We start from the raw sequence: 112792 nt of genomic DNA on the forward strand, positions 1-112792 counted from the left end.
GGCATCACCTCGCTCCAGATGGACATCAAGATCGAGGGCATCACCGAGGAGATCATGAAGGTCGCGCTCGGTCAGGCCAAGGATGGCCGTATCCACATCCTCGGCGAGATGGCCAAGGCGCTCACCAACGCCCGCGCCGAGCTCGGCGAATACGCGCCGCGCATCGAGACCTTCAAGATCGCCACCGACAAGATCCGCGAAGTGATCGGCACCGGCGGCAAGGTGATCCGCGAGATCGTCGAGAAGACCGGCGCCAAGGTCAACATCGAGGACGACGGCACCGTGAAGGTCGCCTCCTCGGACGGCGAGGCGATGAAGGCCGCGATCAAGTGGATCAAGTCGATCGCGTCCGATCCGGAAGTCGGCCAGATCTACGACGGCACCGTCGTCAAGGTCATGGAGTTCGGCGCCTTCGTGAACTTCTTCGGCTCCAAGGACGGTCTCGTCCACATCAGCCAGCTCGCTTCGGCGCGCGTGCAGAAGACCTCCGACGTCGTCAAGGAAGGCGACAAGGTCAAGGTCAAGCTGCTCGGCTTCGACGATCGCGGCAAGACCCGCCTGTCGATGAAGGTCGTCGACCAGACCACCGGCGAAGACCTCGAAGGCAAGGGCGGCGAGGGCGAGAAGGCCCCGCGCGAAGCCGCCGGCGAGTAATCGCTCCGCGACATCAGAAACACGAAGGGCGGCCGAGAGGCCGCCCTTTTTGTTTGTGTTCGGATGCATCCGCCTGGCTCCTCACCTCTCCCGCCTGCGGGAGAGGTGCGGCAACTCACGCCGCGATGTCGTACCGGTCGAGGTTCATCACCTTGGTCCAGGCCTTGGCGAAGTCCTGCACGAACTTCTCCTTGGAATCCGAGGTCGCATAGACCTCGGCAAAGGCGCGGAGCTGCGAGTGTGCGCCGAAGATGAGATCGGCGCGCGTGCCTGTCCACTTCACCGCATTGGTCTTGCGGTCGCGGGCCTCATAGGTGCCGTCAGCCACTGCGGTCCACTGCGCGCTCATGTCGAGCAGGTTGACGAAGAAGTCGTTGCTCAGCGTTCCCACCTTGGAAGTGAGCACGCCGTGCTTCGACCCGTTCGCATTGGCACCGAGCACGCGCAGGCCGCCGACGAGCACGGTCAGTTCAGGTCCCGTGAGCTTCAGAAGCTGCGCGCGATCGACCAGCGCTTCCTCCTGCTGGAGGAACTGATGCTTCTTGCCGATATAGTTGCGGAAGCCATCGGCCCGCGGCTCGAGCGGTGCGAAGGACTCAGCGTCGGTCTGCTCCTGCGAAGCATCCATGCGGCCCGGCGTGAAGCCAACCTTGACGTCGACGCCGGCATCCTTCGCGGCCTTCTCGACCGCGGCGGTGCCGCCGAGGACGATGAGGTCGGCCAGCGAGACCTTCTTCGCGCCTGACGACGCGTTGAAGTCCTTCTGGATCGCTTCGAGCTTGCCGAGCACCTTGGAGAGCTGAGCCGGCTGGTTCACCTCCCAATCCTTCTGCGGGGCAAGGCGGATGCGCGCGCCATTGGCGCCGCCGCGCTTGTCCGAACCGCGGAACGTCGAGGCCGACGCCCAGGCTGTCGAGACCAGCTCGGAGACCGACAGACCTGAAGCCAGGATCTTGGTCTTCAGCGCCGCGATGTCCTGATCGCCGGCCAGCTCGTGATTCACGGCCGGAATCGGATCCTGCCAGATCAGCGTCTCCTTCGGCACCAGCGGGCCGAGATAGCGCTGGATCGGGCCCATGTCGCGATGGGTCAGCTTGAACCAGGCGCGGGCAAAGGCGTCCGCGAACAGAGCCGGGTTCTGAAGGAAGCGGCGCGAGATCTTCTCGTAGGCCGGATCGAAGCGCAGCGACAGGTCGGTCGTCAGCATCGTCGGCCGATGCTTCTTCGACTTGTCGAAGGCATCGGGAATGATCGCGTCGGCGCCCTTGGCCGTCCACTGGTTCGCGCCGCCCGGGCTCTTCGTCAGCTCCCATTCGAAGTTGAACAGGTTCTCGAAGAAGTTGTTGCTCCACTTCGTCGGCGTCGTCGTCCAGGTCACCTCGAGGCCGCTGGTGATGGAATCACCCGCCAGGCCCGAAGCGTGCTTGCTCTTCCAGCCGAGGCCCTGATCTTCCAGCGCACCCGCTTCCGGCTCCGGTCCGACCAGCGACGGATCACCCGCGCCATGGGTCTTGCCGAAAGAGTGGCCGCCGGCGATCAGCGCGACGGTCTCTTCGTCGTTCATCGCCATGCGGGCGAAGGTCTCGCGGATGTCCTTGGCCGCGGCGACCGGATCCGGCTTGCCGTTCGGACCTTCCGGATTGACGTAGATGAGTCCCATCTGCACGGCGCCCAGCGGCTCGGCGAGCTGGCGTTCGCCGCTGTAGCGCTCATCGCCGAGCCAGGTGCCCTCGGGACCCCAATACAGCTCTTCCGGCTCCCAGACGTCGGCGCGGCCACCGGCGAAACCGAAGGTCTTGAAGCCCATCGATTCCAGCGCGACGTTGCCCGCGAGCACCATCAAATCGGCCCAGGAAATCTTGCGGCCGTATTTCTGCTTGATCGGCCAGAGCAGACGGCGCGCCTTGTCGAGGTTGGCATTGTCGGGCCAGCTGTTGAGCGGCGCGAAACGCTGCTGACCGGCGCCGGCGCCACCGCGGCCGTCCGTGGTGCGATAGGTGCCTGCGCTGTGCCAGGCCATGCGGATCATGAGGCCGCCATAGTGACCGAAGTCGGCGGGCCACCATTCCTGCGAGTCCGTCATCAGGGCGGTCAGGTCCTTGATGACCGCATTCAGGTCGAGCGTCTTGAATTCCTTGGCGTAGTCGAACTCCTTGCCCATCGGATCGGACAGGGCAGAATTCTTGTGCAGCATCTCGATGCTGAGCTGGGTCGGCCACCAGTCGCGGTTCACGCGCGTGGGTTTTCCGCCCGTAAACGGGCACTTCGAAGAGTCGTCCATGAATACCTCCTCTGGCGGCGTCGAACTCGCGCCTTTTGACCAGGTAGAACCACTCTAAGCGTCGCGTTCGATCAGGGGAAGTTGACTTTAATGATCGCTGCGATAGGATTTTCTGATGATCAACGTGACGCTGCGCCAGCTCCGGTATTTCGACGCGCTGGCGCGCCACGGCCATTTCGGCCGCGCGGCGGAGTCCTGCTCGATCTCGCAGCCGGCCTTGTCGATGCAGATCAAGGAGTTGGAGGAAGCGCTGGGCGGACTGCTGCTGGAGCGCAGCGCCCGGCAAGTCGCGCTGACCCGGTTCGGCGAGGAACTCTCCCAGCGCGTCCGCGACATTTTGCGATCGGTCGATGAGCTCGGCGATTTCGCCCGCGCCTCGCAGGACCGTTTCGCCGGGCGGCTTCGCATCGGCATGATCCCGACGATCGCACCGTATCTCCTGCCCAAGATCACCAAGAATCTGACGCGCTTGCATCCGGAGCTCGACATCCGCGTGCGCGAGACGATGACACCGCGGCTGATCCAGGAGCTGGTCGAAGGCCGGCTCGACACCGCCATCGTCGCACTGCCGGTGTCAGAGCCGTCGCTCACCGAGGTCGCGCTGTTCGACGAAAAGTTTTTGCTGGTGCGGCCGGGCTCCGACGAAGGCACGCCGGCGCCGTCGCGCGAGATGATGCGCGAGATGCGGCTGCTGCTGCTCGAGGAGGGGCACTGCTTCCGCGATCAGGCGCTGTCGTTCTGCAACATGCAATCGGCGCCGCCGCGCGAGATGCTGGATGCGAATTCGCTGTCGACGCTGGTCCAGATGGTCAGTGCTGGCATCGGCGTCACGCTCATCCCGGAGATGGCCGTGCCGGTGGAGACGCGATCGGCCTCGGTCTCGCTTTCGCGCTTCCGCGACCCCGAGCCTTCGCGCACCATCGGCATGGTCTGGCGCAAGACCAGCCCGCTGGCGCGCCAGCTTCTGCAAATCTCCGAAGTCGTGTGCCTGTCGGCCGGCAAGGTGCGCGCCCGGCCATCCGTGCGCAGCCCGCGGGCCTGAGGCCTTGATGCCCACCCCGATCATCCGCCCGGCCCGCGCGGACGAATATGACGAGGTCGGCCGCGTCTGGATGGAAAGCTGGGTCTCGACCGGACTTGGCGAAGCGAGCCCCTTCCTGCTGGCGAATTTGCGCGCGCGCATCAGGCGCGAGATCGAGGACGGCTGGAGCCTGTTCGTCGCCGACGACGACGGCACGATCGCCGCGATGCTGGCGCTGCATCTGCCAAAGCTCTATCTCGACATGCTGTTCGTCGCACCGGCCTATCAGGGTCGATCGCTCGGCCGGCAATTGCTCACCTTCACGCGCACGCAAATGCCGGACGAGATGTACCTGCGCTGCGTCCGCGAGAACGACAAAGCCTGGCGCTGGTACGAGCGCGAAGGTTTTGTGTTCGAGAAGGAGGAGATCGAACCGTCGAACGGGTTCATGATGAAATATTACAGGTGGAAGCGGCTGCGGCCCGCCGGATAGGCAGCGATGACCGGACGCAGCTTGCGGTTGTCATGCTCTCGACCTAGTGTGGCATGTCCGATGACGTCCCGCCTCTGATCCCCTGGAATCCATGTTTCGATTTGCTGCGTCGGCGCTCGTCCTGCTGTCCCTTCTGGCTCCAGCAGCAGCGCAAACCCCTCCCGCGACCACCACTCCCGCCGCACCACAGGCGAAACCGGCCGCCAAGAAAGCGGCGCCGAAAGCGAAACCAGTTGCGAAACAGCCGGCCGCGATCGAGAGCGGCCCGTGCCGGCTCGGCGTGATCTCGATGATCGGAGACCGCTACTCCGTACAGAAATTCGGCCTCACGATCTTCGAGAATGAGGCAAGCGATGTCCCGGTCGACTGGAGACTCGATGATCTCGTTTTCGCGCGTGTGCGCGCGGCAACGGGCGACGATCCCACGGTGCGAAGGATCACCTATCCCAAGGACGTTTTCGAGCCCTTCTATAATCCGAAAACGATCCTCATCCGGGATCCCGGAGAGCGTCTGCCAACGATTGTGCGGAGCTTCACGGCGAATGCGAACTGCGATCGCTATCTCGTCGCAACCACGTTCAAGGCGGAGCTGCCGAACACGCACATGACACTGAACGGCATCGGCACCTACAATCAAGGTCTCGGCAGCCTTCTCCGTCACTCGCACCTTTTCGCCAACATTGCGATCACGCTGATCGACGGTCGGAGCTACGAGGAGATCAAGCGTCCCTTTGTAAATTTCGGCGCGAACTTCGCCGCGGGCATGCGATTGACCGAAGACCCACTCAACAAGCTCGACAACTCGCTATTCCCTGATCCACCCGCGGCAGCTTCGACCAACGCGGCGCTGCGCGAGAGGACACGAGCACTCATCGTAGACAGGCTCGACCGGAGCCTGCCCGGCTACCTCAAGGAAGACTGAACCGACACTCCGAGTTCGGACGAGTCTGTCGTGCGGAGCGACTGCGCCGATTCGCTCGGAGTGCTTGAGCATCAAGACAAATTGACAAGATATCGCCGAAGCCCGGACCATCCGGTCTAGGCATAGTGCGTTGCCCCTCCGGTGCAAACACGCAATGAATGAGCCTTCGCCCGCTCATGCGATAGAAGGTTCCGCGCCATGATCAAGCTCTATTGGTCGCCCCGCTCGCGCTCGTTCACGACGCTCTGGCTGATGGAGGAGAGCGGCCTGCCCTATGAGCGTGTGCTGACCGACATCTCGACCGGCGCGCAGAAGGCGCCGGACTATCTGAAGATCAATCCGATGGGCAAGGTGCCCGCGCTCAGCGACGGTGATGCCGCGCTCGGCGAAGCCGCGGCGATTTGCGCCTACATCGCGGACCGCTACCCCGAGACGAAGCTGGCGCCTGATGTGACCGATCCGCGCCGTGCGCGCTATTTGCAATGGCTGTTCTTCTCGCCGGGCTGCATCGAGCCAGCCATCATCCAGATCTTCACCAAGATCGAGATTCCGACCTCGACCGCGGCCTGGGGCAGTGCGACGCAGGTCTTCGACGTGCTGGAAGCCGCGCTCGCGAAGGGACCGTGGATTCTCGGCGAGGAGTTTTCCGCCGCCGACATCACGATCGGCTCGGGGCTGAATTTCGCGGTGCGCCGGTTCAAGATGGTGCCGTCACGCCCGGCCTTCGATGCCTATCTGGCGCGCTGCCTGGCGCGGCCGGCGTTCCAGCGCGCGGAGACGATCGCGGCGGGCTGAAACAGCTCTCGTAGCTCTCGTAGGGTGAGCAAAGCGAAGCGTGCCCACGTCTTGTACCTATCAAGATTTCGGAGAGATGGTGGGCACGTCGCTTGCGCGCCTTTGCCCACCCAACGGCGTCCTATTCTTCCGTCTTCAAATCGTCCGGCCGCGGCATCAGGACGATATTGTAACCGGAATCGACATAGTGGATTTCGCCGGTCACGCCGCCGGAGAGATCCGACAGCAGATAGAGCGCCGAGCCGCCGAGTTCGTCGAGCGTGACGCCGCGGCGGAGCGGCGAATGTTTTTGCATGAAGGCGAACATCGCGCGGGCCTCGCCGATGCCGGAGCCGGCAAGCGTACGAATGGGGCCGGCGGAGATCGCGTTGACGCGGATGCCACGCGGTCCGAAATCGGAGGCGAGATAGCGCACCGAGGCTTCCAGCGCTGCCTTGGCCACGCCCATCACGTTGTAGTTCGGCATCGAGCGCTCCGAGGCGCCGAAGGTCAGCGTGATCATGCTGCCGCCCTCCGTCATCAGTTCGGCGGCGCGCTTTGCGACCTCCGTGAAGGAGAAGCAGGAAATCACCATCGTGCGCGAAAAGTTCTCGCGGCTGGTGTCGGCGTAGCGGCCCTTGAGCTCGTTCTTGTCGGCGAAACCGATCGCGTGGATGACGAAATCGAGCTTGCCCCATTTTTCACGCAGCGCATCGAAGGTGGCATCGACGCTGGCGATGTCCTCGACGTCGCAAGGCAGCACCAGGTCCACGCCGAGCTGCTCCGCCAGGGGCTTGACGCGCTTGCCGAGGGCCTCGCCCTGGAAGGTGAAGGCGAGCTCGGCGCCATGGGCATGCAGCGTCTTCGCCATGCCCCAGGCGATCGAATGATCATTGGCGATGCCCATGATCAGACCGCGCTTGCCTTTCATCAAACCTTCCATCTCAGGACCACCTTCCGCTTTTGTGCCGGCCCGACGCCTTCGGAGCCCAAGGTCAAAACGTGGATGGCCGGGGCAAGCCCGGCCATGACGAGAAAAATCAACGATGCGTCAACGACGCCGTCACACATCCAGCCGGCTGAACACCAGCGTGGCGTTGGTGCCGCCGAAGCCGAAGGAGTTCGACAGCACGGTGCCGATTTTGACGTTGTCGATGCGCTTGCGCACGATCGGCATGTCGGCAAACACGGGATCCAGCTCCTGGATGTGGGCGCTTTCGCAGATGAAACCGTTGTTCATCATCAGCAGCGAGTAGATCGCCTCCTGCACGCCGGTTGCGCCGAGCGAGTGACCGGTCAGCGCCTTGGTCGCCGAGATCGGCGGGCATTTCTCGCCGGCGCCGAACACCCTGCGAAGTGCGTCGATCTCCGGCGGATCGCCGGCCGGCGTCGAGGTCGCGTGCGGATTGATGTAGTCGACCTTGGTCTTCACCGTCGACATCGCCATGCGCATGCAGCGCTCGGCACCCTCACCGGAGGGCGCAACCATGTCGTAGCCGTCCGACGTCGCGCCGTAGCCGACGATCTCACCGTAGATGCGCGCGCCGCGCGCCTTGGCATGCTCGAGCTCTTCCAGCACCAGCACGCCGGCGCCGCCGGCAATGACGAAGCCGTCGCGGTTGACGTCGTAGGGACGCGAGGCCGTGGCGGGCGTGTCGTTGTATTTCGAGGACATCGCGCCCATGGCGTCGAACAGCACCGAGAGCGACCAGTCCAGCTCCTCGCAGCCGCCGGCGAAGATGACGTCCTGCTTGCCGATCTGGATCGTCTCATAGGCGTTGCCGACGCAGTGGTTCGACGTCGCGCAGGCCGAGGAGATCGAATAGTTCACGCCCTTGATCTTGAACCAGGTCGCGAGTGTCGCGGAGGCCGTGGACGACATCGCCTTCGGCACTGCAAACGGCCCGACGCGCTTCGGCCCCTTGGTGCGGGTGATGTCAGCGGCTTCGACGATGGTGCGGGCGGACGGGCCACCAGAGCCCATGATGATGCCGGTGCGGATGTTGGAGACTTCGTCGGGCGACAGACCGGAGTCCTGGATCGCCTGCTCCATCGCGATGTGATTCCACCCCGCCCCCTGGCCGAGGAAGCGCATCGCGCGCCGGTCGACGACCGTCGCAGGATCGATCGTCGGCGCACCTTGCACCTGCGAACGGAAGCCGAGCTCGGCATATTTCTCAGCCCGCGAAATGCCCGACTTCGCCTCGTGGAGGCTCGCAAGCACTTCCTGGGTGTTGTTTCCGATCGACGAGACAATGCCCATCCCGGTGACCACAACCCGCCTCATGACAGCCTCGCCTTAAATCGTTGTCTTTCTTGGTGTGATGCGCTCAGCCCAGGCTCACGCCCTGCTTGAACAGGCCGACCTTCAGGTCCTTGGCGCGATAGATAATCTGGTCATCGACCGAAAGCCATCCGTCGGCGATGCCGAGCACCAGCTTTGCCCGCATCACGCGCTTGATATCGACGTTGTACACAACCTTGCGGGCGTCGGGCAGCACCTGGCCGCTGAACTTCAGCTCGTTGAGACCAAGCGCGCGGCCGCGACCTTCGCCACCGCTCCAGCCCAGAAAGAAGCCGACCATTTGCCACAGCGCATCGAGGCCGAGGCAGCCGGGCATGACAGGATCGTTCTTGAAGTGGCAGCCGAAGAACCAGAGGTCGGGCTTCACATCGAGCTCGGCGCGCACCACACCCTTGCCGAACTCGCCGCCATTGTCGTTGATGTCCGTGATGCGGTCGAACATGAGCATCGGCGGCAGCGGCAGCTGGGCATTGCCCGGGCCGAACATCTCGCCGCGGGCACATGCCAGCAAATCTTCATATTCGTAACCGTTGCGCCTGTTCAGCATGCGGAAGCCTCTGTTCTAACCCCGATTGAGCGGCGTTTCTGGCAAAAATGGGCCCCGTTCTGTTCGGAAAGCAACGCCAATTGCCGTTGTCAGCAGGCGCGAATGCCGAGAGCCCGGATGGACCTGCGAACCCGGCCTCAATGCCCGGCCGCGCCACGATCGGCTTAGCGGAACCGCGCGCTCTCTAACACAGGCATTTCGGGTGGCAAAGCGATCTCATGAAGGTAAAATGACTGCGCCCTCGCCCGGTTCCATAGCTGATTAGAACCTCTCTAGTTGCGAGAAACTTGCATCTGCATCTATCTGTCCATATATTGCATGTTGATACAGTGTCCACGCGTGCCTGAAATCTGGAAATGAGCGAGAATACCGCGCCACATCACGACGACGACGTCCATGCCGCGGCCCTCCTGTCCGGCCGCCAGCCGGCTTTGACCGGCTGCCCGTGGCACGATGTCAACGAAATGCTCCAGTCCGCCGGGCTTCGTCCGACGCGCCAGCGCATGGCGCTCGGCTGGCTCCTGTTCGGCAAGGGTGCTCGCCACCTCACGGCTGAAATGCTGTACGAGGAAGCGACCCTCGCCAAGGTCCCGGTGTCGCTGGCGACCGTCTACAACACGCTGAACCAGCTCACCGACGCCGGCCTGCTGCGCCAGGTCAGCGTCGACGGCACCAAGACCTATTTCGACACCAACGTCACCACCCACCACCATTATTACCTTGAGAACAGCCACGAGCTGGTCGATATCGAGGATCCGCATCTGGCGCTGTCCAAGATGCCGGAGGTGCCGGAGGGTTACGAGATCGCCCGCATCGACATGGTCGTGCGCCTGCGCAAGAAGCGCTGAGCTCAATCCAAGGCTGCTAGTTTGTTCGTCATGGCCGGGCATAGCCGTCCGAAGGACGGCGTCGCTTGCGCTCCGCCTATGTCCCGGCCCATTGTCGTTTCAGGCCGTCAGTTGACCTGCTCGTCCGAGTACACGCCCCAGAGGCGCTCCTGCTGGATCCAGCCGTCAAAGCCATTGCCGGTGACGCGGCACCAGTTTGCAGTGCACTTCTTGACCTGAGTGACGACGCCGGCCTGGAGCTTGGCCGCAACCGCGCTGTCGAGATCGGCCCGGTCGTAGATCGGAGCCAGCTCGTCCTTGTGCTTCATGGTGACGACCGCGGTCCGGCGGCCCGACAGCAGCGAGTGATAGACCCAGCCCTCGGCGCCTTCGGAATCGCGCACCCGGCGCCAGTTCTCGAACTCGGCGGTGATTTCGACCGGCAGGCCGGCGCGGGTGTAGACCCAGGCCACGTCATTGTCCTTGGTCGGGCCGGCGCGGACGTTCACATGATCCGATTTGAGGCTGACATAGCGCGGCACGGGCAGGCCGCTGGCGGTCTGGGGGGTGCTGTCCTTCGCCGCGTGCGAGGGGCCGACCGAGGCGCTCAACCAGGTGCAAACGAGCGCCATCACCGAACAAAAACGCCCCAACACCATCAACCCGTCTCCTGTCGAGGACCCCGCCGAGCCGGATCCTCACCCCAAATTCCAAACCTGCCGCGAATCCCCTGACCCGCCCCACGCGGGTGTTCCCGAAGCCTTAGCCCGTGGTTCTTGTCTTGGCCCGGCCTTCTGCTAGAGAGGACGGACATCTGAACAACCAGTTTGGCCCGATTTTCCGGCCGGAAATGTCGGGAGAGCTTGAAGGAAACGCCGGGGACGACACGGCAAAGGCAGTGTCGAACAACCGGGTTAATGAGGCCTCAACGGCCGGCCTTTGGCGACAGAGGCGGCCTGCAACGCCTCATGAGGGCAGGACATGTCGGTGAAGAAAAAGCCCCTCGTCGTGGTGACGCGCAAGCTGCCGGACTCGATCGAGACCCGGATGCGTGAGCTGTTCGACGCGCGGATCAATCTCGACGACACGCCGATGTCGGCCGAGCAGATCGCGGAAGCCGCGCGCACGGCCGACGTGCTGGTTCCGACGGTCACCGACCACATCAGCGCCGATGTCGTGAACCAGCCGGATTGCAAGCTCCGCCTGATCGCCAATTTCGGCAACGGCGTCGACAATATCGACGTCGAGGCCGCGCATGCCCGCGGCATCACCGTCACCAACACGCCGAAAGTCCTGACCGAAGACACCGCCGACATGACCATGGCGCTGATCCTGGCCGTGCCGCGCCGGATGATCGAAGGCGCTTCGATCCTGACGGAAGGAAAGCCCTGGCCGGGCTGGTCGCCGACCTGGATGCTCGGCCACCGCATCGGCGGAAAACGCCTCGGCATCATCGGCATGGGCCGGATCGGCCAGGCGGTGGCACGCCGCGCCCGCGCCTTCGGCCTCCAGATCCACTATCACAACCGCCGTCCCGTCGCGCCGAAGATCGCGGAAGAGTTGGGCGCGACCTATTGGGAAAGCCTCGACCAGATGCTGGCGCGGATGGACATCATTTCCGTCAACTGTCCGCACACGCCGGCGACCTATCATCTGCTTTCGGCGCGACGGCTGAAGCTGATCCGCAAAGACGCCTACATCGTCAACACCGCGCGCGGCGAGGTCACCGACGAGGATACGCTGATCAAGCTGATCGAAGGCGGCGAGATCGGCGGCGCCGGGCTCGACGTCTACGAGCACGAGCCCGCGGTCAATCCGAAGCTGGTGCGGCTCGCCAAGGCCGGCAAGGTGACGCTGCTGCCGCATATGGGCTCGGCCACGATCGAGGGCCGCGTCGAGATGGGCGAGAAGGTGATCATCAACATCCGCACCTTCCTCGACGCGCACAAGCCGCCGGATCGCGTGCTGCCGAGCATGCTCTGATACGCTCTCCGTCCTCATCCTGAGGAGCCGCGAAGCGGCGTCTCGAAGGATGGCCACAGGCGAGAGCCGGGCCTTTCATGGTTCGAGACGGCGCTTCGCGCCTCCTCACCATGAGGGTCTGGTGTCTCAACGTACCGCGCGCTTGCGCCAGTTCGCGACGAAGTCGATGAAGGCCCGCAGCGCCGGCGGCACCTGGCGCCGGCTCGGATAATACAGGAACGGTCCGGGAAACGGTTCGCACCAGTCTTCCATCATGCTGACCAGCGCGCCGGATTTCACGGCTTCGCCGACATAACCATCGAGGCTTGCCCAGATACCGACGCCGGCGAGTGCGGCGTGCATGGCAAGGTTCATATTGGTCGAGATCAGCTTTGCCGGCGGATCGACCTTCATGATCTGGCCGGCCTTCTCGAACTCCCAATCGTGCATGACGCCGCTCGAGTAGCGCGCGCGGATGCAGTCATGGTCGAGCAGGTCCTTGGGATGCTTCGGCCGGCCGCGCCGCGCGATGTAATCGGGCGATGCGACGACAACATAACTCTGCGGGCCGCTCAGCGGGATCGCCACCATGTCCTGCGCGAGATGCTCGCCATAGCGCACGCCGGCGTCATAGCCCCCACTGACGATGTCGACGAAGCCGCTTTCGCTGACGATGTCGAGATCGACCTGCGGATGCGCGGCGAGGAACGGCCCGGCCATCGGCGCCAGCACGAGGTCGACCGCCGGCGGCGGTGCGTTGATCCGCAGCCGGCCCGAAGCGACCTCGCGCAAGCCGCGGACCTGATCCAGGGCGTCACCGACGTCCTGCAGCGCCGGCGCCACGCGGGACAGCAGCAGCTCGCCCGCCTCGGTCAGCGCGACGCTGCGGGTGGTGCGGTTCATCAGGCGGACGCCGAGGCGTTCCTCCAGGTCCCGTAACCGCTGGCTAAGGCTCGACACCGACACACGAATTTCCACCGCTGCGCGCCGGAAATTGCGGGTGCGGGCGACTGCTACGAAGGCGTCGAGGTCGCGTAGGTCGGGATCGGCCATTGTTCGCTAATGTGAACAAGGTATTCTGGATTGTCCAGCTTATGGGCGTAATCGGTCAGGCGCATATCTGGCCTCGTCAGGCGGCGGAGTCAGCCGCATTTTTCGAGGAGAGCCATCATGGAACAGCGCAAACTCGGTTCAACCGGCCCTACCGTCTCCACTCTTGGCCTCGGCTGCATGGGCATGTCCGAGGTCTATGGTCCCGCCGATCGCGGCGAGAGCATCGCCACGGTCCATGCCGCGCTCGATGCCGGCATCACACTGCTGGATACCGGCGATTTCTACGCCATGGGCCACAATGAAATGCTGGTGCACGAAGCGCTGAAGGATGTGCCGCGCGAAAAAGTGCAGATCAGCGTGAAGTTCGGCGCGCTGCGCGGCCCGGCCGGCGAGTTCGCCGGAATGGACACGAGGCCGGCTGCGACCAAGAACTTCCTCGCTTATTCGCTGCAGCGGCTCGGCACCGACTATATCGACATCTACCGTCCGGCGCGGCTCGATCCCAACGTTCCCATCGAGGAGACGATCGGCGGCATCGCCGATCTCGTGAAGGCCGGCTACGTCAGGCATATCGGCTTGTCCGAGGTCGGCTCCGACACCATCCGCCGCGCGCACGCCGTGCATCCGATCGCCGATCTCCAGATCGAGTATTCGCTGATCGAGCGCGGCATCGAACGCGACATTCTGAAAACCTGCCGCGAGCTCGGCATCGGCATCACCGCCTATGGCGTCCTGGCGCGCGGGCTGATCAGCGGCCATTGGTCGAAGGACTCCGGGAAGGTCGGCCGCGACTACCGGCTGATGACACCGCGTTTCCAGGGATCGAATCTCGACGCCAATCTCGCGCTGGTGGAGCAACTGCGCGCCATCGCTGCAGAGATCGGCGCAACGCCGGCGCAGGTCGCGATCGCCTGGGTGGCCGTGCAGGATAAGGAGATTGTTCCGCTGATCGGTGCCCGTACCCGCAACCGTCTCACCGAAGCGCTCGGCGCGACCAAGGTGACGCTGACGCAGGCTCATCTCGCAGCGCTGGCCAAAGCCTTTCCGCCGGATGTCGCCGCCGGCACGCGCTACGCCGCCGAGCAGATGGCGCATCTCGACAGCGAGAAGCCGGCCAGCGCGTAAGCGCTGCACTCAGGTGCGATGGGCGCTGAGGTCGGTGATCACAGGCCCGTCGCCATTAAGCGGGTTGGCGGGATCACGCGCGTAGCGCAGCGTCTCGAAGCGCATCGCGCGCGCGTCGATCATCAGGAGGCGGCCGACGAGGCCGTCGCCGAAGCCGACGATCTCGCGGATCGCCTCCAGCGCCATCATCGAGCCGAGCACGCCCGCGAGCGCACCCATGACGCCGGCCTCGGCGCAGGCCGGCACCGTGCCGGGCGGCGGCGCTTCCGGAAACAGACAGCGATAGGTCGGGTTGAATTCGCCGGCATCGTTCTTCTCATGCGCGCGAATGGTGGTGAGCGAGCCGTCGAAGGTGCCGAGCGCGGCCGTGATCAGCGGCCGCTTCGCGAAGAAGCAGGCGTCGGAGACCAGATAGCGCGTCGAGAAATTGTCGGAGCCGTCGAGCACGAGGTCGTAGTCGCCGATCAGGCCGAGCGCATTGTCGGCGTTGAGCCAGGTGGCGTGGCCGACGAAGCGGACATGCGGATTAAGCGCGGAGATCCGCTCGGCGGCGCTCTCGACCTTGTGCCGGCCGATATCGGGCGTCGTGTGGATCACCTGGCGCTGGAGGTTGGACAGCGAGACCACGTCGTCATCGACCACGCCGAGCGTGCCGACGCCGGCGGCCGCCAGATACATCAGAGCGGGCGCACCAAGGCCGCCGGCGCCGATCACCAGCACGGAGGCCCGCTTCAGCGCAGCCTGGCCCGGCCCGCCGACATCGCGCAGCACGATATGGCGGGCATAGCGTTCGAGTTCATCCGGGCTCAGCATCGTCGTCTGTTCCTCTCAACCCTCATGGTGAGGAGGCGCGAAGCGCCGTCTCGAACCATGAAGGCCCCGCTGCAGCAGCTCGGCCTTCATCCTTCGAGACGCCGCTTCGCGGCTCCTCAGGATGAGGGGCATCACCTGAACCACCCCAACATTGTTCGCGACCAACGAGATGTGCTTCAATGGCATTGCGTTCAATGGGCTGGCTGGATTTGTCATGAGATCGATGCTTGCGGCAACACTGATGTTTGCGGCTGCCACGGCTGCGAACGCCCAGATGACGACGCCGCCAATCCCGGGCACCAAGCCGAAGACGGTCCAGACCGTGCCGATCAAGCCGCCCGCCGTCCAGACCCCGTCGGAGACGGCCGACGGCATGACGCAAGGCGAGCGGCTGGCGCTCCAGTCTGATTTGGCCTGGGTCGGGCAGTATAACGGCGCCATCACCGGCGACGTCAGCGCGCGCATGGTCGAGGCCATCAAGGAATACCAGAAGAACAAGGGCGGCAAGCCGACCGGTGTGCTCAATCCGCAGGAGCGGGCCGCGCTCGCAGAGACTGCACGGCGCAAGCAGGACAGCGTCGGCTGGAAAATCGTGACCGAGATGACCAGCGGCGCGCGGCTTGGCATTCCCGGTAAGCTCGTGCCGCAGCAGGCGACCGATGCCAACGGCTCGAAATGGACCTCGCCGACCGGCACGGTGCAGGTGCTGCTCAGCCGCCGCAAGGAGGCGAACCCGACCACCGCCAAGCTCGCGGACGCCGAGAAGAAGGAGCCGAATCGCAAGGTCGACTACACCGTGGTGAAGCCCGACTTCTTCGTGCTGTCGGGACTCCAGGGCCTCAAGAAATTCTACGTGCGCGGCACCTTCAAGGGTGACGAAGTCCGGATCATGACGATCCTCTACGACCAGGCGACCGAGAACACGGTCGAGCCGGTCGTGATCGCGATGTCGAGCGCGTTCAATGCGTTTCCATCAGGACCGCAAGCCGGGCCGCCGCCGCGCAAGACCGTCGAATACGGCACCGGCATCGTCGTCAGCGACGATGGCGCGATCGTCACCGACCGCCTCGTCACAGACGGCTGCCTTGCGATCACGATCGCCGGCTTCGGCAGCGCCGACCGCCTCGCCGAAGACAAGGAGCACGATCTCGCGCTGCTGCACATCTACGGCGCACGCAGCCTGAAGCCGCTCAGCCTCACCGGCGGCGCGGCGAAAGCGAACGTCGATGTCGTCGGCATCGCCGATCCGCAGAGCCAGGGCGGCGCGGCCGGCGTGTCCAGCCTCAAAGGCGCGCTGGCATCGGTCACAGCGAGCGATTCCGCGCTATCGCCGTCGCCCGCGGTCGGCTTCTCCGGCAGTCCGGCCATCGACAGCGACGGCAAGTTCGCCGGCGTCGCGCTGCTGAAGCCGGCGATGGTCGCGGGACCGGCGACGTCGGTGCCGGCTTCGCAGGCGGTGATGGTGTCTGCGGACGCGGTGCGCGATTTCCTGAAGGCGAATGGTGTCGCCGCGAATGGCAGCTCAACGGATGCAAAGGCCGCAATCGTGCGCGTGATCTGCGTGCGGAAATAGCTCTCGCGTCTGGGCACGAGACCTAGCTCAGCCTGAACCTGATCCCACTCTTCGCAAGCCCTCCCGAAATCCCGACCGGCGTGCCGTCCGCGCGCCAGCAGGCGGCGCCGGTCATGGTGCCGTCGTCGTGGAAGGCGATGCCGTTCATGCCGCCGGCGACGGTCGCGACGGGCTGGACCTTGTGGCCAAGCGCCGCGAGTTTTACGCGCACGCTCTCCGGTACGTTCTGCTCGACTTCGAGCGCATTGCCCTCGGTCCAGACCCGCGGTGCCTCGACCGCTTCCTGCAAAGTCATGCCATGGTCGATCAGATTGACCAGCGCCTGCATCGCGCTCGGGAAGATGCGCTTGCCTCCGGGCAGACCGAGCGCGTAGCGCAGCTTGCCGCCATTGAGCGCCATCATCGGCGACATCGAGGTGGTCACGCGCTTGCCCGGTGCCAGCGACAGCGCATGGCCGGGACGCGGATCGAACAGGTTCATGTAGTTGTTGGCAATAGCGCCCAATCCCGGGATCATGATCTTGGCGCCGAACAGATTGTTGATGGTCTGCGTGGTCGCAACCACGTTGCCGAAGGCGTCGGCCGCCGTCATATGCGTGGTGTGCGCGCCTTCGAGCTGCGACACGCCGGCGCCCCAGGCCTGCGCCCGCGTCGGATCGATGGCGCGGCGGCGCTCTTCGGCGTAAGCCTTCGACGTCAGCTTCTCCACGGGCACGCCGACATACTCAGGATCGCCGCTGGCCGCGGCGCGATCGGCGAAGGCAATTTTGAGAACTTCGGCGAGATAGTGGATGGTCTCCGGTGTACCGAAGCCGAGGCGGCCCATGTCGTAGCCTTCCAGAATGTTCAGCATCTGCGCAATGTGCACGCCGGAGGCGGCAGGCGGCGGCGGGCCAAAGATGGTCCAGCCGCGATAATCGGCGCGGATCGGCTGCCGCTCGACGGTCTTGTAATTGGCGAGATCGTTGCGGCGGATGAAGCCGCCGGTCTTCTCCATGTAGTCGGCGAGGATGTCGCCGAGCGGTCCCTCGTAGAGCGCGGCCTCGCCGTGGTCTGCGATGGTGCGCAGGGTCTCGGCATATTCCGCCTGCACCACGCGCTCGCCGACTTTCAGCGGCTCGCCGCCAGGCAGATAGATCGCCGCGATCGGCTTGTCCTTGCGCATCTCGGCCGCGCACTCGCTGATGCATTCATGCAGGTACGGCGTCACCGCATAGCCGCGCGCGGCATGCTTGATGGCGGGCTGCATGACATCGGCGAGGCTCATCGTGCCGAATCTTTGCTGCGTCTCGCACCAGGCTTTCAGCGAGCCCGGCGTGGCGACCGCCTTCGCCCCGTTGAGATTCTCGTTACCGACAGTGTCGAACACGTCATGCGCCGAGCCCGGCTTCGACGTGTAGGTCGTGTCGCGCACCGCCGCGGGCACGGTGCTTTGGCCGTCGATGAAGCGGTGGCTGCCGTCGGCGAGCCTTATGTGGGCCATGCCGCCGCCGATGATGCCGACCATCATCGGCTCGACCACGGTCAGCGTGAATAGGGTTGCGATCGCGGCGTCGATGGCGTTGCCGCCGGCCGCCAGCATTTCAGCGCCGGCGCTGGAGGCCAGTGGATGATTGCTGACCACCATGCCGCGGCTCGAGACCGCCGGCATCTTCTGGCATTCAAAGGTGGTTGCCGTCCGGTCGCGCCAGTTTCCGCCCATGCCGCTCGTTCCTTTTGTTCACGGCGGCGAGCACATCATACGCACGATTACGGGTCCAGTAATGGTACGGATTAGCTGGCATTCCCGATTCTGCCATCTTTGTCATCGTTGATTCGGACCTCCGCGATCCCCTTTGGATCGGGCCGGCACGTCCTGAGCGAGAAGAGCTCAGCATCGCCAAGCGATGCACGTTCGCGTGGCGTTATCCCGAGACCCAAGCACTCCAAAGGATTGACCTTCAAATGCACACGATCGTACTGGCCACCCAAAAGGGCGGCAGTGGCAAGAGCACCCTCGCCATTGGCCTCGCGCTGGCAGCCAAGCAGGCCGGCTTCACCGTCCGCCTGATCGAAACCGACCCACAGGGCACCCTGTCCAACTGGCAGCGCCGCCGCAACAATGACGACCTCGTCGTCGAGCCGATCTATCACGCCGCCGACATCGCGCCGCGCCTGAAGATGCTGGCCGACAGTGGCCTCCAGCTCGCGATCGTCGACACCGCGGCCGGCCTGTCCGCCGCCACCACCGCCGCGATCCGCCATTCCGACCTCTGCCTGATTCCGGCCCGCCCGAGCGTCGCCGACATCGAGGCGACCGTCTCGACGCTGAGCGTCGCGCGCGCCTGGAAGCGGCCCTACAGCTTCGTCCTGAACCAGACGCCGATCCGCGGTCAGCGCATCGACAACGCCGCCAACGCCCTCGCCGAGGAAGCCGCGCTCGATCTCGCCGAGGTGCTCGCGCGCCCGCTGATCGTGATGCGCAACGATCACCAGGACTCGCTCGCGAGCGGCCTCGCCGTCAGCGAATTCGCGCCGAACGGCAAGTCGGCGGACGAGATCCGCGGCCTCTGGCGCTGGATCGAGACCCGGCTCGAGCTCGAGGCCACCACCCACACCCTGATCGACCAGGTCATCTCGGCTACGGACGGCTTGCTGCACGTCGCCGCCGAGCTTGCGGCGGACGAAACACTGGCGTCCTGAGCGGGGCGATCGCTCCGGCGCCAGACGGGCTCTTCGCTATCCGGTTGAAGAGCCCAAGCGACGAAGCAATCCGGCCACCAGCCCGGCCGGACTGCTTCGCTTCGCGTTTTTTTGAAAAGCTCTATCCACTCGTCATTGCGAGCGCAGCGAAGCAATCCAGAATCTCTCCGCGGAGAAAGTCTGGATTGCTTCGTCGCAAGGGCTCCTCGCAATGACGGAGTCTGTTGCTGCAGCTTGGCGATCGAGCCGAGAATTCGCTCCCGTAGCCCGGATGGAGCGAAGCGCAATCCGGAACGCCTGTTTCCGTTGCGCGAAGATCCCGGATTACGCTGCGCTCCATCCGGGCTACGGCACTACCTCATTTCTGACATTTCGGACACCAGAAGGTCGACCGCCCGTTCTGGGTGAAGCGCTTGACCGTGCCGCCGCACCCGGGCGTCTTGCAGGTCTCGCCTTCGCGGTCATAGACCTTGAAGGAATGCTGGAAATAGCCGAACTCGCCCGAGGTCTGGCGGTGGTCGCGCAGTGACGATCCTCCAGCCTTGATCGCATCGTTCAACACGGTGTGGATTGCACTCACCAATCGCTTGGCATGATCGGTCGGCTCGCCGCCGCCGACGCCCTTGCGACCCTTGGTCGCGAGCGTCGCGGCGATCCGGCGCGGCGACAGATGCGAGCGATGCAAGGCTTCGCAAACATAGATGTTGCCGAGACCGGCGACCACGCGCTGGTCGAGCAGCGCGGCCTTCAGGCTGGTAGTCTTGCCTTCGCAGGACCGCGCCAGCATCGCGGCGTCGAATTCGTTGCCGAGCGGCTCGGGGCCGAGGTCGCGGAGCAGCGGCTCATCCTCGAGCGCGTTGCGCGCGATCACTTTCATGTAACCGAAGCGGCGCGGATCGTTGAACACGATGTCGGCGCCCGAGGACATCCGAAACAGCACGTGATCGTGCGTGGAGTCCTTGCCTTTCGGATAGTGAAACTCACCGGGCGCAGCCTCGTTGTCCGGCTTGATGACGCGGAACGAGCCCGACATGCCCAGATGCATCAGCAGCACGTCTCCGGAGGCGAGATCGGCCATGAGATATTTTGCCCGGCGGCCGAGCCCCGTGACGACCTGCCCCTTCAGCCGGGCCACGAAGTCCGGCTGGAACGGAAACCGCAGGTCCGGCCGGCGGGCCTCGGCATCGAGGATTTTCGCGCCCTCCATGACGGGCTGAAGGCCGCGGCGGACGGTCTCGACTTCGGGCAATTCAGGCATGGTCAGGCATTCACCTTATGAGGGCGGTGTGATAGCGCCATTGCGGCGGCCGCGCTATGGTCCGCCCAGTGGAGCAGAGTAATGGATCGGCCGGGCGAAACCACGCATTTTGGCTTCAGGGACGTCCCCCTGGGGGACAAGCAGACGCTGGTGAACGATGTGTTTCACAGCGTGGCGTCGCGCTATGACTTGATGAACGATTTGATGTCCGGTGGCCTGCACCGGGGCTGGAAGGACATCATGATCAACGCCCTGAACCCGCCCAGGGGCGACCGGCCATTCGCGTTGCTCGACGTTGCCGGCGGCACCGGCGACATCTCGTTCCGCGCCGCCAAGGCAGCAGGCCCAGCCTTCCACGCCATCGTCTGCGACATCAATTCCGGGATGCTCGAGGTCGGCCGTGAGCGTGCCGCCAAGCGCCATCTCGACACCCAGGTCGATTTCGTCGAAGGCAACGCCGAAGCGCTCGCCTTCGCCGACCGCAGCTTCGATGCATATACGATCGCGTTCGGCATCCGCAACGTGCCTGAGATCGACAAGGCGCTGCGCGAGGCCTATCGCGTGCTGAAGCCCGGCAGCCGTTTCCTTTGCTTGGAATTCTCCACCGTCGAGATGCCCGGGCTCGATCGCCTCTATGACCTGTTCTCGTTCAAGGTGATCCCGCCGCTCGGCCGCATGGTGACGGGCGACGCCGAGTCCTATCAGTATCTCGTCGAGTCGATCCGCAAGTTTCCGAAGCCTGCCGCCTTCGCCGACATGATCCGCGAGGCCGGCTTTTCCCGCGTCAGCTGGCAGACATTGTCCGGCGGCATCGTCGCACTGCATTCGGGCTGGCGTTTGTGATCTCTGCCTTTACCCACATTGCGCGCCTGATCCGCGCCGCGTTCGTCTTTGCGCGCGAAGGCGTGTTCGGCTCGGTCGATCCAAGCCTGGTGCCGCCGCCGGGGCAACTGGCGTTGAAGCTTGCGCGCATCGTCGAACGCCGCGGTGTCAAGCAGGGACCGCGAATCTCGCGCGCGCTGACGCGGATGGGCCCGGCCTATCTCAAGCTCGGCCAGTTTCTGGCAACGCGCCCCGACGTGGTCGGCTTCATCATGGCGCGCGATCTCGAAAGCCTTCAGGATCGGCTGCCGCCGTTCCCGCAGGAAGAAGCCGAGGCGACGATCGCGACCTCGCTGGAGCGGCCGCTGAAGGACGTCTTCGTCACCTTCGGCCCGCCGGTCGCGGCCGCCTCGATCGCGCAGGTGCATCGCGGTGAGGTCGAGCGCAGCGGCATCCGAAGAGCCGTCGCCGTCAAGGTGCTCAGGCCGAACGTGGCGTCACGGTTCCGCCGCGACCTCTCCGATTTCTTCTTCGTCGCGCACAAGGCCGAGGCCTATTCGTCCGAGGCGCGGCGCCTGCGCCTGATAGAAGTCATCAACACCATGTCGCGCTCGGTCGCGATGGAGATGGATCTGCGGCTGGAAGCCGCCGCGCTCTCGGAGATGGCCGAGAACACGCGCGACGATCCTGATTTTCGCGTGCCTGCCGTCGACTGGGACCGCACCACGCACAACGTGCTGACGATGGAGTGGATCGACGGTATCGCGCTGAACGATCACAAGCGCCTGGCAGAGTCGCAGGTCGACCTGCCCGATCTCGGCCGCAAGGTGATCCAGAGCTTCTTGCGTCACGCGCTACGCGACGGCTTCTTCCACGCCGACATGCATCCGGGCAATCTTTTCCTCGATGACGCCGGCCGCCTCGTCGCGGTCGATTTCGGCATCATGGGCCGGCTCGGGATGAAGGAGCGGCGCTTTCTCGCCGAAATCCTGCTCGGCTTCATCACCCGCGATTATCGACGCGTGGCGGAAGTGCATTTCGAAGCGGGCTATGTGCCCGCGCATCACTCGGTCGAGAATTTCGCGCAAGCCATCCGCGCCATCGGCGAGCCGATTCACAACCGGACCGCCGAAGAAATCTCGATGGCGCGGCTGCTGACGCTGCTGCTCGAGGTCACTGGCCTGTTCGACATGACGACGCGGCCCGAGCTGATCCTGCTGCAGAAGACGATGGTGGTGGTCGAGGGCGTGGCGCGCGGCTTCGATCCCAAGCTCGACATCTGGAAGGTCGCCGACCCCGTGGTGCGCGAATGGATCGAGCGCAATCTCGGACCGATCGGACGGGTGCAGGGCGCACTGGCCGGCGGCGGCGATCTTGCCCGCGTGCTGATGCGCCTGCCCGACATCGCACAGCGCTCCGTCCTGGTGCTCGAACAGCTCGAGACCATGACGCGGGAGGGCATCCGGCTGTCGCCGGAGAGCATCGCCGCGATGGGCCGCAGCGAAGGCCGCAAGAACCGCTGGCGCACCGTCGCGCTCTGGATCATCGCCGCCACCTTCATCGGAATCCTGATCGCCGTCCGGAATCTTTGATTGCACTGCAATCAATCGGATGATAGCATCGCTATCATTTCGTGCTGGAGGGCGCTGTGGCAAGCCTGACCATCCGCAAGCTCGATGAGGGCATCAAGACCTATCTGCGCCTGCGCTCGGCGAAAAACCGCAGATCGGTTGAGGAAGAGGTCCGGGTCATCCTGGGCGAGCTGATCGAGGGCCGCGAGGAGCCGCTGACGCCGTTTGCGGTTCCGCCGGCCGCATCCACCGTCCCCACGCCTCAACGGACCGGTGCCGTTCCCGAGGCCAGCGTCACCCTGATCATCGGCGGCGGGATCGCGGCCTATAAATCGCTCGACCTGATCCGGCGGCTGAAGGAGCGGCGCATCGAGGTCCGCTGCGTGCTGACCAAAGCCGCGCAGCAATTCATCACGCCGCTGGCGGTCAGCGCCCTCTCACACGAGCGCGTCTATACCGACCTGTTCGACCCCCAGAGCGAATTCGATGCCGGCCATATCAGGCTGGCGCGCGAGTGCGATCTGATCGTGGTGGCACCGGCGACCGCCGACCTGATGGCGAAGATGGCGAACGGTCATGCCGACGATCTCGCCAGCGCCATCCTGCTCGCGACCAATCGGAAAATCCTGCTGGCGCCGGCGATGAATCCGCTGATGTGGAACAACGCGGCGACGCGCCGCAACGTCACGCAACTCCAGCGCGACGGCGTGGTGCTGATCGGGCCGAACTCCGGCGAGATGGCCGAGGCGGGCGAAGCCGGTGTCGGCCGCATGTCGGAGGCGATCGAGATCGCCACCGCCGCCGAGCGCCTGCTGCGGCCGCCGGTGCCGCGCCCGCTCGCCGGCAAGCGCGTGCTGATCACGGCGGGGCCGACGCATGAGCCGATCGATCCGGTGCGCTACATCGCCAACCGCTCCTCCGGCAAGCAGGGCTTTGCCATTGCCGCCGCGGCCCAAGCCGCGGGCGCCGAGGTGATTTTGGTCAGCGGTCCGGTCGAGCTCAGCGATCCCCAGGGCGTGACGGTGAAGCACGTGGAATCGGCCCGGCAGATGCTGGAGCAGGTCCAGGCCTCACTTCCCGCCGACATCGCGATCTTCGCCGCCGCGGTTGCCGACTGGCGCGTCGCCAATGAAGGCGAGCAGAAGCTGAAGAAGACCTCGGCCGGCATGCCGCCGCTCCAGCTGGTCGAGAACCCCGACATCCTCGCCACGATCTCGAAGCTGACCGACCAGCGTCCGCCGCTGGTGATCGGCTTCGCCGCCGAGACCGAGCACCTCATCGACAACGCCAAATCGAAACTGGCCCGCAAGGGCTGCGACTGGATCGTTGCCAACGACGTCTCGCCCGCGACGGGCGTGATGGGCGGCGACCGCAACACTGTGCATCTGATAAGTCGCAAGGATAGTGAGATCGCAGTTGATTCCTGGCCGGTGATGACCAAGGAACAGGTCGCCATCGAGCTGGTCGCGCATGTCGCAAAGAGCGTGACCGACAAATCCGTCGACAAATCCTTGGAGCCGGCATCTTGAGCACGAAAGTCACGGTCGAATTGCAACGCCTGGCGCATGCCGAGGGCTTGCCACTGCCGGTCTATCAAACGGCGGAGGCTGCCGGCCTCGACCTGATGGCCGCGGTGCCGGACAGCGAGCCGATGACGCTCGCGCCCGGCCAATATGCGCTTGTGCCGACGGGACTTGCGATCGCGTTACCGCCCGGCCACGAGGCGCAGGTACGCCCGCGCTCGGGGCTAGCCGCCAAGCACGGCATCACCGTGCTGAATTCGCCGGGCACGATCGACGCGGACTACCGCGGCGAGATCAAGGTGATCCTGATCAACCACGGCGCGGCACCGTTCGTGATCAAGCGCGGCGAGCGCATCGCACAGATGGTGATCGCGCCGGTCGTGCAGGCCGCGCTGGTTCCCGTGGCCACATTATCCGCGACCGATCGCGGCGCCGGCGGCTTCGGCTCGACCGGCCGCTAACGCACGGCAATTCCAGCCGAATCCCCCGAAGAACTACGTGCAACCGGAACCCTGTGCCCGGCATTTTTGTGGGACCGCCTTTGCGTTCACGATCTGGACTCTTACCGGTGGAGTCGCGGTGAGGGTATTGTCTTTTGATTCGCGCGCGACGGGGGTCGCCGCGCGCAAATCCGTGCGATCTTGGGGCAACTATGTCAGGCGTGATCGTGTCGATGCGTCGGACGCTGCTGTCGTGCACATCGCTCGTGCGCAACGGCTTGTTGGGAGGCGCTCTCGCAGCGCTGCTGCCGGCTGCGCCGGCTGAGGCCGCCGACCTCGTCGACACACTCTCGATAATGCTGGACTTCAACCGGCAGGAACTCGCGGTGCTCGCCACCGCGCTGGCGCTGCTGGGTTTCTCGGTGATGGCCGCGATCCTGCTGATGCGCACGCGCGTGCGCACGGCAAAGAACGAGGCGCAGCTGCGCGCGCGAATCGGGGAACTCCAGCTCCAATCCGATCGCTTCGGCGCGCTGCTGTTCGCCGAGCCGCAGATCCTGATCTCCTGGCCGGCCGGCGACAACCGCGCGCAGATTTCCGGCGACATCTCGCTGGTGCTGCCGCGCGATTCCTCTCCGCAGCGTGTGCTCGCCTTTGGAACCTGGCTGCCGCCGGAACCCGCGCTCCAGATGGACCATGCGGTCGACGCGCTGCGTGATCGCGGCGACGGCTTCCAGCTGACGCTGACCACCGCGCACGGCCACACGCTGGAGGCCATCGGCCGCGCCATCGGCGGCCAGGCCATTGTCAGGATTCGCGAACTCTCGGGACTTCGGCGCGATCTGGCCGAAACCAATCTGCGCTACAAGGCACTCTCCGACGAGACCGAGATGCTGCGCGGCTTTGCCGCCGCCGCACCCTGGCCGATCTGGGCCAAGGGCGAGAACGGCGCGCTGACCTATGCCAATCCGGCCTATGTGCGGGCGACCGAGGCGAGCAGCGTCATCGATGCCCAGGAACGCAAACTCGAGCTGCTCGACAGTGCCGACCGTTCCGCGATGGAGCGCGGCCTGAAGGACGCCGCCAGCTTCACCTCACGGCTGCCGATCGTGATCGGCGGCGAGCGGCGCATCTATGACGTGCGGGCCGTCAATGTCGACAGCGGCAGCGTCGGTGTCGCCATCGACGCCAGTGAAGCCGATGGGCTGAGCTCGGCGCTGGTGCGGATGGCAGAGGCGCATCGCCGCACGCTCGACCAGCTCTCCTCCGGCGTTGCCGTGTTCGACGGCCAGCGCCGGCTCGCCTTCTACAATGATTCCTACCGGCGGCTGTGGGACCTCGACCGCAGCTTCCTCGACGCCAACCCCGATGATTCCAGCGTGCTCGACAAGCTCCGCGCCGCGCGCAAGCTGCCGGAACAGCCGGATTTCCGGGCTTGGAAAGCCAAGCTGCACGAGGCCTATCGCGCCGTCGAAACCGCCAAGGACACCTGGTACCTGCCCGACGGCCGCGCGCTCTCCGTCGTCACCACGCCGAATCCGGAAGGCGGCGTCACCTATCTGTTCGACGACGTCACCGAGAGCCTCGACCTCGCCCGCCGCTTCGACGGCATGATCCGGGTCCAGCGCGAGACGCTGGACAGCCTCGCCGAGGGCGTCGCGGTGTTCGGCAGCAACGGCAAGGCGCAGTTGTTCAACCCGGCCTTCGTGCGGATGTGGAAGCTGTCCAGCGACGCCATGCGCGACGAGCCGCATATCCAGACCGTCGAAGGCTGGTGCCATCAGCTCTTCGACGACGCGGTCGTCTGGCGCCAGATCCGCGACGCCGTCACCTCGATCGAGAGCCGCGCCGACGTGCCGCTGAAGCTGGAGCGCAAGGACGGCAGCGTGCTCGACGGCATGATCCGCCCGCTGCATGACGGCGCCACCATGCTGACGTTCCAGGACATCACCGACACCGAGAATGTCGAGCGGGCGCTGCGCGAGCGCAACGAGGCGCTGGAGACCGCCGACCAGATGAAGGTGGATTTCGTCCACCACGTCTCCTACGAGCTGCGCTCGCCGCTCACCACCATCATCGGCTTCGCGCATTTCCTCAGCGATCCCTCGACTGGGCCGCTGACGCCGAAACAGGCCGAATATCTCGACTACGTCACCAAATCCACCAACGCGCTGCTGGCGCTCACCAACAACATCCTGGATCTCGCCACCATCGACGCCGGCGCGATGAAGCTGGAACTCGGGCCTGTCGACGTCAGCAAGACCATCGAGCTCGCCGCCGAAGGCATCCAAGACCGGCTCGCCACCGACCGCATCCGCCTCAAGGTCGAGATCGCGCCCGATATCGGCAGCTTCGTCGGCGACGAGAAGCGCGTGGTGCAGGTGCTCTATAACCTTCTCGCCAATGCCGTCGGGTTTTCTCCACAGGATTCCACCGTCGGCATCAGCGCGCGCCGCACCGAGCACAGTGTGGTCTTCACCGTGACAGATTCCGGGCCTGGAATACCTGCCGACATGAAGGACAAGGTGTTCAACTGGTTCGAAAGCCGCTCACAGGGGTCGCGTCACCGCGGCGCCGGGCTGGGCCTGTCGCTGGTGCGCTCCTTCGTCGAGCTGCATGGCGGCAAGGTGCGGGTGGATTCGATCGTCGGCCGCGGCACGGTCGTGATCTGCGACTTCCCGACCGACCAGGCGGCGCATCGCGACGCCGCCGAATGATTGAGCCCACCACATTCTCCGTCGCACTTCACAACGAGACGGCGACTGCGCAATTGATGGCCGATCTCGCGCTGCTGGTCGGCCCCGGCGACGTCATCACGCTCACCGGCGATCTCGGCGCCGGCAAGACCGCGGCCGCACGCAGCCTGATCCGTTACCTCGCCGACGACGAGGCGCTGGAAGTACCGAGCCCGACCTTCACGCTGGTGCAGGGCTACGAGCTGCCGCCCTTCCCCGTGATGCACGCCGATCTCTACCGCGTCGAGGACGAGAACGAGCTCGAGGAGATCGGGCTGTCACCGCTTCCCGATGCCACGCTCGTCCTGATCGAATGGCCGGAGCGTGCGCCGTCGGCGATGCCGCAGGACCGCATCGATATCGCGCTGACCCACCGGCCGGCGCTGGGCTCGAATGCGCGCGCCGCCGACATCACCGGTCACGGCAAGGCCGCCGCCATCGTTGCGCGGCTGAAGGTGCTGCGCGAGTTTCTCGACGCATCGGGCTACATGGATGCAACGCGCAAGCGCATGGCCGGCGATGCTTCGACGCGCTCCTATGCGCGGCTGCTGCGCGGCGACGAGATCGTCATCCTCATGAACTCTCCGCAGCGGCCCGACGGCGCGGCTCTCTACAACGGAAAATCCTACAGCGCCGCGGTGCATCTGGCTGAAAACGTCAGGCCGTTCGTCGCCATCGACGAAGGCCTGCGCGCGCAAGGCATCTCGGCGCCCGCGATCCACCATTACGATCTCGACCACGGCTTCCTGATCAGCGAAGATTTTGGCAGCGAAGGCGTGATCGAGGGCGATCCGCCGCGGCCGATCCTCGAGCGCTACGAGGCCGCGACCGACGTGCTGACCGTGCTGCATGGCAAGGCGCTGCCGGAAACGCTGCCGCTGGACGGGCAGAGCTACGCCATTCCCGCCTTCGACACCGAGGCGCTCCTGATCGAAATCGGACTGATGCCGGAATGGTATCTGCCCGATCGCAACGCGCCGCTCAGCGCGGAGAAGCGCGACGAGTTCTTCGCGATGTGGCGCGAGCTGCTGAAGAAACCGCTGGCCGCGCCGAAGACCTGGACCATCCGCGACTATCACTCGCCCAATCTGATCTGGCTCGCTGACCGCACCGGCATCGAACGCGTCGGCGTGATCGACTTCCAGGACACGGTGCTCGGCCCGAAGTCTTACGACGTCGTCTCGCTGCTTCAGGACGCGCGCATCGACGTGCCCGAGACTATCGAGCTGACGCTGCTGTCACGCTACATCAAGGCCCGCCGCACCGATGATGCGAGCTTCGATGCGGCCGGTTTCGCCGAGCTCTACGCCATCATGTCGGCGCAGCGGAACACGCGCCTGCTCGGCACCTTCGCCCGCCTCAACCGCCGCGACGGCAAGCCGCACTACCTTCGCCATCAGCCCCGGATCTGGACCTATCTCCAGCGCTCGCTGGCACATCCCGCGCTTGGCGCCTTGCGCGACTGGTATCTCGCCAACGTCCCGCCGCCCCGAAGCTGATTTGGAACCGATTTACCGGCTGTTAGCCATCGCATCGGTATCATCGACGCCCAGGCAGCCGGACACATACGGGGCTGGAGCAAGGCAGATGGCGGCGAAGACGGACCAGCGCGGCAATAGCCGGGTTATTTTCGAGCGCGGGATACCGGCCCAGATGATGGGGATCGACGGCACCTGGCGGCGCGACTGCACCATGGAGGACGTCTCCGAAAGCGGCGCCAAGCTGACCATCGATGGTTCGGTCGAAGGCCTGCATCTGAAGGAATTTTTTCTCCTGCTGTCGTCGACAGGACTTGCGTACCGGCGCTGCGAACTGGCCTGGGTCAACGGCGACCAGATCGGCGTCAATTTCCTCAAGCTCGGCGACAAGAAGAAAAAGGTGCGTTCCACATCCGTTGGAGCGTGACGGCAACACCCGTCGTACAACCGTCACGGCGGGTGGTTAAGGCGGTTGAGATGCGGTGCAGTCGGTCGAACCTCGTGTTAGGATTGCTGCGAACGCGAAATCACTAGGTCTGAGAAAGCGAAGGATGTCCGTCAAGCCGACTAAAGCCATGGTGCTCGCCGCAGGGTTCGGCCTGCGCATGCGCCCGTTGACGGACAAGATGCCGAAACCGATGGTGCCGGTGGCGGGACAGCCGCTGCTCGACCACGTGCTCGACAAGCTCGGCCACGCCGGCGTGACCGAGGCGGTGGTCAACGTGCACTACCTGCCCGACCAGATCATCGATCACACCGCATCGCGGCAGTCGCCGCACGTGACCATCTCGGACGAGCGCGACCAGGTGCTCGGCACCGGCGGCGGCGTGGTCAAGGCGCTGCCGTTGCTCGGTGACGCGCCGTTCTTCCACGTCAATTCCGACACGCTGTGGATCGACGGCGTCCGCTCCAACCTGGCGCGGCTTGCCGAAAACTTCGACCCCGAGCGGATGGACATCCTGCTCCTGATGGCACCGACGGCGACCAGCATCGGCTATAGCGGCCGCGGCGATTACGGCATGCTGCCCGACGGCGCGCTGCGCAAGCGCAAGGAGAAAGAGGTCGTTCCGTTCGTCTATGCCGGCGCGGCGATCCTGTCGCCGGCGATCTTCGCCGATGCACCCAAGGGCGAGTTCTCGCTCACAAAGATGTTCGACCGCGCCAACGAGCAGGAGCGGCTGTTCGGCCTCCGCCTCGACGGCGTCTGGATGCATGTCGGCACGCCCGATGCCGTGCATGCCGCGGAAGAGGCGTTTCTGGAGAGCGTGGCGTAAGCGACGCCCCGAAGACGGTGCCGGAGGGTGGGCAAAGGCGCACTTGCGCCGTGCCCCCCATCTCTCTCGATCGCAAAAATGCGTGGGCACGCTTCGCTTTGCCCACCCTACGGCACCTGTGCTCGCCCGCGAACAGCGGGGGACGATCTCACCCGCGCCCATGACCAATTGACCCCGCCTCCCTATATTGGCGCCTGATCCCGAATCAGGCAGCCCATGCGCGTTTTCAGCGTTCCCCTCTCAGTTCCGTTCCTGCGCACGATTGTCTCGGCGCTGCTCGATGGACGGCTGGTCGACGGCTTCGAGGCGCGCAAGGAGCCGGCGCGGCTTGCGGATGCCACCCTGTACCTGCCAACCCGGCGCGCCATGCGCGTCGTCCGCGAGATTTTTCTCGACGAGATGGCGGCGGACGCGGTGGTGCTGCCGCGCATCGTCGCGCTCGGTGATATCGACGAGGACGAGCTCGCTTTCGCCGACGAGGGCGAGCAGTTTTCGGGCGCGACGCCGCTCGACGTTCCGCCGCGGCTCGGCGAGCTCGAACGGCGGCTGACGCTGGCGCAGCTCGTCGCCGCCTGGGCCAAGGGCCCGGTGCTGTCGCCGCTGGTGGTCGGCGGGCCCGCCTCGACGCTGGCGCTGGCCGGCGACCTCGCCCGCCTGATCGACGACATGGTGACGCGCGGCGTCGACTGGAGCGCGCTCGATGGCCTCGTGCCCGACCAGCTCGATCGCTACTGGCAGCACTCGCTCGAATTCCTGCGCATCGCGCGCATTGCGTGGCCCGGTCATCTCGCCGAGATCAACCGGATCGAGCCTGCGGCGCGGCGCGATCTCCTGATCGCAGCCGAAGCAAGGCGGCTGACCGCGCATCGCCATGGCCCCGTGATCGCGGCCGGCTCGACCGGCTCGATGCCGGCCACCGCAAAATTCCTGCATGCGGTTGCACAGCTAGCGCACGGCGCGGTGGTGCTGCCGGGGCTCGACACCGATCTCGACGACGATGCATGGCGCAGCATCGGCGGCGTACGCGATTCGCTCGGCAAGTTCGCGGAGCATCCGGCGTCGAACCATCCGCAATATGCCCTGCACGCGCTGCTGGATCGTTTCGGCATCAAGCGCAGCGACGTCGAAATCCTGCAACCGCCCGCAGACGGCGGCCGCGATCTGCTCGCATCCGAATCGATGCGGCCATCCGCCAAGACGGAAGTCTGGCACGACCGGCTGAAGCAGCCCGATGTGGCCGCCAAGGTCGCCGGCGGCATGACAAATCTCGCAGTCGTCGAAGCCCCCAACCCTGAGATGGAAGCCCTCGCCATCGCCATCGCGATGCGCGAGGCGCGGCATCTCGACAAATCGGCCGCGCTGGTGACGCCGGATCGCGCGCTGGCGCGGCGGGTGATCGCCGCGCTGACGCGATGGAATCTCGCCTTCGACGATTCCGGCGGCGACGTGCTGATCGAAACGTCCGCCGGCGTCTTTGCGCGGCTCACCGCGGAGGCGGCGACCAAGGGATTGGAGCCGCCGACGCTGCTGGCGATGCTGAAACATCCGCTGTGCCGGCTCGGCGGCGCGCCGGGCGCGCGGAAGGCGGCGATCGAGAGCCTCGAGCTTGCGGTCTTGCGCGGCACGCGCCCGCCGGCCGGCACCGCGGGCCTCTTGCGTGAATTCAATCGCTTTCGCGAGGAGCTGGCGAAGCTGTGGCGCAGCGAGGTCTCCGCGCTGCACAAGGCCGAGCCGCGCGCGCGTCTCAAGGCCGAGGATCTCGACCGCATCCAGGCGCTGATCGACACCTTGCGACAAGCCTTGGCGCCGATCGAGAGCCTCGCATCGTCAAAGCCATTCGACTTCGCGGAGCTCGCGCACCGGCACCGCGAGATCATAATCGAGCTGTCGCGCGACGAGCAAGGCATTCCGCTCGCCTTCGAGGAGCGCGAGGGCCTCGCGCTCGCCAGCGCCTTCGACGATCTCCTGCGCGGCGGCACGACCAGCGGACTGATGGTGACGCTGCCCGACTACGCCGAACTGTTCCAGACCGCGTTCAGCGACCGCGCCGTGCGCCGGCGGGACAAGCCCGGCGCGCGCCTGCAGATCTACGGCCCGCTGGAATCGCGCCTGATGCAGGCCGACCGCATCATCGTCGGCGGCCTGATCGAGGGCGTCTGGCCGCCGGCGCCGCGGATCGATCCCTGGCTGAGCCGGCCGATGCGCCACGAGCTTGGGCTCGATCTGCCGGAACGCCGCATCGGCCTCTCCGCGCACGACTTCGCGCAACTGCTCGGCGGCGACGAGGTGATTCTCACCCATTCCGCCAAGGCCGGCGGCGCACCGGCGGTGGCCTCGCGCTTCCTGCACCGGCTTGAAGCGGTTGCAGGCGATGATCCCTGGAAGACAGCCATCCGCGCGGGCGAAAAATACGTGCAGTTCGCGGGCGCGCTGGACCAGCCCGCCGAGGTCAGTCCGATCAAGCAGCCCGAGCCGCGCCCGCCGCGCGCGACGCGGCCGCTCAGGATGTCGGTCACCGAGATCGAGGACTGGCTGCGCGATCCCTACACGATCTACGCCAAACGCATCCTCAAGCTCGACGCGCTCGATCCCGTCGATATGCCGCTGTCGGCCGCCGACCGCGGCTCGGCGATCCACGATGCGCTCGGCGAGTTCACCGAACGTTATGCCACGCGTCTTCCGGACGATCCCTCACGTGTGCTGCGCGCGATCGGCGAGAAGCATTTTGCACTTTTGATGGAGCGGCCCGAGGCGCGGGCGCTGTGGTGGCCGCGCTTCCAGCGCATCGCGCGCTGGTTCGGCGAATGGGAAACGGTGCGGCGCGGTGCGATCGAATCGATCACCGCGGAGACGCGCGGCGAGATCTCGATCACGCTCGACAGCACGCGCAGCTTCAAGCTGTCCGCGCGCGCCGACCGCATCGAGCGGCGCCAGGGCGGCGGCTACGCCATTCTCGACTACAAGACCGGGCAGCCGCCGACCGGCAAGCAGGTCCGCATGGGCCTGTCGCCGCAGCTCACGCTGGAAGCCGCGATCCTGCGCGAGGGCGGTTTTCCCGACATCGATGCCGGATCGTCCGTGAGCCAGCTCGTCTATGTCCGCCTGAGCGGCAACAATCCGCCCGGCGAGGAGCGGATCCTCGAGCTCAAGTACAAGCAGGGCGACGAGCCACAGCCGCCGGACACCGCGGCCGCGGAGGCGCGCGCCAAGCTGGAGGCGCTGATCCGCGCCTTTGAGGACGAGAACCAGCCCTACACCTCGCTGAACCTGCCGATGTGGACCAACCGCTACGGCACCTATGACGATCTCGCCCGGATCAAGGAATGGTCTGCGGCCGGCGGATTGGGGATCGAGGAATGGTGAAGCTGCCACGTCCCATCCCCGACGAGGTGCGTGCAAGGCAGGCGCGCGCGTCCGATCCGACCGCGTCGGCGTTCGTGTCGGCGAATGCCGGCTCGGGCAAGACCCATGTGCTGGTGCAGCGCGTGATCCGCCTGCTGCTGTCGGGGGTGCCGCCGGAGAAGATCCTGTGCATCACCTTCACCAAGGCCGCCGCCGCCAACATGGCCGAGCGCGTGTTCACCACGCTCGGCCATTGGGTGACGCTGGATGATACCGCACTCGACGCGGCCATCCGCGCCGTCGGCATCCCGCATCCCAACACAAAGCTGCGGCGCGACGCCCGAAAGCTGTTCGCCTGCGCGCTGGAGACGCCGGGCGGCCTGAAGGTGCAGACCATCCACGCGCTGTGCACCCGCCTGCTCCAGCAGTTTCCGTTCGAGGCCAACGTGCCCGCGCGCTTCGCCGTGATCGACGAGCGCGACCAGACCGACATGATGGAGCGTGCCAATCTGAAGGTGCTGCTGGAGGCCGCGCGCGACCCCGACAGCGTCACCGGCCGCGCGCTGCTGACCGCGATGGAAAGCGCCGCGGACGTCACCTTCAAGGAGGTCGTGCGCGAGGCGTGCCTCAGCCGCGATCATTTCATGGCATGGACCGATGAGGTCGGAAACGCCGGTGCGGCGGCCGAGCAAATGGGAGTCGTGCTGGGCGTAGATGCGAGTGATCGCATCGAGGACGTCGAGACCGAGATTCTCGATGGCCCCTTCCTGCCGCGCTCGCGCTGGGACGACATCGCCTTTGCGCTGGAGGACGGCAGCAAATCCGACAACGATCAGGCCAGCCGCCTCCGCGAGGCCAAGGTGTTTTCCGGCGCTGCGCAGGTCGATGCCTATCTCAGCGTCTTCCTCACTGACGAAAAGCTGCCGCGCAAGGCGGTGCTGACCAAGAAGTTTTGCGATCACAACCCGTCCGTCGCCCGCCTGTTCGAAGCCGAGGCGGGGCGCATTAGTGGATTGGTCGAGAAACGCCGTGCTGTAACCATGCGCGACCGCACCGCGGCTCTCTTGCATATCGCGACTGCTGCTGCCGCAAACTACCGCCGCGAGAAGCAGGAGCGCGGGCTGCTCGACTACGACGACCTCATCGACAAGACGCTGGCAATGCTGGACCGCGTCTCCTCGGGCTGGGTTCATTACAAGCTCGACCGCGGCGTCGATCATGTCCTGATCGACGAGGCCCAGGACACCAGCCCGCGGCAATGGGACATCGTCGCGCACATCATCTCCGAGTTCACCGCCGGTGAAGGCGCGCGCGAGGGGCTGAACCGCACCGTCTTTGCCGTCGGCGACGAGAAGCAGTCGATCTTCTCGTTCCAGGGCGCCGCCCCGCACGAATTCGACGCGCGCCGGCGCGAGCTGCACCGCAGGTTCACCGCAGCCGGGCTGAAATTCGATCCGGTCGCCTTCACTTATTCGTTCCGCTCGGGTGCCGCGATCCTGCACTCGGTCGACCACGTCTTCCGCGATCCCGCGATCTACAAGAGCATTCATTCGGTCGAGATCGGCCATCCCCTGCACAATGCGCTGGCCGATGCCGGGCCGAGCGTGATCGAGCTGTGGGACCTCGCCGAGGCCGACGACAGGCAGGAGATCGAGGGCTGGCGCGCGCCGTTCGACGGCGTTGCCGCCACCAGCCCCGAGGTCAAGCTCGCCCGCCGTATCCAGACCGAGATCAAGCGGCTCGTCGAGAGCGGCACGCTGACCGGGCACGAAGGCGAGCGTCGGCCGCTGCGCTACGGCGACATGCTGATCCTGGTGCGCCGGCGCGGCAATGCGTTCGATGCCGTGATCCAGGCGCTGAAGCACGCCAACGTGCCGGTCGCCGGCGCCGACCGGCTCAAGCTCACCGAGCACATCGGCATCATCGATTTGATGAACCTCGCCGATGCACTGCTGCTGCCGCAGGACGATCTTGCGCTTGCGGTGGCCTTGAAGAGCCCGCTGTTCGGTCTCGATGATGACGATCTGTTCCAGCTCGCCCACGACCGCAAGGGATCGCTACGCCGTGCGCTCGGCGAGCATGCGGCTACAGCTGAGAAGTTCGCGACCGTGCTGCGGCGGCTGGAAGCCTGCGAGATTCGCGCGCGCGAGGAGACGCCGTTCGCCTTCTACGCCTGGCTGCTCGGCGGCGACGGCGGCCGTGCGCGCATCCTGCGCCGGCTCGGGCACGAGGCCAACGATGCGCTCGACGAATTCCTGGAGCTGGCGCTGAACTACGAGCGCAAGGCGCCGGCCTCGCTGCAAGGCTTCATGGCCTGGCTGCGCTCGGCCGACACCGAGGTGAAGCGCGACATGGAGATCTCGCGCGACGAGGTGCGGGTGATGACCGTGCACGGCGCCAAGGGCCTGGAAGCGTCCGTCGTGTTCATGGTCGATACGACGTCGTCGCCCGCGGATTCGCAGCGGCTACGGTTGATTCACGTGCCGCGCGGCAATGGCGGCGAGGTCGTGGTCTGGGCCGGACGCAAGGCCGACGACCCAAAGCCCGTTGCCGACGCACGCAAGGCGATGATCGAGGAGACCGAGGACGAATATCGCCGCCTGCTCTACGTCGCGATGACGCGCGCGGCCGACCGGCTGATCGTCGGCGGCTGCCTGCCCGGCAACATGAAGACGGTGCGGAAGCTGAGCTGGTATGACCTGGTCGACACCGGCCTCGCCGGCTCCGGCCTGGACAAGCAGATCAGTGAGACACCGCTCGGCAAGGTGACCCGATTCGCCCGGCCGGAGGACGTTGCGGCGCTGGGCACGCCCGCAATATCCGTGGACCAGACCATCGCTTTGCCGGACTGGCTGCGGACGCCAGCGCCGGGCGAGACCGTCGACGATGATCTGGTGCGCCCCTCCGGCCAGGCCGCCGAGGGCGGCCGCACGGTACAGTCAGGCGAATCGGTCCAATCGCGCGCGCTGGCATTGCAGCGCGGCACGCTGGTGCACCGATTGCTGCAATCCCTGCCCGACATCGCCATTGAGCGCCGGCGCGAGGCCGCGCTCGGCTTCATGGCGCGCAACGCCGCGGACTGGCCCGAGGCCGACCGCACCGCACTGGCCGACAAGGTGCTCGCTTTGATCGCCGAACCGCGCTTCGAAGCCGTGTTTGCCGCCGGTAGCCGGGCGGAGGTCGCCATCGTCGGCAAGCTCGACCGGCCGGGTCGCCCGCCGGCGCTGGTCTCGGGCCAGATCGACCGGCTGGTCGTTCGCCCGGACGAGGTCTTGATCGTCGATTTCAAGACCAATCAGGCGGCGCCCAAGAGCGCGGCTGCGGCGCCCGCCGCCTATGTCCGGCAGCTCGCACTGTACCGGGCAGTGCTGGCGCGGCTTTATCCCCAAAAGCCCATCCGCGCCGTCCTACTCTGGACCGAGGCCCTTGAATATATGGAGATTTCAGCCCCCGCGCTGGACGCGGCGCTGGCATCCCTTCATCTCAGCGTGAGCGTCCTTGACCCGGCAAGGGGCCGTTCATAGGTTGACGCCATGATCCCGGGCGCGATTCCCATCCGCGCCGATTCTTTCAACGAGTGAGGTACTCCAATGGCCGTTAGCAAGGTTTCCGACGCCGATTTCGAAGCCGAAGTGCTCAAGGCGAACGGCCCCGTGGTCGTCGATTTCTGGGCCGAGTGGTGCGGCCCCTGTCGCATGATCGCGCCCGCCCTCGACGAGATCGCCGGCGCGATGGGCGACAAGGTCAAGATCGTGAAGCTCAACGTCGACGAGAGCCCGAAGACCGCGTCGAAGTACGGCGTGATGTCGATCCCGACCCTGATGATCTTCAAGGGCGGCGAGATGGCCTCGCGACAGGTCGGCGCCGCGCCGAAGGCGAAGCTGCAGCAGTGGATCACGTCGGCGGTCTGATCCAGCTCGCGTCAGATTATTTTCGACAACGGCCGGCGAAATGCCGGCCGTTTGCGTTGATGGGGCATGTGCTGCGTATGATGAGCCCGCGCCCTTGCCTGCCCCTTCCCGAAAGCGCGCCCGAAGATCGACCTCTCTTGTCGCGATGGAGGCGCGGTCGGCCGACGAAATCCCGCGCGGCACGGAGTGGCAGTACGAGCCGAAATGGGACGGCTTCCGCTGCCTCCTCTCGCGGAATGGCAGTGATGTCGATCTGCGCTCGAAATCGGGCGAGGACCTCGCGCGCTATTTTCCCGAGATCGTTTCCGCTGCCCTGAAGCTGAAAGCGAATAGCTTCACGCTCGACGGCGAGATCGTCGTGCCGCACGGCAAGGGCTTTTCCTTCGACGCGCTGCTGCAACGCATTCACCCGGCGGCGAGCCGCGTGAAGAAGCTCTCGCAGGAGACGCCCGCGCTCTATCTCGCCTTCGATCTGCTCACGACGGCCGGGGACAAGCAGCTTGCCGGGAAGCCGCTGAGCGAGCGGCGGCCGGCGCTGGAAGCCTTTGCGAAAGCCAATCTGAAAAGCGGCAGCTTCCGTCTCTCGCCGGCCACACCGAGCTACGCCACCGCAAAAAAATGGCTCGCGCAATCCGGCGGCGGCTCGGACGGGGTCATCGCCAAGCGCATCGACCTGCCCTATCAGGCGGGAAATCGCGACGGCATGCAGAAGATCAAGAAATTCTGCAGCGCCGATTGCGTCATCGGCGGCTTCCGCTACGCCATCAACAAGATCGCAGGCAGGAACGTGGTCGGCTCGCTGCTGCTCGGACTCTATGACGGTGAGGGTCTGCTGCACCATGTCGGCTTCACCTCGGCGATCAAGGCGGAGGCGAAGCCCGATCTGACCAAGCGGCTGGAGGCGCTGATCGCAGAGCCCGGCTTCACCGGCAACGCGCCGGGCGGGCCGAGCCGCTGGTCGACCGAGCGCTCGGCCAAATGGTGTCCGCTCAAGCCGAAGCTCGTGATCGAGGTCTGCTACGACCATTTCAGCGGCGAGCGCTTCCGTCACGGCACCTCGATCCTGCGCTGGCGTCCCGACAAGGCGCCCCGGCAATGCAGCTTCGAGCAATTGAAGCAGAGGGTGGCCGATCCGATGAAGCTGTTGAAAGCGACGTAGCTACTTGATCCACCCCGTCGCCAGCGCGTTCGCTAGCTCAGGCTGATTGTTGCGCCGTGCCAGCGCGGCCATCGCCTCGTGATCATAGGCGACATGGCGGAACGTCACCTGCCACGCACCATCAGTCAGTTCGAGGATCGCATAGCGCGCATGCGGCGTGCCGGCTTCGACCAGATGCGGGAACGGATGCACATCGCGATAGCCGGGGCTGCCGACGCTGCCGGGATTGACGATCAGCCTTCCGTCGCGCAGCCGCACGGCGCGGGCGAGATGGGTGTGAGCGCAGAGGATCAGCGACTGCGTGATGCCTTGCGCAAATTGCTCGATGCGGTCAAGCGGCGATAGCGCCACCGTACCGTCGGGATGCACGGTGTCGAGCCAATAGACCTCGTCGTCGTCGGGCGTCGCGTGGCAGAGGAACACCTGGTCACGAAACACCCGCGTCATCGGATGCGCGCGCAGCCAGTCGAGTTGCGCCGCATTGAGCTGCTCGTAAGCGGGACGATCCCACGAGCCCATCTTCTCCGGGGGACGATCGAGCAGATAGCGGTCGTGATTGCCGAGCACATGCACGGCGTCGAGCTGCATCAGGATCTCGATGGTGCGCCGCGCGTCGAGCGGGCCACTCACCATGTCGCCGAGATTGACGATGTCGGTGACGCCATGGGTGCGGATATCGGCGAGCACCGCCTGCAATGCGAGATGGTTTCCGTGGACGTCGGCAATCGCGGCAAAACGCATTGATGTTCCCGTAGTCCGGATGAAGCGACGCAATCCCTATGCAGGAGGCGTGCCGTTGAGACCGAGCACATGGCCGGCCAGATACAGCGAGCCGGTGATCAGGATGCGCGGGGGCACCTCATAGGCGAGCTTCGCTAATGCGCGTAGCGCGGCCTCGATGCCGGGGGCAGGCTCGACGCGCATGCCGAGGCTGCGCGCGGCATCCGCGAGACGATCGACCGGCATCGCATTTTCGGTATCGGGAATGGGCACCGCGATGATGTGACGGGTCAGGCCGGCGAAATTGGCGAGGAAACCTTTCGCGTCCTTGTTGGCCATCATGCCTGCGATCACCACCAGCGGCCGCGACACTCGCTCCTCGAGATCGCCGAGCGCGGCCGCCGCGACGCGGCCGCCTTCGGCATTATGGCCGCCGTCGAGCCAGATCTCCGAGCCCTGCGGTCCGAGAGCGAGCAGCTCGCCCGAGGTGATGCGCTGCATCCGCGCCGGCCATTCGGCACTGAGGATGCCGGCGTCGAACGCCGCCTGATTGATCTTGAAGGTTGGAATCGCGCGCAGCGTCGCGATCGCGAGGCCCGCATTGTCGAACTGGTGGCGGCCGAACAGGCGTGGCGCCGCCAGATCCATCAGGCCGCGCTCGTCGGAATAGACCAGGCGCCCGTGCTCGACATTGACGTGCCAGCTCTCGCCGGCAGCAAACAGCGGCGCGCGCATGCGCCTGGCCTGCGCCTCGATCACCGCCATCGCTTCCGGAGCCTGTTCGGCGCAAACCACGGGCACGCCGCGCTTGATGATCGCCGCCTTCTCGCCGGCGATCGACGTCAGGGTGTCGCCGAGAAAATCCATATGGTCCATGCTGACAGGCGTGATCACGCAGGCCGCCGGCGTATCGACCACGTTGGTCGAATCGAGCCGGCCGCCGAGGCCGACTTCGAGCAGCACCACATCGGCAGGATTTTGCGCGAACAGGTGGAAGGCGGCGGCAGTCTTCAGCTCGAACAATGTCGCGGCCTCGCCGGCATTGACGCGCTCGACCTCTTCCAGCGCGGCGCGCAATTCGTCATCGCCGACCAGCACGCCTCCGCCGACGCGGCCGAGCCGGAAACATTCGTTGATGCGGACGAGATAGGGCGAGGTGTAGGCGTGAACGCGCAGGCCGGCTGCCTCCAGCGTCGCGCGGAGATAAGCGACCGTCGAGCCCTTGCCGTTGGTGCCAGCGATGTGGATCACCGGGGGCAGCTTGCGTTCGGGATGGCCGAGCCGCTCGAGCAGGCGGTGCATGCGCTCCAGCCCGAGATCGATGCGCTTCTGATGCAGGGCCGACAGCCGCCCGATCAATTCGCCGAGCGGCTTCTTTGCGCTGTCAGAGGATGAGGTCACGCGTGCGGCGCGGCCGGTGCCGTCTCGGCGGCCGATACGATCTGCGCGGGGCTGACGACCGGCTGCACCGATTTCGATGCGCCGTCCTGCGCCGGCGCCTTGGTCAGCAGGCGGCAGAGCCGCGCCAGGGTCGGACGCAGCTCGTGGCGGTGCACGACCATGTCGACCATGCCGTGCTCCTTCAGATATTCGGCACGCTGGAAGCCTTCCGGCAGCTTCTCGCGGATGGTCTGCTCGATCACGCGTGCGCCGGCAAAGCCGATCAGCGCGCCGGGCTCCGCGATCTGGACGTCGCCTAGCATTGCATAGGAGGCGGTGACGCCGCCGGTGGTCGGATTGGTCAGCACGACGATGTAGGGCTGTTTTGCCTCGCGCAGCATCTGCACCGCAACCGTGGTGCGCGGCATCTGCATCAGCGACAGGATGCCCTCCTGCATGCGCGCGCCGCCGCTGGCGGCGAACACGATGAACGGCGACTTCTTCTCGACCGCGAGCTCCAGCCCGCGCACGATGGCTTCGCCCGCGGCCATGCCGAGCGAGCCGCCCATGAAGTCGAAATCCTGCACGGCGACGACGACAGCGGCGCCTTCCAGCTTGCCGTAACCGACCTTGATCGCGTCGTTGAGGTTGGTTCGCGCGCGGGCATCCTTGATGCGGTCGACGTATTTCTTCTCGTCGCGGAACTTGAGCGGATCCGGCGTGACGTCGGGCAGCGCCACGTCGTACCAGGTCTCGTTGTCGAAGATCGACTTCAGACGCGCCACCGCGCCCATGCGCATGTGGTAGTTCGAGCCGGGGATGACGAACTGGTTGGCCTCGACGTCCTTGTAGAACACGAGCTGTCCGGAATCCGGGCACTTGATCCAGAGATTCTCCGGCGTCTCCCGCCGCAGCATGTTGCGGATCTTCGGCCGGACCACATTGGTAAGCCAGTTCATGGTTTGCTCCGATGTGCGACCCCGCTCGGGGACCGCCTGAAGGGATATATGGCGGCCGGGCCGCTGCCCGGCAAGCCGCCGTGTCGTCCGCGTTAGAGCATGATCCGGAAAAGTGTGAAGCGGTTTTCCGACAAGATCATGCTCAAACTAAAGAGCTAAAGCGGAATTATGGCCTATTCGGCCGCCTGTTGCGCGCCCTTGACGCCCTGAGCCAGCGCCGCCGTCAGTTCGGCGACGGCATTAACGGTTTTGGCGGTCGCCCGCCCCTCGGCATCGAGGCTGTTCTTGAGCGCGTCGACCAGCGCGGTGCCGACCACCGAACCATCGGCCTTCTCGGCAATGGCGCGCGCCGCCTCCGGCGTGCGGATGCCGAAACCAACGCATATCGGCAGCTTCGTATGCCGCTTGATGCGCGCGACAGCTTCGCCGACGACATTCGCGTCCGCCGCCGCTGCACCGGTGATGCCGGCGATAGAGACGTAATAGACAAAGCCTGATGTGTTCGCGAGCACCGCGGGGAGGCGCTTGTCGTCGGTGGTCGGGGTCGCGAGGCGAATGAAGTTCAGGCCCGCCTTCAGCGCGGGAAGGCAGAGCTCGTCGTCCTCTTCCGGCGGCAAATCGACGATGATCAGGCCGTCAACGCCTGATGTCTTGGCATCAGCCAAAAACTTGTCGACGCCGTAGATGTAGATCGGATTGTAATAGCCCATCAGCACCAGCGGCGTGACGTTGTCGTCCTTCCGGAAGTCGCGCACCAGGTCCAGCGTCTTCTTCAAGGTCATGCCGTTCTTGAGCGCGCGCAGACCCGCCGCCTGAATCGAGGGACCATCCGCCATCGGATCGGTGAAGGGAATGCCGAGCTCGATCACGTCGGCGCCTGCCTTGGGCAACGCTTTGACGATATTGAGCGACGTCGTGAGATCGGGATCGCCGGCCATCACATAGGTGACGAAGGCCGCGCGGCCCGCTTTCTTCAGCTCGGCAAAACGGGTGTCGATACGCGTGGTCATGATTCGGCGGCCGCTGTGCTATACCTCTCCCCTCCGGGGAGAGGTCGGCTGCGAAGCAGCCGGGTGAGGGGGATGGAGAGGTTCAAGTCCAAATCGCGAAGACTCCGCGATTCACAAACGAGCGCCGAAGCGAAGCTCTGGCAAGCGCTGCGCAATCGGCAGCTTGCCCGCTGGAAGTTTCGCCGACAGCACCCGATCGACCGGTACGTCGTTGATTTCGTGACGCTCGACGGAAAACTGATCATTGAGGTCGACGGCGTGACGCATTCCACCCCGTCGGAGCTCGACCGAGACAAACGTCGGACGGAAGTGCTCGAAGCCTGCGGCTTTCTCATCGTTCGAGTCTCGAACACCGACGTGTACGAAAATCTCGAGGGCGTCCTCGAGCTGATCGCAACCTCACTCAGATTCGAGTGAGCGGAGAGGCCCCTCACCCGGCTGCTTCGCAGCCGACCTCTCCCCGATGGGGAGAGGTGAAGGGAGTGCGACACCCGCCTCACTTGCTCTTGCCCCTCAGGATGTCGCCGACCTGCGGGACGTCCTTGTCGCCGCGGCCGGAGAGATTGACGACCATCAGGTGGTCTTTCGGCCGCTTCGGCGCGAGCTCCATCACCTTGGCGATGGCATGTGCCGGTTCGAGCGCGGGAATGATGCCTTCCAGCTTTGACAGCAGCTGGAACGCTGCGAGCGCCTCGTCGTCGGTCGCGGAGAGGTAGTTGACGCGGCCGATCTCGTGCAGCCAGGAATGCTCGGGACCGATGCCGGGATAGTCGAGGCCGGCGGAGATCGAATGCGCGTCCTGGATCTGGCCGTCGGCATCCATCAGAAGATAGGTGCGGTTGCCGTGCAGCACGCCGGGACGGCCGCCGGCGATCGAGGCGGCATGCAGTTGCGTGAGCCCGTGACCCGCGGCTTCGACGCCGAAGATCTCAACCGAGGGATCGTCGAGGAACGGATGGAACAAGCCCATCGCGTTGGAGCCGCCGCCGATGCAGGCGACCAGCGAATCCGGCAGGCGTCCCTCGATCTCCTGCATCTGCGTCTTGGTCTCGTTGCCGATGATCGACTGGAAGTCGCGCACCAGCGTCGGATAGGGATGCGGGCCCGCCACCGTGCCGATGCAGTAAAAGGTGTTGTGCACGTTGGTGACCCAGTCGCGCAGCGCCTCGTTCATGGCGTCCTTCAGCGTGCGGGTGCCCGACTGCACCGGCACCACCGTGGCGCCCAGCATCTCCATGCGGATGACGTTGGGCTGCTGCCGCTCGACGTCGACGGCGCCCATATAGACCACGCATTCGAGACCGAAGCGTGCGCACAGCGTCGCGGTGGCGACGCCGTGCTGGCCGGCGCCGGTCTCGGCGATGATGCGCTGCTTGCCCATGCGGCGCGCCAGCATGATCTGGCCGAGCACGTTGTTGACCTTGTGCGAGCCGGTGTGGTTCAGCTCTTCGCGCTTCAGATAGATTTTTGCGCCGCCGAGATGCTCGGTGAGACGCTCGGCGAAATAGAGCGGCGAGGGCCGGCCGACATAGTTCTTGAGATAGCCGTTCATCTCGGCCTGGAAGGCCGGATCCGCCTTGGCGGCGGTGTAGGCCTTCTCCAGATCGAGGATCAGCGGCATCAGCGTTTCGGCGACGAAGCGCCCGCCGAAAATACCGAAATGGCCGCGATCGTCGGGGCCGCTGCGGTAGGAATTGGGTTTGGCGATGTTCATCGGACGCTCAACTCTTGAGTGGCGCGCGCGGCGCGAATGAAGGCCTTGATCATCTCGGGATCCTTGACGCCGGAGGCGCTCTCGACACCGGAGGACACGTCGACGCCGCCGGCGCGAGTGACGCGAAGGGCCTCAGCGACATTGTCCGCGTGAAGCCCGCCCGAGACCATGTAGGGCAATTTCAGATCGAGATTTTCCAGCAGGTGCCAGTCGAACGGCGCACCCAGGCCACCGGGACGCGTCGCGTCTTTCGGTGCGCGTGCATCGAACAGGATGCGATCGGCAGCCGCGGCGTAACCGGGCAGCACGGCGAGATCGGCCGCGATTGCGACCGGCACGGCCTTCATCACGGGCCGGCCGAACCTCTGCTTGATATCGCGCACGCGCGCCACGCTCTCTTTGCCGTGGAGCTGGAAGATGTCGGGCGACAGCGCGTCCATGATGTTGTCGAGGGTCGCGTCATCGGCATCAACGGTGAGCGCGACCTTGAGCGCGCGGCCCTTCACCTGGCGACCGAGGTCGCGTCCCGCCTCCAGCGAGATATGCCGCGGCGACGGCGGAAAGAACACGAACCCCACCATATCCGCGCCAGCGTCGAGCGCGACGTCGAGCGTCTCGCGCGTGGACAGGCCGCAGATTTTGACGAGTAGGGACATGGTCTCAAAGCGGGTTCAGGGCCGCAAGCCGCGGCCGGAAAACAGGGTTTTCTGTTGCGGCCGCTTCTACAACGTCGCGCGCTGCTTGTCTCGCCCGATGGACCCGTAAAGGCCCGTCCCGGAGGGGACGGGGAGGCGCTGGGGCTCGGGTTTTGCTGCGGCCGCCCGGGCCCGCAGATCGGCCAGTTCGCCCCTGGCAGCCCGTGCTTCCGCGTCGTTCCGGCGCGCCGCGCGGCGCCAGTGCCGCTGGCCGAACCAGACCGCGCAGCCGCCTGCCAGGACGCCGAGGGCAGCCACCAGGATAAGCAACAGGAACAGCGGCAGTGTGATCGAGAATGACGGGTCGCTCGACACGAAGGGATCGAAGGAGACCGTGACGAAATGCCGGTTGGCGACGGCGAAGACCACCAGGATCAGGCCCAGCGGAATCACGATCAGCGCGGTCAGAAACTTTCGCATCTCGCTTCGCTCGCCTTGAATCAAGCTTCCGGCCGCATCGCGCGACCGGGAGAAATCCTGACGCTGGCCTCAGTCCGGCGCGCCTGGATCCGGATGGTCGCGGTTCAGCCGTTCGCGCATTTCCTTGCCGGTCTTGAAGAACGGAACGCTCTTCTGGTCGACGGGCACATGGGCGCCGGTGCGCGGATTGCGCCCGGCGCGTGCAGGACGATGCTTGACCGAGAAGGCACCGAAGCCGCGCAACTCGACGCGGTCACCGCGCGCGAGAGCCGCTACGATCTCTTCGAGAATCGCATTCACAATGTTCTCGACATCCCGCTGGTACAGATGCGGGTTGTGCTCGGCGATACGCTGAACAAGTTCGGATTTGATCATCGAGAGATAGGACCCGGAAGCGTGCGGATGACCATTTCCGTGAAAATACCGTGATCTGTCAAGACGCTAAATCAAGGTTGAGCGTCGTGAAAATACGTGACAAATGCCGAAAAAGCGGGCTGACCCACCACCCGCCAGACGCGAAAACCCTCGGATGCTCGCTTGGTTCCCGTCAGTTCGACGCAGCCGGCTGCCACAGGGCCAGCATTCCATCCATTCCGAACCGATCGACCGCCTGCACGACGCCGGTTCGCCCGATCTGATGCGCAATCGAGCCTAAACCAAGCGCTTCCAGCGTTACGGCGGCTGCTGTCTTGAGAAACGGCAGGTCGCCGAAGCGGGGCTGGAGCTTGTAATCGCGTACCGGAAGACCCTTCTTGACGCTCTTCTGCTCGACCAGCCAGGTCACCGCCGTCTTCTCGTCGCCGATCTGGTCGATCAGCTTGAGATCGATTGCCTGGCGTCCGGTGAAAACGCGGCCATCGGCGACTTTTTCGAGCTGCGTGTCATCCATGCCACGCCGCTCCTTCACCAGGCCCCTGAACCAGGCATAGGAGTCCTTCACCAGCGCATCGAGCGCCGCGCGCGCCTCGGGGCTGGTCGGCTCAAAACCATTCGGGGCGGCCTTCAGCGGCGAGGATTTGACCTCCTCGACCTTGACGCCGATGGTCTTCAGGAGCTCGGCGACGTTGGGATACTGGAACAGCACGCCGATCGAGCCGACCAGCGAGCTCTGCTGGGCGATGATGTGGTCGCTGGCGATCGCGGTGATGTAGCCGCCCGAGGCGGCGAGGCCCTCGACCACGACGACGAGCGGCTTCTTCGCCTTCAGCCGGACGAGCGAATCGTAGAGCTGCTCGGAGCCGGCGGTGGTGCCGCCCGGCGAGTTGATGTGAACGATGACGGCGGCGGCCTGCGAATTCTCCAGCCGCTCCAGCGCCTGGGTGCGATCGGAATCGCTGCGGATCAGGCCCTCGATCTGGACCCGCGCAATCGAGCCGGCGGACGCAAACGTGCCGCGCGCACCGGGTGTCGCGATCAGCGCGAAGCTTGCGATCGCCGCGATCGCGATCAGCGCGGCGACCACGCGCCAGAACGTCAGCTTGCGGCGGATCCTGCGGCGATCGACGATGATGTCCGAATCGAGCGACATCGGAATATCTCCAAATGAAAGACCGGTCGCGTTGTGCCGTCACAGCGTGACCATCGGCTTATCTGGATACATCAATTGCGGCGCATTTTGAAGAAAACAAGGCTGTGACCGGGTACCTCCATCCGGGCTACCGACTTGCCGCAACAAAAAAGCCCCGGCTTGCGCCGGGGCTCTGATGTCAGCAAAACGATGCGTTTCGCTTACTTGTTGTCGCCGCGGTTCTTGAGCGCGGTGCCGAGGATGTCGCCGAGCGTCGCTCCCGAATCGGAGGAGCCGTACTGCGCGATGGCTTCCTTCTCTTCGGCGACCTCGAGCGCCTTGATCGACACCTGGACCTTGCGGGCCTTCTTGTCGAACTGGATCACGCGGGCATCGACCTTCTCGCCGACGGCAAAGCGTTCGGCGCGCTGGTCGTTGCGGTCACGGGCGAGCTCCGAGCGCTTGATGAAGGTCGAGAAATCGGTCCCGGTGATCTTCACCTCGATGCCGCTCTCCTTCACTTCGAGCACTTCGCAGGTCACGACCGCGCCCTTCTTGACATCGCCCGGCTCGGCGAAGGGGTCACCTTCGAGCTGCTTGATGCCGAGCGAGATGCGCTCCTTCTCGACGTCCACGTCGAGCACCACGGCCTTCACCATGTCGCCCTTCTTGTAGTTGTCGATCACCTGCTCGCCCGGAAGCTTCCAGTCGAGATCGGAGAGATGGACCATGCCGTCGACATCGCCCTCGAGGCCCAGGAACAGGCCGAACTCGGTCTTGTTCTTGACTTCGCCCTCGACCACCGAACCGGTCGGGTGGCCTTCCACGAAGACCTCCCAGGGGTTGCGCATGGTCTGCTTGAGGCCGAGCGAGATACGGCGCTTGACGGAATCGACTTCCAGCACCTGCACTTCGACTTCCTGCGAGGTCGAAACGATCTTGCCGGGGTGCATGTTCTTCTTGGTCCACGACATCTCGGAGACGTGGATCAGGCCTTCGATGCCCGGCTCGAGCTCGACGAACGCACCGTAGTCGGTGATGTTGGTGACGCGACCGGTGAAGCGGGCACCCAGCGGGTACTTGGCTTCGATGCCCTGCCACGGATCGTCCAGCAGCTGCTTCATGCCCAGCGAGATGCGGTGCGTCTCGTGGTTGATCTTGATGATCTTGACCTTCACGGTCTGGCCGATCGAGAGCACCTCGGTCGGGTGGTTGACGCGGCGCCACGCGATATCGGTGACGTGCAGCAGGCCGTCGATGCCGCCGAGGTCGACGAACGCACCGTAATCGGTGATGTTCTTGACCACGCCGTCGATGACCTGACCCTCTTCGAGGTTCTGCACCAGCTCCTGGCGCTGCTCGGCGCGGGTCTCTTCGAGAACCGTGCGGCGCGACACCACGATGTTGCCGCGGCGGCGGTCCATCTTGAGGATCTGGAACGGCTGCGAATTGTTCATCAGCGGCGCAACGTCGCGGATCGGACGGATGTCGACCTGCGAGCGCGGCAGGAAGGCCACGGCACCGTCGAGGTCGACGGTGAAGCCGCCCTTGACCTGGTTGAAGATGACGCCGTTGACCTTCTCGTTGTTCTGGAAGGCCTTCTCGAGCTTGCCCCAGCTCTCTTCGCGGCGCGCCTTGTCGCGCGACAGCACGGCTTCGCCGAGGGCGTTCTCGATGCGATCGAGGAACACTTCCACCTCGTCGCCGACCTTGATCTCGCTGTCACGGCCGGGGCCGGAAAATTCGCGCAGGGCAACGCGGCCCTCGGTCTTCAGGCCGACGTCGATGACGGCCATGTCCTTTTCAATTGCAACCACCTTGCCCTTGACGACGGAGCTTTCCTGCAGGTTGCCGCCTGCGAAGGACTCGTCGAGCATCGCGGCGAAATCGTCACGCGACGGGCTATAGGTATCAGCAGAAGTCGAAGCCATTTGTTCTCCAGTTGCGGGTGTCGTGCCGGCCGTTGGGTTCATGGGCGCATCGCACGCGCAGTGTCGGAAGGCCCGCAAGACCTTCGAGCGACCGCTCGCTGCTCCGGCCTTGAGGCGGAACAGCGGAATCGGGCCGGCTGAGGCCCGCGCGTTCAATACGTGGAAATCTGTGTCCGGAGCCTGGATCGCGCCGGTCCCAAACCGGGGACCGAGGGTATCGACCTCAAAGAGCGGGAGCGGGCGATTCCTCCAATGACGGCGGCGGCTTAACCCCGCGACCGGCCCGCTCGGACGGCCTCGATAATGTCGATGGCGGCCCGGACGCCGCCTTCTATATCCAGTTGGGAGTTATCTAGCAAGTAAGCATCCGCGGCCGGTTTTAGGGGCGCAACCGGCCGGTTCTTGTCGCGTTCATCGCGCTGGATGATGTCGGCCAGCACGGCCGCCTCATCCGCCTCCTCGCCCCGCGCGCGCGCCTCCATGGTCCGGCGGCGTGCGCGGACTTTGGGGTCTGCGACCACGAAAATCTTCACGTCGGCATGCGGGCAGATCACGGTTCCAATGTCGCGGCCGTCGAGCACGGCGCCGGGCGGATCGGCGGCGAATTGCCGCTGGAAATTGAGCAGAACCTCACGAACCCTCGGGATCGCCGAAACGATCGAGGCGCCCTCGCCGGCCGCCTGGGTCTTCAGGGCGGGATTGCCGAACTTTTCCGGGTCGAGCTCCAGCGCCGCCGCGACCGCCGCCGCCTCGTCCCGGAGATCATGACCGGACTGCATCAAGGCATAGGCCACCGCGCGATAGATCACGCCGGTATCGAGATGACGGTAGCCGTAATGGTGAGCAAGGCGCTTGCCGAGCGTCCCCTTGCCCGAGGCCGCGGGCCCGTCGATGGCGATGATCATATCACTCAAACCTTGGCTGTCTGCGGCCCGCGCGCGCGTCGCAATGGCCGCTCTTCGGTAAAAATGTTGCGAGACGCGAACTCCGCGGGGCTCGCAAAAGTGAGATATTCACGCATCGCGTCGGACGGGGACGACGCGGTGAACCATGGTTCGGCAAGGCGCCGGGCCGGATCGCAGACCCATGCCGGCACTCGCCCAAGACGACGTTGCTTGGCCAGATATTCGGCGATTGCGCCGACCAGCGCGTCGAGCCGGTGGTCCTGCGTCAGCGCCGGCTCGTCCTCGATCGTCTCGTATTGAGCGAGGCTTGTCCCGGCCAGATCAAACGTGTCCACGAATTCAGCTAGCGTCGCGTCCTGCGGCGCGCCAGCGCGAATCCGGTCGACGGCTTCAGCGAGGGTATTTGGGCGCATCCGCTCCTCCCCCGAGGTCCATGTTCTTCAGCAAGAAGCGCTGCTTCTCCGAGGACGCTGCGCTTACCGGAAAATACCGACCAAGCAGCGCGATGGCTTCTTCTACGGTCGAGATTCCAACCACTTTCATCAAGTTCAGGATATCCAGCCGCTCAGTCTCCCCCCGAACGGGATCCGTGATGCGAAACGCCTTCAATTTCAATGCCAGAAGATATGCAGCGGAGGGCACCGAGACCTCAAGCCCCGGTGGCGTACCGTCGCGCGGGAAAGTGCCGAATTCGAGATGGTCCGCGGCACGGTCCGCCAATGGACTGAGATGGAATACGACGTGATCGTTGAACCAGTCGGCGCCCCACCCATTCCTCGAGGCAATTTCAGCTACCGTCTTCTCCAGCCAGTCCGGCAGTGGATGCTCGAGCTTCGAGACGTCGACGTCCTCGGTCGCCAGGCGGAAATTGCTGGCGAGCATGAGCGCCGAGCCGCCATAGACCGCGATCTGAAGCTTGGTTCCGGCGTCGGCCGCAGCACGGCCAATCGAATCGAAAGCGTCCAGCAAAGCATCGCGGTCGAAGCCTGCGCTCATGGCCGCGGCCTCATGAAAACTCGGCCCCAAGCGAACGCATCATCGGAATGAAGTCTGGAAAACTAGTGGCGATGAAGGCGGTGTCGTCGACGGTCACGGGCTGGTCGGAGGCGCAGCCCATCACCAGCGCGGACATCGCGATGCGATGATCCATGTGCGTGGCGACAGTGCCGCCGCCCGGCACGTGGCCGCGGCCCTCGACGATCAGGTCGTCGCCGGAGACCTCGACCTTCACGCCGTTGACGCGGAGCATGTCGGCAGTCGCCTCCAGGCGGTCGGATTCCTTGACACGCAGCTCCTGCAGGCCGCGCATGATGGTCGTGCCTTCGGCGAACGAGGCTGCTACCGCCAGCACCAGATATTCGTCGATCATCGAAGGCGCCCGCTCCGGCGGCACTTCGACGCCGCGCAGCTTCGACGCGCGCACGCGCAGCTTTGCCATCGGCTCGCCGGCGTCGCCACGCACTTCGCTCTCTTCGATCGAGGCGCCCATTTCGCGCAGCGTCGTGAACAGGCCGGTGCGCAGCGGATTGGTCATGACATCCGACAGCGTGACGTCGGACCCTTCGACGATCAGCGCCGCAACGATGGGAAACGCCGCCGAGGAGGGATCGGCCGGCACCACGACATTGGCGCCGTGCAGTTCGGGCTGGCCGGCGAGCGTGATGCGGCGGCCGTGCTGACCTTCCTGCACTGAAATGATCTCGGCGCCGAAATGCTTCAGCATCAGCTCGGTGTGGTCGCGGCTGGCCTCGCTCTCGATCACGGTGGTCGTGCCCGGCGCGGCCAGGCCCGCCAGCAGCACGGCCGATTTGATCTGGGCCGAGGCGACCGGGGTCTTGTAGGTGATCGGCAGCGGATCGCGCGCGCCCTGGACGGTCAGCGGCAGCCGGCCGCCCTCGCCGCCGGAAACCACCTTGGCACCCATCTTCTCGAGCGGATCGAGGATCCTGCGCATCGGGCGGCTGCGCAGCGAGGCATCGCCGTCGAACACCGCCGAGATCGGGCAGCCGGCGACGGCGCCCATGACCAGCCGGCAGCCGGTGCCGGAGTTGCCGAAATCGAGCGGCGCCTTGGGCTCGGCGAAGCCGGCGACGCCGACGCCGCTCACCTTCCAGGCGAAATCACCGGTGCGCTCGACCCTGGCGCCCAGCGCCTGCATGGATTTGGCGGTGTTGAGGACATCCTCGCCCTCCAGCAGGCCCGAAATCCTGGTCTCGCCGACCGCGAGTGCGCCCAGGATGAGGGCGCGGTGGGAAATCGACTTGTCCCCGGGCACCCGTACTTTCCCGGTCAGGGGGCCGCTTGCGCGCGACCGAAGCGGCGTCGGCTTGTCGGAATGGGTCAAGATTGTGTCCTTGGATGCGCCGTTTGGGCCCGCGGGCAGGTACCACATGGTCTCCCCGCCGTCACGGGCATGTCGTTCTCCCGTAATGCGCTATTGACAGCGGGCCGCCAACTAGCCAAGTGAAACACCGCTTTTCAGACATTCCCAGGATTCCTGCCGTGGCCAAGTCCGAACTCGGAACTAAACGTATTTGCCCGACCACGGGCAAGAAGTTCTATGACCTCAACAAGAATCCGGTGATCTCGCCCTATACCGGCGAAGTGGTGCCGATCGCCCCGGTGGCGCCGGCGCGTGCGCCCCGCGGCGCCGAAGCCCGCCACGCAGCCGCCGCCGACACCACGCCGGAGCCGGCAGAGGTCGAGGAGGTCTCGCTCGAGGAGGCCGATGCCGAGGAGAACACCGGCAAGGTCAAGGCCGTCGTGCCCGAATCGGAGGACGATATCGAGGTCGACGAGACCATCGAGGACGACGATGACGATGATTCGACCTTCATCGCCGACGACGAAGAGGGCGATGAGGACGTGACCGACATCATTGGTGATGTCGGAGGCGATGAAGAGACTTGAGATAATCTCAGAACTGTGGTTCTGGGTCTTTCCCGACGCGCTGCCCACGGTGCGTCGGTCGGTTAAGGGGCCATAGCTCAGCTGGGAGAGCGCTTGCATGGCATGCAAGAGGTCGGCGGTTCGATCCCGCCTGGCTCCACCAGCCTTCGCTGGCTTCGCCAGCTTCGGCTCGGCAAGCCCTATCGTAGCGAAGGCTGCCGCGGCGAAGCCGGGCTTCGACGAACCACCCCCTACTCCCCGATCACCGCATTGAGCCTGTCGCGCAGCGCGACGATCTCGTCTTTCATTGCGACCAGTTCCGAGACCGAGCAGTCCGACGCAGCCAGGATCGACTGCGGCACGGCGCGGGCCTTGTCCTTGAGGGCATGGCCCTGCGCCGTCAGCGCGATCAGCACCTGGCGCTCGTCCTCGCTCGAACGGGTGCGCTTGACGAGGTGGGCGGCCTCGAGCCGCTTGAGCAGCGGCGTCAGCGTGCCCGAATCCAGGAACAGTCTTTCGCCGATGTCCTTGACCGGCACGTCGTCGCGCTCCCACAGCACCAGCATCACCAGATATTGCGGATAGGTCAGACCGAGCCGGTCGAGCAGCGGCTTGTAGACGCGGTTGAAGGCATGCGCGGCGGAATAGACCGCGAAGCAGATCTGGTTGTCGAGGCGCTGGGGATCGAGGGCCGATAGTTTCCGGGGCATGAAAGAATCTCGCGAGGCTTTGCTCATTCTGGGGCCGGCTGGCGGCACATTCAATTGCGAACAATTAAATGTGAGGCATGCAAATTTCAATTGCGCGCAATCTAATTGTTTGCGATATGGATCACACCCCAACCGAAGACCCCTGAGGAGACGAAAATGTCCGTGAACGTCCTCTACAAGACCAGCGCAAAAGCCACCGGCGGCCGCGACGGCCATGCTGCGACCCTCGACGGCGCGCTCGACGTCAAGCTCACCACGCCGAAGGAGCTCGGTGGTGGCGGCGGTGCCGGCAACAATCCCGAACAGCTGTTTGCGGCGGGCTACGCCGCCTGCTTCATCGGCGCGATGAAATTCGTGTCCTCGCAGGGCGGCCCGAAGGTTCCGGCTGACGCCTCGGTCACCTCCACCGTCGGCATCGGCCCGCGCGCGGCCGGCGGCTTCGGGCTCGACATCGACCTCGCCGTCTCGCTGCCGGGCCTCGCCCGCGTGGAAGCCGAGGCACTGGTCGAGAAGGCTCACCAGGTTTGCCCGTACTCCAATGCCACCCGTGGCAATGTCGACGTTCGCCTGACGGTCGTCTGATCGGACGGTGAATTGGCTGGCCCGAGATCCCCCTCGGGCCGGCCGCTTCGCTGATTTCCCAGTACGCGGGATGGCCACACGGCGGCGCATGCGGCCCTACGTCCGGAGCCATTGCTGCCATGGACGAACCTCGCTAGGCCTGTGATCAAACGTCGACACAGGGGAAGCGAAGGCATGACTGAAGCCGTTTTGGGTGCAATGAGCGGGCTGCGCGTCATCGATCTCACGCGCGTGCTCGGCGGTCCCTACTGCACCCAGATCCTCGCCGACCACGGCGCCGACGTGATCAAGGTCGAGCCGCCCGCCGGCGACGAGGTGCGCGACTGGGGTCCTCCGTTCCACGAGGAGGACGCGGCCTATTTCATCGGCATCAACCGCAACAAGCGCTCGATCGGCCTCGACCTCGCCTCCGAGGGCGGCCGCGCCGTGCTGCTCAAGATGCTTGAGACGGCCGACGTCCTGATCGAGAATTTCAAGCCGGGCACGCTGGAGAAATGGGGCATCGGCAACGAGAGCTTGCGCGAAAAATTTCCGCGCCTCGTACACTGCCGGATCTGCGGCTTCGGCGCCGACGGTCCCCGCGGCGGCAATCCCGGCTATGACGCCATCATCCAGGCCATGACCGGCATGATCGCGGCGACCGGCTCGCCGGAGAGCGGACCGATGCGGATCGGCGTGCCACTGGTCGACATCGGCACCGGCCTTTATGCGGCGATCGGAATCCTGATGGCGCTGTCGGAGCGGCAGCGCTCGGGGCTCGGCCAGTTCCTGGAGACCACGCTGTACGAGACGGGTCTCGCCATCATGCATCCGCACACCGCGAACTATTTCATGCATGGCAAGCCGCCGTCGCTGACCGGCAACGAGCATCCCAACCTCGTGCCCTATGCGATCTTCCCGACCAAGACCGACAACATCTTCATCGGCGTCGGCAACGACGGCACCTTCCGCAAGCTCGCCAAGGAGATCGGCAAGCCCGAGCTCGGCACCGATCCGCGCTTTGCCCGCAACAAGGACCGCATCGCCAATCGCGAGGCGCTGCGCGCCGAGCTCGCCGCGGTGTTCAGCCAGCACGAGGCCGAGCCGCTATGCAATCGCCTGCTCGCCGCCGGCCTGCCCGCGGGCCCCGTGCAGAAGATCGACCAGGCCCTCACCAACCCGCACACGATCGCGCGCGGCGACGTCATCGAGAAGGATTGGTACAAGGGCGTGGCCTCGCCGATCCGGCTCGACCGCAGCAAGCCGAGCCTGCGCCGCCTGCCGCCGAAATTCAGCCAGCACTCTCAGGAGGTGCTGGGCGAGTTCGGCTACTCCAAGGCCGAGATCGACGCGATGGTCGAGACGGGCACGGTCTGCGGCCCGGAGCGCAAGCGCTAGAGCGACATAGGCTCAGCGTTGCCGCAACGGCGGTGCGCTCCCTCGCCCGCTTGCGGGAGAGGGTCGGGGAGAGGGTGTCGCCGCAACGGGACAATCCCCCAGAGGATAGAACCCCTCACCCGGCGCTGCGGGACGATGCTTCGCATTGCCCGGAGCGCGCCGACCTCTCCCGCAAGCGGGAGAGGTTCGGGAGACCGGAGCCGCATCGGTTCTACCTCACGCCACTCCACGCCAAGACCCCTCGCTTTCCACGTCCATCTAGCAATGCCGCACTGCGGCGCGGGCACGCAGGTGCACTGCGAACGGAGGAGGCTGTTCGCATCGTCTTCGCCTATTTGACAGCTTCCCTTTTCCAGCGCTTGCCGCTTTCGTTTCGGCCGCTTACACAGTCATGTGAACGTCATATGGCGCTGCTAGCGCAAGCGATCATTTTTGACGGCTGAGGGAGGTTTTCTTGATGGCTCTTCGACACTTTGGCGCGGCTGCCGCGCTTGCAGTCACCGTTGGTTTTGGCGCTTCGCCGGCATGGGCCGCGACTGAAATCCAGTGGTGGCACGCGATGACCGGCGCCAACAACGACGTCATCGTCAAGCTGGCCAACGACTTCAACGCCGCACAGAGCGATTACAAGGTCATCCCGACCTACAAGGGTAACTACGCCGACACGATGAATGCGGGCATCGCGGCTTTCCGTGCCGGCAACGCTCCCCACATCATGCAGGTGTTCGAAGTCGGTACCGCGACCATGATGGCCGCGACCGGCGCCGTGAAGCCCGTCTACAAGCTGATGGCCGACGCCGGCGAGAAATTCGATCCCAAGATCTATCTGCCCGCGATCACCGGCTATTACTCGACTTCGAAGGGCGAGATGCTGTCCTTCCCCTTCAACTCGTCGTCGACCGTGATGTGGGTCAACCTCGACGAGCTGAAGAAGGCCAATGTCGATATCCCGAAGACCTGGCCCGAAACGTTCGAGGCCGCCAAGAAGCTCCACGCCAACGGACATGCCACCTGCGGCTTCTCCGGCTCCTGGATCACCTGGGTCAATCTCGAGCAGCTCTCCGCCTGGCACAACGTGCCGCTCGCCAGCAAGGCCAACGGTCTCGACGGGTTCGACACCAAGCTCGAGTTCAACGGGCCGCTCCAGGTCAAGCATCTCGAAAACCTGGTCGAGCTCCAGAAGGACAAGACCTACGACTATGCCGGCCGCACCAACACCGGTGAAGGCCGCTTCACGTCGGGCGAATGCCCGATCTACCTGACCTCGTCGGCCTTCTTCGGCAACGTCAAGGCGCAGGCCAAGTTCAACTTCACCGCCGTGCCGATGCCGTATTATCCGGACGTCAAGGGTGCACCGCAGAACTCGATCATCGGCGGCGCCTCGCTCTGGGTCATGGGCGGCAAGCCGGCCGACGAGTACAAGGGCGTCGCGAAATTCCTGACCTTCCTCTCGGACACCGATCGCCAGGTCTACATCCACAAGGCCTCGGGCTATCTGCCGATCACCAAGGCGGCCTATGAGAAGGCCAAGGCCGAGGGCTTCTACAAGGACCAGCCCTATCTCGAGACCCCGCTGCTCGAGCTGACCAACAAGGAGCCGACCGAGAATTCGCGCGGTCTGCGTCTCGGCAACATGGTTCAGCTCCGTGACGTCTGGTCCGAAGAGATCGAGCAGGCGCTCGCCGGCAAGAAGACCGCCAAGCAGGCGCTCGACGCCGCCGTCGAGCGCGGCAACACGATGCTGCGTCAGTTCGAAAAGACCGCCGTCAAGTAAGGCGATGAGCGGCAGGCCGGTCGCCCGGCCTGCCGCTCTGCTGACATCATGCAAAAACAGGCCATTTTCCAGTCAAAGCTATTGCCTTACGCGCTGGTTGCGCCGCAGCTCGCAATTGTCCTGATTTTCTTCTACTGGCCTGCGCTGCAGGCGGTGATCCAGTCGTTCCTGCTCCAGGACGCGTTCGGCCTGTCGACCACCTTTGTCTGGTTCGACAATTACATCGAGCTGTTCAGGGATCCCGCCTATTTCGAATCGATCGTCCGGACATTCTTCTTCTCGTTCGCGATCGCGGTCTCGTCGCTGTCCTTCGCGCTGCTCCTCGCCGTGATGGCGGACAAGCCGCTGCGCGGCTCGATGCTGTATCGCACGCTGCTGATCTGGCCCTATGCAGTCGCACCGCCCGTCGTCGGCGTGCTCTGGATCTTCATGCTGCATCCCTCGCTCGGCGTGCTCGCGCGCTATCTGCGCGCGCTGGGCATCGACTGGAATCCGCTGCTCGACGGCGATCAGGCCGCAACGCTGATCATTCTCGCCGCCGCCTGGAAGCAGATCTCCTATAATTTCCTGTTCTTCCTCGCCGGCCTGCAGGCCATCCCGAAGAGCGTGTTCGAGGCCGCAGCGATCGACGGCGCACGCCCGATGCGGCGGTTCTGGACCGTGACCTTCCCGCTGCTGTCGCCGACGATCTTCTTTCTGCTGGTCGTCAACATCGTCTACGCCTTCTTCGACACCTTCGGCATCATCGACACCATGACCCGCGGCGGGCCGGGAACCTCGACGGTCACGCTGGTCTACAAGGTCTATTCCGACGGCCTGCTCGGCGGCAATCTCGGCAGCTCCGCGGCGCAATCGGCGATCCTGATGATCATGGTCATCGTGCTGACGGGAATCCAGTTCCGCTTCGTCGAACGCAAGGTGACCTACTGATGGTCGAGGAAGAAGGCTTTCGGCGCTACGTCGCCCACGCCATCCTGTGGATCGGGATCGCGATCGTCGCGTTCCCCGTCTACATCGCGATCGTCGCCTCGACCCAGGACAACGCGCTGATCGCGAACGGGCAGATGTCGCTGCTGCCGGGCGGTCATTTCTTCGAGGTCTACTACCAGACCATCTTCGTCGGCACGAGCGGCTCGACCCGCGAGCCCGTCGGCAACATGATGCTGAACTCGCTGGTGATGGCGCTGGCGATCGCGATCGGCAAGATCGCGATCTCGATCATCTCGGCCTATGCGATCGTGTATTTCCGCTTTCCGTTCCGGATGGCGATCTTCTGGATCATCTTCATCACGCTGATGCTGCCGGTCGAGGTCCGCATCTATCCGACCTACAAGATCGTCGCCGATCTGCACATGCTCGACAGCTATGCCGGCCTAGCGCTGCCGCTGATCGCGTCGGCCACCGCGACGCTGCTGTTCCGCCAGTTTTTCATGACCGTGCCGGACGAGCTGCTGGAAGCCTCGCGCATCGACGGCGCCGGTCCCTTGCGCTTCTTCTGGGACACGCTGCTGCCGCTGTCGCGCACCAACATGGCGGCGCTGTTCGTGATCCTCTTCATCCTCGGCTGGAATCAATATCTCTGGCCGCTGCTCATCACCACGCGCGACGACATGCAGACCATCCAGGTCGGCATCCGCAAGATGATCACCACCACCGACGCGTTGACCGAATGGCCGATCGTGATGGCGACCGCCGTGCTGGCGATGCTGCCGCCGGTGTTCGTCGTCGTCGCCATGCAGAAATTGTTCGTGCGCGGCCTGGTCGAGACGGAGAAGTAAAGAGTTATGGCCAACGTCACCCTGCGCAACGTCCGCAAGACCTATCCCGGCGGCTTCGAGGCCATCAAGGGCGTCAACGTCGATGTCGGCGACGGCCAGTTCTGCGTGCTGGTCGGCCCCTCCGGCTGCGGCAAGTCCACGCTGCTGCGCATGGTCGCGGGACTGGAGACGGTCACCGGCGGTGAGATCGACATCGGCGGCAAGGTCGTCAACCAGATCGAGCCCGCCGATCGCGACATCGCGATGGTGTTCCAGAACTACGCGCTCTATCCGCATATGAGCGTCTTCAACAACATGGCGTACGGCCTGCGCAACCGCGGCATGAAAGAAGACGAAGTCAAGACCCGCGTCGAGGAAGCCGCGCGCGTGCTCGAGCTCGCGCCGATGCTGGAGCGCAAGCCGCGCCAGCTCTCAGGCGGCCAGCGCCAGCGCGTCGCCATGGGCCGGGCCATCGTGCGCCAGCCGAAGGTGTTTCTGTTCGACGAGCCGCTCTCCAACCTCGACGCCAAGCTGCGCATCGCGATGCGGGTCGAGATCCGCAAATTGCAGCGCCGGCTCAACACGACATCGATCTACGTCACCCACGACCAGCTCGAGGCGATGACGCTCGCCGACGTTCTCGTGGTGATGAACGGCGGCCAGGTCGAGCAGGTCGGCAACCCGCTCGCGATCTACGAGAAGCCGGCCACGACCTTCGTCGCGTCCTTCATCGGGGCCCCGCCGATGAATCTGATGTCGACGCGCCCCGAGGAGATCAAATCGCAGCTCGGCGGCAGCGCGGCTGAGGCCGGCATCCTCGGCATCCGCCCGGAGGATTTTGCAATCACCGACCAGACCCCGGCCGGCGGCATCGCATTGCCGCTCACCGTGGAAGCGATCGAGCGGGTCGGCGCGGAAACCTTCGTCTACGGCGCACGGCACCAGGAGGAGCAGAGCGTCGCCGCCACCCCCGGCGAACTGCCGCCCGGCGAGGTCATCGTCCGCATCCCCGGAACCGAGGCCCCCGCCATCGGTGAGAGGATCCGCGTCGCCGCGGTACGGGCGAAGCTGCATCTGTTCAGCGGCGACGGGCGGACGCGGATCGAGGCCTGACCGGTTTCGAAGGGCCAGCCAATTCAAAACCGCGAAAACAACCCCATGCACAGTAGAAGGGGGGTTGTTTTCGTTGGAGAATTTTTCCGCGAGTTCGTCATGCCCGGGCCTGTCTCGCCTGCGTGGCCATGACGGCCCGAATCCACAGGTCCCCGGCTACCTGCTTGAACCACCAAGGGGATATGCCCATATTGCTGACCAAGGGGTGCCACTACGGGCCCTGATGCACCAAAGTCGCTTCGAGAGGACTTTGTAAACTATGTCTCGTGTTCCAACGCTTTCCAGTCCGTTCCTTCTGGGCTTCGATGAGATCGAGCGCGTGCTCGACCGCGTCGTCAAAGGCGCCGACGGCTATCCTCCCTACAATATCGAGAGGTGCGACCGGTCGGACGGCCAGCCCGAGCGCTTACGCATCACGCTGGCGGTCGCCGGATTCACCCGCGACCAACTCGATGTAACCATTGAGGAAAACCAGCTCGTGATTCGTGGGCGTCAGCAGGACGACAAGACCCGGCAATACATCCATCGCGGCATCGCCGCGCGCCACTTCCAGCGCACCTTCGTGCTGGCGGAAGGGATGCTGGTGCTGGGTGCGGATCTGAAGAACGGGCTGTTGTCGGTCGATCTTGCCCGGCCTGAACCGGAGAGGATCGTTAAGACAATCGCTATCAATGAGCACGAATAATGGAACGAGTAGCGGACTCGACCGCTTAGTGTTCCAGAGGAGTCGAGACCATGAGTGAAGGTCACGTTGCGTTCGAATACGAAGCCAAGAACGTCTCGCCCGAGACGCTGGCCACCCTCGGCGAAGGTCATATCGCCTATGTGAAGCAGATCCGCTCCGAGGATGTGCCGGGGCTGTTTCCCGAAGCCCCGAAAATCGCGCCGGGCCTCAAGCTCTTCGCGCTCCACGCCGCCGACGGCACGCCGATCATGCTGACCGACAGCCGCGAAGCCGCTATCGCCAATGCCTGGAGCAACGAGTTGCAAGCGGTGAGCGTGCACTGAGCGCACGCGGTTAGCCAGCATATCTGACGAATTCAATGCGCGGGCATGCCTCGGTCGAGGCGGCCCGCGCATTTTTTTGTGACGGCGCGGCGACGCGTCTCAGCGCCCTGACAGCCGCGCGCGAATGTCCGGTTTCAGCACCTTGCCGACCTTGGAGCGCGGCAGGTCGGCCCAGACCTCGATCTGTTTCGGTGTCTTGACGCTGCCGATCTGCGCCTTGACGAAGGCGGCGAGCGCCGCCGGATCGATCTGCTGGCTGGCGCGGGGCTGCACGATTGCGACGATCCGCTCGCCCCATTTGTCGTCGGGCAGGCCGATGACCGCACAATCCTGCACCGATTCGTGCGCCCGCAGCACGTTCTCGACCTCGATCGAATAGACGTTGAAGCCGCCGGTGATGATCATGTCCTTGGCGCGGTCAACGATGTAGAGGTAGCCGTCCGCGTCGATGTAGCCGATGTCGCCGGTGTGGTGCCAGCCATACGCCGATGCTTCGGCGGTCGCTTGCGGATTCTTGTAATAGCCGTCCATCACCAGCGACCCGCGCACCACGATCTCGCCGCGCTCGCCTGACGGCTGCAGATTGCCGTCCGCGTCCATGATTCCGGCCTGCACCAGCGGGCTGATCCGCCCGGCCGACGCCAACCGCTGCATCGCGATCGTGCCGTCGGCATTGTAGTGCGCATCGGGTGCCATCATCGAGATCATCATCGGCGCCTCGGTCTGGCCGAACAGCTGCGCCATCGGTCCGATCCGCTGCAACGCTTCCGCAAGGCGCGATGCCGAAATCGGCGCCGCGCCATACCAGAAGCATTGCAGCGAGCCGAGCCTGCTACGATCGAGCTTCGGATGATCGAGCAGCATGTAGATCACGGTCGGCGGCAGGAAGGTGTGCGTGACGCGGTAGCGCTCGATCAGATCGAGGAACTCGCCGATATCGGGGTGATGCATGATCACGATGCGGCCGCCGAGCGCCATGATCGGGAAACACAATACGCCGGCCGCATGCGTCAGCGGCGCCAGCGCGAGATAGATCGGACGGCCCTTGAAGGGATAGCCCATCAACGTCAGCGCGGTCATGGTCTCGATGTTGCGGCCCGACAGCATGACGCCCTTCGGCTTGCCAGTGGTGCCGCCGGTGCCCGGGATCATTGCGAGATCGTCGATCGTTTCGCGTTGGTGGAGATCATCGGCGAGGCCGGCGAGCCAGCTGTCGAATGAGGGTGCGAAGGGCAACTCGGTATCGAGACAGACCAGAGCGCGCAGCTTCGGCAGCTCCGAGCGCGCCGTCTCGATCATCGGCGCGAAGCTCGAATGAAACAGCAGCAGGGTGCAGTCGAACTGGTCAAGGATGAACCGGTTCTCGGCCGCTTCATTGCGTGGATTGATCGGGCACCAGACTGCGCCTGCGCGCGAAATGCCGAACACGCAGGCAAACGCCAGCGGGTCGTTGCCGGAAAGGATTGCGACCTTCTCGCCGGGTGCAATACCCGATCGGTCGATCCCGCGCGCGATCCGGTAGCTCAGCTGTTGCACCTCGCGATAGCTGAGATCGCGCCCGTCCATGGTCAGGCACGGCGCGTCCGCGCCGAGCGAGGCGCCTTTGTCGAGGTAATCGATGAAGCGCATGGTCAATCCCGTGAATGGAAGCGGGTGACGCGCGACTGCGTCACCCGCGATTCACTCAGTCTTGCACAGTCAGGATCGGTTTGCTGACGAGTCCAAAACTGCGCAATTGCCCGAGCAACTCGTGATGGCCGAACGCCTGGCAGCCGGAGGCGAAGCCGACGCGTTTGGGGGGCTGCTGCAGCAGGTGCGCCGCGGCATAGGCCTGCAGCATGCCGGTCTGCTTGTAGTTGCTGTTGCCGTAGATGATGCAGTGCGCGCGGCCCAACGGGCCGGAGGCATGCACCGAATCCAGCGATTTGTTGACGCGCGGGTTCTCGCGCGGCGGCATGGTGTTCATCACGCCGGCAGCGGTCTGTGCCAACGCGGCGTAGCGGTCGTCGGGGTTCATGTCCTTGGTCGCCTCCAGCGCGGCGGCGACGATCTGCGGCACGCCCAGCATCAGTCCGCGATTGAAGACGCCGCCCAGCACCTTCACATTGGCCACCCGCGGATCGCGCTTGAACCACACCGGGTGCGAGGTGCCGCCCCAGGGCAGCGCCAGCGCCAGCTCATGCTGGCCGGGGATGGCAAGGTTGGTGAGGCCGGCGTCGGGCTGATGCTCGACATATTTGTTCTGCTCCAGATAGTAGGCCTTGGCCATCGCGGCATTGACCAGAATGGTCTGCGTCGAAGCGATGGTCGGGCTGCCGCCCCAGAACACGGCGATGTCGAGTGTGTCGAGGCCGGGCGTCTCCAGGCACAGCTGGGCTGCGATCTCGCCGGTGGTGTACATCTGCGCGATGCCCGGCGCGAGCAGCAGGCCGGCATTAGCGAACTTCGTGCCCCACTCCTGCTCGAGCGTGATCAGCCAGTCCTGCTCGCCCGTCGTGTCGGTGTAGTGGCATCGCGAGGCCCAGCACGCCTGCACCACCTCGTTGCCGAACTTGGCGAAGGGGCCCACGGTGTTGAGCACCACCGAAGCGCCGCTGAACAATTCCGTCAGTGCGCTCACGGTGTGCGGCACCTCTACCACCTCGTAATCGGCGGTCTCGATGCCGGCCACGTTCGCCTTCATCGCGGCGTTGAGCTTCTCGGCGCTGCGGCCGGCGGCGATGAAGGGGATGTTGTACTCGCGTAAGTATTCGCAGACCAGCCGGCCGGTGTAGCCGGACGCGCCATACACGATGACGGGCTTCTTGCTCATTGTGATCCTCCGAAAAATTCGTTGTCAGGTCTGTTACATGCCCATGCCGCCATCGACCGGCAGTCCGATGCCGGTGATGAAGCGCGCTTCGTTCGAGCACAGGAACACCGCGGCGTCGGCGATGTCGCCGACCTCCGCGAGCTTGCCGAGCGGCGTCTGCTCCACCACCGAGCCGACCGCCGCATTGACGTCGGGCGCGAGGCCGATCTTCACGATGTCGTTGGCCAGCTGCATGCCCATGTCGGTCGGGATCAAGCCGGGATAGATGCAGTTGACGCGCACGCCATAGCCGAGCTTGCCGGCTTCCATCGCTCCAACCCGCGTCATGCGGTCGACGGCAGATTTCGTGCCCGAATAGACCGCAATGCTCGGGAAGGCGATCGTCGCCGCCACGGAGGCGATGTTGACGACCGCACCGCCTTTGCCGGCCGGTCCGCCCGGACGCATCGCGCGGAAGGCGTGCTTCATGCCGAGCACGGTGCCGACGATGTTGACCTCGCACATCCGCCGCGCGTCCTCGGCCTTGACCTCCGAGATCAGCGAGGTGATCTCGATGCCGGCATTGTTGATGAGGATGTCGTAGCCGCCGAGGGTGGCGATCGTCGCAGCGGTCGCTTTCTCCCACTGCGCATCGTCGGTGACATCAAGATGCACGAAGCCGGTCTTCACACCGAGCTTGGCGATTTGGCCGGCGCTGTCTCTGCCAACATCATCGAGGATGTCGCCGATCATGACCGCCGCACCGGATCGCGCCAGTGCCTCTGCAATGGCGGCTCCTATCCCGCGGGCTCCGCCGGTGACCAGGGCTTTACGGCCATCAAGACTCTTCTCACTCATCGCACGTCCTCCCTTTGCTTGGACTGATCTGTTGGACTGATCTGTTCGCTGATGATCGGTGCGTGCTGCGATCGGCGGCACGGTGCCGGCGCGGTGGCGCAACGGCATGCGAGTCCGTTCCGGCGGCGTGGCGCCGGTGGGTGCATTTCCTCCATTTGCTGGCGTCTTGACGACTGTCCAAATTCTTGGCGCGCACACTCCTCCCGGAACTTGACAGTTGTCAAGGTAAAAATTTGACAGTTGTCAAAGAGGATGGTCTGTAGACGATGACGGACGATGTGATCGTGGCGACCAAGAGACTGGAGACAGCGCGACAATGGCGCGGCAAGCGACAGGAGCGGCGAAGCGTGAGGCCGTGGCGGAGGCCGTCCGGGACGACAAGTTCAACGCGCGCCGCATCGAGCTTGCCGAGGCCGCACTCGAAACGCTTGGAGAGCTCGGCTTCGCGCGTACCAGCCTGCGCGAGATCGCGCAGAACTCGGCGTTCACCCACGGCGTGTTCCACTATTATTTCAGCGACAAGCTCGACCTGATCTGCTGCTGCGTCCGCCATTACAAGGCGAAGTGCGTGACGCGATATGACGAGGTCGTCGCGACCGCGACGAGCCGCGACGAATTGACGGAGGGTTTCCTCGCCAAGCTCGCAGCGACGTTGCAGACCGAAGCCCGCATGCACCGGCTCTGGTACGATTTGCGCTCGCAGGCGATGTTCGAGGCGGCGTTTCGCAAGGACGTCCTCGAGATCGACAAGAGCCTGGAGGCGATGATCTGGCGCATCGCGTCGCGCTATGCCGAGCTCGGCGGCAAGCGGCCGGCGTCGTCGCCCGCCGCGCTCTATGCGCTGTTCGACGGTCTATTCCAGAGTGCCTTGCTCAAGCACCTCGCGGGCGACAAAGGGGCGATTCCCGATCTGCTCGACGAAGTCCGGTACCTGCTACCAACGGTCTGCTGACCGCGAGCAGACGGCGCCCGTTCTTGATTTGAGAGATGAAGTTTCCGCGTCATCAGTGCGAGGAGCACTTGCGACGAAGCAATCCAGAGTCCTTTGAAAGATTCTGGATTGCTTCGCCGCGCTCGCAACGACGCAGTGTGAGGCTACGAAGTGCCTCAACTCTCGTGTCCCCGACAAGCTGCAACGCTCAAGCGTTGCGGCGCAGAACAGGGACCCAGAAGGCGACGCGGGAAGGCGCCGTGAGATGGGCCCAGGCTCTGCAGCGCACCACTGAAGAGCACTGCGCTTGCGTCCGGGCACGAGAGCGGAGACGACTACGCCGCAGTCGCCGGCGGCAGGGCCAGCACCGAATAGATCGCCTGGGCATCGCGCGAGGCGCGGAGTTTCTTGGCGATGTCCTGGTCCCGCAGCAGGCGGGCGATGCGGGCGAGCGCCTTGAGGTGGTCGGCGCCGGCGCCTTCGGGGGCGAGCAGCAGGAAGACGAGATCGACCGGCTGGCCGTCCATCGCCTCGAAATCGATCGGGCGATCGAGGCGCGCGAACAGACCAAAAATCTTTTCCAGCTTGGGCAACTTGCCGTGGGGAATGGCGACGCCGTAGCCGACCGCGGTGGTGCCGAGCTTCTCGCGCTGGAGCAGCACCTCGAACACGGCGCGTTCGTTCTGACCGGACAGCTCGGCAGCCCTGGCCGCGAGCTCCTGCAAGGCCTGCTTCTTGCTGTTGACCTTCAATGCCGGGAGAATCGCCTCGGGCGCGACCAGATCGGTAATCGGCATGGAAGGTTTCCGAGGTGAATTAAACCGTCAGGTTCCGAATTGGCCAGCTTGGAGAGAACCACGCCGGGCCGGCGTCAAGAAGGTGAAGCAGGAGGGGGACTTAGCCCCGATCCTGATGTGGGGCGCTTCTACTCCAACGCAATCCCGGTGCCAACTCCTGCGTGCGGCTTTGCCCCGGTCATTGTTGGGGGCTGCGGTTGGTACGGGGGACCCGGTTCCAGCCATGACAGCCCAACCTAACCGCCCGGCTTGGCGTCCGCCTTGGTTCCAGGGGGGTCGATCCAGCCCACATTGCCGTCAGCCCGGCGGTAAATGATGTTCACCCGGCCGCTGGAGCCGTGCTGGAAGACGAGGCACGGCGCCCCGCTCAGGTCCAGCTCCATGACGGCCTCGCTGACCGACATCTGCTTCAGCGAGGTGGTGGCCTCGGCGATGATGACGGGGCTGTAGCCGGTGACCTCGTCCTCGTCCTCACCCTCGCCCGGCGCTTCCAGCACGTAAGCCGTCGCGTCGAGCGCGGCCAGCGCGGCGGAGGCGACATGGGCCTTGCGGGCCGAGCGGTCCTTGAGCCGGCTCTTGTAGCGCTTGAGCCGCTTCTCGATCATGATCAGGGCCTGGTCGGCGCTGGCATAGGCATCGGGCGCATTCGAATCGGCTTCGAGCGTGATTCCGGAATCGAGATGCAGCGCACAGTCGGTGCGGAAGCCGAAGCCGTCCTTGCTGAGCGTGATATGGCCGGAATAATTGCCGTCGAAATATTTGCGCAGGACCTCATCAGTCCGGTCGGAAACGCGGCCGCGCAGGGCCTCGCCGACGCTGACGCTCTTGCCCGAAATCCGAAGGGTCATGTGATGCCTCGCTTGGTTTGGTCCCGACTGCGATGACGCGTCATCGCAGCCGAGGTTATTCCCTGCGCCTGATCTTCCCGGAAAACCGCTATGCACTTTTCCGGATCATGCGCGTGCTTGGATCGGTCGCGAACAGGGGGATGAGAGTAGCGCGATTTCGCGCCAGCGCAATCAGGCCGGCTCGGTGTTGCGGGAGCGATCGGACATTGCGGCGGAAAGGACGTTACCAAGGGCGCTCTGCTTGTCGCGGCGGCGTTGCACCGAGGACGGAATGCGCATGGCTTCGCGGTACTTCGCAACCGTGCGGCGGGCAATATCAATGCCCGAAGCGCGCAAGCGTTCCACGATGGTGTCGTCCGACAGGATCGCGGCTGGCGCCTCCGAATCGATCAGCTGCTTGATGTGGTGGCGCACGGCTTCCGCCGAATGCGCCTCGCCGCCGTCGGCCGAGGCGATCGAGGCCGTGAAGAAATATTTCAACTCGAATGTGCCGCGATTTGTCGCCATGTATTTGTTGGCGGTGACGCGCGACACCGTGGATTCATGCATCTGGATGGCGTCGGCGACGGCCTTCAGATTCAGCGGCCGCAAATGCGCCACGCCGTGGGTGAAGAAGCCGTCCTGCTGGCGGACGATTTCCGTCGCAACTTTCAGGATGGTGCGGGCGCGCTGGTCGAGCGCGCGCACCAGCCAGGTCGCGTTCTGGAGCGCGTCGGTGAAATAGGATTTGTCGCCGTCCTTGCCGATCTTCTTCGACAGCTCGGAGTAGTAGGTCTGGTTGACCAGCACGCGCGGCAAGGTGTCGCTGTTGAGCTCGACATGCCAGCCGCCGTCGGGGCCCGGGCGAACGTAGACGTCGGGCACCATGGTCTGGAGCCGCGCCGAGCCGAACTTCATGCCGGGCTTGGGATTGAGGCGGCGGATCTCGCCGATCATGTCGGCGATGTCCTCGTCGTCGACGCCGCAGAGCTTGCGCAGGCTCGCAATGTCGCGCTTCGCCAGAAGATCGAGATGCTCGACGAGCGCCTGCATCGCGGGGTCGTAGCGGTCGAGCTCGCGGAGCTGGATCGCCAGGCATTCGCTCAAATTGCGTGCACAGACGCCGGGCGGATCGAATTTTTGCAGCACGGCAAGGACGTTCTCGACGTCGGCTTGCGATGCGCCCAGGCGCTCGGCAGCCTGGCCGAGGTCCGGCGGCAGATAGCCGGCCTCGTCGACGAGGTCGATCAAATACTGGCCGATCATCCGCTGCGCAGGACCCGTGAAGGCCACCGAGAGCTGCTCGGCGAGGTGGTCACGAAGCGTGGTTTCCGCGGCGACGAAGGCCTCGAGATTGTAGTCCTCGTCGCCGGAGGCGCCGCCGCCCCATTCGGTGTAGGTGGTCGGCGCGGCGTCCTGGGCGTTGCGCGCGGCGGCTTCGGCGGGCTCCTCGGAGAAGACGTTGTCGAGGCCCGTGTCCAGGGTCTGCTCGATCTCGGCACGAGTGCCGAGATCCTTGCTCATCCATTCTTCCTGGCCCGGCTCGAAGGCCTCGCCCGGACCGCCGCCCGGCTCGTCGCTGTGGCCGCCACCGAAATCGTCGCCATCGCTGAACTGGCCGGCCTCGGCCGGGGCTTCGCCACCGGGGGCTTCGTCATTGGCCCGCTCCAGCAGGGGGTTCCGCTCGAGTTCCTCTTCCACGAAGGTGGTGAGATCGAGATTGGACAATTGCAGCAGCTTGATCGCCTGCATCAGCTGCGGCGTCATGACCAGCGACTGCGATTGCCGGAACTCTAATCTCTGCGTTAGCGCCATGAAGCAAGAACCGATCCCAAAAGTTGGTCCGATTTTTGCTTATCCTAGTCTCAGCCCGATGTACACGGCTTGACGAACTGGAAAAAAGGGCTAGAGGCGGAATTCCTCGCCAAGGTAAAGGCGGCGAACGTCCGGATCGGCAACGATCTCATCCGGGCTACCCTCGGTCAAGATTTCACCGGCATAGACGATGTAGGCGCGATCGGTGAGGCCGAGCGTCTCACGCACATTGTGGTCGGTGATCAAGACGCCGATGCCGCGGTTGGTGAGATGGCGGACGAGGTCCTGAATGTCGCCGACCGCGATCGGATCGATGCCCGCGAAGGGCTCGTCGAGCAGCATGTAGTTCGGACGCGTCGCCAGCGCGCGCGCGATCTCGACGCGGCGACGCTCGCCGCCGGACAGCGCGATCGACGGCGATTTCCGCAGGCGCGTGATGTTGAATTCGTCGAGCAGCGAGTCGAGCTGCTGCTCGCGCTTCTTGCGCGAAGGCTCGACCACTTCGAGCACGGCGCGGATGTTCTGCTCGACGGTGAGGCCGCGGAAAATCGAGGCTTCCTGCGGCAGATAGCCGATGCCGAGCCGCGCGCGCTGATACATCGGGAGCTTGGTGACGTCGTGGCCGTCGAGCTCGATCGCCCCGCGATCGGGCTTGATGAGGCCGGTGATCATGTAGAACACGGTGGTCTTGCCGGCGCCGTTCGGACCGAGCAGGCCGACCGCCTCGCCGCGGCGCACATAGATGCTGACGCCGCGCACGACCTGGCGGCTGCCGAAACTCTTTTCCACGCTATGCACAGCCAGGAAACCCGGCCGCTTCAGGAGCTGGGGCCCCCCGGAGCCATTGGGCCGGCTGGCGGTCCTGACCGGGTGGACAGTCTGGGCCCGCGGCGGCGGCTCGGTTTGGTAGTCGGCCTGATAGTCGTCTTGATAGTTGCCTTGATAATCGCCTTGGAATTGGTCGGGCGCATGCATCGGCTGGTCACGAGAGATCGGCGGCGCGTCCCTGACAGGGCTGGGCACGAGACCGCCGACGCTGTCACCGAGCGCGGTAATGTCCCGACGCGCAAATCCTGGCCGGCCGCGTTTGGCGGGGCGCCGACGGAACATGCTGAATAGATCGACCATCCCCGCCTTCCAGCCTTTTCGCGGTTCTTGCGCGATTTTCGCGCGGTGCTCGCGCAATCTGCCGCGCCGGCCTCTCGATGCGCCGACGCAGCATGAATGAAGGGATGTCTCATGCCCAGTGAAACACGCCCGAAAAGCGGCGGACCCCGCTTCGAAAGCCCTGCGCGCTAGATACAGTCTCGCCGGGCAAGCTTCAACCTCGGATCGGCCGCATCCGGCTCAAGCCATTGAAGTTATTCTTGGAAGTTACCTTTGGAAATTATTTCGGCTTGCTCGCGCCGGGCAATTGCAGGGGCGAACCCGCACCGGGCTTGCCTCCTTGGCCTCCTTGGCCGCCCGGCCCGCAATCATTGCCGCCGCCCTGCGGCAGCAGCGCCTGAACACGGCCACTGTCGGATTCGACGCGCGAGACACCTGTCGTCATGTCGACGGCCAGCCGGTCGCCGCGCAGCACGTTCTTGCACTGCGTCAGGACCACGCCGCCGAGCATGGTGATCTGATTGGTTTTGGTGTCGAAGACCGCGGTCTCGCCGGTCACCACCTGGTCCTTCTGGGTGACGACGACATTGCCGCGCGCCTCCAGCCGCTTGATCGAGGAGCTGCCGCCAGGGCCGGGCGTTGCCGACTGCATCGGCGCGCCCTTGGCCGCCTTCGCCGCAGGCTGCGGCGTGGCCGGCTTGTCACCGCCGCCCGACTCGTAAAACACCACCAGCGTCTTCGAGGTCATGGTGGTGTCGCCCTGAATGACCTTCACATTGCCGGAGAAGGTCGCTTCCTTCTTCTTGTCGCGCATCTCGAGCGAGGCAGCTTCGATCTGGATCGGCTGATCGCGGTTTTGCGAAAAGCCCTGCATCGCGTTGGGCACGCCCTGCATCGTGCTCTGCGCGACGGAGGCACCCGTTGCGATCAGCGCGACAGCCGCGGCAAGCGCGGCCGCACCGATGATGGCGCTAGGTTTGTCTTCAGCGCGCGGAAAAAGCCTGATCATGAAAATCACTTTGAATTGGCAGATTTGTTCTTGGACTTCGGCGGCGGCGGCGCGGGCTCGGCCGGCGCAGGCTGAACAGCGGGATCGTCCAGCTTGTCCAGATGCATCACCACATTGCCTTCGAAACGGATCACGTCGCCGCCTTCGGTGATGCGCAGCCGGTCGGCCGTCAGCGTGCCGTTGGTCAGCTTGACGTCGACACGCTCATCCGAGGAGACCGTGCCCTTGTTCATGTCGACGAAGGCGGAGTTCAGCCGTGCCTCATAGCCGGTCGAGGTGCGCAGGAAGATGTCCTTGTGCAGGTCGAGCTGCTGCTGCTTGTTGTCGAAGCGGCCGGTGCGGGCATCGAGGAACATGGTGGATTGATCCTCCATCAGCACCTTCGCGCGCAGATCGGTGAGATCGACATGATCGGGGTCGGTGATGTCCTGTGTCGCAGTCTTGGCCCAGAGCTCGTAGGGCCGCTGGTCCGGTGTGAAGCCGGACATGTGCGGCGATTCCATCGTGATCTTGGTGCCCGTCACCACGAGATTTCCGGAGTCGAGCTTCACGGGGATCTGGAAGGGATTGAGGAAGGTCGAGACGGCGACGATCGCGGCCATGGACGCAGCCACCGTCACCGGCACCGCGACGCGCAGAATCCGCACCAGGCGGCTATGGCGCGCCGCGCTGGCAAACTTCGCCGCAAGCGCGGCGTCGTAGGTGGGATTGTGGGCCGAATTCACCGCTGCTCCAGGGTGTCGCTCGCCTTGTCCGGTCTAGAGGGCGGGCCATTGTACCCGGCGCCGCCAAGATATGCAGCCTTGGACGTAGGAGCCTTGGACATATCAGCCTTGGACAGGCCGCACGAAAGTGTCCGAAACGGGGCGACAGCCCGAGCCTAACCGCCGCAGACCGGTTCAGGAATGTGCGAAAATGTCCTCTTCGGCCCAGCCCTGGAGGTCGAGCAGGCAGCGGGTCGGCAGGAAGTCGAAACAGGCTTTTGCCAGCGCAGTGCGGCCTTCCCGGACCAGCATGGCATCGAGCCGCTCGCGCAAGGCGTGCAGATGCAGCACGTCGGAGGCGGCGTAGGCGAGCTGCGGCTCGGTCAGGCTGTCGGAACCCCAGTCGCTGGACTGCTGCTGCTTGGAGAGATCGACATTGAGCACCTCGCGCACGAGATCCTTGAGGCCATGGCGGTCGGTGTAGGTGCGGGTCAGGCGGGAGGCAATCTTGGTGCAATAGATCGGCCCGGTCATGACGCCGAAGGTCTGGTACAGCACCGCGACGTCGAACCGCGCGAAGTGGAAGATTTTTGTGATGGCTGGATTGGCCAGCAGGGCCTTCAGGTTCGGCGCATCGGTGTGGCCCTTGGGGATCTGCACCACGTCGGCGCTGCCGTCGCCGGGCGAAAGCTGCACCACGCAGAGGCGGTCACGGTGCGGGTTCAGCCCCATGGTCTCGGTGTCGATCGCCACCGCTGTGGTGTAGCGCGTGAGGTCGGGCAGGTCGCCGCGGTGCAGGCGTACGGTCATGGCGTTTCAAAACCTTGGGTCGAATCGGTCGGTCGGCATCATAAGCTAATCGGACGGGTTGCGATTTAGCCAGTGGGGGCGGTCCGCGCAAGCGCGGGTTGGCCCTAAAAAGGCCCGATCAGATCGCCGCCAGCATGATGCAGATCATCGCCGCGACCGTGATGCGGCTGGGGCCGTCGCGGAAGGCGTAGATAATGGGATCGTCGGGCATTTCGCGGCGATGCGCCATCATCAGGGCGCGGCCGAACCAGTAGAGCAGCAGCGGGTTGAGCAGCCACAGCATCCAGGCCCGGCTGTATAGCGGCATCACCGCTGACGACGAGACATAGAGCGAGAACACGGTCACCGCGTTCATCGCGCTCGCCGCCGCCATCGCGCCGATGATGTGCAGATCGGTGACGCGGTAGTCGCGGTTGGAGGGATCGGCGAGGCCCGCGCTCTCGCGCATGCTGAGCTCGCTGAAGCGCTTGATCAGCGCCAGCGAGGTGAACACGAACAGCGAGAAGATCAGCAGCCATTCCGATAGCACCACGCCGACGGCGACCGCGCCGGCGATGATGCGCAGGCTGTAGAGGCCGGCGAGCGTGACGACGTCGACCAGCATCTTGCGCTTGAGCACGAGCGAATAGGCGATGGTGGTGGCGAGATAGGCGCCGAGCACGCCGAGGAACAGCGGCGAGATGCAGAGCGAGGCCACGACCGCGAACAGCCACAGCGCGGGGATTGCGAGCAGTGCGGACGAGATCGGCAAATCGCCTGCCGCGAGCGCGCGGTGACGCTTGGTCGGGTGCTGCCGGTCGGCTGAGAGATCCAGCAGATCGTTCATCAGATAGGCGCCCGACGCGCAGGCCGAGAACGCCAGGAACGCCAGCAGCGCCGAGCTGAGCGTCGCAAGATTCATCTGATGCGCGGTGACGGCAGGCACGAACACCAGCGTGTTCTTGGCGTATTGATAGACCCGCAGCGCCTTCGCCCAGGTCTTCAAGCTAGAGGTCTTCAAACGAGACGTCTTCAGGCTCGCACTGTTGCTGCTGCGACTCTCGATGCGCTCGATGGAGCCACGATCGAACGGCAGCTTGTCGCCGCCAGCGAGATCGGCCGGCGTCACGACGCCATCAAAACCGAGATGCGCAGCGATGCCCGCGGCATGACCGGCAAAGCGACCGGCAACCAGATAGATCTTCTCGCCCCGTGCCCGCGCCGCCAGCGCCTGGTTCAGCACATCGGGCTCATAGGGCAGATGGGCGTAGTCGATCTTGGCCTGCGCCAGGATAGCCGTGAGCGCGGCCATGCCAGGACGTCCGCCCGCGCCGAAGCGGGCCAGCATGCGCCCGGGACTGGAGAACAGCGCTTCCATCAGCAGCTCGGACCGCAGCAGGGCGCCTTCGAGATCGACGACGAGCGTCCGCGCGGCCGCCACCGTGGCCGACGGGGTGGGCGCGCCAGAATCGTACTGCCGGGCAGGCTGCTCCATCCGAAAACGCTCTATTGACCGCAACATGACCGGCCCAAGGACGGGGGAGGCCGGGGAGCAGGGAAATGGACGGCCGCGAGCCTAGGGGGCATTCGCTAAGGGCGGCTTAATTCGCCGGGACGAGGGGCCGGCTGCCGGGCCGCCAGCTGTTGCCCGGATCCCACAACCCAGCGGGAGCTTCGTGTTCCGCCAGAGCTTTCAGCGTGCGCCCCGTGAAAACCGCTCCGACCCACCCTATCTGCCAATTTCCCGCCCGCTCACCATGAATCAGGTGCCATGACCGAACAGACGCTCGCCGCGCCTCTCGACGACCAGCAGGAACGCCAGCGCGGCTTTTCGCGCTACCAGGCGCTCCTCATTGCGCTGCTCGCGTTCACGCAGTTCACGATCATTCTCGACTTCATCATCATGTCGCCGCTCGGCGCCATCCTGATGCCCGCGCTCGACATCACGGCCACCCAATTCGGCATCGCGGTGTCGGCCTACGCGTTCAGCGCGGGACTGTCGGGGATCCTCGCGGCCGGCTTTGCCGATCGCTTCGATCGCAAGCGCTTGCTGCTGTTCTTCTATGTCGGCTTCGCGCTCGGCACCCTGCTCTGCGCCGCCGCGCAGAATTACCATGTGCTGCTGCTCGGCAGGATCGTGACCGGCTTGTTCGGCGGCGTGATCGGCTCGGTCGTGCTGGCCATCATCACCGATCTGTTCCCGCTGCATCTGCGCGGCCGGGTGATGGGCTTCGTCCAGACCGCGTTCGCTGCCAGCCAGGTGCTCGGCATTCCCGCGGGGCTGTTTCTCGCCAATCACTGGAACTGGCATGTCTGCTTCATTGCGATCGTCGGCCTGTCGATCGCCGCGATCGCAATCATCATCTTCGCGATGGAGCCGGTCGACGCGCATCTGAAGCTGAAGCAGGACAGAAACCCGTTCCACCATCTGATCGCGACGGTCTTCGAGCCGCGCTACACGTTGGCCTTCGCGGTCACGACCCTGCTGGCGACCGGCGGCTACATGCTGATGCCGTTCTCCAGCGCCTTCACCGTGAACAATCTCGGCATCGACATTCTGCACCTGCCGACGATCTATCTCGTCTCGGGCCTGTTCAGCATCGTCACGGGGCCGCTGGTCGGGAGAGCGAGCGATACGTTCGGCAAATACCCGACCTTCGTGTTCGGCAGCGTGGTGTCGGTGATCATGGTGCTGATCTACACCCATCTCGGCCACGTCTCGCTGACCACCGCGATCCTGGTCAACGTGCTGATGTTCGTCGGCATCTTCTCGCGCATGATCCCGTCGCAGGCGCTGATGTCGGCAATCCCCGACCAGAGCCAGCGCGGCTCGTTCAGCGCGATCAGCGCCTCGCTTCAGCAGCTCTCCGGCGGTCTCGGCTCGATGCTCGCCGGCGCGATCATCGCGCAGGCGCCGGACGGAACGCTGCTCCATTTCGACCGGATCGGCTACGTCGTCGTCGCCTCTGCGATGGTCTCGCTGGTGGCGATGTATTTCGTGCAGAGGGCGGTGGCGGAGCGGGCGGGGAGAAGGATGGTGTGAGGGGGTCGCCCGGCAACGGGCCGCGGCGATGCGGTGATCGCCGCCCTTATTGGGGTAGCGCGCCGCAGAACGACCGAGCCTACTGGGGTCTGCTTTGGCGGAAGGCCGACATCCGCCGCACCACGAGCAAGGTCTGTCGAGAGCCAACAGCAGAAGTCGGCGGTTTGCCTATTCAATCACTTCGTCGCCACTGGTCAGCATGTTGATTCAGATCAACGGCCATCCCAATGCTTCGACATCAATTGCCGGATGTCACCTCATCCCCGCAGGAGACGAGCATGCGCGTGTTGGCAATGGCAGCTCTACTGAGCTTGACGCCGGTTTCGGCTTTCGCTGTCTCCGACTGCCGGGTCACCGGTCATCCGTCCGCGTTTGGCGTCGACATGACGGCCTACGTCGCGGTCAGGTCGGGTGAAACGTGCAATTTTCCGATGCGGATTCCAGGAGCGATGCATAGCTCGGGCGTTTCCCGGAAGCCTGCGCACGGGACGCTCAGGCAGCTGAACGTAACGACGTTCAGGTACACCGCTGCATCCGGATACAAGGGCAACGATACGTTTGCCATCTATGGTGAAGGAAAAGGTCCGTACGGCTCAGGAAGATCAGTCATGACGGTGAATGCGACGATCGATTAGGCGCGAACCCGAACTGCCGAGACCATGGGTAAGCCCCGATGACCGATTTGAGTCGATCGGCGGATTGCGCAAGCCGCGCGAATCGGAGGATGCGATGCGTTCTGTTTCGGTCCTGTGCCTTGTGATCACTCTGTGCGCATCCATTAGCGCCGCCGCGGCGTCTCACTCACATCGCCGACATGCCGTTGTTCGCACGAACCAAAGCGTCGTCGCAGGTACTGTTCCGGGTTTTGCCCACGCACCGCATAGGCCTCGGATCCCGACCGTTCAGCCAGCGCCACTGGATCGAGCGTATGACAATCGTTATCCGAACTGGGGAATGTAAGTCCGTTGGTGACAGCCGCAGCGAGTTGCCATCCTTCTCGTGAGCACACCGGCCATATTCCTGGCGACGGTCACTCGCATTCAGAGGAACCTCAAAGCGCTGCTGATTTTGGAGCGGGCCGGTTATGTCGTGGTCTTGGTCGCTGCAGCCCTGCTCGGGCCTATCTTCACGCACGAAAGGAGGAAAGCGAGACCCGTCCTGGCGCATCGGCCGAACAACCCTGAACAGCAATGTTACTCCCCATTGTTGCATAGTGGGGGCCAGCGCAACACACTGAAAGGGCATAACTTCTTGGAATTGCTTCACATCAAGAAGTTGATGGTGCCCAGGAAAGGACTCGAACCTTCACGGCCGTTAAGCCACTGGCACCTGAAGCCAGCGCGTCTACCAATTCCACCACCTGGGCATGCCGTTTGGGGCACGGAGGCGGTTACTACGGTTCGGTGACGCCGTTGTCAATTCATGCTTGAGCGCTGTTTCGGCTTGCCGATTGCGCATCGCAAACCGGCCCGATACAAGCCTCGTCAGGCGCACTCTCCTTTAGGAATCGACCCCCATGGCATCGAATCTGGAAACTCTCGTCACGGTTTTCGGCGGATCGGGGTTTTTGGGCCGGAATGTCGTCCGCGCGCTGTGCCGGCGGGATTACCGGGTCCGGGTCGCGGTGCGGCGGCCGGAACTCGCCGGATACCTCCAGCCCTCCGGCAAGGTCGGGCAGGTCCACGTCGTGCAGGCCAATCTGCGCTACCCGGCCTCGGTCGAGGCGGCGCTGCGTGATTCGGATGTCGTGATCAACCTGGTCGGCATCCTCGCCGAGGGCGGCGCGCAGAGCTTTGACGCCGTCCAGGCCAAGGGCGCCGAGACGGTCGCCAGGGCGGCCGCGGCGGCAGGAGCCCGGCTGGTGCATGTCTCCGCGATCGGCGCCGATGCCGAATCGCCCTCGCGCTACGCCAAGGCCAAGGCGGCAGGCGAAGCCGCGGTACTGGCCGCGGTGCCCTCAGCCACGATCTTCCGCCCGTCCGTGATGTTCGGCCCCGAGGACCAGTTCACCAACCGTTTTGCCGCGCTGGCGCGGATGTCGCCGGTGCTGCCGCTGATCGGCGGCGAGACGAAGATGCAGCCGGTCTATGTCGGCGACGTCGCCACCGCGATCGCCGATGCGGTCGACGGCAAGGCCAAAGCCGGCGCCACCTATGAGCTCGGCGGGCCGGAAGTTCTGACCATGCGCGAGATCATCGAGGCCATCCTCGCCATCGCCGATCGCAAGCCGATGCTGGTGCCGCTGCCGTTCGGGCTCGCCCGCTTCAAGGCCAACTTCCTGCAATTCGCACCGGGCGCGTTCAAGCTCACGCCGGACCAGGTCACGCTGCTCGAGCGCGACAATGTCGTGTCGGATGCGGCGAAGGCCGCCGGCCTGACGCTGGAAGGCCTCGGCATTACGGCCGATTCGCTGGAAGCGATCGCCCCGCAATATCTCTGGCGTTTCCGCCCGCAGGGCCAGTTCCAGCGCAAGAACGCTTGAGGCTTGTTCACCTCTCCCGCTTGCGGGAGAGGTCGCCGCGAAGCGGCGGGTGAGGGCTTTCTCCTCATCGGGAGTCTCTCTGTGGAGAGACCCTCTCCCCTGCCCTCTTCCGCAAGCGGGCGAGGGAGCACACCGTCAGCGCGGCAACAGCCATTTCCTTCGTCAAAACTTCAGCTTCTTGAACACCGCTTCCGGCAGCGTCTTGATGATGAGCATCACGAGACGCCATTTGCCGCTGACATAGACGACATCCGTCTTCTTCTCGACGGCGCTCAGGATCGCATCGCCGACGACAGGCGCTTCGACGGTGAGCGGACCGATCAGCTTCATGCCTTCCGTCATCTTGGTGCGGACGAAACCAGGTTTTACGGTGACGACGTGAACGCCGCCGCGACTGGCGCGGGCGCGCAGGCCCGACAGGAAGGCGGAGAAGCCGGCTTTGGCCGAGCCGTAGACATAGTTCGAGGCGCGGCCGCGATCGCCCGCAACCGACGACACACCGACGATCGTGCCGTTGCCGCGCACCAGAAATTTTTCGGCGAACAGGCCGAGGATCAGTGACGGGCCTTCGTAGTTGGAACGCATGATCGTCGTGGCGTGCGCGAAATCGCTCTCGGCATTTTGCTGCACACCGAGCAGGCCGACGATCGAGACGACGACGTCAGGCAATGCCGAAAGACCGCCGACAAAGCTCTCGAACGAAGCGGTGTCGAGCGCATCGAATTTGTGGAGGCCGACCTCGATATTGTAGCGCGCGCGCAGATCGGCGGCGTCAGGCTCCAGCGCGGCGATGTCGCGGCCTGCGAGGCCGACATCGTACCCCGCCTTGGCGAAGGCGCGCGCGGCGGCGCGGCCGATATCAGAGGAGCCACCGAGCACCAAAACGGTTTTGCGTGACGTCACGGCCTAGACCTCATCGAACAGGCGTTGTGAAAGCTTCGAGCGGATGTTGCAGGCAGGATCGAGCGATTTGCGGATCGCGTTGAAGCGCGACAGAGCGGGATAGCCGGCCTCGAACGTCGCGCGCGACTGGCGCGCATCCTTGGCGAGATAAAGCCGGCCGCCGGCGGCGACGACGAGACGATCGATCTCGTCGAGGAAATTCAGGATGTCGCCCTTCAGCGGGAAATCCAGCGCCAGCGTGTAACCGGGCAGCGGGAACGACAAAATGCCGTCACCCTGGCCGAGCTTCTTGAGCACCGCGAGGAAGGAGGCATCGCCGCGCCTGGAGACGCGGTCGAGGATCTCGCCGAGCACGGCGCGCGCGCCCTGCTCCGGAATCACGCATTGATGCTGGAGGAAGCCGCGTCGTCCATAGATGCGATTCCAGTCCGCGATGCTGTCGAGCGGAAAGAAATAGGGATAGAGCGAGACCACGTGGCTGCCGCCGGCGCGCCGCGCGCCCATGCGGTAATAGAGCTCGTTGAAGGCGCGGATGCTGTATCGGTTCAGCGTCATCGACGGCAGGTCGATGGGCACGCTGAGGCCGGGATTTTTGCCGGCGGGAAATGCAACGGCATCGCGCGCAAGCTCGTCCTTGCCGGCGTGCTCACCGAGATAGATCAGCGAGCGGCCGAGATCACGGCCGCGCGCGGCGCAATCGATCCACGCCACCGAATAGGTCACGGCATCGCCCGCATCGAGCGCGCGCATGGCAGCGTCGAGATCGGATGCGGAGATCACGCGCTCGCGGATCCACCCCGTTTCGACCGGCCGCAACCGCATCGTCGCTTCCAGGATCACGCCGGTGAGACCCATGCCGCCGACGGTCGCGAAGAAGGCATCGGAATTTTGTTCGCGCGAGACCTCGAGGATCTCGCCCTGCCCGGTGCGCAGCAGGATGCTGTCGACATAGCGGCCGAAGCCGCCCTCGCAATGATGGTTCTTGCCGTGAACGTCCGCGGCGATGGCGCCGCCGACCGAAACGAAGCGCGTGCCGGGCACGACGAAAGGCAGGAAACCGCGCGGGCCAAACGTGTCGATCAGGTCCGACAGCAGCACGCCGGCTTCGAGACGGACGCGTCCGGTCGCGGGGTCGAATGACCTGACCCGGTCGAACCCGGTCATCCCAATGGTCCTGACGGCGCCGATCGCGGCATCGCCATAGGCGCGGCCGTTGCCCCGCGCCACCGAGCCGGCCATCCCGGCGACAGCTTCGCCGACGGCCTCGAACGACCGTGGCCGCAGCACATCGCTATCGACGACCGGGAAACGCCCCCAGCCGCTGACGAGGGTCATGGTTCAGCTCCTGTGCGGGGCGCCGCCGCCCTGCTCTGGAAACTGCCTACCGATCAAAAGCTTATATTACGTTGAAGCGTATCAGCGAGTTTTTGAGAGGTTAACGCCCCAGCGCCAGCGCGATCAGGCCGAGCGTGCCGACGATGACGCGCCACCAGGCGAACACCGCAAACCCATGGCGGGTGACGTACCCCAGGAACGTCTTCACCACGATGATCGCGGTGATGAACGACACCACGAAGCCGATCGCGACGATGCCCATGTGGTCCATCGTCATCTCGGAGCGGTTCTTGTAGAAGTCGTAGGCGAACGCGCCGATCATGGTGGGGATGGCGAGGAAGAACGAGAACTCCGCCGCCGCGCGCTTGTCGGCGCCCAGGAACATCGCAGCGACGATGCTGGCGCCGGAGCGCGACACGCCCGGGATCATGGCGACGCACTGCGCAATGCCGATATAGAGATACATCAGCAGCGGAAATTTGGTGGCGTCATGCTCGCGCGCCTTGAGGTCGAGCCGATCGACCCACAACAGAATGGCGCCGCCGACGATCAGCGAGAAGCACACCACCCACGGATTGAACAGCATGCTCTTGATGTATTTGCCGGCGACGAGGCCGACGATCACGGCAGGCAGGAACGCCACCAGCACGCCGATCACGAAGCGGCGCGCATAGGCGTCGCCCGTGAACATGCCGATCGCCACGTCCCACAATTTCTTGAAATACAACACGACGATCGCGAGGATCGCGCCGAGCTGGATCAGAACCGTAAACGAATCCCAGAACGCGCCTTCGCCGAGATGGAAGAAGCGCTCCGCGAGCAGAAGGTGGCCGGTCGAGGACACGGGAAGGAACTCGGTCACACCCTCGATGATACCGAGGATCACTGCCCGTATTGCATCTGACATATTTACGGTCCATTTCGGCTGGAAAAGCGGGGCTCTTCTCGCCTATTCCCCCTAATGCCGCAATCGCAAAATGCGCCCTCACGCCCTTGCCTCGCGGTTTTGAAGGACTAGTGTGGCGCCGCACAAACATTGATGGATTCTTAAGCACCATCAAATAGTCAAAGGCTTCATGTTTACGCTGTTTCATCATCCGTTCTGCCCGCATTCGCGCTTCATCCGTCTGATCGCGGGCGAATACGGGCTCGATCTGAAGCTGGTCGAGGAGCGCAGCTGGGAGCGGCGCGAGGCGTTTCTGCTGCTCAATGCGGCCGGCACCACGCCTGTCATGGTGGACGACGAACAGCCGCCGATCCCGGGCGCGGCCATCATCGCCGAATATGTCGACGAGGCCTATGGCGCCGAAATGGGACCCAAGCGCCTGATGCCGGAGACGGTCGCCGAGCGCGTCGAGGTGCGCCGGCTGATGGCCTGGTTCAACGAAAAGTTCTTCGAGGAGGTCTCGCACCCTCTCGTTACCGAGCGCATCTACAAGCGTTTCATGAGCGAGGAGAGCGGCGGCGGCGCGCCCTCGGCCGACGTGATGCGCGCGGCCAAGGCCAACGTGCGCTATCATCTGGCCTATATCGGCTGGCTGGCGCAGACACGTAACTTCCTCGCCGGCGACCGGCTCACTTACGCGGATCTCGCCGCCGCGGCGCATCTCTCGGCGATCGACTATCTGGGCGACGTGCCATGGAGCGAGGACGACGCGGCAAAGGCGTGGTACGCACGGGTGAAATCCCGCCCGTCGTTCCGCCCGCTGCTGAGCGAATGGCTGGCGGGCGTGCCGGCGTCGCGGACCTACGTGGACCTGGATTTCTGAACTCCGATCCGACTGAACTGAAGACGGCGCTCGCGCGCGAAGCGCGTGCGCTCGGCTTCGACTGCATCGGCATCACCGAACCCGGCACAATTGAAAACGCCGGAAAGCATTTCCTCGAATTCATCGCCTCGGGCGGCCATGGCGACATGGACTGGCTTGCGGCGCAGCCCGAGCGCCGCGTCGATCCGCGCGGGCTGTGGGCCGACGTGCGCTCGGTGATCATGCTCGGCGTCAATTATGGCCCCGACCAGGATCCGCTCGCGATCCTCAAGCAGCACTCGCACGCGGCGATCTCGGTCTATGCGCAGGGTGACGACTATCACGATCTGATCAAGAAACGGCTGAAGGCACTGGCGCGCTGGCTGGTCGCGACCGCGTCGTCCGAGGTCAAAGTGTTCGTCGACACCGCGGCCGTGATGGAGAAGCCCTTAGCGCAAACCGCGGGTCTCGGCTGGCAGGGCAAGCACACCAATCTGGTCTCGCGTGAATTCGGCTCATGGCTGTTTCTCGGCGCGATCTACACCACGCTCGAGCTGCCGCGCGACGACGCCGAGATCGATCATTGCGGCTCGTGCCGGGCCTGCCTCGACATCTGCCCGACGTCGGCATTCCCCGCACCCTACAAGCTCGATGCGCGGCGCTGCATCTCGTATCTGACCATCGAGAACAAAGGCCCGATCCCGCACGAATTTCGCAAGAGCATCGGCAACCGCATCTATGGCTGCGACGATTGCCTCGCGGCGTGTCCCTGGAACAAGTTCGCGCAGGAGGGCCGCGAGGCCAAGCTTGCCGCGCGTGATGAATTGCGCGCGCCGACGCTTGCCGAACTTGCGCGGCTCGACGACGCCGCGTTCCGTGCGCTGTTCACGAAGTCGCCGGTGAAGCGCATCGGCCGCGACCGCTTTTTGCGCAATGTGCTGATTGCGATTGGTAACTCGGGCGATGCCGCACTGGCGGAAGAGGCGCGGCGATTGCTCAACGATACGAGCGCGCTGGTACGTGGCGCTGCGGTGTGGGCGCTGGGGCAGTTGGCGGAGCGAGAAGAGTTTGCGACGACGCGATCTGCCGCGATGGACGACGAACGCGACGAAAGCGTGCGCGAGGAGTGGCGAACCGCTTCCTGACCCTCCGCCGTCATTCCCCGCCTTCGCGGGTGATGACAGCGGTTTTTGCGGCGACCCTTGATTTCCCCACCCATTCCCGCAATCTCGCGCGCTATGACAAACATGCCTTTCTTCACCCGCGAGGGCGATACATTCCATCCGACGGAAGTGGCGAACGGCCCGTGGGATCCGAAATCGCTGCACGGCCGCGTCATCGTCGGCCTGCTGGGCTTCGCCATCGAGGAGCGTCATTCCGGCCCCGAATTCGTTCCGGCACGGTTCACCGTCGACATGTTTCGGTTGCCGACCATCGACAAGCCGATCGAGGTGACGACGCGGCTCGTGCGCGACGGACTACGCATCCGCGTGGTGGAAGCGGAATTCCTCTCGGGTGGCGTCAGCATGGCGCGCGCTTCTTGCCAATTGCTGCGGCGGACGCAGAATCCGGACGGCAATGTCTGGTCGCCACCGAACTGGGACGTGCCGAAACCGGCCGACATCCCGCAGCCGACCGATCCCAGGCTCGGCATGAACGGCAAATGGACGACGCGCCCCATTGTCGGCCATATGGGCTCGCTCGGGCCGAGAAAACTCTGGATGAGCGAGGTGCGCGAGCTGGTCGCGGGCGTGCCGATGACGCCGTTCGTGCATGTCGCCACCGGCGCCGATTTCGCGAGCCCGTTTGCGAACGCCGGCGACAAGGGGCTCGGCTACATCAACAGCGACGTCACGATCTATCTGCACCGTCTGCCGGTGACGAACTGGATCGGTTTCGACGTGGTGAACCACCAGGCCACCGATGGCGTCGCGATCGGCGAATGCTGGCTCTATGACGAGCAGGGACCGATCGGTACCGCCACGGTCGCCGCGCTGGCGCAGCGCAAGCCGATGGCGACCCCCTCGAAACGGTAAAGGCCTCTGCCGTCAGGCCAGATGCCGCTGCATCTCCGGCCGTGCCTTCAGCTCCGCGCCCTGCTTGCCGACGATCTTCGCAATCCGCTCGGGCGCAAACTTCAAATCGACGAATGCCGGCGCGGTGTTGGCAACCTCGTGATAGCTCGCGATCCTGCCGCTCTTCAGCGTCATGATCGCAACACCTTCGAACATCGCCCGCGCGCCGTTCGCTTCCGGCAAGGTCGAGCGATAGCTGAACGTGTAGCGCGCATAGAGCGTGGTGCCGTCGGTGACGGGATCGTGCATGTCCCAGCGGAAATCGGTCGCCGTGCGGTAGAACCAGTCGTCGATCATCGCGGCGATCTTTGTCCGGCCTGCAAAGGCGCCGTAGAAGACATCGTGATAGACGCCGTCCTCGGTGAAGAGATCGGCAAAGGCACGGCCGTTGCGCTGTTCGACAGCGTCGCAGAAGGCGCGCAGCATGGCGGTGGTGGGCATCGGCGTTTCTCCCTCCCCATTCTCCGTCATGCCCCGGCGTGACCGGGGCATCCAGTACTCCGAGGCTTCTCGGTTCAATCACGACGGCCGCGGCGTACTGGATTGCCCGCCTTCGCGGGCAATGACAGCGAGTACGACAATTTCACCCGATCTCTGCCACCGCGGCAAGAATGCGGGCGATGTCCTGCGGACGCGACAGGCGGTGGTCGCCGTCCTGGATCATGGTCAGCACGACGTCGTCGGCCGGCAGGCGATGCGTCAGCGCGAACGCGTGTTGCCACGGCACGTCAGGATCCTGCGCGCCTTGCAGGATGCGCACGGGGCAGCCGAGATCGATGGCGCTGCCGAGCACGAGATGATTGCGGCCTTCCTCGATCAGGTTCCGCGTGATCGGATAGGGCGAGCCGTCGCCATATTCCGACGGCCGCAGCCAGAAGCCCTTGGTCTCGATCTCTTTCTTCACCTCGGCCGAAAAATTCTTCCACATCAGTTCTTCGGTGAAGTCGGGCGCCGGCGCGATCAGCACCAGACCTGCCAACGACGCTTGACCGGCGCGCTTCCTGATTTCGCGCGCGAGAAGCAGCGCCATCCAGCCCCCCATGGACGAGCCGATCAGGACTTGCGGGCCGTCGCAGAACCGCTCGAACACCGCCACGCTATCCTCGAGCCAGCTTCCGATGGTTCCATCGGCGAAATCGCCGCTGGATTCGCCGTGACCGGAATAGTCGAACCGGACCACGGCGCGGCCATGGTCCCTGGCCCAGCCGTCCAGCGCCACGGCCTTGCCGCCCTGCATGTCCGACTTGAAGCCGCCGAGCCAGACCAGCCCGGGGCCGCGCCCGGGGCGGTGGCGCACCGCGATCCTGCGTGCGGACGGGCCTTCGCCCACATCGATAAAGTCGGGCACGGCATCGGGAATTGCGTCGGTCATGGAACGTTTGCTCTGGCTGTGCGGTTTGAACTGTCTAGGCCCCGAGTGCAGCAGGCTTAACCCCTGCCGGCATTGTCCCTTTGGGACGCTTGCGGAACATACGCAAGGTGTCTATGTCCCTCAGCGTGCCGTTGGGCGTGACCAGAATGCCTCGCATTTGAGGCAATTCGCCCATCGCATGAGCGAATTGCTTGCCGGCAAACGTATCTTCCTGCAAAATAGCCGTCTCTTTCACAACCTTGGAGAACCACCCATTCGCCGTCCCAATAAAGCCCCGCCCGTTGCCAGCAAAGACGGGCCGCGCATCAATGATGATATTCGCAATGCGCAGATCCAGCTGATCGATCAGACCGGTGACAACAAAGGCACCGTCGAAACCGTCATGGCCATCCGCATGGCTCAGGAAGCCGGCATGGATCTGGTCGAGATCTCGCCGAACGTCAGCCCTCCCGTCTGCAAGATCATGGACTACGGGAAGTACAAATATTCGGCACAGAAGAAAGCCGCCGAAGCCCGCAAGCGGCAGAAGATCGTCGAGATCAAGGAGATCAAGCTCCGCCCGATGATCGACGATCATGATTACGACGTGAAGATGCGCGCGATGCAGCGGTTCTTCGAAGAGGGCGACAAGGTCAAGATCACGCTGCGCTATCGCGGCCGCGAAATGGCGCACCAGGAGATCGGCACCAAGCTTCTCGACAAGATCAAGACCGACGTCGCCGAGCTTGCCAAGGTCGAGCAGGACGCACGGTTCGAAGGTCGCCAGGTCGTCATGGTGCTGGCGCCGCGCTGACGCCGGCTTTTCAGGACTGAAAGTTCAACGGCTCGTCGGGATCTCCGGCGGGCCGTTTTGTTTTTCCCTCTCCCGCTTGCGGGAGAGGGTGGCGCGAAGCGCCGGGTGAGGGCTTTCTCCTCTTGGGGGCGTCGTCGTGGAGACACCCTTTCCCCGGCCCTCCCCCGCAGGCGGAGGAGGGAGCACACCGTCTTCCTGGCTAGGTCCTTGTCGCCTGCCAAGTGCCGCTGCACGGGTCGCCGGAGATGATGCCTCGCCACGAGCCGGCGCCGGCCACGCCGGCAAGCCGGCCACCGCCGGCGGCATGGGACGCGCCGACCGAGACCTGCACCGCGACGGCGCCGCCGCGATTGACGGTGCCGGAGACCCGGCCGCCGCCGGCGGACGACACCCGGCGGCCGTTGACCGTGAAGGGGACGCTGTAGCCCGAACTGCAATTGCCACGGGTGGTGGCGAAAGTGACGTTCCAGATACCGTCATAGCTGCCGACACGGGCCTCGGCGGCCTGTGGCAGCGCGGCCGTGGCGAGCACGGCCAGGGGCGTCAACAAGAGCGCCAGATGGCGCGGACGGGCAAAATCAGTCAGAGAGGAAAGCGATCGGGAAAAATGGGCCATTTTGGTCCTGCTCCAGACGACACGACTTGGACATATGGGTGTCAATTCCCGATAGTCGCCGAGCCGGTTCCGGCGGTTCATCGTTGCCAATTCGCCCGTCCTCTGTCATAAGCCCAGCCTTCATCGCCCGGCTGATTAAGGGCTGCCGTGGCGGTGTCTCGTGCGGGTTTTGCGCTTGTTCGTAAAAACCTGAGCACAATCAACGCTCTAACGAGCATTTTAGACGGCCAGCCGCCTTCGCGGGCGGCATTCTGTTGTGGCCATAGGAGAGCAAAATGCCCAAGCTGAAGACCAAATCGGGCGCTAAAAAGCGCTTCAAGGTGACTGCCACCGGCAAAGTGATGTTCGCTCATCGCAGCAAGCGTCACGGCATGATCAAGCGGACGAAGAAGCAGATCCGTCAACTGCGCGGCACCGCGGTGCTGTTCAAGACCGACGGCGACAACGTCAAGAAGTACTTCTTGCCGAACGCCTGATCGCGTCCACGATCATTGCCATCTCCGCCGCACCTGGTGCGGCGATCCGAAAACCAAGTCATCTCTGAAGGATATTTGTCATGTCTCGCGTCAAACGCGGTGTGACCGCCCACGCCAAGCACAAGAAAGTCTACAAGGCCGCCAAGGGCTTCTATGGCCGCCGCAAGAACACCATCCGCGCCGCCAAGCCGGCCGTCGAGAAGGCCCAGCAGTACGCCTTCCGCGACCGCAAGCGTAAGAAGCGGACGTTCCGCGCGCTCTGGATCCAGCGCATCAACGCTGCCGTCCGTCCGTTCGGCCTGACCTACAGCCGATTTATCGACGGCATGGCCAAGTCCGGGATCACCGTGGACCGCAAGGTGCTGTCGGATCTCGCCATCAGCGAGCCCGCGGCGTTCCAGGCGATCGCCGAGAAGGCCAAGGCCGCTCTGGCTGCCTGAGCAGTGCCGCGCTAACGGCCGGCGCCGCCGGCCTGCAGCACGCGTCGCGAGTAACGCTGGGCGACCTCCGCCCGGCAGAAGGCTGTTGCCGAAATATACATGGTGCCGGACCTGTTCCGGTATTTCCGGTCGCAGATCCCCAACTCGCGCTGATAGCTGAGCTTTTGCGACGGCTTCGCCTGGCCGATAAAATCGGCCTCGCACTTCTTCTCGGCGACCTCCCCGAACTGCACGTCGCCGCTGGCGCCGTAGGCACAGGCCTCGAACAGCTTCATGGCACGGTCGCAGCTCGGCGCCGCGTTCAGGGCGGCGATGATGTCGCCCATCGAATTGGATGTGGCCGGGCATTCCTCGGCCGCATGAGCCACGCTTCCCAAGAGCACCATGGCAAGGCCGGCCAGCCAGGATCGCAAACGCATCGTCCCTTCCTTCGACTGGTTGGTGCCAGCCATGCCTTTACGGTTCAAATGCCTCGCATTTACGACGGCCATTCGGCTTGACGTTAAGCCCCGGCTGCGGCCACAACCCGGCAGCCTTTTGCAAGTTTGAGGGATCCGACCGTGTCCGACCTCGCCAGCCTCGTCCAATCCATCCTCGCAGAGATCGCCGCCGCCGGCGACGAAGCGGCCCTCGAAGCCGTCCGCGTTGCCTCGCTCGGCAAGAAGGGCTCGATCTCGGCCTTGCTTGCGACGCTCGGCAAGATGTCGCCGGACGAGCGCAAGACGCAAGGCGCCGCGATCAACCAGGCCAAGGACGAGGTCACCCAGGCGCTCGCCGCACGGCGCGACGTGCTGAAGTCGGCGGCGCTCGACGCGCGGCTGGCATCGGAAACCATCGACGTGACGCTGCCGCTGCGCGAGGCTCCTGCCGAGGCCGGCCGCATCCATCCCTTGAGCCAGGTCTGGGACGAGCTGACCACGATCTTCGCCGACATGGGATTCTCGGTCGCCGAAGGTCCCGATATCGAGACCGACGACTACAACTTCACCAAGCTGAATTTCCCGGAAGGCCATCCGGCGCGCGAGATGCACGACACGTTCTTCTTCCATCCGAAGGAGGACGGCTCGCGCATGCTGCTGCGGACCCATACCTCGCCGGTGCAGGTGCGCACCATGCTGAGCCAGAAGCCGCCGATCCGCGTGATCTGCCCCGGCCGAACCTACCGCATCGATTCGGACGCGACCCACACGCCGCAATTCCATCAGGTCGAAGGCCTCGTCATCGACAAGCATTCGCATCTCGGCCACCTCAAATGGATCCTGCACGAGTTCTGCAAGGCGTTCTTCGAGGTCGACCACATCAACATGCGCTTCCGCCCGTCGTTCTTCCCGTTCACCGAGCCGTCGCTGGAAGTCGACATCCAGTGCCGCCGCGGCAAGGACGAGATTCGCTTCGGCGAAGGCGAGGACTGGCTCGAGATTTTGGGCTGCGGCATGGTGCATCCGAACGTGCTGCGCGCCTGCGGCATCGACCCCGACGAGTACCAGGGCTTTGCCTGGGGCATGGGCATCGATCGCATCGCCATGCTGAAATACGGCATCGCCGATCTGCGCCAGTTGTTCGACAGCGACGTGCGCTGGCTGTCCCATTACGGCTTCAAGCCGCTCGAAGTGCCGACGCTTGCGGGAGGACTGAGCTCGTGAATCTGAGCGCCGTCCCAGAGCAATATCGCGGCCTGCGGTCGTTCGCCTTCGGCGACGGACCGGCTCTGGCCGACGAGTTGCTCGATCTCGTGATCCGGGGCGTCAAGACCGCGACATGCAGCACCGAGGACGAGCCCAACACCTCGACGCCGGGCGAACGCTGGATCGTGCTCGACGGACGCGGAGAGCCACGCTGCATCATCGAGACCACCGAGGTGAGCTATCGCCGCTTCGGCGACGTCGATGCGGCCTTTGCCTTCGACGAAGGCGAAGGTGATCGCAGTCTCGACTACTGGCGCAGCGCACACCGCAACTATTTCGGTCGGCAAGGCAAGTTTCGCGAAGACATGATGCTCATGTGCGAACGCTTTCGCCTGATCGAGGCTTTCTAGGAACGGCACCATGAAATTCACGCTCTCCTGGCTGAAGGATCATCTCGACACCGACGAGCCGCTCGACAGGCTCGCCGAGAAGCTCACCATGATCGGGCTCGAGGTCGAGAACATCGAGGACAAGGCGAAGGCGCTGAAGCCGTTCACCATCGCCAAGGTGATCTCGGCCGAGCAGCATCCGAACGCCGATCGCCTGCGCGTCTGCATGGTCGACACCGGCGACGGCGGCGCACCCGTGCAGGTGGTGTGCGGTGCGCCGAATGCGCGCGCCGGACTCGTCAGCGTGTTCTCGCCGCCCGGCACCTACATTCCCGGCAAGGACATCACGCTGGGCGTCGGCACCATTCGCGGCGTCGAGAGCCGCGGCATGCTGTGCTCGGCGGCCGAGCTTCAGTTCTCCAACGACCATGACGGCATCATGGAATTGCCGGCGGACGCGCCGATCGGTGCGGGTTACGCCGAATGGGCCGCGCTCGGCGATCCCGTGGTCGAGATCAATCTGACACCGAACCGGCAGGACTGCACCGGCGTGCACGGCATCGCGCGCGATCTCGCTGCCGCCGACATGGGCAAGTTCAAGGACCCCACCATCAAGCCGATCAAGGGCGAATTCCCCTGTCCCGTGAAGGTGACGGTCGAGGACGCCGCGCTGTGCCCGGGCTTCGCGCTCCGCCTCGTGCGCGGCGTCAAGAACGGGCCGTCGCCGGAATGGCTGCAGAAGCGGCTGACCGCGATCGGGCTGCGCCCGATCAACGCGCTGGTCGACATCACCAACTTCATGACCTACGACCGCGCACGCCCGCTGCACGTGTTCGACGCGAAGAAGGTCAAGGGCAATCTCGTCGTCCGCCGCGCGCGCGACGGCGAGACGCTGCTCGCGCTCGACGGCCGCACCTACAATCTCGACGCCTACGTCTGCGTGATCGCGGACGAGCACGGCGTCGAATCGCTCGCCGGCATCATGGGCGGCGAAGCCTCGGGCTGCGACGAGAGCACCACCGACGTGCTGATCGAATCGGCACTGTGGAACGAGATCAACATCGCCCAGACCGGCCGCAAGCTCGGCATCAATTCGGATGCGCGCTATCGCTTCGAGCGCGGCGTCGATCCGGCCTTCATGGTGCCCGGGCTCGAGCTCGCGACCAAGCTGGTGATGGAGATGTGCGGCGGCGCGCCGTCCGAGACCGTCGTGGTCGGCAAGGCCTTTGGCGACGACCGCGTGATCGATTTCCCGATCACTGAGGTCAAGCGTCTGTCCGGCATCGAGGTACCGCAAGCGGAGATGAAGCGCATCCTGAGCCACCTCGGCTTCATGATGGCGGGCCCCGGCCCGGTCGTGAAGGTCGCGGTACCGTCCTGGCGCACCGACGTGCACGGCAAGGCCGACATCGTCGAGGAGATCGTGCGCATCTTCGGCGTCGACAAGGTGCCGATGACGCCGTTCGAGCGCGGCGAGGACGCACGCAAGTCCGTGCTGACGCCGCTCCAGCTCCGTACCCGCCGCGCCAGGCGTGCGCTCGCGGGCCGCGGCATCATCGAAGCGGTGACGTGGTCATTCATCACCAAGTCAGCGGCCGAGTTGTTCGGCGGCGGCCAGCGTGAGCTCGAAGTGGCCAATCCGATCGCGTCGGATCTCTCCGACATGCGCCCGACCCTGCTGGCGGGCCTGATCGCAGCGGCGCAGGCCAATGCCGATCGCGGCTTTGGCGACGTCGCACTGTTCGAGGTCGGCCAGATCTTCAAGGGTGATCGTCCGCAGGATCAGTTCATGGCGGCCAGCGGCGTGCGCCGCGGCTTTGCTTCCTCCGAAGGTCTCGGCCGGCATTGGACGGGCTCGACGCAGGCCGACGTCTTCGACGCCAAGGCGGATGCGCTGGCCGTGCTGGCTGCTGCCGGCGCGCCGATGCAGGCGCTGCAGATCGTCGCGGGCGGCCCGAAATGGCTGCATCCCGGACGGTCCGGCACGATCCAGATCGGGCCCCAGAACGTGCTCGGCCATTTCGGCGAAATGCATCCCCGCGCGCTCGAGGCGCTCGGCGCCGACGGTCCGTTGATGGTGTTCGAGGTGATCCTCGACCGCATCCCCGAGGCGAAAAAGAAGCCGACCCGCGCCAAGCCCGTGATCGAGCTGTCGGCATTCCAGCCCGTGTCGCGCGACTTCGCCTTCATCGTCGACCGCGCCGTGAAGGCCGGCGACATCGTCCGCGCCGCGCAGAGCGTCGACAAGAAGCTGATCACCGGCGTGAACGTCTTCGACGTCTACGAAGGCAAGGGCATCGATGACGGCAAGAAGTCGATCGCGATCGCGGTGACGATCCAGCCGCGCGAGAAGACGCTGACCGATCAGGAGATCGAGGCCGTCGCCGCGAAGATCGTGGCGGAGGTGACGAAGAAGACCGGCGGCACGTTGCGGGGATGACCCTGGCTGACTTTCTCCCGAAGGACGTCAGCCTCACCATTGCGATGGCGCTCTGCGCCGTCGCTTTCGTTTCGGGTACCGCGCGCGGCTTCTCCGGCTTCGGCTCGGCCCTGATCTTCATGCCGCTGGCGAGCAGCATCGCGGCGCCACGTCTCGTTGCCGCCTTGCTTCTCGTCATCGATTTTGTCGCGGCCGCGCCGCTGCTGCCCGAGGCCTGGCGCAAGGCCGACCGCAAGGCCACCGCCGTGATCGTGCTGGGCGCGCTGGTCGGCGTTCCCCTCGGCACCTATTACCTCAGCGTGCTCGAGCCCGTCACGACGCGCTGGATCATCTCCGGCTTCGTCGCAGCGCTGTTGCTCCTGCTGCTATCGGGCTGGCGCTATCGCGGCAAGGGCCACGCCTGGCTCTCGGTCGGCATCGGCGGCCTCTCCGGCTTCTGTAGCGGCCTTGCGCAGACCGGCGGCCCGCCGATCGTCGGCTATTGGCTCGGCCGCCCCATCGCGCCGGTCGTCGCGCGCGCCAATATCCTGCTGTTCTTCGGCGCGTCGGATTTCTTCTCGATGGTCAGCTACGCGACGACGGGCCTGATCAGCCGCGAATCGCTGGTGCTCTCGCTGATCGTCGGCCCGGTCTATGCGATCGGCGTCGCCTTCGGCGCCTCGCTGTTCGGCCGCGCCAGCGAAAAGGTGTTTCGCGCGATTTGCTACGGGTTGATCGCGATAGCGGTGATCGCGGGGCTGCCGGTGCTGGACGGTGTGTTGCGGTAGCAATCTCCGCTGTCGTCCCCGCCTAGTGCGCAATTGCGCACGTGGCGCGGGGACCCATAACCACAGGGAGAAGCTTTAGCGCTAGCTGGCAACTCCGAATCTTCGCCAAATTGCTCCCTGTGGGTATGGGTCCCGGATCTGCGCTCCGCTTCGCTGCGCTTGTCCGGGACGACAGCGAGTGTGTTGCTACCTGGCTGCCCTACTGCCTCGGCGCGCGACGCTTCTTGGTCGATTGCGTCGGCACATCCGCCGGCTCGTCCTTGAGCGCGCCGATCTTGCGCAGCGCGGCATCCGCCGCGCGCTCGCCGCTTTCCCAGGCGCCGTCGACGGTGCCCCACAGCGTCTCGTGCGTGGCTTCGCCGGCCAGGAACATGTTGCCGATCGGCTCCGCCAAAACCCTGCGCGAGAGCTGACCGCCGGGTGAGGACGCCGACATCGCCCCCATCACGAAGGGCGAGGCGTTCCAGCGCGTGGCGCTGGCTTTCTGCACGACGGCCGCCGCCTCGCTGCCGAACAGCTTCGTGATCCACTCCTTCGCGAACGCGATCATCGCCTTCTCGCCCTGCTCGGAGAGATCGCGGCCGAATGAGCCGCCGACATCGATCGAGCACAACGAGGAGCCGCCGATATTGGCAAACATGAGCGCCGTGCGGGTCGAACTGCTCTGCTCGATGAGAATGTCGTCGCGCGAGAGCCCGAGCGGATTGCCCGGCAGTTGCAGCACGATGTGATCATAGCTGCCGAGCGTGAGCTTCGACACGGCATCGAGCGTGCGCTTGGGCATATCGGGCCCGAACTTGATCGCGCCTGACGTCAGCACATTGGTCGACACCGTGACGATGGCGGCGCGCGCGGCGATCTTCCCGCTCGGGGTTTCCACGCTGACGTCGCGATTGCTCCAGACGATGCGGCTCGCCGATGTCGCCAGCGCGACCGGCACCTGCTCGCCGAGCCTTGTGATCAGCGTACCCAAGCCCTGGCGACAGGCGATCGCGGCGTTGCGGTCCTGCGCGCGCGCCTTGTCGATCGCCGACAACTCTTTCAGGTCCTTGCCGGCAAAGCTCGCGCCGAGCATGAATTCGGCCGCACCGGCCCAGTCGCCGAGATCCTTCGGCAGCACCGAGCCGCAGGCCGTATCCAGCTTGCCGCGCGCAGCCTCGTCGATGGCGCGGTTGGCACGCACCAAGGCGGCGAGAAACTCTTCGGTCTCGCCGGCGCGGGCATTGCGGCGGCCGATGCGCATCTTCTGGCCGGCCGGCGCCGGCAGCACGTCGAGCCCGGCACTGCGCGCCAGCCGGATCATCGGATTGGTCTCGGGATTGTGCATCCAGCGCGCGCCGCGATCGAACGGCGTGTCGAAGGTCGTCGTGTCGGTGATACAGCGGCCGCCGACCTGCGAGGCCGCTTCCACCACCACGACCTTGCGGCCCGTCGCCATGATGCGCCGCGCTGCAGCGATACCGGCTGCCCCCGCGCCGATCACGACGATGTCAGCCTCACGCGGCAGGGGTGCGGCAGTCGCGCGCAGGACCGGCATCGCGGCAAACCCCGCCGACGCCGATAGGAAGCCGCGGCGCGTGATTGTCATGTCATGGTTTCCGAGGACTTGCGGCGAACGGGAACAGCTAGCGAACCTTGCCGCATCTGATGTTGCGCAGCAACCATCATGGTGAATCAATCGTGCTTGATCTCACAGAGTGATGAACCGAATTGCAAGACGTTTCGACCATGATAGAGAAGGGAAAAAGACGGCCGGAAAAGGCCGTGGGGGGAGTTTGAGATGGGGACGGTCCTGGACTCAGTCGGCAAGCTGATTGCCGCGTACCTCTCGAAGGAGGTGCCGGGCTACGAGCCGTTCACGCCGAGCGACCCCGAGCATCTGCGCGGCGTCATCGAGCCGGGCGACGTGCTGCTGGTCGAGGGCAACAACCGCATCTCCGGCATCATCAAATATCTGACGCAGTCGACCTGGTCCCATGCCGCGCTCTATGTCGGGCCGATCGAGGGGGCGGAAGAGCCCGACGGCGAGCCGCACGTGCTGATCGAGGCCAATATCGGCGAAGGCGTCACCTCGGCGCCGCTGTCGAAATATTTCCCGTATCATACCCGCGTTTGCCGTCCGGTCGGACTGTCCTATGAGGACCGCACCACGGTCTGCCGCTATGCCATCAACCGCATTGGCTTCGGCTACGACACCAAGAACATCGTCGACCTGATGCGCTTCCTGTTTCCACTGCCGATACCGCAGCGCTGGCGGCGGCGCATGATCGCGATCGGCTCGGGTGACCCCACCAAGATCATCTGCTCGGCGCTGATCGCGCAGGCGTTCGATGCCGTGCGCTATCCGATCCTGCCGAAGATCACCAAGGCCGGCAGCCGCGCCGCCCGCCGGGAGATCCTGCACATCCGCGATTCCTCGCTCTACATGCCCCGCGACTTCGATATCTCGCCCTATTTCGAAGTCGTCAAACCCACCATCGTGCACGGTTTCGACTACACCGCCCTGCACTGGGCCGACAAGCAGAAGCCGCTCGAGGAGGTAGCGGGCACATTCAGTGTGTTTCCAGAAACGCTCCGTGCGCCGCCGCTCGTTCCTGAGGCGATTGACGAAGAGGCGCCGGCTGAAGTTGCGGCTGAGAAAGTGATGCGCGAGGCGGCCGCCGAGATGGACGCCGCCTATTCCGAGCATTTCGTGCTGCTGAACGAGCTTGCGACGTACCGCGCGCGGCGCCGCGCAGACGCGCGCGAGGTCGCGGCGTAGGCACCGCTGTCGTCCCTGCGAGGGGCGCAGCGACGTAGGTAGAAACCTACCGTTCCGCCCGTCCGATCACGGCCATCAGCTCCGCGATCTTCTCGCGCTGATCAACCTTGTCGCCGCTCGCGATGGCGTGCTCGACGCAGTGGGCGACGTGGTCCTTCAAGACCTCCTCCTCGACCCGGCGCAGCGCGGCGCGCACCGCCGAGATCTGCGTCACGATGTCGATGCAGTAGCGGTCCTCCTCGACCATTTTCGAGAGGCCGCGAACCTGCCCCTCGATCCGGCCGAGACGTTTTCCGACGGATGCCTTGATGTCCTTGCGCATGGGGTCTATATACCCCTACCGGGTATGGGTTGCAAGAGCAGGCACAAGACCGGAGCATGGGCATGAACGACGCGGACCACGAGCATCATCACGACGGGGAAGCGCATTCGGGATGCGGCTGTTCCACGAAGGCTGCGGCGGCGAAGCCGGCGGCCTCCTCCTGTTGCGGCGGACACGGCGATCAAGCCCCCCATGCGCATCATCACGGCCATGACCATGGCGCCGCCGCGACAAAGGTCCTCGATCCCGTCTGCGGCATGACGGTCGATCCCGCGACCTCGAAGCACAGCCTCACGCATCACGGCGAGACCTTCCATTTCTGTTCGGCCGGCTGCCGCGGCAAATTCGCCGCCGATCCGGCAAAGTATCTCGCCAAGGACAAGGCCTCCGCGCCGGAGATGCCTGAGGGCACGATCTACACCTGCCCGATGCATCCGGAGATCCGCCAGGTCGGACCCGGCACCTGCCCGATCTGCGGCATGGCGCTGGAGCCGGAGGTCGCGAGCCTGGAGACCGGTCCCAACCCTGAGCTCGCCGACATGACGCGACGGTTCTGGATCGGCGGCGCGCTGGCGCTGCCGGCCGTGGTGCTGGAGATGGGTGGCCATCTCGCCGGTCCGCACAACTGGATCGACCAGACGCTCTCGAACTGGATCCAGCTCGTCTTCGCGACGCCCGTGGTGGTGTGGGCCGGCTGGCCGTTCTTCGTCCGCGGCTGGCAGTCGCTGCTGACGCGCAACCTCAACATGTTCACACTGATCGCGATGGGCACGGGCGTTGCCTATGTCTACAGCCTGATTGGCACCATCGCGCCGCAGATTTTCCCCGCGACGTTCCGCGGCCATGAAGGCGCGGTTGCCGTCTATTTCGAGGCGGCTGCGGTCATCACCGTGCTGGTGCTGCTCGGCCAGGTGCTGGAGCTGCGGGCGCGCGATGCGACCTCCGGCGCGATCAAGGCGCTGCTCCAGCTGGCCCCGAAGACCGCGCGCCGGGTCGATGCCGATGGCAGCGAGCATGAGGTCGAGATCGACGCGCTTCATGCCGGCGATCGCCTGCGGGTGCGCCCCGGCGAGAAGGTGCCGGTCGACGGAACCATTCTCAAGGGCCGCTCGTCGCTCGACGAATCGCTCGTGACGGGCGAATCCATGCCGGTCACCAAGGAGACCGGCGCCAAGGTCATTGCCGGCACGCTCAACCAGTCCGGCGGCTTCGTCATGCGCGCCGACAAGGTCGGGCGCGAGACGCTGCTGTCGCAGATCGTGCAGATGGTCGCCGACGCGCAACGCTCGCGCGCGCCGATCCAGCGGCTGGCCGATCAGGTCGCAGGCTGGTTCGTGCCCACGGTAATAGTCGTCGCCATCGCCGCCTTCGCCGCCTGGGCCTGGTTCGGGCCGGAGCCGCGGCTTGCCTTTGGTCTCGTCGCCGCCGTCAGCGTGCTCATCATCGCCTGCCCCTGTGCGCTCGGTCTTGCGACCCCGATGTCGATCATGGTCGGCGTCGGCCGCGGCGCGCAAGGCGGCGTGCTGATCAAGAACGCCGAGGCGCTGGAGCGGATGGAGAAGATCGACACGCTGGTGGTCGACAAGACGGGCACGCTGACCGAGGGCAAGCCGAAGGTGGTCGCGATCGTTCCCGCCGCCGGCTTTGCGGAAGACGAGCTGCTCCGTATCGCAGCCAGCGTCGAGCGCGCCAGCGAGCATCCGCTCGCGGATGCCATCGTGCGCGCGGCGAAGGAGAAGCAGCTCAGTCTCAGCCAGGTCGAGCAATTCGATTCGCCGACCGGCAAGGGGGCGACCGGCAAGGTCGATGGCAAGACCATCGTGCTCGGCAATGCCCGATATCTGACGTCGATCGGCGTCGACACCAAACCGCTCGACGCCGAGGCCGAGCACCTGCGTGGCGACGGCGCCACCGTGATCAACATGGCCGTCGACGGCACGCTCGCCGGCCTGCTTGCGATTGCCGATCCGGTCAAGGCCTCGACCCCGGAGGCGCTGAAAGCGCTTGCCGCCGAAGGCATCAAGGTGATCATGCTGACAGGCGACAACCGCACCACGGCGGAGGCGGTGGCGCGACGGCTCGGCATTGCCGAGGTCGAGGCCGAGGTGCTGCCGGACCAGAAGAGCGCGGTGGTGACAAAGCTGCAAAAGGCCGGCCGCAGCGTCGCGATGGCCGGCGACGGCGTCAACGACGCACCGGCGCTGGCGGCCGCCGAAGTCGGCATCGCCATGGGCACCGGCACCGATGTGGCGATGGAGAGCGCCGGCGTCACCCTGCTGAAGGGCGATCTCACCGGCATCGTGCGGGCGCGAAGGCTGTCGCAAGCGACGATGAGCAACATCCGGCAAAACCTGTTCTTTGCGTTCATCTACAACGCCGCCGGCATTCCCATCGCGGCCGGCATCCTCTATCCGGCGTTCGGCGTGCTGCTCTCGCCGATCATCGCAGCGGCAGCGATGGCGCTATCCTCGGTCAGCGTGGTCGGAAATGCGCTGCGGCTACGCGCGACGCGTTTATGAGCGTCGCAGAATCCGTGTAGAACGGTATCGAGCCGCGCGAGGGAGCATTCTGATGCAGCGAATCACGATCACGATCGAGGACGATCTCTTGGCGGAGATCGATGCTGCGGCAGAGGCGCGCGGCTATCAGAACCGCTCCGAGATCATCCGCGATCTCGCCCGCGCCGGGCTCCAGCAATCGACCGAGGACACCGCGCAGACCGGCCCCTGCGTCGCCGGCCTCGTCTATGTCTACGACCACGCCGCCCGCGATCTCTCAAAACGTCTGGTGCAGGAATTCCACGGTCATCACGACCTTGCGCTGGCGACCCTGCACGTCCATCTCGACGACGACAATTGCATGGAGATGACGGCGCTGCGCGGCGACGCCGGCGAGGTCCGGCATTTCGCCGACCACATCATCGCCGAACGCGGCGTGCGTTATGGGCGCGTGGTGATGATCCCGACAGGAGAGGGCAAGCCGGCGAAAGCAAGGAAGCACGGGCATAGGCACGATTAGCCAGTTGCACCCCGGCCGCGCCTTGGGGCCCGGTAGAGCCGGCATCCCTTGCCGAAGGCGTCCGGGGTGTCTACCTCTCGCGAGTGGTTTTCCTGAGAGGTCCTGCCATGCTGGATGCCGCCGTGAAGGCGCTGTCGCAAATGATGTCGCCGTCGATGCGCTCGATCCTGTGGCGATCGATCGGGCTCGCATTGGTGTTGATCACCGTGCTGGCGATCGGCTTGCAGCGGCTGCTGAGCTGGTTTGCGACCTATGGCGAGGCCTGGCTGGAGGGCCTGCTCGGGCCGGGCTGGCATTCCTCGCTCGAAGTGCTGTCTTGGATCGTCTCGATCGCGGCCGGCCTTGGCGTCGTGTTCGGCGGCGTGTTCCTGATGCCTGCGATCACCTCGCTGGTGGCGAGCCTGTTCGTCGACGACGTCGCCGACATCGTCGAGCGCGAGCACTATCCCGCCGAGCGGCCGGGCGTCGCGCTGCCGTTCAGCCAGGCGATCTACGAGGGCGTCAAGACCGCGCTGCTGACGATCCTGGTCTATCTGATCGCGTTGCCGCTGGTGCTGTTCGCCGGCGCCGGATTCCTCATCTTCTTCCTGGCTGCTGCCTGGCTGCTCGGGCGCGAATATTTCGAGCTCGCGGCGATGCGCTTCCGCCCGCCGGAAGAGGCCAAGGCGATGCGGCGCGACAATGCCGCGACCATCTTCACCGCCGGTCTCTTTATCGCGGCCTTCGTCTCGATCCCGATCGTGAATCTGGCGACGCCGATCTTCGGCATGGCCTTCATGGTCCACATGCACAAGCGGCTATCGGGACCGCGGCCGGAGCTGATCGAGCCGGCGCGGCAGATGCGGTAACGCGCTCAGACCGTCTTCTCCGGCCACCGGCAGAGATCGTTGATCAGGCAAACCTCGCAGCGCGGCTTGCGCGCGAGGCAGGTATAGCGGCCGTGCAGGATCAGCCAATGATGCGCATGCAGCATGAACTCGGCCGGGATCACCTTCTCCAGGCCAAGCTCGACTTCGAGCGGCGTCTTGCCGGGCGCGAGCCCGGTACGGTTGCCGACGCGGAAGACGTGCGTGTCGACCGCCATGGTGTGCTCGCCGAAGGCCATGTTGAGCACGACATTGGCGGTTTTCCGCCCGGCTCCCGGCAGTGACTCGATTCCCGCGCGCGTGCGCGGCACCTCGCCGCCGAACTCACTGAGCACCTTTGCCGACAGCGCGATTACGTTCCTGGCCTTGGTGCGATAGAGGCCGATGGTCTTGATGTACTCGCGAAGACGCTCTTCGCCGAGGTCGAGCATCTTCTGCGGCGTGTCGGCGGTCTCGAACAAGGCGCGCGTCGCCTTGTTGACCCCGGCGTCGGTGGCCTGCGCCGACAGCACCACGGCGACCAGCAGCGTGAAGGGATTGACGTGCTCGAGCTCGCCTTTCGGCTCGGGATTGGCCTTGCGGAAACGGTCGAAGACCTCGCGGACCTCGGCCGGCGTCCAGGGTTTTGTGGCCTTCAGCGGTTTCCTGGCGGAAGCCGATTTTTTGACGGGCTTCTTGACGGGCTTGGGCTTCGCAACAGTCGCCTTTGCCTTTTTCCTCGACGCCGGCGCTTTGCGCGGGGCCGGCTTGCGGGTGATTTTCGCCATGATCGGGATATAATGAGGGACGATGAGCACAGGCAACGAAATTGAGCGCGAGCGCGAAGCGCAGATCTTCTCCGCGCTGCTGACGCCGCATCGCTCGCTGAACCGCACCGGCTTCCTCGCCGTAATGCTGTTCCTGAGCGTCGTCAGCTTCGTCACCGGTCTCGTCTTCCTGATGAAGGGCGCCTGGCCGGTGCTCGGCTTTTTCGGCCTCGACGTTCTCGTGGTCTGGTGGGCCTTCAAGGCCAATTTCCGCACCGCGCGGGCGCGCGAGGAGATCACGGTCACAGCATCCGAATTGCGGGTGCGCCGCGTCAGCCATCACGGCCAGGTCGCCGAATGGACGTTCAATCCGCTCTGGGTCCGCCTCGACATGGAAGTCGACGAGGACTTTGGCATCGAGCATCTCTATCTGATCTCGCGGGGCCACCAGATCCAGCTCGCCCGCTTCCTGGGACCCGACGAGAAAGCCAGCTTTTACAAAGGCTTGGTCGAGGCGCTGAACGCCGCCCGGCGCGGCCCGACCTACAACCCGATCAACTGATCCCACGTCGGAAATCGGGTGGTTTCGCGCGCCGCGTCCTCCTACATTCCCGGTCATGATGACACTCGCCATACATGACCAGCGCCTGGCCAAGCCGGGCCCCCAGGACGCCGCGCTGCGGGACTATGATTCCGTGCGCCGGGCGATCGCCTTCATCTCGGAGAACTGGCGCACGCAGCCGGCCATCGAGGCGATGGCCGACGCGGCCGGCGTCACGCCGGATGAGTTGCACCATCTGTTCCGCCGCTGGGCCTCGATCACGCCGAAGGCCTTTATGCAGGCGCTCACCCTCGACCACGCCAAGGGTCTGCTGCGGGATTCCGCGAGCATCCTCGACGCGGCGCTCGACTCCGGCCTGTCGGGTCCGGGCCGGCTGCACGATCTCTTCGTCACCCACGAAGCGATGTCGCCGGGCGAATGGAAGAACGGCGGCGCCGGCCTCACCTTGCGCTACGGCTTCCATCCCTCGCCGTTCGGCACGGCCATCGTGATCGCGACCGACCGCGGCCTGTCGGGCCTCGCCTTCGCCGACCCCGGCGAAGAAAAGGCAGCGCTCGCCGACATGACCCGGCGCTGGCGGAACGCGACCTATGTCGAGGACCACGACGGCACCGCCCCGCTCGCGGCGCGCATCTTCGATACAAAGCTGTGGCGGCCGGATCAGCCGCTGCGCGTCGTGATGATCGGCACCGATTTCGAGGTACGGGTGTGGGAGACGCTGCTGAAGATCCCGATGGGCCGCGCGGTGTCCTATTCGGACATCGCCTGCAACATCAACAGCCCGAAGGCCTCGCGCGCCGTCGGCGCTGCGGTCGGCAAGAACCCGGTCTCGTTCGTCGTGCCCTGCCACCGCGCACTCGGCAAGAGCGGCACGCTCACCGGCTATCACTGGGGCATCACGCGCAAACAGGCAATGCTGGGCTGGGAGGCCGGGCAGTTGGGGATGCAGTGATCGTCGCCCCAGCGAAGCTCCCGTAGGGTGGGCAAAGGCGCAGAGCGCCGTGCCCACCACGCTTCCGCAATCACCGACAGATGGTGGGCACGCTTCGCTTTGCCCACCCTACGGCACCGGTGCTATCCTGCCAGATCCAGCTTCGACTCCACGGTCGAATCCGCATTGAGCCGGTAGATGATCGGCACACCGGTGGCGAGCTCGCGCTTCAAGATGCCTTCCGGCGACAGCTTTTCCAGCACCATGATCAGCGCGCGCAGCGAATTGCCGTGGGCGGCGACCAGCGTGCGCTTGCCGTTGAGCACACCGGGCAGAATTTCCTGAACGTAGTACGGCAGTGCCCGCGCCAGCGTGTCCTTGAGGCTTTCGCCGCCGGGCGGCGGCACGTCGTAGGAGCGGCGCCAGATCAGCACCTGGTCCTCGCCCCATTTCTTGCGCGCGTCGTCCTTGTTGAGGCCGGAGAGATCGCCGTAATCGCGCTCGTTCAGCGCGAGGTCCTTCATCGTCGGCAGGCCTTTCTGATCGAGCTCGCCGAGGATGAGATCGAGCGTGTGCTGCGCGCGCGTCAGCACCGAGGTGTAGGCGACGTCGAACACGAGTCCTTTCGCCTTCAGCTTGCGGCCGGCTTCCGTGGCTTCCTTCACGCCGAGCTCGGTCAGATCGGGGTCCTTCCAGCCGGTGAACAGGTTCTTCAGATTCCATTCGCTCTGGCCGTGGCGCACGAGCACGAGAAGACGTTCGCTCATTGACTACTTTCCGTTTGGTTCTTCAGATGTCAGCGAGGCCGAGCACGTCGGCCATGGAGTAATGCCCCGGCTTCTTGCCATGCGCCCACAGCGCCGCCTTCAACGCGCCGTGCGCGAACAGCAAGCGGTCTTCGGCGTGATGCGACAGCGTCAGGCGCTCGAACGGGCCGAGGAAGCTGACGCTGTGGTCGCCGGCGGCGGTGCCGCCGCGCAAAGAGGCGAAGCCGATGTCGCCGGGCTTGCGCGCCCCAGTGATGCCGTCGCGGCCACGGTCCGCATGCTCTTCGAGCGGGACGCCACGGCCGCTTGCTGCCGCCTGGCCCAGCATCAGCGCGGTGCCGGAGGGCGCGTCGATCTTCATGCGATGATGGGTCTCGACGATCTCGATATCGAAGTTTTCATCGAGCGCCTTGGCGACGCGCTTGACCACGGCGGCGAGCAGGTTGACGCCGAGGCTCATATTGCCGGATTGCACCACGACGGCGCGGTTGGTAACGCTCTTGATCACGGCATTGTCGGAAGCAGACAGCCCGGTCGTGCCGACGACATGAACGAGGCCGCGCTCGGCCGCGATCGCGACGTTGGCGATGGTCGCCGCCGGCACGGTGAAATCGAGAATGCCGTCGGCGTCCTTCGACATTGCCCAGAGATCGCCCGAGAGCTTGATGCCGTTGGCCGGCAGGCCCGCGAGCACGCCGGCGTCCTTGCCGAGCAGCTCCGAGCCCGGCGCCTCCAGCGCGCCGACCAGCACCGCGCCTTTGCTCTCGGCAATCGCCCGCGTCAATGCCCGGCCCATCCGGCCGCCGGCTCCCGCAACAATCAAGCGCATGTCGGACATGGTGTGATCCTCTCACGGCCGTTGTAGCGGGGGGATGCAGTTCCGGCAACCGAAGGGGATCGGGGCAGTCGCAGTCTCTCTTACCCTCCCCTGGAGGGGGAGGGTCGGCTCACATGGAGCGCAGCGAAATGTGAGACGGGGTGGGGTGACGGTCTCTCCGCAACGCGCAGTGCCCGAGTGGAGAGATCACCCCACCCCGCTCGCGCTGCGCGCGATCGACCCTCCCCCTCAAGGGGAGGGTAAGAAAAGACACGCCTCAGCCGTCCTGCGGCTGCGGGCCGTCATAGCCCTCGATGATGATGAGGTCTGCGATAGAGTGCGGCTGGCGCACCTTGATATTGGCCTGGTATTCCGGCGAGTTGTAGCAGGCGATCGCGGTCTCGTAGTCCGGGAATTCGATCACGACGTTGCGGGTGCGGCTGGCGCCTTCGACGGTGGTGAACTTGCCGGCGCGGACGACGAAGCGGCCGCCCCATTTCTTGAAGATCGGACCGTTGGCGACGGCATAGGGCTTGTAGCCCTCGTCATTGCTCACATCGACGCGTCCGATCCAGTAGCCTTTTGCCATTGTTCTTCTCCCTTGTTGTTGGTTAACCGAGCGCCTGCGCGATCTCGGCCTGGATGGCATCTGCGACTGCCTTCGGGTCAGTGGCTTCCACCACCGGCCGACCGACGACGAGATAGTCGGCGCCCGCGACAATTGCGCGACCGGGCGTCATGATGCGCTTCTGGTCGCCGGTTGCCGAACCGGCCGGGCGAATACCGGGCGTGACGAGGCTCATCTGGTGGCCGACGATCTTGCGCAAGGCGCCAACCTCCTCGGGCGAGGACACCAGCCCGTCGACGCCGAGCACCTGCGCCTGCTGCGCGCGCGCTTCGACCAGCTCGGAGACGCTGAGCCGATAGCCGGCCGCATGCAGATCGTCGTCGTTGTAGGAGGTCAGCACCGTGACCGCGAGAATCTTCAGGCTCGCGCTGCCGCGGCCTTCGACGGCGCCCTTCATGGTCTGCGGATAGGCGTGCACGGTGACGAAGGTCGCACCCAGCTTCGCGACACTCTCGGTGCCCCGCGCGACCGTGTTGCCGATGTCGTGCATCTTGAGATCGGCGAACACCTTCTTGCCCTTGTCGGCGAGCTTGCCGATCAATGGCAGGCCGCCGGCATAAGCGAGCTGATAGCCGATCTTGTAGAAGGTGACGCTGTCGCCGAGCCTTGCGATCATCGCCTCCGCGGCATCGACACTGGGCAGATCGAGCGCAACGATCAGGCGGTCTTTCGGGGCGATCTCGGCTGGAATCATGTCACCTCACATCATGCGTTGGGAAATGTCGATCAGCTGCGCGACCAGCTCCTTCGACGCGGCGATATCGCCCTCGTTCTTCAGCCGGTCCATATCGTCATAGGCCTCTCCGGCGAAGGCGAGCGTGAGCTGGCTGGCAATCACATTGGCGTGGCAGGAAGTCAGGATCAGCCGCAACGCCTGGAGCGCGCGGGCGGCTCCGAGCCGGCTCTGCGAGGCGCCGGCCAGCGCGAACGGGCGGTTGCGGAACACGTCGCCGCGCGCCTCGTGTAAATCGTGCACGCGGCTGACCCAGTCGATCGCGTTCTTCAGCAGCGGCGGCACCGAGGCGTTGTATTCGGGCGAGACGAACAGCACGCCATGATGCGCGCCGATCATGCGCTTGAGATTGATGGCGTGCTTGGGCACACCGGATTTCGCCTGGAGATCGCCGTCATAGATCGGCAGCGGAAAATCGGCGAGCGAGATGCGGGTGACGTCCACGCCGGCCTGCGCGAACTCATAGGCGAGGAGCGCCGCCAGCTTCGCATTGTGCGAGCCGGTGCGCAGCGAGCCGGGAATGACCAGGATTTTGGGTGCGGGCATCCAATCCCATGCGTTCGGCGAAACGAGCCCGCCGCGCAAAGAATGATGCCGGCGGAATTAGTCCTTGCGATACACCCAGACGCGGGCCGGCGGAAGGTTCATCCAGATCCGTTCCGAGGCCTCTGTGGACACGCCGGGCAGCGATTTCGGGATCGGCGGCACCACCGCATAGGTGAATTGGACGAAGGGTGCGCCGGGCGCGAGCGCCGTGAAGGCGTCGCGGATCAGCCGCAGCCGCGTCAGCATCGGTTTTGTCACGAGCGGCAGGCCCGAGACGACCGCGGAAGCCGGCGCGCTCAGGACATTCCAGAGCGTGTCGCGCAGGCGATAGGCATCGCCCTGCACCACCTTGGCCTGCGGATAGCGGTCGCGCAGCAGGGCGCAGAAGCCGGGATTGTATTCGACGAGGACAAGGCGCTTCTGGTCGACGCCGCGCTCGACCAGGGCCGAGGTGATGGCGCCGGTGCCGGGCCCGAGCTCGACCACCGGTGCGTCCGAGTTGGTATCGACATAGTGCGCCATGGTCCGGGCCAGAAGCTTGCCCGACGGCATCACTGCGCCCATATGCAGCGGCTTTTCGATCCACGACCTGAGAAAACGCACCTCGTCATCAAGACGAGGCTTCTTCAACGCACGCGCGGACGATGGCAATGGCATGTCAGGACCGGACGGGACCGCAGGAACGCGGCGTGTCAGAAAATGGTCATAAACAGGTATAGGCCGGAAGCGGTACGGTCAAGACGAGTCAGCTCGCCCGATTACTGAACAGATCCTTGACCTTGGCGAAGAAGCCCACGGATTCCGGCTGGGTATTGCCCGAAGAGAGCTTTTCGAACTCGGCCAGCAATTCCTGCTGCCTCTTGGTGAGATTCTGCGGGGTCTCGACCGCAACCTGGACGTACAGGTCGCCCATCTGGCGCGAGCGCAGCACCGGCATGCCTTTTGATGCAATGCGAAATCGGCGGCTCGACTGGGTTCCGGCCGGCACCTTCACCTTGGTCTTTCCGCCCTCAATGGTCGGCACCTCGAATTCACCGCCGAGGGCCGCCGTCACCATCGAGATCGGCACCCGGCAATGCAGATCGGCGCCATCGCGCTGGAAGAGCTGATGCTGGGCCAGCGACAGGAAGATGTAGAGGTCGCCGGGGGGGCCGCCACGGACCCCGGCCTCGCCCTCGCCGGCAAGCCTGATCCTCGTACCGTCCTCGACGCCCGGAGGAATGTTGACCGACAGCGTCCGCTCGCGGGTGACCCGGCCCTGGCCCGAGCAGGAGGGGCAGGCATCCTCGATCATCTGGCCGCGGCCCTGGCAGCCCGGGCAGGTCCGCTCCAGCGTGAAGAAGCCCTGCGACTGCCGCACGCGACCGGCGCCGCCGCAGGTCGAGCAGGTCTTCGGCTTGGTGCCAGCCTTGGCACCGATGCCCGAGCAGGCCTCGCAGGTGACGGAGACAGGAATCTCGATCTGCGCGGTCTTGCCGCCGAAGGCGTCCTCGAGCGTGATTTCCATGTTGTAGCGCAGGTCGGCGCCGCGCTCGCGGCCGCCGCGACCGCGCTGCCCGGCCATGCCGAACAGGTCTTCGAAAATGTCGGAGAAGGAAGAGGCGAAACCCGCGCCGAAACCGGCACCGCCGCCGGGGCCGCCCTGCTCGAAAGCCGCATGGCCAAATCGGTCATAGGCCGCGCGCTTGTCCTTGTCCTTGAGGACTTCGTAGGCCTCGTTGATTTCCTTGAACTTGACTTCGCTGGTGTCGTCCCCGGGATTGCGATCGGGGTGAAACTTCATCGCCAGCTTGCGGAACGACGATTTCAGCTTGCCCTCGTCGGCATCGCGTTCGACTTCGAGAGTCTCGTAATAGCAGCGCTTGGTGGACGTGGACATGATGAGCTCGGTCTATCCAATCGCGATTCAAGTCGGAGCGAAACGAAGCCGCCACGCGACGACAGAGGCCGCCTTGATATAGGCACCCTTGCGCCTCGCGGCAGAGGGCAGCGTCGCGGCGTTCAGCATAACCATGGGAAATTGATCGATCGTAACGGGCGTCTTGCCCGCCCGCCCCGACACGACGGCCTCCCCCGCGAAGGAGGAGGCCGGTAGCGCGTGTGGGGTCCAAGCCGTCCGCATCATCACCCTCTTGGGGATCAGGCGGACTTCTTGTTGTTCTTGTCGTCGTCGACCTCGGTGAATTCCGCGTCGACGACGTCGTCCTTGGCCGCGTCCTTCTTGGCGTCGGCCTCGGCCTGCTGCTTGTACATGGCCTCGCCGAGCTTCATCGAAGCCTGGGCCAGCGTCTGGGTCTTGGCCTTGATCGCCTCGGCATCGTCGCCCTTCAGCGCTTCCTTGAGGTCGCTGACGGCATCCTCGATGGCGCGGCGCTCGGGCTCGGCGACCTTCGAACCGTGCTCGGCCAGGGCCTTCTCGGTCGAATGCACCAGGCCATCCGCCTCGTTCTTGGCGGTCACGGCCTCGCGGCGCTTCTTGTCCGCCTCGGCATTGGCCTCGGCGTCCTTGACCATCTTCTCGATGTCGGCTTCCGACAGACCGCCGGAGGCCTGGATGCGGATCTGCTGCTCCTTGGCCGTGGCCTTGTCCTTGGCCGACACGTTGACGATGCCGTTGGCGTCGATGTCGAAGGTCACCTCGATCTGCGGCATGCCGCGCGGGGCCGGCGGAATGCCCATCAGGTCGAACTGACCGAGCATCTTGTTGTCGGCCGCCATTTCACGCTCGCCCTGGAAGACGCGGATGGTGACCGCGTTCTGGTTGTCCTCGGCGGTCGAGAACACCTGGCTCTTCTTGGTCGGGATCGTGGTATTGCGGTCGATGATGCGGGTGAACACGCCGCCCAGCGTCTCGATGCCCAGCGAGAGCGGGGTCACGTCGAGCAGCAGCACGTCCTTGACGTCGCCTTGCAGCACGCCGGCCTGGATCGCGGCGCCGATGGCGACGACTTCGTCCGGGTTGACGCCCTTGTGCGGCTCCTTGCCGAACAGCTGCTTCACGACTTCCTGGACCTTCGGCATGCGCGACATGCCGCCGACCAGCACCACTTCGCCGATCTCACCGGCGGTGACGCCGGCATCCTTCAGCGCCTTGCGGCAGGGCTCGACGGTCTTCTGGACGAGGTCGTCGACCAGCGCCTCGAACTTGGCGCGGGTGAGCTTCATCGTCAGATGCTTCGGGCCGGTCTGGTCCGCGGTGATGAAGGGCAGGTTGATCTCGGTCTGCGTCGTCGACGACAGCTCGATCTTGGCCTTTTCAGCGGCTTCCTTCAGGCGCTGCAACGCGAGCTTGTCGTTGCGCAGGTTGATGCCCTGCTCCTTCTGGAACTCATCGGCGAGATAGCCGACGAGGCGCATGTCGAAATCTTCGCCGCCGAGGAAGGTGTCGCCGTTGGTCGACTTCACCTCGAACACGCCGTCGCCGATTTCGAGAATCGAGATATCGAACGTGCCGCCGCCGAGATCGTACACGGCGATCGTGCCGGTCTTGGTCTTGTCCAGACCATAGGCTAGCGCAGCCGCGGTCGGCTCGTTGATGATGCGCAGCACTTCAAGGCCCGCGATCTTGCCGGCGTCCTTGGTGGCCTGGCGCTGGGCGTCGTTGAAGTAGGCGGGAACGGTGATGACGGCCTGGTCGACCTTCTGGCCGAGATGGGCTTCCGCGGTCTCCTTCATCTTTTGCAAGATGAACGCAGACACCTGCGAGGGCGAGTAGGTCTGGCCGTCGGCCTCGACCCAGGCATCGCCGTTGGAAGCCTTCACGATCTTGTACGGAACGAGCTTCTTGTCCTTCTCGACCATCGGGTCGTCGTAGCGGCGGCCGATGAGGCGCTTCACTGCGAAGAACGTGCGCTCGGGATTGGTAACGGCCTGGCGCTTGGCAGGCTGGCCGACGAGGCGCTCACCGTCGTCCGTCACGGCGACGATCGAAGGCGTCGTGCGCATGCCTTCGGAATTCTCGATGACTTTGGCGTTCTTGCCATCCATCACGGCAACGCACGAATTCGTGGTGCCGAGGTCGATCCCAATGACCTTTCCCATGGTCCTGATATCCTTGTTTTTGCGGCAGGTTGGTTGGGCCCAAGAGGCACCCGATCCAAACCCCCTAAGATCAAACATCCGCGATATTGCGATGATTGGGGGTCATATAGGAGGGGGGGAGGGGCCTGCAAGGACCGAACGCAAGTTTCGGCCGTGAAAACATTGGGTTTTGGAAGATCATATCCGGGCTTCACCGCCCTTGCGGGTGATGAATTGTTAACAGGTTCGGAGATCGGCCGGCCCCCGCCACCGCGATTGGCCCTGCCCTGTTACCGGCGGGCCAAACCCGCTAAAAGGCGCCGGCCGCAGCGCGCCATCGAGGCTGCCTCGCGCGACAAAGCGGCCCAATGGCCGACCATCGAACGGCCTCAATGTGAACCAATCAGAGTGCCCATGAAGCTGATCCGCCCCCTCGCCGCGCTCGCCCTCCTCGCCGCAACAGCGTTTCCGGCCCTCGCCGCCGACGCCGTTTTCCCGCCCGGCCTGCGGCTCGGCATGGCGCCGCTGGTCGGGCTCACCACGGCCAAAACCTTTCCGGGTTTCGAGAGCGAGGACGGCAGCGTCAAGGTGCTGATCACCGAACTGCCGCCGGCCGCCTATGGCGAGGTCGTGGGCGCCTTCAATGCCAATCCCGCGGGCACCGCCGGCATCAAGCAGGACAAGATCGAGACCCCCGCGGGTCTTGCCTATTTCACCACCGAAAGCGGCAAGGCCGGCGATACCCCGGTGAAGCGCTATTCGATGATCGTGCCGGGCGCCGGCTTCTCCGGCTATGTCGCGGTGCAGATCCCGGAGAATGCGACCAAGATCTACACCGATGAAGCCGTGCGGCAGATGTTTGCCAGCGTCACCACCCGCAAGCAGGTCTCGGCCGAAGAGCAGATCGCGCTGATGCCGTTCAAGATCACCGATCTCGCCGACTTCAAGGACATCCGCACGCTGGCGCCGGGCTCGAGCATCATCCTGGCCGACGGCAACGAGAGCTCAGGCTATGAATCGAAGCCGTTCATGATCCTCGGCCTGATCGGCGCCACCCCGCAAGCCGCCGCCGACCGCGCCCGCTTCGCCCAGGAGGCCGCGCTCCAGATCCCCGGCGTGCGCGAATCTCGCGTCACCATGTCGGAGCCGATCCGCATCAACGGCCAGCAGGGCTTCGAGACCCGGATCGACGGCGTCAGCGGCAAGGAAAAAACCCCGGTGACGGTGGTGCAATGGATCCGCTTCTCCAGCGGCGCCTCGCTGCGCATCATCGCCAGCGCCCCGCGCGACCAGTGGCCCGCCGCCTTCACCCGCTTCCGCGCCGTGCGCGACGGAATTCAGCCGAAGGGCTGAGCCCGAGCGCTGGACAGAGCCGGCTGCATTTTCGGGCTTCTGTTCGCGCACAAGCAGAATTAGGCTTCGTCTCCGTTGGGTTCATCCTGGAGGGAGGCGAACGATGCTGGATCGGCGACAAATCTTGACCGCGCTTGGGACGAGCGCTCTCGTAGCCCTCGGGCCAACCGCACTTCTGGCGGCAGCACCGATCAAGCCGGACGATGCATCCGCGCTGCTCGTGATCGACGTGCAGAACTGCTTCCTGCCGGGCGGCAGCCTCGCGGTGAAGGAAGGCGAGCAGGTCGTGCCCGTGATCAACAAGATCTCGAAAGCGTTTGCGAACGTGGTGATGACGCAGGACTGGCACACGCAAGGCCATATCTCGTTCGCCTCCGTGCACGCCGGCAAGAAGCCGTTCGAGACGGTCGATCTTCCCTACGGCAAGCAGGTGCTGTGGCCCGACCATTGCGTGCAGGGCACCGATGGCGCCGCGCTGTCGAAGGACCTTGCGATCCCGCATGCCGAGCTCATCATCCGCAAGGGCTTTCACAAGGACGTCGACAGCTACTCGGCCTTCCTCGAGGCCGACGGCAAGACCTCGACGGGCCTTGCCGGCTACCTCAAGGGCCGCAAGATCAAGCGCGTCTTCGTCGTGGGATTGGCGACGGATTTCTGCGTCGCCTGGACCGCACTCGACGCGCGCAAGGCGGGCTTCGACGTCTATGTCGTGGAGGACGCCTGCCGCGGCATCGACACGCAGGGTTCACTCGCGAAAGCCTGGGCCGATATGGCCAAGGCCGGCGTGAAGCGGATTCAGTCCGCGGATATCGCGGTGAGCGCGTAAGGCAACTGCCAAACCCTCATGGTGAGGAGACGCGCGCGAGCGCGCTCCTCACAGGATGAGGGCCGCTCAGTTCGACTCGTTGCTGTTGGCGGCGGCAGCCGGTTTCGCGCCGCCCTTGGCGACACCGACCAGAGCCGGGCGGAGCACGCGCTCGCCGATGGTGTAGCCGGCCTGCATGACCTGCACGACGGTGCCCGCGGGCACCGACGCATCCGGCACCTCATACATCGCCTGCTGGAAGTTCGGGTCGAACTTCTGGCCCTGCGGATCGAATTTCTTCACGCCGTGCTTTTCCAGCGCGTTGAGCAGCGAACGCTCGGTGAGCTCGACGCCCTCGATCAGCGAGGTCAGGCCGGGATCGGCCGCGGCCCGCGCCTCGGCCGGAACGGCATCGAGCGCGCGCTGGAGATTGTCGGCGATGTCGAGCACGTCGCGGGCAAAGCCGGTGATGCCGTAGAGCTTGGAGTCGGCGACTTCCTTGCTGGTGCGCTTGCGCAGGTTCTCCATCTCGGCCAGCGTCCGCAGCATGCGGTCGCGCGCCTCGGCGACTTCCTTCTGCAACGTTTCGACCGAGCCCGGCTCCGGATCGTCGGGCATGATGTAGGGTTTCGACACCACGGGCTCGCCGGTCGGCGCGGTCGTGTCTTCGGGCTGCCGGTCTTGATCGGTCATCGACTCTCTTCTCGAACTCGTCTCAAGGGATTGTTGGCCCGGATATCGTGCCTAAGCTTACGAAAATCAAGCGCCCGTGATCGGAGGAAACGCCGG

General features: G+C 65.0%; 108 protein-coding genes and 2 tRNA genes (1 of these 110 running past the window's edge). 55 read left to right on the plus strand and 55 right to left on the minus strand.

Annotated elements, in window-relative coordinates:
- On the plus strand, positions 1–654 hold the 3' end of the coding sequence (gene pnp / locus I3J27_RS00245; protein WP_270164168.1) for a polyribonucleotide nucleotidyltransferase. 1503 nt of this gene lie to the left of the window's left edge; the window shows 654 of its 2157 coding nt (coding positions 1504–2157); its start codon lies off the left edge, out of view; the stop codon is at positions 652–654.
- 115 nt (positions 655–769) lie between these two features.
- Here pnp and katG read toward each other — a convergent pair whose 3' ends face one another.
- Complete coding sequence (katG, locus tag I3J27_RS00250; protein ID WP_270164169.1) at positions 770–2935, minus strand: catalase/peroxidase HPI; 2166 nt, start codon at positions 2933–2935, stop codon at positions 770–772.
- A 115-nt stretch (positions 2936–3050) separates the two neighbouring features.
- On the opposite strand from katG, the gene I3J27_RS00255 reads away from it, so the two are divergent.
- The 4 genes from I3J27_RS00255 (at position 3051) to I3J27_RS00270 (ending at position 6166) form a co-directional block, all read left to right on the plus strand.
- Positions 3051–3977 carry a hydrogen peroxide-inducible genes activator gene (locus I3J27_RS00255; protein WP_270164170.1) on the plus strand — a complete coding sequence of 309 codons (927 nt, stop codon included), beginning with the start codon at positions 3051–3053 and terminating at the stop codon, positions 3975–3977.
- 7 nt (positions 3978–3984) lie between these two features.
- Positions 3985–4449, plus strand: a complete 465-nt coding sequence (locus I3J27_RS00260; RefSeq protein ID WP_270164171.1) for a GNAT family N-acetyltransferase — start codon at positions 3985–3987, stop codon at positions 4447–4449.
- 289 nt (positions 4450–4738) lie between these two features.
- Positions 4739–5371 (plus strand): hypothetical protein, encoded by a 633-nt coding sequence (locus I3J27_RS00265; protein ID WP_270172998.1) that lies wholly within the window; start codon positions 4739–4741, stop codon positions 5369–5371.
- 198 nt (positions 5372–5569) lie between these two features.
- Positions 5570–6166, plus strand: coding sequence for a glutathione S-transferase family protein (locus tag I3J27_RS00270; RefSeq protein WP_270164172.1), 597 nt, complete (start codon positions 5570–5572; stop codon positions 6164–6166).
- A gap of 121 nt (positions 6167–6287) precedes the next feature.
- On the opposite strand, the gene fabI is transcribed toward I3J27_RS00270, so the two are convergent.
- The 3 genes from fabI to fabA all read right to left on the minus strand — a co-directional run bounded on the left by fabI (position 6288) and on the right by fabA (position 8997).
- Positions 6288–7088, minus strand: a complete 801-nt coding sequence (fabI, locus tag I3J27_RS00275; protein WP_270164173.1) for an enoyl-ACP reductase FabI — start codon at positions 7086–7088, stop codon at positions 6288–6290.
- 120 nt (positions 7089–7208) lie between these two features.
- Positions 7209–8432, minus strand: a complete 1224-nt coding sequence (gene fabB, locus I3J27_RS00280; RefSeq protein ID WP_270164174.1) for a beta-ketoacyl-ACP synthase I — start codon at positions 8430–8432, stop codon at positions 7209–7211.
- Positions 8433–8475: 43 nt separating this feature from the next.
- Positions 8476–8997 (minus strand): 3-hydroxyacyl-[acyl-carrier-protein] dehydratase FabA, encoded by a 522-nt coding sequence (gene fabA, locus I3J27_RS00285; protein WP_270164175.1) that lies wholly within the window; start codon positions 8995–8997, stop codon positions 8476–8478.
- Positions 8998–9353: 356 nt separating this feature from the next.
- Here fabA and irrA point away from each other — a divergent pair, with 356 nt between their 5' ends.
- Positions 9354–9845 carry an iron response transcriptional regulator IrrA gene (gene irrA / locus I3J27_RS00290; RefSeq protein ID WP_008131763.1) on the plus strand — a complete coding sequence of 164 codons (492 nt, stop codon included), beginning with the start codon at positions 9354–9356 and terminating at the stop codon, positions 9843–9845.
- Between the two features lie 107 nt (positions 9846–9952).
- On the opposite strand, the gene I3J27_RS00295 is transcribed toward irrA, so the two are convergent.
- Positions 9953–10483 (minus strand): SH3 domain-containing protein, encoded by a 531-nt coding sequence (locus I3J27_RS00295; RefSeq protein ID WP_270164176.1) that lies wholly within the window; start codon positions 10481–10483, stop codon positions 9953–9955.
- Positions 10484–10805: 322 nt separating this feature from the next.
- Here I3J27_RS00295 and I3J27_RS00300 point away from each other — a divergent pair, with 322 nt between their 5' ends.
- Positions 10806–11807 carry a 2-hydroxyacid dehydrogenase gene (locus I3J27_RS00300; protein WP_270164177.1) on the plus strand — a complete coding sequence of 334 codons (1002 nt, stop codon included), beginning with the start codon at positions 10806–10808 and terminating at the stop codon, positions 11805–11807.
- A gap of 126 nt (positions 11808–11933) precedes the next feature.
- Here I3J27_RS00300 and I3J27_RS00305 read toward each other — a convergent pair whose 3' ends face one another.
- Positions 11934–12839 carry a LysR family transcriptional regulator gene (locus I3J27_RS00305; protein WP_270164178.1) on the minus strand — a complete coding sequence of 302 codons (906 nt, stop codon included), beginning with the start codon at positions 12837–12839 and terminating at the stop codon, positions 11934–11936.
- 117 nt (positions 12840–12956) lie between these two features.
- Between I3J27_RS00305 and I3J27_RS00310 the strand changes: the two genes are divergently transcribed.
- The gene (locus I3J27_RS00310; RefSeq protein WP_270164179.1) at positions 12957–13964 is read left to right on the plus strand and encodes an aldo/keto reductase; all 1008 of its coding nucleotides are present in this window, start codon (positions 12957–12959) and stop codon (positions 13962–13964) included.
- Positions 13965–13973: 9 nt separating this feature from the next.
- Here I3J27_RS00310 and I3J27_RS00315 read toward each other — a convergent pair whose 3' ends face one another.
- Positions 13974–14777: a HesA/MoeB/ThiF family protein gene (locus I3J27_RS00315; protein WP_270164180.1), complete on the minus strand. Its 804-nt coding sequence runs from the start codon at positions 14775–14777 to the stop codon at positions 13974–13976.
- A gap of 214 nt (positions 14778–14991) precedes the next feature.
- On the opposite strand from I3J27_RS00315, the gene I3J27_RS00320 reads away from it, so the two are divergent.
- A complete protein-coding gene (locus I3J27_RS00320; protein WP_270164181.1) occupies positions 14992–16350 on the plus strand; it encodes a serine protease in 1359 nt (452 codons plus the stop codon).
- A 22-nt stretch (positions 16351–16372) separates the two neighbouring features.
- Here I3J27_RS00320 and ggt read toward each other — a convergent pair whose 3' ends face one another.
- On the minus strand, positions 16373–18052 hold the full coding sequence (gene ggt, locus I3J27_RS00325) for a gamma-glutamyltransferase (RefSeq protein ID WP_270164182.1): 1680 nt from the start codon (positions 18050–18052) through the stop codon (positions 16373–16375).
- 242 nt (positions 18053–18294) lie between these two features.
- Here ggt and I3J27_RS00330 point away from each other — a divergent pair, with 242 nt between their 5' ends.
- Positions 18295–19032: a nucleotide-binding protein gene (locus I3J27_RS00330; protein WP_270164183.1), complete on the plus strand. Its 738-nt coding sequence runs from the start codon at positions 18295–18297 to the stop codon at positions 19030–19032.
- Positions 19033–19390: 358 nt separating this feature from the next.
- Here the strand turns inward: I3J27_RS00330 and mutM are convergent, their stop codons facing one another.
- Positions 19391–20290: a bifunctional DNA-formamidopyrimidine glycosylase/DNA-(apurinic or apyrimidinic site) lyase gene (mutM, locus tag I3J27_RS00335; RefSeq protein WP_270164184.1), complete on the minus strand. Its 900-nt coding sequence runs from the start codon at positions 20288–20290 to the stop codon at positions 19391–19393.
- Positions 20291–20371: 81 nt separating this feature from the next.
- Between mutM and ubiE the strand changes: the two genes are divergently transcribed.
- The 12 genes from ubiE (at position 20372) to I3J27_RS00395 (ending at position 38545) form a co-directional block, all read left to right on the plus strand.
- On the plus strand, positions 20372–21133 hold the full coding sequence (gene ubiE, locus I3J27_RS00340) for a bifunctional demethylmenaquinone methyltransferase/2-methoxy-6-polyprenyl-1,4-benzoquinol methylase UbiE (RefSeq protein ID WP_270164185.1): 762 nt from the start codon (positions 20372–20374) through the stop codon (positions 21131–21133).
- Complete coding sequence (gene ubiB / locus I3J27_RS00345) at positions 21130–22704, plus strand: 2-polyprenylphenol 6-hydroxylase (protein ID WP_270164186.1); 1575 nt, start codon at positions 21130–21132, stop codon at positions 22702–22704. Before ubiE ends, ubiB begins: the two co-directional genes overlap by 4 nt.
- Before the next feature lie 56 nt (positions 22705–22760).
- Complete coding sequence (gene coaBC, locus I3J27_RS00350) at positions 22761–24212, plus strand: bifunctional phosphopantothenoylcysteine decarboxylase/phosphopantothenate--cysteine ligase CoaBC (RefSeq protein ID WP_270164187.1); 1452 nt, start codon at positions 22761–22763, stop codon at positions 24210–24212.
- A complete protein-coding gene (dut, locus tag I3J27_RS00355; RefSeq protein ID WP_270164188.1) occupies positions 24209–24667 on the plus strand; it encodes a dUTP diphosphatase in 459 nt (152 codons plus the stop codon). Before coaBC ends, dut begins: the two co-directional genes overlap by 4 nt.
- Positions 24668–24858: 191 nt before the next feature.
- Positions 24859–27363, plus strand: coding sequence for a sensor histidine kinase (locus tag I3J27_RS00360; protein ID WP_270164189.1), 2505 nt, complete (start codon positions 24859–24861; stop codon positions 27361–27363).
- Complete coding sequence (tsaE, locus tag I3J27_RS00365; RefSeq protein WP_270164190.1) at positions 27360–28880, plus strand: tRNA (adenosine(37)-N6)-threonylcarbamoyltransferase complex ATPase subunit type 1 TsaE; 1521 nt, start codon at positions 27360–27362, stop codon at positions 28878–28880. The genes I3J27_RS00360 and tsaE overlap by 4 nt, the downstream gene beginning before the upstream one ends.
- Before the next feature lie 88 nt (positions 28881–28968).
- Complete coding sequence (locus tag I3J27_RS00370) at positions 28969–29286, plus strand: PilZ domain-containing protein (RefSeq protein ID WP_270164191.1); 318 nt, start codon at positions 28969–28971, stop codon at positions 29284–29286.
- 124 nt (positions 29287–29410) lie between these two features.
- Positions 29411–30133, plus strand: a complete 723-nt coding sequence (locus tag I3J27_RS00375) for a nucleotidyltransferase family protein (protein WP_270164192.1) — start codon at positions 29411–29413, stop codon at positions 30131–30133.
- A gap of 216 nt (positions 30134–30349) precedes the next feature.
- Positions 30350–33496 carry a double-strand break repair protein AddB gene (gene addB, locus I3J27_RS00380; RefSeq protein WP_270164193.1) on the plus strand — a complete coding sequence of 1049 codons (3147 nt, stop codon included), beginning with the start codon at positions 30350–30352 and terminating at the stop codon, positions 33494–33496.
- Positions 33490–36999, plus strand: a complete 3510-nt coding sequence (gene addA / locus I3J27_RS00385) for a double-strand break repair helicase AddA (protein WP_270164194.1) — start codon at positions 33490–33492, stop codon at positions 36997–36999. The genes addB and addA overlap by 7 nt, the downstream gene beginning before the upstream one ends.
- 66 nt (positions 37000–37065) lie before the next feature.
- Positions 37066–37386: a thioredoxin gene (trxA, locus tag I3J27_RS00390; protein ID WP_008540017.1), complete on the plus strand. Its 321-nt coding sequence runs from the start codon at positions 37066–37068 to the stop codon at positions 37384–37386.
- A 145-nt stretch (positions 37387–37531) separates the two neighbouring features.
- The gene (locus tag I3J27_RS00395) at positions 37532–38545 is read left to right on the plus strand and encodes an ATP-dependent DNA ligase (RefSeq protein WP_270172999.1); all 1014 of its coding nucleotides are present in this window, start codon (positions 37532–37534) and stop codon (positions 38543–38545) included.
- Here I3J27_RS00395 and I3J27_RS00400 read toward each other — a convergent pair whose 3' ends face one another.
- From I3J27_RS00400 to trpA, 4 genes are all read right to left on the minus strand, one after another.
- Positions 38546–39286, minus strand: a complete 741-nt coding sequence (locus tag I3J27_RS00400) for a metallophosphoesterase family protein (RefSeq protein ID WP_270164195.1) — start codon at positions 39284–39286, stop codon at positions 38546–38548. It abuts the gene before it with no gap.
- 36 nt (positions 39287–39322) lie between these two features.
- A complete protein-coding gene (locus tag I3J27_RS00405) occupies positions 39323–40666 on the minus strand; it encodes a bifunctional folylpolyglutamate synthase/dihydrofolate synthase (protein ID WP_270164196.1) in 1344 nt (447 codons plus the stop codon).
- Complete coding sequence (accD, locus tag I3J27_RS00410; protein ID WP_270164197.1) at positions 40663–41604, minus strand: acetyl-CoA carboxylase, carboxyltransferase subunit beta; 942 nt, start codon at positions 41602–41604, stop codon at positions 40663–40665. The genes I3J27_RS00405 and accD overlap by 4 nt, the downstream gene beginning before the upstream one ends.
- A 173-nt stretch (positions 41605–41777) precedes the next feature.
- The gene (gene trpA, locus I3J27_RS00415; RefSeq protein ID WP_270164198.1) at positions 41778–42614 is read right to left on the minus strand and encodes a tryptophan synthase subunit alpha; all 837 of its coding nucleotides are present in this window, start codon (positions 42612–42614) and stop codon (positions 41778–41780) included.
- Between the two features lie 72 nt (positions 42615–42686).
- On the opposite strand from trpA, the gene I3J27_RS00420 reads away from it, so the two are divergent.
- On the plus strand, positions 42687–43031 hold the full coding sequence (locus I3J27_RS00420) for an endonuclease domain-containing protein (protein ID WP_270164199.1): 345 nt from the start codon (positions 42687–42689) through the stop codon (positions 43029–43031).
- A 79-nt stretch (positions 43032–43110) separates the two neighbouring features.
- On the opposite strand, the gene trpB is transcribed toward I3J27_RS00420, so the two are convergent.
- The 10 genes from trpB to aroA form a co-directional block, all read right to left on the minus strand.
- Positions 43111–44328 (minus strand): tryptophan synthase subunit beta, encoded by a 1218-nt coding sequence (gene trpB, locus I3J27_RS00425; RefSeq protein WP_270164200.1) that lies wholly within the window; start codon positions 44326–44328, stop codon positions 43111–43113.
- Positions 44325–44984: a phosphoribosylanthranilate isomerase gene (locus I3J27_RS00430; RefSeq protein ID WP_270164201.1), complete on the minus strand. Its 660-nt coding sequence runs from the start codon at positions 44982–44984 to the stop codon at positions 44325–44327. Before I3J27_RS00430 ends, trpB begins: the two co-directional genes overlap by 4 nt.
- Before the next feature lie 66 nt (positions 44985–45050).
- Positions 45051–45443, minus strand: coding sequence for a lipopolysaccharide assembly protein LapA domain-containing protein (locus tag I3J27_RS00435; RefSeq protein WP_270164202.1), 393 nt, complete (start codon positions 45441–45443; stop codon positions 45051–45053).
- A 69-nt stretch (positions 45444–45512) separates the two neighbouring features.
- A complete protein-coding gene (locus tag I3J27_RS00440) occupies positions 45513–45818 on the minus strand; it encodes an integration host factor subunit beta (protein WP_007598410.1) in 306 nt (101 codons plus the stop codon).
- A gap of 172 nt (positions 45819–45990) precedes the next feature.
- On the minus strand, positions 45991–46971 hold the full coding sequence (sppA, locus tag I3J27_RS00445) for a signal peptide peptidase SppA (protein ID WP_270164203.1): 981 nt from the start codon (positions 46969–46971) through the stop codon (positions 45991–45993).
- 200 nt (positions 46972–47171) lie between these two features.
- Positions 47172–48881 carry a 30S ribosomal protein S1 gene (rpsA, locus tag I3J27_RS00450; protein WP_254114702.1) on the minus strand — a complete coding sequence of 570 codons (1710 nt, stop codon included), beginning with the start codon at positions 48879–48881 and terminating at the stop codon, positions 47172–47174.
- A 266-nt stretch (positions 48882–49147) separates the two neighbouring features.
- Positions 49148–49786: a (d)CMP kinase gene (gene cmk / locus I3J27_RS00455; RefSeq protein WP_270164204.1), complete on the minus strand. Its 639-nt coding sequence runs from the start codon at positions 49784–49786 to the stop codon at positions 49148–49150.
- 5 nt (positions 49787–49791) lie between these two features.
- Complete coding sequence (locus I3J27_RS00460) at positions 49792–50199, minus strand: hypothetical protein (protein ID WP_270164205.1); 408 nt, start codon at positions 50197–50199, stop codon at positions 49792–49794.
- Positions 50177–50782: a hypothetical protein gene (locus I3J27_RS00465; RefSeq protein ID WP_270164206.1), complete on the minus strand. Its 606-nt coding sequence runs from the start codon at positions 50780–50782 to the stop codon at positions 50177–50179. The genes I3J27_RS00460 and I3J27_RS00465 overlap by 23 nt, the downstream gene beginning before the upstream one ends.
- A 10-nt stretch (positions 50783–50792) precedes the next feature.
- Positions 50793–52178, minus strand: a complete 1386-nt coding sequence (gene aroA, locus I3J27_RS00470) for a 3-phosphoshikimate 1-carboxyvinyltransferase (protein ID WP_370691933.1) — start codon at positions 52176–52178, stop codon at positions 50793–50795.
- 110 nt (positions 52179–52288) lie between these two features.
- On the opposite strand from aroA, the gene I3J27_RS00475 reads away from it, so the two are divergent.
- Positions 52289–52696: a TIGR02300 family protein gene (locus I3J27_RS00475; RefSeq protein WP_270164208.1), complete on the plus strand. Its 408-nt coding sequence runs from the start codon at positions 52289–52291 to the stop codon at positions 52694–52696.
- A 66-nt stretch (positions 52697–52762) separates the two neighbouring features.
- Positions 52763–52838: transfer RNA gene (locus I3J27_RS00480), tRNA-Ala, on the plus strand.
- Positions 52839–52926: 88 nt separating this feature from the next.
- Here the strand turns inward: I3J27_RS00480 and I3J27_RS00485 are convergent.
- Complete coding sequence (locus tag I3J27_RS00485; RefSeq protein ID WP_270164209.1) at positions 52927–53385, minus strand: MarR family winged helix-turn-helix transcriptional regulator; 459 nt, start codon at positions 53383–53385, stop codon at positions 52927–52929.
- Between the two features lie 156 nt (positions 53386–53541).
- Between I3J27_RS00485 and I3J27_RS00490 the strand changes: the two genes are divergently transcribed.
- The 8 genes from I3J27_RS00490 to I3J27_RS00525 all read left to right on the plus strand — a co-directional run bounded on the left by I3J27_RS00490 (position 53542) and on the right by I3J27_RS00525 (position 60996).
- Complete coding sequence (locus I3J27_RS00490) at positions 53542–53967, plus strand: organic hydroperoxide resistance protein (RefSeq protein WP_270164210.1); 426 nt, start codon at positions 53542–53544, stop codon at positions 53965–53967.
- Positions 53968–54141: 174 nt separating this feature from the next.
- Positions 54142–55344 carry a CaiB/BaiF CoA transferase family protein gene (locus I3J27_RS00495; RefSeq protein WP_270164211.1) on the plus strand — a complete coding sequence of 401 codons (1203 nt, stop codon included), beginning with the start codon at positions 54142–54144 and terminating at the stop codon, positions 55342–55344.
- Positions 55345–55801: 457 nt separating this feature from the next.
- Positions 55802–57118, plus strand: a complete 1317-nt coding sequence (gene ugpB / locus I3J27_RS00500) for a sn-glycerol-3-phosphate ABC transporter substrate-binding protein UgpB (RefSeq protein WP_270164212.1) — start codon at positions 55802–55804, stop codon at positions 57116–57118.
- Between the two features lie 48 nt (positions 57119–57166).
- A complete protein-coding gene (ugpA, locus tag I3J27_RS00505; RefSeq protein ID WP_270164213.1) occupies positions 57167–58048 on the plus strand; it encodes a sn-glycerol-3-phosphate ABC transporter permease UgpA in 882 nt (293 codons plus the stop codon).
- A complete protein-coding gene (gene ugpE / locus I3J27_RS00510) occupies positions 58048–58896 on the plus strand; it encodes a sn-glycerol-3-phosphate ABC transporter permease UgpE (RefSeq protein ID WP_028149788.1) in 849 nt (282 codons plus the stop codon). The genes ugpA and ugpE overlap by 1 nt, the downstream gene beginning before the upstream one ends.
- Before the next feature lie 6 nt (positions 58897–58902).
- Complete coding sequence (locus I3J27_RS00515; protein ID WP_270164214.1) at positions 58903–59988, plus strand: sn-glycerol-3-phosphate import ATP-binding protein UgpC; 1086 nt, start codon at positions 58903–58905, stop codon at positions 59986–59988.
- A 259-nt stretch (positions 59989–60247) separates the two neighbouring features.
- Positions 60248–60673, plus strand: a complete 426-nt coding sequence (locus tag I3J27_RS00520) for an Hsp20 family protein (protein WP_014438749.1) — start codon at positions 60248–60250, stop codon at positions 60671–60673.
- Positions 60674–60723: 50 nt separating this feature from the next.
- Positions 60724–60996, plus strand: coding sequence for a BQ00720 family protein (locus I3J27_RS00525; protein ID WP_007598581.1), 273 nt, complete (start codon positions 60724–60726; stop codon positions 60994–60996).
- A gap of 99 nt (positions 60997–61095) precedes the next feature.
- On the opposite strand, the gene I3J27_RS00530 is transcribed toward I3J27_RS00525, so the two are convergent.
- The 3 genes from I3J27_RS00530 to I3J27_RS00540 are packed head-to-tail and all read right to left on the minus strand — an operon-like array spanning position 61096 to position 64645.
- Positions 61096–62625: an AMP-binding protein gene (locus I3J27_RS00530; RefSeq protein WP_270164215.1), complete on the minus strand. Its 1530-nt coding sequence runs from the start codon at positions 62623–62625 to the stop codon at positions 61096–61098.
- A gap of 55 nt (positions 62626–62680) precedes the next feature.
- Complete coding sequence (locus I3J27_RS00535; protein ID WP_270164216.1) at positions 62681–63808, minus strand: DUF5938 domain-containing protein; 1128 nt, start codon at positions 63806–63808, stop codon at positions 62681–62683.
- 33 nt (positions 63809–63841) lie between these two features.
- On the minus strand, positions 63842–64645 hold the full coding sequence (locus tag I3J27_RS00540) for an SDR family NAD(P)-dependent oxidoreductase (protein ID WP_270164217.1): 804 nt from the start codon (positions 64643–64645) through the stop codon (positions 63842–63844).
- Between the two features lie 316 nt (positions 64646–64961).
- On the opposite strand from I3J27_RS00540, the gene I3J27_RS00545 reads away from it, so the two are divergent.
- Entirely contained in the window at positions 64962–65597 is a 636-nt protein-coding gene (locus I3J27_RS00545) for a TetR/AcrR family transcriptional regulator (RefSeq protein WP_270164218.1), read from the plus strand.
- A gap of 314 nt (positions 65598–65911) precedes the next feature.
- On the opposite strand, the gene ptsN is transcribed toward I3J27_RS00545, so the two are convergent.
- From ptsN to I3J27_RS00585, 8 genes are all read right to left on the minus strand, one after another.
- Positions 65912–66373, minus strand: coding sequence for a PTS IIA-like nitrogen regulatory protein PtsN (gene ptsN / locus I3J27_RS00550; RefSeq protein ID WP_045004831.1), 462 nt, complete (start codon positions 66371–66373; stop codon positions 65912–65914).
- A 236-nt stretch (positions 66374–66609) separates the two neighbouring features.
- Entirely contained in the window at positions 66610–67221 is a 612-nt protein-coding gene (hpf, locus tag I3J27_RS00555; protein WP_270164219.1) for a ribosome hibernation-promoting factor, HPF/YfiA family, read from the minus strand.
- A gap of 171 nt (positions 67222–67392) precedes the next feature.
- Entirely contained in the window at positions 67393–69015 is a 1623-nt protein-coding gene (gene rpoN / locus I3J27_RS00560; RefSeq protein ID WP_270164220.1) for an RNA polymerase factor sigma-54, read from the minus strand.
- A 90-nt stretch (positions 69016–69105) separates the two neighbouring features.
- Positions 69106–70143, minus strand: a complete 1038-nt coding sequence (gene lptB / locus I3J27_RS00565; protein WP_270164221.1) for an LPS export ABC transporter ATP-binding protein — start codon at positions 70141–70143, stop codon at positions 69106–69108.
- Positions 70144–70402: 259 nt separating this feature from the next.
- Complete coding sequence (locus I3J27_RS00570; protein ID WP_270164222.1) at positions 70403–71131, minus strand: LptA/OstA family protein; 729 nt, start codon at positions 71129–71131, stop codon at positions 70403–70405.
- A gap of 5 nt (positions 71132–71136) precedes the next feature.
- Positions 71137–71856, minus strand: a complete 720-nt coding sequence (gene lptC, locus I3J27_RS00575; RefSeq protein ID WP_270164223.1) for an LPS export ABC transporter periplasmic protein LptC — start codon at positions 71854–71856, stop codon at positions 71137–71139.
- A gap of 174 nt (positions 71857–72030) precedes the next feature.
- A complete protein-coding gene (locus I3J27_RS00580) occupies positions 72031–72645 on the minus strand; it encodes a ribonuclease D (RefSeq protein WP_270164224.1) in 615 nt (204 codons plus the stop codon).
- A 118-nt stretch (positions 72646–72763) separates the two neighbouring features.
- Entirely contained in the window at positions 72764–74119 is a 1356-nt protein-coding gene (locus I3J27_RS00585; protein WP_270164225.1) for a UbiA family prenyltransferase, read from the minus strand.
- Positions 74120–74395: 276 nt separating this feature from the next.
- Here I3J27_RS00585 and I3J27_RS00590 point away from each other — a divergent pair, with 276 nt between their 5' ends.
- Together I3J27_RS00590 and I3J27_RS00595 are read left to right on the plus strand one after the other, a co-directional pair.
- The gene (locus I3J27_RS00590) at positions 74396–75667 is read left to right on the plus strand and encodes an MFS transporter (protein ID WP_270164226.1); all 1272 of its coding nucleotides are present in this window, start codon (positions 74396–74398) and stop codon (positions 75665–75667) included.
- A 278-nt stretch (positions 75668–75945) separates the two neighbouring features.
- A complete protein-coding gene (locus tag I3J27_RS00595; RefSeq protein WP_270164227.1) occupies positions 75946–76302 on the plus strand; it encodes a hypothetical protein in 357 nt (118 codons plus the stop codon).
- 644 nt (positions 76303–76946) lie between these two features.
- On the opposite strand, the gene I3J27_RS00600 is transcribed toward I3J27_RS00595, so the two are convergent.
- Positions 76947–77033 (minus strand) — tRNA-Leu (locus I3J27_RS00600).
- 150 nt (positions 77034–77183) lie between these two features.
- Between I3J27_RS00600 and I3J27_RS00605 the strand changes: the two genes are divergently transcribed.
- Entirely contained in the window at positions 77184–78149 is a 966-nt protein-coding gene (locus I3J27_RS00605; protein WP_270164228.1) for a complex I NDUFA9 subunit family protein, read from the plus strand.
- A gap of 162 nt (positions 78150–78311) precedes the next feature.
- On the opposite strand, the gene I3J27_RS00610 is transcribed toward I3J27_RS00605, so the two are convergent.
- From I3J27_RS00610 to I3J27_RS00620, 3 genes are all read right to left on the minus strand, one after another.
- Entirely contained in the window at positions 78312–79052 is a 741-nt protein-coding gene (locus I3J27_RS00610; protein WP_270164229.1) for an SDR family oxidoreductase, read from the minus strand.
- Between the two features lie 3 nt (positions 79053–79055).
- Positions 79056–80387, minus strand: coding sequence for an FAD-binding oxidoreductase (locus tag I3J27_RS00615; protein WP_270164230.1), 1332 nt, complete (start codon positions 80385–80387; stop codon positions 79056–79058).
- A 100-nt stretch (positions 80388–80487) separates the two neighbouring features.
- On the minus strand, positions 80488–81294 hold the full coding sequence (locus tag I3J27_RS00620) for an undecaprenyl-diphosphate phosphatase (protein ID WP_270164231.1): 807 nt from the start codon (positions 81292–81294) through the stop codon (positions 80488–80490).
- A gap of 169 nt (positions 81295–81463) precedes the next feature.
- Here I3J27_RS00620 and I3J27_RS00625 point away from each other — a divergent pair, with 169 nt between their 5' ends.
- The 3 genes from I3J27_RS00625 (at position 81464) to I3J27_RS00635 (ending at position 84171) form a co-directional block, all read left to right on the plus strand.
- Positions 81464–82156 (plus strand): glutathione S-transferase family protein, encoded by a 693-nt coding sequence (locus I3J27_RS00625; protein ID WP_270164232.1) that lies wholly within the window; start codon positions 81464–81466, stop codon positions 82154–82156.
- The gene (queG, locus tag I3J27_RS00630; RefSeq protein WP_270164233.1) at positions 82105–83280 is read left to right on the plus strand and encodes a tRNA epoxyqueuosine(34) reductase QueG; all 1176 of its coding nucleotides are present in this window, start codon (positions 82105–82107) and stop codon (positions 83278–83280) included. The genes I3J27_RS00625 and queG overlap by 52 nt, the downstream gene beginning before the upstream one ends.
- Before the next feature lie 93 nt (positions 83281–83373).
- A complete protein-coding gene (locus I3J27_RS00635) occupies positions 83374–84171 on the plus strand; it encodes an acyl-CoA thioesterase domain-containing protein (protein ID WP_270164234.1) in 798 nt (265 codons plus the stop codon).
- 12 nt (positions 84172–84183) lie between these two features.
- Here the strand turns inward: I3J27_RS00635 and I3J27_RS00640 are convergent, their stop codons facing one another.
- Entirely contained in the window at positions 84184–84651 is a 468-nt protein-coding gene (locus tag I3J27_RS00640) for a nuclear transport factor 2 family protein (protein ID WP_270164235.1), read from the minus strand.
- Positions 84652–84793: 142 nt separating this feature from the next.
- On the minus strand, positions 84794–85582 hold the full coding sequence (locus I3J27_RS00645; protein ID WP_270164236.1) for an alpha/beta hydrolase: 789 nt from the start codon (positions 85580–85582) through the stop codon (positions 84794–84796).
- Between the two features lie 253 nt (positions 85583–85835).
- On the opposite strand from I3J27_RS00645, the gene infC reads away from it, so the two are divergent.
- Entirely contained in the window at positions 85836–86375 is a 540-nt protein-coding gene (infC, locus tag I3J27_RS00650; RefSeq protein ID WP_270173000.1) for a translation initiation factor IF-3, read from the plus strand.
- A 199-nt stretch (positions 86376–86574) separates the two neighbouring features.
- Here infC and I3J27_RS00655 read toward each other — a convergent pair whose 3' ends face one another.
- Positions 86575–86991 (minus strand): hypothetical protein, encoded by a 417-nt coding sequence (locus I3J27_RS00655; protein WP_270164237.1) that lies wholly within the window; start codon positions 86989–86991, stop codon positions 86575–86577.
- Positions 86992–87266: 275 nt separating this feature from the next.
- Between I3J27_RS00655 and rpmI the strand changes: the two genes are divergently transcribed.
- Both rpmI and rplT read left to right on the plus strand, forming a co-directional pair.
- Positions 87267–87467, plus strand: coding sequence for a 50S ribosomal protein L35 (rpmI, locus tag I3J27_RS00660; RefSeq protein WP_007598540.1), 201 nt, complete (start codon positions 87267–87269; stop codon positions 87465–87467).
- A gap of 80 nt (positions 87468–87547) precedes the next feature.
- Positions 87548–87907 carry a 50S ribosomal protein L20 gene (rplT, locus tag I3J27_RS00665; RefSeq protein WP_027561620.1) on the plus strand — a complete coding sequence of 120 codons (360 nt, stop codon included), beginning with the start codon at positions 87548–87550 and terminating at the stop codon, positions 87905–87907.
- An 11-nt stretch (positions 87908–87918) separates the two neighbouring features.
- On the opposite strand, the gene I3J27_RS00670 is transcribed toward rplT, so the two are convergent.
- Positions 87919–88326 carry a hypothetical protein gene (locus I3J27_RS00670; RefSeq protein WP_270164238.1) on the minus strand — a complete coding sequence of 136 codons (408 nt, stop codon included), beginning with the start codon at positions 88324–88326 and terminating at the stop codon, positions 87919–87921.
- Between the two features lie 141 nt (positions 88327–88467).
- Between I3J27_RS00670 and pheS the strand changes: the two genes are divergently transcribed.
- Genes pheS through I3J27_RS00690 form a run of 4 tightly spaced genes read left to right on the plus strand, consistent with a single transcriptional unit; the run spans position 88468 to position 93128 of the window.
- Positions 88468–89550, plus strand: coding sequence for a phenylalanine--tRNA ligase subunit alpha (gene pheS, locus I3J27_RS00675; RefSeq protein ID WP_270164239.1), 1083 nt, complete (start codon positions 88468–88470; stop codon positions 89548–89550).
- Positions 89547–89942 carry an ASCH domain-containing protein gene (locus I3J27_RS00680; protein ID WP_370691935.1) on the plus strand — a complete coding sequence of 132 codons (396 nt, stop codon included), beginning with the start codon at positions 89547–89549 and terminating at the stop codon, positions 89940–89942. The genes pheS and I3J27_RS00680 overlap by 4 nt, the downstream gene beginning before the upstream one ends.
- 10 nt (positions 89943–89952) lie before the next feature.
- The gene (pheT, locus tag I3J27_RS00685) at positions 89953–92361 is read left to right on the plus strand and encodes a phenylalanine--tRNA ligase subunit beta (RefSeq protein WP_270164240.1); all 2409 of its coding nucleotides are present in this window, start codon (positions 89953–89955) and stop codon (positions 92359–92361) included.
- On the plus strand, positions 92358–93128 hold the full coding sequence (locus I3J27_RS00690; RefSeq protein WP_270164241.1) for a sulfite exporter TauE/SafE family protein: 771 nt from the start codon (positions 92358–92360) through the stop codon (positions 93126–93128). Before pheT ends, I3J27_RS00690 begins: the two co-directional genes overlap by 4 nt.
- Positions 93129–93327: 199 nt before the next feature.
- On the opposite strand, the gene I3J27_RS00695 is transcribed toward I3J27_RS00690, so the two are convergent.
- The gene (locus tag I3J27_RS00695; protein ID WP_270164242.1) at positions 93328–94716 is read right to left on the minus strand and encodes a flavin monoamine oxidase family protein; all 1389 of its coding nucleotides are present in this window, start codon (positions 94714–94716) and stop codon (positions 93328–93330) included.
- A 192-nt stretch (positions 94717–94908) separates the two neighbouring features.
- Here I3J27_RS00695 and I3J27_RS00700 point away from each other — a divergent pair, with 192 nt between their 5' ends.
- Entirely contained in the window at positions 94909–95889 is a 981-nt protein-coding gene (locus I3J27_RS00700; protein WP_270164243.1) for a YiiX/YebB-like N1pC/P60 family cysteine hydrolase, read from the plus strand.
- Between the two features lie 46 nt (positions 95890–95935).
- Here I3J27_RS00700 and I3J27_RS00705 read toward each other — a convergent pair whose 3' ends face one another.
- Entirely contained in the window at positions 95936–96211 is a 276-nt protein-coding gene (locus tag I3J27_RS00705) for a metal-sensitive transcriptional regulator (protein WP_253573567.1), read from the minus strand.
- Positions 96212–96273: 62 nt separating this feature from the next.
- On the opposite strand from I3J27_RS00705, the gene I3J27_RS00710 reads away from it, so the two are divergent.
- The 3 genes from I3J27_RS00710 (at position 96274) to I3J27_RS00720 (ending at position 100077) form a co-directional block, all read left to right on the plus strand.
- Positions 96274–98730 (plus strand): heavy metal translocating P-type ATPase, encoded by a 2457-nt coding sequence (locus tag I3J27_RS00710; RefSeq protein ID WP_270164244.1) that lies wholly within the window; start codon positions 96274–96276, stop codon positions 98728–98730.
- Between the two features lie 52 nt (positions 98731–98782).
- Positions 98783–99229 carry a nickel-responsive transcriptional regulator NikR gene (gene nikR / locus I3J27_RS00715; RefSeq protein ID WP_270164245.1) on the plus strand — a complete coding sequence of 149 codons (447 nt, stop codon included), beginning with the start codon at positions 98783–98785 and terminating at the stop codon, positions 99227–99229.
- 107 nt (positions 99230–99336) lie between these two features.
- Positions 99337–100077: a sulfate transporter family protein gene (locus I3J27_RS00720; protein ID WP_270164246.1), complete on the plus strand. Its 741-nt coding sequence runs from the start codon at positions 99337–99339 to the stop codon at positions 100075–100077.
- 5 nt (positions 100078–100082) lie between these two features.
- On the opposite strand, the gene nth is transcribed toward I3J27_RS00720, so the two are convergent.
- Positions 100083–100862: an endonuclease III gene (gene nth / locus I3J27_RS00725; protein WP_270164247.1), complete on the minus strand. Its 780-nt coding sequence runs from the start codon at positions 100860–100862 to the stop codon at positions 100083–100085.
- A 22-nt stretch (positions 100863–100884) separates the two neighbouring features.
- Between nth and I3J27_RS00730 the strand changes: the two genes are divergently transcribed.
- Together I3J27_RS00730 and I3J27_RS00735 are read left to right on the plus strand one after the other, a co-directional pair.
- Positions 100885–101403 (plus strand): DUF2244 domain-containing protein, encoded by a 519-nt coding sequence (locus tag I3J27_RS00730; protein WP_270164248.1) that lies wholly within the window; start codon positions 100885–100887, stop codon positions 101401–101403.
- 55 nt (positions 101404–101458) lie between these two features.
- Complete coding sequence (locus I3J27_RS00735; protein WP_270164249.1) at positions 101459–102355, plus strand: methylated-DNA--[protein]-cysteine S-methyltransferase; 897 nt, start codon at positions 101459–101461, stop codon at positions 102353–102355.
- A 122-nt stretch (positions 102356–102477) separates the two neighbouring features.
- On the opposite strand, the gene I3J27_RS00740 is transcribed toward I3J27_RS00735, so the two are convergent.
- The 8 genes from I3J27_RS00740 to dnaK form a co-directional block, all read right to left on the minus strand.
- Positions 102478–103101, minus strand: a complete 624-nt coding sequence (locus I3J27_RS00740; RefSeq protein ID WP_270164250.1) for a 2,3-bisphosphoglycerate-dependent phosphoglycerate mutase — start codon at positions 103099–103101, stop codon at positions 102478–102480.
- 22 nt (positions 103102–103123) lie between these two features.
- On the minus strand, positions 103124–103939 hold the full coding sequence (gene dapB, locus I3J27_RS00745) for a 4-hydroxy-tetrahydrodipicolinate reductase (RefSeq protein WP_270164251.1): 816 nt from the start codon (positions 103937–103939) through the stop codon (positions 103124–103126).
- Positions 103940–104195: 256 nt separating this feature from the next.
- The gene (locus I3J27_RS00750; protein ID WP_270164252.1) at positions 104196–104507 is read right to left on the minus strand and encodes a DUF1330 domain-containing protein; all 312 of its coding nucleotides are present in this window, start codon (positions 104505–104507) and stop codon (positions 104196–104198) included.
- Between the two features lie 22 nt (positions 104508–104529).
- The gene (gene pyrF, locus I3J27_RS00755) at positions 104530–105240 is read right to left on the minus strand and encodes an orotidine-5'-phosphate decarboxylase (RefSeq protein ID WP_270164253.1); all 711 of its coding nucleotides are present in this window, start codon (positions 105238–105240) and stop codon (positions 104530–104532) included.
- Positions 105241–105246: 6 nt separating this feature from the next.
- Positions 105247–105825 (minus strand): NADPH-dependent FMN reductase, encoded by a 579-nt coding sequence (locus tag I3J27_RS00760; RefSeq protein WP_270164254.1) that lies wholly within the window; start codon positions 105823–105825, stop codon positions 105247–105249.
- A gap of 57 nt (positions 105826–105882) precedes the next feature.
- Entirely contained in the window at positions 105883–106482 is a 600-nt protein-coding gene (locus tag I3J27_RS00765) for a class I SAM-dependent methyltransferase (protein WP_212328188.1), read from the minus strand.
- A gap of 88 nt (positions 106483–106570) precedes the next feature.
- On the minus strand, positions 106571–107704 hold the full coding sequence (gene dnaJ / locus I3J27_RS00770) for a molecular chaperone DnaJ (protein ID WP_270164255.1): 1134 nt from the start codon (positions 107702–107704) through the stop codon (positions 106571–106573).
- A 260-nt stretch (positions 107705–107964) separates the two neighbouring features.
- Positions 107965–109866 (minus strand): molecular chaperone DnaK, encoded by a 1902-nt coding sequence (gene dnaK, locus I3J27_RS00775; protein WP_028148797.1) that lies wholly within the window; start codon positions 109864–109866, stop codon positions 107965–107967.
- 393 nt (positions 109867–110259) lie between these two features.
- Here dnaK and I3J27_RS00780 point away from each other — a divergent pair, with 393 nt between their 5' ends.
- Complete coding sequence (locus I3J27_RS00780; RefSeq protein WP_270164256.1) at positions 110260–111198, plus strand: hypothetical protein; 939 nt, start codon at positions 110260–110262, stop codon at positions 111196–111198.
- A 103-nt stretch (positions 111199–111301) separates the two neighbouring features.
- Positions 111302–112024, plus strand: coding sequence for a bifunctional nicotinamidase/pyrazinamidase (gene pncA, locus I3J27_RS00785; RefSeq protein WP_270164257.1), 723 nt, complete (start codon positions 111302–111304; stop codon positions 112022–112024).
- 66 nt (positions 112025–112090) lie between these two features.
- On the opposite strand, the gene grpE is transcribed toward pncA, so the two are convergent.
- Entirely contained in the window at positions 112091–112696 is a 606-nt protein-coding gene (gene grpE, locus I3J27_RS00790) for a nucleotide exchange factor GrpE (protein ID WP_270164258.1), read from the minus strand.
- Positions 112697–112792 lie beyond the last annotated feature (96 nt).

This window comes from Bradyrhizobium xenonodulans (assembly GCF_027594865.1).
GTDB lineage: Bacteria > Pseudomonadota > Alphaproteobacteria > Rhizobiales > Xanthobacteraceae > Bradyrhizobium > Bradyrhizobium xenonodulans.

Coding starts and splice junctions, on each gene's coding strand:
- katG (WP_270164169.1), bottom strand. CDS start 2,935: ATGGACGACTCTTCGAAGTGCCCGTTTACGGGCGGAAAACCCACGCGC.
- I3J27_RS00255 (WP_270164170.1), top strand. CDS start 3,051: ATGATCAACGTGACGCTGCGCCAGCTCCGGTATTTCGACGCGCTGGCG.
- I3J27_RS00260 (WP_270164171.1), top strand. CDS start 3,985: ATGCCCACCCCGATCATCCGCCCGGCCCGCGCGGACGAATATGACGAG.
- I3J27_RS00265 (WP_270172998.1), top strand. CDS start 4,739: ATGATCGGAGACCGCTACTCCGTACAGAAATTCGGCCTCACGATCTTC.
- I3J27_RS00270 (WP_270164172.1), top strand. CDS start 5,570: ATGATCAAGCTCTATTGGTCGCCCCGCTCGCGCTCGTTCACGACGCTC.
- fabI (WP_270164173.1), bottom strand. CDS start 7,088: ATGGAAGGTTTGATGAAAGGCAAGCGCGGTCTGATCATGGGCATCGCC.
- fabB (WP_270164174.1), bottom strand. CDS start 8,432: ATGAGGCGGGTTGTGGTCACCGGGATGGGCATTGTCTCGTCGATCGGA.
- fabA (WP_270164175.1), bottom strand. CDS start 8,997: ATGCTGAACAGGCGCAACGGTTACGAATATGAAGATTTGCTGGCATGT.
- irrA (WP_008131763.1), top strand. CDS start 9,354: ATGAGCGAGAATACCGCGCCACATCACGACGACGACGTCCATGCCGCG.
- I3J27_RS00295 (WP_270164176.1), bottom strand. CDS start 10,483: ATGGTGTTGGGGCGTTTTTGTTCGGTGATGGCGCTCGTTTGCACCTGG.
- I3J27_RS00300 (WP_270164177.1), top strand. CDS start 10,806: ATGTCGGTGAAGAAAAAGCCCCTCGTCGTGGTGACGCGCAAGCTGCCG.
- I3J27_RS00305 (WP_270164178.1), bottom strand. CDS start 12,839: ATGGCCGATCCCGACCTACGCGACCTCGACGCCTTCGTAGCAGTCGCC.
- I3J27_RS00310 (WP_270164179.1), top strand. CDS start 12,957: ATGGAACAGCGCAAACTCGGTTCAACCGGCCCTACCGTCTCCACTCTT.
- I3J27_RS00315 (WP_270164180.1), bottom strand. CDS start 14,777: ATGCTGAGCCCGGATGAACTCGAACGCTATGCCCGCCATATCGTGCTG.
- I3J27_RS00320 (WP_270164181.1), top strand. CDS start 14,992: ATGAGATCGATGCTTGCGGCAACACTGATGTTTGCGGCTGCCACGGCT.
- ggt (WP_270164182.1), bottom strand. CDS start 18,052: ATGGGCGGAAACTGGCGCGACCGGACGGCAACCACCTTTGAATGCCAG.
- I3J27_RS00330 (WP_270164183.1), top strand. CDS start 18,295: ATGCACACGATCGTACTGGCCACCCAAAAGGGCGGCAGTGGCAAGAGC.
- mutM (WP_270164184.1), bottom strand. CDS start 20,290: ATGCCTGAATTGCCCGAAGTCGAGACCGTCCGCCGCGGCCTTCAGCCC.
- ubiE (WP_270164185.1), top strand. CDS start 20,372: ATGGATCGGCCGGGCGAAACCACGCATTTTGGCTTCAGGGACGTCCCC.
- I3J27_RS00360 (WP_270164189.1), top strand. CDS start 24,859: ATGTCAGGCGTGATCGTGTCGATGCGTCGGACGCTGCTGTCGTGCACA.
- tsaE (WP_270164190.1), top strand. CDS start 27,360: ATGATTGAGCCCACCACATTCTCCGTCGCACTTCACAACGAGACGGCG.
- I3J27_RS00370 (WP_270164191.1), top strand. CDS start 28,969: ATGGCGGCGAAGACGGACCAGCGCGGCAATAGCCGGGTTATTTTCGAG.
- I3J27_RS00375 (WP_270164192.1), top strand. CDS start 29,411: ATGTCCGTCAAGCCGACTAAAGCCATGGTGCTCGCCGCAGGGTTCGGC.
- addB (WP_270164193.1), top strand. CDS start 30,350: ATGCGCGTTTTCAGCGTTCCCCTCTCAGTTCCGTTCCTGCGCACGATT.
- addA (WP_270164194.1), top strand. CDS start 33,490: ATGGTGAAGCTGCCACGTCCCATCCCCGACGAGGTGCGTGCAAGGCAG.
- trxA (WP_008540017.1), top strand. CDS start 37,066: ATGGCCGTTAGCAAGGTTTCCGACGCCGATTTCGAAGCCGAAGTGCTC.
- I3J27_RS00395 (WP_270172999.1), top strand. CDS start 37,532: ATGGAGGCGCGGTCGGCCGACGAAATCCCGCGCGGCACGGAGTGGCAG.
- I3J27_RS00400 (WP_270164195.1), bottom strand. CDS start 39,286: ATGCGTTTTGCCGCGATTGCCGACGTCCACGGAAACCATCTCGCATTG.
- accD (WP_270164197.1), bottom strand. CDS start 41,604: ATGAACTGGCTTACCAATGTGGTCCGGCCGAAGATCCGCAACATGCTG.
- trpA (WP_270164198.1), bottom strand. CDS start 42,614: ATGACCACGCGTATCGACACCCGTTTTGCCGAGCTGAAGAAAGCGGGC.
- I3J27_RS00420 (WP_270164199.1), top strand. CDS start 42,687: ATGGAGAGGTTCAAGTCCAAATCGCGAAGACTCCGCGATTCACAAACG.
- trpB (WP_270164200.1), bottom strand. CDS start 44,328: ATGAACATCGCCAAACCCAATTCCTACCGCAGCGGCCCCGACGATCGC.
- I3J27_RS00430 (WP_270164201.1), bottom strand. CDS start 44,984: ATGTCCCTACTCGTCAAAATCTGCGGCCTGTCCACGCGCGAGACGCTC.
- I3J27_RS00435 (WP_270164202.1), bottom strand. CDS start 45,443: ATGCGAAAGTTTCTGACCGCGCTGATCGTGATTCCGCTGGGCCTGATC.
- I3J27_RS00440 (WP_007598410.1), bottom strand. CDS start 45,818: ATGATCAAATCCGAACTTGTTCAGCGTATCGCCGAGCACAACCCGCAT.
- sppA (WP_270164203.1), bottom strand. CDS start 46,971: ATGTCGCTCGATTCGGACATCATCGTCGATCGCCGCAGGATCCGCCGC.
- rpsA (WP_254114702.1), bottom strand. CDS start 48,881: ATGGCTTCGACTTCTGCTGATACCTATAGCCCGTCGCGTGACGATTTC.
- cmk (WP_270164204.1), bottom strand. CDS start 49,786: ATGATCATCGCCATCGACGGGCCCGCGGCCTCGGGCAAGGGGACGCTC.
- I3J27_RS00460 (WP_270164205.1), bottom strand. CDS start 50,199: ATGCGCCCAAATACCCTCGCTGAAGCCGTCGACCGGATTCGCGCTGGC.
- I3J27_RS00465 (WP_270164206.1), bottom strand. CDS start 50,782: ATGAGCGCAGGCTTCGACCGCGATGCTTTGCTGGACGCTTTCGATTCG.
- aroA (WP_370691933.1), bottom strand. CDS start 52,178: ATGTGGTACCTGCCCGCGGGCCCAAACGGCGCATCCAAGGACACAATC.
- I3J27_RS00485 (WP_270164209.1), bottom strand. CDS start 53,385: ATGCCCCGGAAACTATCGGCCCTCGATCCCCAGCGCCTCGACAACCAG.
- I3J27_RS00490 (WP_270164210.1), top strand. CDS start 53,542: ATGTCCGTGAACGTCCTCTACAAGACCAGCGCAAAAGCCACCGGCGGC.
- I3J27_RS00495 (WP_270164211.1), top strand. CDS start 54,142: ATGACTGAAGCCGTTTTGGGTGCAATGAGCGGGCTGCGCGTCATCGAT.
- ugpB (WP_270164212.1), top strand. CDS start 55,802: ATGGCTCTTCGACACTTTGGCGCGGCTGCCGCGCTTGCAGTCACCGTT.
- ugpA (WP_270164213.1), top strand. CDS start 57,167: ATGCAAAAACAGGCCATTTTCCAGTCAAAGCTATTGCCTTACGCGCTG.
- ugpE (WP_028149788.1), top strand. CDS start 58,048: ATGGTCGAGGAAGAAGGCTTTCGGCGCTACGTCGCCCACGCCATCCTG.
- I3J27_RS00515 (WP_270164214.1), top strand. CDS start 58,903: ATGGCCAACGTCACCCTGCGCAACGTCCGCAAGACCTATCCCGGCGGC.
- I3J27_RS00520 (WP_014438749.1), top strand. CDS start 60,248: ATGTCTCGTGTTCCAACGCTTTCCAGTCCGTTCCTTCTGGGCTTCGAT.
- I3J27_RS00525 (WP_007598581.1), top strand. CDS start 60,724: ATGAGTGAAGGTCACGTTGCGTTCGAATACGAAGCCAAGAACGTCTCG.
- I3J27_RS00530 (WP_270164215.1), bottom strand. CDS start 62,625: ATGCGCTTCATCGATTACCTCGACAAAGGCGCCTCGCTCGGCGCGGAC.
- I3J27_RS00535 (WP_270164216.1), bottom strand. CDS start 63,808: ATGAGCAAGAAGCCCGTCATCGTGTATGGCGCGTCCGGCTACACCGGC.
- I3J27_RS00540 (WP_270164217.1), bottom strand. CDS start 64,645: ATGAGTGAGAAGAGTCTTGATGGCCGTAAAGCCCTGGTCACCGGCGGA.
- I3J27_RS00545 (WP_270164218.1), top strand. CDS start 64,962: ATGGCGCGGCAAGCGACAGGAGCGGCGAAGCGTGAGGCCGTGGCGGAG.
- ptsN (WP_045004831.1), bottom strand. CDS start 66,373: ATGCCGATTACCGATCTGGTCGCGCCCGAGGCGATTCTCCCGGCATTG.
- hpf (WP_270164219.1), bottom strand. CDS start 67,221: ATGACCCTTCGGATTTCGGGCAAGAGCGTCAGCGTCGGCGAGGCCCTG.
- rpoN (WP_270164220.1), bottom strand. CDS start 69,015: ATGGCGCTAACGCAGAGATTAGAGTTCCGGCAATCGCAGTCGCTGGTC.
- lptB (WP_270164221.1), bottom strand. CDS start 70,143: ATGGTCGATCTATTCAGCATGTTCCGTCGGCGCCCCGCCAAACGCGGC.
- I3J27_RS00570 (WP_270164222.1), bottom strand. CDS start 71,131: ATGATCAGGCTTTTTCCGCGCGCTGAAGACAAACCTAGCGCCATCATC.
- I3J27_RS00580 (WP_270164224.1), bottom strand. CDS start 72,645: ATGACCGTACGCCTGCACCGCGGCGACCTGCCCGACCTCACGCGCTAC.
- I3J27_RS00585 (WP_270164225.1), bottom strand. CDS start 74,119: ATGGAGCAGCCTGCCCGGCAGTACGATTCTGGCGCGCCCACCCCGTCG.
- I3J27_RS00590 (WP_270164226.1), top strand. CDS start 74,396: ATGACCGAACAGACGCTCGCCGCGCCTCTCGACGACCAGCAGGAACGC.
- I3J27_RS00595 (WP_270164227.1), top strand. CDS start 75,946: ATGCGCGTGTTGGCAATGGCAGCTCTACTGAGCTTGACGCCGGTTTCG.
- I3J27_RS00605 (WP_270164228.1), top strand. CDS start 77,184: ATGGCATCGAATCTGGAAACTCTCGTCACGGTTTTCGGCGGATCGGGG.
- I3J27_RS00615 (WP_270164230.1), bottom strand. CDS start 80,387: ATGACCCTCGTCAGCGGCTGGGGGCGTTTCCCGGTCGTCGATAGCGAT.
- I3J27_RS00620 (WP_270164231.1), bottom strand. CDS start 81,294: ATGTCAGATGCAATACGGGCAGTGATCCTCGGTATCATCGAGGGTGTG.
- I3J27_RS00625 (WP_270164232.1), top strand. CDS start 81,464: ATGTTTACGCTGTTTCATCATCCGTTCTGCCCGCATTCGCGCTTCATC.
- queG (WP_270164233.1), top strand. CDS start 82,105: ATGGCTGGCGGGCGTGCCGGCGTCGCGGACCTACGTGGACCTGGATTT.
- I3J27_RS00635 (WP_270164234.1), top strand. CDS start 83,374: ATGACAAACATGCCTTTCTTCACCCGCGAGGGCGATACATTCCATCCG.
- I3J27_RS00640 (WP_270164235.1), bottom strand. CDS start 84,651: ATGCCCACCACCGCCATGCTGCGCGCCTTCTGCGACGCTGTCGAACAG.
- I3J27_RS00645 (WP_270164236.1), bottom strand. CDS start 85,582: ATGACCGACGCAATTCCCGATGCCGTGCCCGACTTTATCGATGTGGGC.
- I3J27_RS00655 (WP_270164237.1), bottom strand. CDS start 86,991: ATGGCCCATTTTTCCCGATCGCTTTCCTCTCTGACTGATTTTGCCCGT.
- rpmI (WP_007598540.1), top strand. CDS start 87,267: ATGCCCAAGCTGAAGACCAAATCGGGCGCTAAAAAGCGCTTCAAGGTG.
- rplT (WP_027561620.1), top strand. CDS start 87,548: ATGTCTCGCGTCAAACGCGGTGTGACCGCCCACGCCAAGCACAAGAAA.
- I3J27_RS00670 (WP_270164238.1), bottom strand. CDS start 88,326: ATGCGTTTGCGATCCTGGCTGGCCGGCCTTGCCATGGTGCTCTTGGGA.
- pheT (WP_270164240.1), top strand. CDS start 89,953: ATGAAATTCACGCTCTCCTGGCTGAAGGATCATCTCGACACCGACGAG.
- I3J27_RS00690 (WP_270164241.1), top strand. CDS start 92,358: ATGACCCTGGCTGACTTTCTCCCGAAGGACGTCAGCCTCACCATTGCG.
- I3J27_RS00695 (WP_270164242.1), bottom strand. CDS start 94,716: ATGACAATCACGCGCCGCGGCTTCCTATCGGCGTCGGCGGGGTTTGCC.
- I3J27_RS00700 (WP_270164243.1), top strand. CDS start 94,909: ATGGGGACGGTCCTGGACTCAGTCGGCAAGCTGATTGCCGCGTACCTC.
- I3J27_RS00705 (WP_253573567.1), bottom strand. CDS start 96,211: ATGCGCAAGGACATCAAGGCATCCGTCGGAAAACGTCTCGGCCGGATC.
- I3J27_RS00710 (WP_270164244.1), top strand. CDS start 96,274: ATGAACGACGCGGACCACGAGCATCATCACGACGGGGAAGCGCATTCG.
- nikR (WP_270164245.1), top strand. CDS start 98,783: ATGCAGCGAATCACGATCACGATCGAGGACGATCTCTTGGCGGAGATC.
- I3J27_RS00720 (WP_270164246.1), top strand. CDS start 99,337: ATGCTGGATGCCGCCGTGAAGGCGCTGTCGCAAATGATGTCGCCGTCG.
- nth (WP_270164247.1), bottom strand. CDS start 100,862: ATGGCGAAAATCACCCGCAAGCCGGCCCCGCGCAAAGCGCCGGCGTCG.
- I3J27_RS00730 (WP_270164248.1), top strand. CDS start 100,885: ATGAGCACAGGCAACGAAATTGAGCGCGAGCGCGAAGCGCAGATCTTC.
- I3J27_RS00735 (WP_270164249.1), top strand. CDS start 101,459: ATGATGACACTCGCCATACATGACCAGCGCCTGGCCAAGCCGGGCCCC.
- I3J27_RS00740 (WP_270164250.1), bottom strand. CDS start 103,101: ATGAGCGAACGTCTTCTCGTGCTCGTGCGCCACGGCCAGAGCGAATGG.
- dapB (WP_270164251.1), bottom strand. CDS start 103,939: ATGTCCGACATGCGCTTGATTGTTGCGGGAGCCGGCGGCCGGATGGGC.
- I3J27_RS00750 (WP_270164252.1), bottom strand. CDS start 104,507: ATGGCAAAAGGCTACTGGATCGGACGCGTCGATGTGAGCAATGACGAG.
- pyrF (WP_270164253.1), bottom strand. CDS start 105,240: ATGATTCCAGCCGAGATCGCCCCGAAAGACCGCCTGATCGTTGCGCTC.
- I3J27_RS00760 (WP_270164254.1), bottom strand. CDS start 105,825: ATGCCCGCACCCAAAATCCTGGTCATTCCCGGCTCGCTGCGCACCGGC.
- I3J27_RS00765 (WP_212328188.1), bottom strand. CDS start 106,482: ATGCCATTGCCATCGTCCGCGCGTGCGTTGAAGAAGCCTCGTCTTGAT.
- dnaJ (WP_270164255.1), bottom strand. CDS start 107,704: ATGTCCACGTCCACCAAGCGCTGCTATTACGAGACTCTCGAAGTCGAA.
- dnaK (WP_028148797.1), bottom strand. CDS start 109,866: ATGGGAAAGGTCATTGGGATCGACCTCGGCACCACGAATTCGTGCGTT.
- I3J27_RS00780 (WP_270164256.1), top strand. CDS start 110,260: ATGAAGCTGATCCGCCCCCTCGCCGCGCTCGCCCTCCTCGCCGCAACA.
- pncA (WP_270164257.1), top strand. CDS start 111,302: ATGCTGGATCGGCGACAAATCTTGACCGCGCTTGGGACGAGCGCTCTC.
- grpE (WP_270164258.1), bottom strand. CDS start 112,696: ATGACCGATCAAGACCGGCAGCCCGAAGACACGACCGCGCCGACCGGC.